Source organism: Phycicoccus avicenniae (assembly GCF_018139485.1).
In the GTDB taxonomy this organism is placed as follows: Bacteria; Actinomycetota; Actinomycetes; order Actinomycetales; family Dermatophilaceae; genus Phycicoccus; species Phycicoccus avicenniae.
Map to the genome: position 1 here is coordinate 112,790 of NZ_JAGSNF010000015.1, position 110,826 is coordinate 223,615.

105 protein-coding genes (1 of these 105 running past the window's edge) are annotated in these 110,826 nt (G+C 73.7%); 34 read left to right on the plus strand and 71 right to left on the minus strand.

Going from position 1 to position 110,826, the window contains the following annotated elements:
* Positions 1-1,672, minus strand: partial view of a hypothetical protein gene (locus tag KC207_RS10975; RefSeq protein ID WP_211603067.1) — the 5' portion only. The gene continues 197 nt to the left of window position 1, outside the view; the window shows 1,672 of its 1,869 coding nt (coding positions 1-1,672); its start codon is at positions 1,670-1,672; its stop codon lies beyond the left edge, outside the window.
* Between the two features lie 205 nt (positions 1,673-1,877).
* Between KC207_RS10975 and KC207_RS10980 the strand changes: the two genes are divergently transcribed.
* On the plus strand, positions 1,878-3,236 hold the full coding sequence (locus tag KC207_RS10980) for an ABC1 kinase family protein (RefSeq protein WP_211603068.1): 1,359 nt from the start codon (positions 1,878-1,880) through the stop codon (positions 3,234-3,236).
* A gap of 36 nt (positions 3,237-3,272) precedes the next feature.
* Here KC207_RS10980 and KC207_RS10985 read toward each other — a convergent pair whose 3' ends face one another.
* From KC207_RS10985 to KC207_RS11010, 7 genes are all read right to left on the minus strand, one after another.
* Positions 3,273-3,476 (minus strand): hypothetical protein, encoded by a 204-nt coding sequence (locus KC207_RS10985; RefSeq protein WP_211603069.1) that lies wholly within the window; start codon positions 3,474-3,476, stop codon positions 3,273-3,275.
* Between the two features lie 3 nt (positions 3,477-3,479).
* Positions 3,480-4,052 carry an HhH-GPD-type base excision DNA repair protein gene (locus tag KC207_RS10990; RefSeq protein WP_211603070.1) on the minus strand — a complete coding sequence of 191 codons (573 nt, stop codon included), beginning with the start codon at positions 4,050-4,052 and terminating at the stop codon, positions 3,480-3,482.
* Positions 4,040-4,180, minus strand: coding sequence for a hypothetical protein (locus KC207_RS10995; RefSeq protein WP_211603071.1), 141 nt, complete (start codon positions 4,178-4,180; stop codon positions 4,040-4,042). The genes KC207_RS10990 and KC207_RS10995 overlap by 13 nt, the downstream gene beginning before the upstream one ends.
* A complete protein-coding gene (locus KC207_RS17040) occupies positions 4,177-4,308 on the minus strand; it encodes a hypothetical protein (RefSeq protein WP_282958969.1) in 132 nt (43 codons plus the stop codon). The genes KC207_RS10995 and KC207_RS17040 overlap by 4 nt, the downstream gene beginning before the upstream one ends.
* Positions 4,309-4,351: 43 nt before the next feature.
* Positions 4,352-4,639 carry a WhiB family transcriptional regulator gene (locus tag KC207_RS11000; protein WP_211603072.1) on the minus strand — a complete coding sequence of 96 codons (288 nt, stop codon included), beginning with the start codon at positions 4,637-4,639 and terminating at the stop codon, positions 4,352-4,354.
* A gap of 215 nt (positions 4,640-4,854) precedes the next feature.
* The gene (locus KC207_RS11005; RefSeq protein ID WP_211603073.1) at positions 4,855-5,073 is read right to left on the minus strand and encodes a hypothetical protein; all 219 of its coding nucleotides are present in this window, start codon (positions 5,071-5,073) and stop codon (positions 4,855-4,857) included.
* Between the two features lie 175 nt (positions 5,074-5,248).
* On the minus strand, positions 5,249-7,369 hold the full coding sequence (locus tag KC207_RS11010; RefSeq protein ID WP_282958970.1) for an ATP-dependent DNA helicase UvrD2: 2,121 nt from the start codon (positions 7,367-7,369) through the stop codon (positions 5,249-5,251).
* Positions 7,370-7,471: 102 nt separating this feature from the next.
* Between KC207_RS11010 and KC207_RS11015 the strand changes: the two genes are divergently transcribed.
* Positions 7,472-7,735, plus strand: a complete 264-nt coding sequence (locus KC207_RS11015; protein WP_211603074.1) for a mycoredoxin — start codon at positions 7,472-7,474, stop codon at positions 7,733-7,735.
* 122 nt (positions 7,736-7,857) lie between these two features.
* Here the strand turns inward: KC207_RS11015 and nudC are convergent, their stop codons facing one another.
* Complete coding sequence (gene nudC / locus KC207_RS11020) at positions 7,858-8,781, minus strand: NAD(+) diphosphatase (protein ID WP_249138696.1); 924 nt, start codon at positions 8,779-8,781, stop codon at positions 7,858-7,860.
* A 41-nt stretch (positions 8,782-8,822) separates the two neighbouring features.
* On the opposite strand from nudC, the gene KC207_RS11025 reads away from it, so the two are divergent.
* A complete protein-coding gene (locus tag KC207_RS11025) occupies positions 8,823-10,097 on the plus strand; it encodes a phosphotransferase (RefSeq protein ID WP_211603076.1) in 1,275 nt (424 codons plus the stop codon).
* Here KC207_RS11025 and KC207_RS11030 read toward each other — a convergent pair.
* The 4 genes from KC207_RS11030 to moeB are packed head-to-tail and all read right to left on the minus strand — an operon-like array spanning position 10,063 to position 18,239.
* Positions 10,063-13,380 (minus strand): ATP-dependent helicase, encoded by a 3,318-nt coding sequence (locus KC207_RS11030; RefSeq protein WP_211603077.1) that lies wholly within the window; start codon positions 13,378-13,380, stop codon positions 10,063-10,065. The genes KC207_RS11025 and KC207_RS11030 overlap by 35 nt on opposite strands.
* Complete coding sequence (locus KC207_RS11035) at positions 13,377-16,553, minus strand: ATP-dependent helicase (RefSeq protein WP_249138697.1); 3,177 nt, start codon at positions 16,551-16,553, stop codon at positions 13,377-13,379. The genes KC207_RS11030 and KC207_RS11035 overlap by 4 nt, the downstream gene beginning before the upstream one ends.
* Positions 16,554-16,583: 30 nt before the next feature.
* Positions 16,584-17,015: a DUF1810 domain-containing protein gene (locus KC207_RS11040; RefSeq protein WP_211603078.1), complete on the minus strand. Its 432-nt coding sequence runs from the start codon at positions 17,013-17,015 to the stop codon at positions 16,584-16,586.
* Between the two features lie 45 nt (positions 17,016-17,060).
* Positions 17,061-18,239: a molybdopterin-synthase adenylyltransferase MoeB gene (gene moeB, locus KC207_RS11045; RefSeq protein ID WP_211603079.1), complete on the minus strand. Its 1,179-nt coding sequence runs from the start codon at positions 18,237-18,239 to the stop codon at positions 17,061-17,063.
* 107 nt (positions 18,240-18,346) lie between these two features.
* Here moeB and KC207_RS11050 point away from each other — a divergent pair, with 107 nt between their 5' ends.
* From KC207_RS11050 to KC207_RS11060, 3 genes are all read left to right on the plus strand, one after another.
* A complete protein-coding gene (locus KC207_RS11050) occupies positions 18,347-18,967 on the plus strand; it encodes a TetR/AcrR family transcriptional regulator (protein ID WP_211603080.1) in 621 nt (206 codons plus the stop codon).
* Positions 18,968-19,084: 117 nt separating this feature from the next.
* Complete coding sequence (locus KC207_RS11055) at positions 19,085-19,312, plus strand: DUF3107 domain-containing protein (protein WP_211603081.1); 228 nt, start codon at positions 19,085-19,087, stop codon at positions 19,310-19,312.
* A 162-nt stretch (positions 19,313-19,474) separates the two neighbouring features.
* Positions 19,475-19,741 carry a GlsB/YeaQ/YmgE family stress response membrane protein gene (locus KC207_RS11060; protein ID WP_249138698.1) on the plus strand — a complete coding sequence of 89 codons (267 nt, stop codon included), beginning with the start codon at positions 19,475-19,477 and terminating at the stop codon, positions 19,739-19,741.
* Positions 19,742-19,810: 69 nt separating this feature from the next.
* Here the strand turns inward: KC207_RS11060 and KC207_RS11065 are convergent, their stop codons facing one another.
* Entirely contained in the window at positions 19,811-20,497 is a 687-nt protein-coding gene (locus KC207_RS11065; protein ID WP_211603082.1) for a ferritin-like fold-containing protein, read from the minus strand.
* A 182-nt stretch (positions 20,498-20,679) separates the two neighbouring features.
* On the opposite strand from KC207_RS11065, the gene KC207_RS11070 reads away from it, so the two are divergent.
* Positions 20,680-22,266, plus strand: a complete 1,587-nt coding sequence (locus KC207_RS11070; protein ID WP_211603083.1) for a DEAD/DEAH box helicase — start codon at positions 20,680-20,682, stop codon at positions 22,264-22,266.
* 83 nt (positions 22,267-22,349) lie between these two features.
* Here KC207_RS11070 and KC207_RS11075 read toward each other — a convergent pair whose 3' ends face one another.
* From KC207_RS11075 to KC207_RS11085, 3 genes are all read right to left on the minus strand, one after another.
* Positions 22,350-23,405, minus strand: a complete 1,056-nt coding sequence (locus tag KC207_RS11075) for an NAD(P)-dependent alcohol dehydrogenase (protein WP_211603084.1) — start codon at positions 23,403-23,405, stop codon at positions 22,350-22,352.
* A gap of 103 nt (positions 23,406-23,508) precedes the next feature.
* Complete coding sequence (locus KC207_RS11080; RefSeq protein ID WP_211603085.1) at positions 23,509-24,282, minus strand: ParA family protein; 774 nt, start codon at positions 24,280-24,282, stop codon at positions 23,509-23,511.
* Positions 24,283-24,325: 43 nt separating this feature from the next.
* The gene (locus KC207_RS11085) at positions 24,326-25,231 is read right to left on the minus strand and encodes a LysR substrate-binding domain-containing protein (protein WP_211603086.1); all 906 of its coding nucleotides are present in this window, start codon (positions 25,229-25,231) and stop codon (positions 24,326-24,328) included.
* 75 nt (positions 25,232-25,306) lie between these two features.
* Between KC207_RS11085 and KC207_RS11090 the strand changes: the two genes are divergently transcribed.
* Positions 25,307-25,573: a hypothetical protein gene (locus KC207_RS11090; protein WP_211603087.1), complete on the plus strand. Its 267-nt coding sequence runs from the start codon at positions 25,307-25,309 to the stop codon at positions 25,571-25,573.
* Positions 25,574-25,593: 20 nt separating this feature from the next.
* Here the strand turns inward: KC207_RS11090 and KC207_RS11095 are convergent, their stop codons facing one another.
* Together KC207_RS11095 and KC207_RS11100 are read right to left on the minus strand one after the other, a co-directional pair.
* Positions 25,594-26,019: a VOC family protein gene (locus KC207_RS11095; protein WP_211603088.1), complete on the minus strand. Its 426-nt coding sequence runs from the start codon at positions 26,017-26,019 to the stop codon at positions 25,594-25,596.
* Between the two features lie 91 nt (positions 26,020-26,110).
* On the minus strand, positions 26,111-26,749 hold the full coding sequence (locus KC207_RS11100; protein WP_211603089.1) for an FMN-dependent NADH-azoreductase: 639 nt from the start codon (positions 26,747-26,749) through the stop codon (positions 26,111-26,113).
* Positions 26,750-26,842: 93 nt separating this feature from the next.
* Here KC207_RS11100 and KC207_RS11105 point away from each other — a divergent pair, with 93 nt between their 5' ends.
* Positions 26,843-27,358, plus strand: coding sequence for a MarR family winged helix-turn-helix transcriptional regulator (locus KC207_RS11105; protein ID WP_211603090.1), 516 nt, complete (start codon positions 26,843-26,845; stop codon positions 27,356-27,358).
* Between the two features lie 51 nt (positions 27,359-27,409).
* Here KC207_RS11105 and KC207_RS11110 read toward each other — a convergent pair whose 3' ends face one another.
* Complete coding sequence (locus KC207_RS11110) at positions 27,410-28,258, minus strand: RecB family exonuclease (RefSeq protein WP_211603091.1); 849 nt, start codon at positions 28,256-28,258, stop codon at positions 27,410-27,412.
* Positions 28,259-28,340: 82 nt separating this feature from the next.
* Between KC207_RS11110 and KC207_RS11115 the strand changes: the two genes are divergently transcribed.
* Positions 28,341-29,726, plus strand: a complete 1,386-nt coding sequence (locus KC207_RS11115; protein ID WP_211603092.1) for an L-serine ammonia-lyase — start codon at positions 28,341-28,343, stop codon at positions 29,724-29,726.
* Here the strand turns inward: KC207_RS11115 and KC207_RS11120 are convergent.
* The 3 genes from KC207_RS11120 to KC207_RS11130 are packed head-to-tail and all read right to left on the minus strand — an operon-like array spanning position 29,713 to position 31,870.
* The gene (locus tag KC207_RS11120) at positions 29,713-30,690 is read right to left on the minus strand and encodes a hypothetical protein (RefSeq protein ID WP_211603093.1); all 978 of its coding nucleotides are present in this window, start codon (positions 30,688-30,690) and stop codon (positions 29,713-29,715) included. The genes KC207_RS11115 and KC207_RS11120 overlap by 14 nt on opposite strands.
* A 13-nt stretch (positions 30,691-30,703) precedes the next feature.
* Positions 30,704-30,967, minus strand: a complete 264-nt coding sequence (locus KC207_RS11125) for a hypothetical protein (protein ID WP_211603094.1) — start codon at positions 30,965-30,967, stop codon at positions 30,704-30,706.
* A gap of 6 nt (positions 30,968-30,973) precedes the next feature.
* Positions 30,974-31,870 carry an MFS transporter gene (locus KC207_RS11130; RefSeq protein WP_211603095.1) on the minus strand — a complete coding sequence of 299 codons (897 nt, stop codon included), beginning with the start codon at positions 31,868-31,870 and terminating at the stop codon, positions 30,974-30,976.
* Positions 31,871-31,924: 54 nt separating this feature from the next.
* Here KC207_RS11130 and KC207_RS11135 point away from each other — a divergent pair, with 54 nt between their 5' ends.
* The 4 genes from KC207_RS11135 to betT all read left to right on the plus strand — a co-directional run bounded on the left by KC207_RS11135 (position 31,925) and on the right by betT (position 37,913).
* Positions 31,925-32,500: a CGNR zinc finger domain-containing protein gene (locus KC207_RS11135; RefSeq protein WP_211603096.1), complete on the plus strand. Its 576-nt coding sequence runs from the start codon at positions 31,925-31,927 to the stop codon at positions 32,498-32,500.
* A gap of 103 nt (positions 32,501-32,603) precedes the next feature.
* Positions 32,604-34,073: an aldehyde dehydrogenase family protein gene (locus KC207_RS11140; RefSeq protein ID WP_211603097.1), complete on the plus strand. Its 1,470-nt coding sequence runs from the start codon at positions 32,604-32,606 to the stop codon at positions 34,071-34,073.
* On the plus strand, positions 34,070-35,842 hold the full coding sequence (betA, locus tag KC207_RS11145; protein WP_211603098.1) for a choline dehydrogenase: 1,773 nt from the start codon (positions 34,070-34,072) through the stop codon (positions 35,840-35,842). The genes KC207_RS11140 and betA overlap by 4 nt, the downstream gene beginning before the upstream one ends.
* A gap of 19 nt (positions 35,843-35,861) precedes the next feature.
* Positions 35,862-37,913, plus strand: a complete 2,052-nt coding sequence (gene betT / locus KC207_RS11150) for a choline BCCT transporter BetT (protein ID WP_211603099.1) — start codon at positions 35,862-35,864, stop codon at positions 37,911-37,913.
* Between the two features lie 40 nt (positions 37,914-37,953).
* On the opposite strand, the gene KC207_RS11155 is transcribed toward betT, so the two are convergent.
* Entirely contained in the window at positions 37,954-38,394 is a 441-nt protein-coding gene (locus KC207_RS11155) for a hypothetical protein (RefSeq protein WP_211603100.1), read from the minus strand.
* 82 nt (positions 38,395-38,476) lie between these two features.
* On the opposite strand from KC207_RS11155, the gene KC207_RS11160 reads away from it, so the two are divergent.
* Entirely contained in the window at positions 38,477-38,911 is a 435-nt protein-coding gene (locus KC207_RS11160; RefSeq protein ID WP_211603101.1) for a hypothetical protein, read from the plus strand.
* Here the strand turns inward: KC207_RS11160 and purU are convergent.
* On the minus strand, positions 38,904-39,770 hold the full coding sequence (purU, locus tag KC207_RS11165) for a formyltetrahydrofolate deformylase (protein ID WP_249138699.1): 867 nt from the start codon (positions 39,768-39,770) through the stop codon (positions 38,904-38,906). The genes KC207_RS11160 and purU overlap by 8 nt on opposite strands.
* 48 nt (positions 39,771-39,818) lie before the next feature.
* Positions 39,819-40,664 (minus strand): PHP domain-containing protein, encoded by an 846-nt coding sequence (locus KC207_RS11170; protein ID WP_211603103.1) that lies wholly within the window; start codon positions 40,662-40,664, stop codon positions 39,819-39,821.
* Positions 40,665-40,761: 97 nt separating this feature from the next.
* On the opposite strand from KC207_RS11170, the gene KC207_RS11175 reads away from it, so the two are divergent.
* Both KC207_RS11175 and KC207_RS11180 read left to right on the plus strand, forming a co-directional pair.
* The gene (locus KC207_RS11175) at positions 40,762-41,271 is read left to right on the plus strand and encodes a SigE family RNA polymerase sigma factor (RefSeq protein WP_211603104.1); all 510 of its coding nucleotides are present in this window, start codon (positions 40,762-40,764) and stop codon (positions 41,269-41,271) included.
* Positions 41,268-42,314: a hypothetical protein gene (locus tag KC207_RS11180; RefSeq protein ID WP_211603105.1), complete on the plus strand. Its 1,047-nt coding sequence runs from the start codon at positions 41,268-41,270 to the stop codon at positions 42,312-42,314. Before KC207_RS11175 ends, KC207_RS11180 begins: the two co-directional genes overlap by 4 nt.
* 4 nt (positions 42,315-42,318) lie before the next feature.
* On the opposite strand, the gene KC207_RS11185 is transcribed toward KC207_RS11180, so the two are convergent.
* Both KC207_RS11185 and KC207_RS11190 read right to left on the minus strand, forming a co-directional pair.
* On the minus strand, positions 42,319-42,855 hold the full coding sequence (locus KC207_RS11185) for a MaoC family dehydratase (RefSeq protein WP_211603106.1): 537 nt from the start codon (positions 42,853-42,855) through the stop codon (positions 42,319-42,321).
* 170 nt (positions 42,856-43,025) lie between these two features.
* Positions 43,026-44,060, minus strand: coding sequence for a DUF2332 domain-containing protein (locus KC207_RS11190; protein WP_211603107.1), 1,035 nt, complete (start codon positions 44,058-44,060; stop codon positions 43,026-43,028).
* Between the two features lie 53 nt (positions 44,061-44,113).
* Here KC207_RS11190 and KC207_RS11195 point away from each other — a divergent pair, with 53 nt between their 5' ends.
* The gene (locus KC207_RS11195) at positions 44,114-45,604 is read left to right on the plus strand and encodes an aminopeptidase P family protein (protein WP_211603108.1); all 1,491 of its coding nucleotides are present in this window, start codon (positions 44,114-44,116) and stop codon (positions 45,602-45,604) included.
* A 38-nt stretch (positions 45,605-45,642) separates the two neighbouring features.
* Here the strand turns inward: KC207_RS11195 and KC207_RS11200 are convergent, their stop codons facing one another.
* Positions 45,643-46,239 (minus strand): TetR/AcrR family transcriptional regulator, encoded by a 597-nt coding sequence (locus tag KC207_RS11200; RefSeq protein ID WP_211603109.1) that lies wholly within the window; start codon positions 46,237-46,239, stop codon positions 45,643-45,645.
* Between the two features lie 57 nt (positions 46,240-46,296).
* On the opposite strand from KC207_RS11200, the gene KC207_RS11205 reads away from it, so the two are divergent.
* Entirely contained in the window at positions 46,297-47,112 is an 816-nt protein-coding gene (locus tag KC207_RS11205; protein WP_211603110.1) for a thioesterase family protein, read from the plus strand.
* 8 nt (positions 47,113-47,120) lie between these two features.
* Here the strand turns inward: KC207_RS11205 and KC207_RS11210 are convergent, their stop codons facing one another.
* The 3 genes from KC207_RS11210 to KC207_RS11220 form a co-directional block, all read right to left on the minus strand.
* The gene (locus tag KC207_RS11210) at positions 47,121-47,882 is read right to left on the minus strand and encodes a PIG-L deacetylase family protein (protein WP_211603111.1); all 762 of its coding nucleotides are present in this window, start codon (positions 47,880-47,882) and stop codon (positions 47,121-47,123) included.
* 26 nt (positions 47,883-47,908) lie between these two features.
* Positions 47,909-48,547 carry a general stress protein gene (locus KC207_RS11215; protein ID WP_249138700.1) on the minus strand — a complete coding sequence of 213 codons (639 nt, stop codon included), beginning with the start codon at positions 48,545-48,547 and terminating at the stop codon, positions 47,909-47,911.
* A gap of 72 nt (positions 48,548-48,619) precedes the next feature.
* Positions 48,620-49,819 (minus strand): acyl-CoA dehydrogenase family protein, encoded by a 1,200-nt coding sequence (locus KC207_RS11220; protein WP_211603112.1) that lies wholly within the window; start codon positions 49,817-49,819, stop codon positions 48,620-48,622.
* 262 nt (positions 49,820-50,081) lie between these two features.
* Here KC207_RS11220 and KC207_RS11225 point away from each other — a divergent pair, with 262 nt between their 5' ends.
* A complete protein-coding gene (locus KC207_RS11225) occupies positions 50,082-50,936 on the plus strand; it encodes a serine protein kinase RIO (RefSeq protein ID WP_211603113.1) in 855 nt (284 codons plus the stop codon).
* An 83-nt stretch (positions 50,937-51,019) separates the two neighbouring features.
* Positions 51,020-52,063, plus strand: coding sequence for a Gfo/Idh/MocA family protein (locus KC207_RS11230; protein WP_211603114.1), 1,044 nt, complete (start codon positions 51,020-51,022; stop codon positions 52,061-52,063).
* Between the two features lie 36 nt (positions 52,064-52,099).
* Here the strand turns inward: KC207_RS11230 and KC207_RS11235 are convergent, their stop codons facing one another.
* From KC207_RS11235 to KC207_RS11285, 11 genes are all read right to left on the minus strand, one after another.
* A complete protein-coding gene (locus KC207_RS11235; protein ID WP_211603115.1) occupies positions 52,100-53,116 on the minus strand; it encodes a L,D-transpeptidase family protein in 1,017 nt (338 codons plus the stop codon).
* A 116-nt stretch (positions 53,117-53,232) separates the two neighbouring features.
* A complete protein-coding gene (locus KC207_RS11240) occupies positions 53,233-54,105 on the minus strand; it encodes an HpcH/HpaI aldolase/citrate lyase family protein (RefSeq protein WP_282958971.1) in 873 nt (290 codons plus the stop codon).
* Positions 54,102-55,181 (minus strand): HpcH/HpaI aldolase/citrate lyase family protein, encoded by a 1,080-nt coding sequence (locus KC207_RS11245; protein ID WP_211603116.1) that lies wholly within the window; start codon positions 55,179-55,181, stop codon positions 54,102-54,104. Before KC207_RS11245 ends, KC207_RS11240 begins: the two co-directional genes overlap by 4 nt.
* A 149-nt stretch (positions 55,182-55,330) precedes the next feature.
* The gene (locus KC207_RS11250; protein ID WP_211603117.1) at positions 55,331-56,854 is read right to left on the minus strand and encodes a M1 family metallopeptidase; all 1,524 of its coding nucleotides are present in this window, start codon (positions 56,852-56,854) and stop codon (positions 55,331-55,333) included.
* Between the two features lie 69 nt (positions 56,855-56,923).
* Positions 56,924-57,382: a pilus assembly protein TadG-related protein gene (locus KC207_RS11255; protein WP_211603118.1), complete on the minus strand. Its 459-nt coding sequence runs from the start codon at positions 57,380-57,382 to the stop codon at positions 56,924-56,926.
* Positions 57,379-57,819, minus strand: a complete 441-nt coding sequence (locus KC207_RS11260; protein WP_211603119.1) for a pilus assembly protein — start codon at positions 57,817-57,819, stop codon at positions 57,379-57,381. Before KC207_RS11260 ends, KC207_RS11255 begins: the two co-directional genes overlap by 4 nt.
* Positions 57,816-58,199: a TadE/TadG family type IV pilus assembly protein gene (locus KC207_RS11265; RefSeq protein WP_211603120.1), complete on the minus strand. Its 384-nt coding sequence runs from the start codon at positions 58,197-58,199 to the stop codon at positions 57,816-57,818. Before KC207_RS11265 ends, KC207_RS11260 begins: the two co-directional genes overlap by 4 nt.
* Before the next feature lie 4 nt (positions 58,200-58,203).
* The gene (locus KC207_RS11270) at positions 58,204-58,389 is read right to left on the minus strand and encodes a hypothetical protein (protein WP_211603121.1); all 186 of its coding nucleotides are present in this window, start codon (positions 58,387-58,389) and stop codon (positions 58,204-58,206) included.
* A 27-nt stretch (positions 58,390-58,416) separates the two neighbouring features.
* Positions 58,417-59,349 carry a type II secretion system F family protein gene (locus KC207_RS11275; protein WP_211603122.1) on the minus strand — a complete coding sequence of 311 codons (933 nt, stop codon included), beginning with the start codon at positions 59,347-59,349 and terminating at the stop codon, positions 58,417-58,419.
* Complete coding sequence (locus KC207_RS11280; RefSeq protein ID WP_211603123.1) at positions 59,346-60,215, minus strand: type II secretion system F family protein; 870 nt, start codon at positions 60,213-60,215, stop codon at positions 59,346-59,348. Before KC207_RS11280 ends, KC207_RS11275 begins: the two co-directional genes overlap by 4 nt.
* Positions 60,212-61,441, minus strand: coding sequence for a TadA family conjugal transfer-associated ATPase (locus tag KC207_RS11285; protein WP_211603124.1), 1,230 nt, complete (start codon positions 61,439-61,441; stop codon positions 60,212-60,214). The genes KC207_RS11280 and KC207_RS11285 overlap by 4 nt, the downstream gene beginning before the upstream one ends.
* A gap of 190 nt (positions 61,442-61,631) precedes the next feature.
* On the opposite strand from KC207_RS11285, the gene KC207_RS11290 reads away from it, so the two are divergent.
* Positions 61,632-65,621 (plus strand): FtsK/SpoIIIE domain-containing protein, encoded by a 3,990-nt coding sequence (locus KC207_RS11290; RefSeq protein ID WP_211603125.1) that lies wholly within the window; start codon positions 61,632-61,634, stop codon positions 65,619-65,621.
* On the opposite strand, the gene KC207_RS11295 is transcribed toward KC207_RS11290, so the two are convergent.
* The gene (locus tag KC207_RS11295; RefSeq protein WP_211603126.1) at positions 65,551-65,982 is read right to left on the minus strand and encodes a hypothetical protein; all 432 of its coding nucleotides are present in this window, start codon (positions 65,980-65,982) and stop codon (positions 65,551-65,553) included. The genes KC207_RS11290 and KC207_RS11295 overlap by 71 nt on opposite strands.
* A 255-nt stretch (positions 65,983-66,237) precedes the next feature.
* Between KC207_RS11295 and KC207_RS11300 the strand changes: the two genes are divergently transcribed.
* Positions 66,238-66,486, plus strand: coding sequence for a WhiB family transcriptional regulator (locus KC207_RS11300; RefSeq protein WP_030527568.1), 249 nt, complete (start codon positions 66,238-66,240; stop codon positions 66,484-66,486).
* A 104-nt stretch (positions 66,487-66,590) separates the two neighbouring features.
* Here the strand turns inward: KC207_RS11300 and KC207_RS11305 are convergent, their stop codons facing one another.
* The gene (locus tag KC207_RS11305) at positions 66,591-68,069 is read right to left on the minus strand and encodes a sensor histidine kinase (RefSeq protein ID WP_211603127.1); all 1,479 of its coding nucleotides are present in this window, start codon (positions 68,067-68,069) and stop codon (positions 66,591-66,593) included.
* A gap of 165 nt (positions 68,070-68,234) precedes the next feature.
* Between KC207_RS11305 and KC207_RS11310 the strand changes: the two genes are divergently transcribed.
* Positions 68,235-68,870: a hypothetical protein gene (locus KC207_RS11310; protein WP_211603128.1), complete on the plus strand. Its 636-nt coding sequence runs from the start codon at positions 68,235-68,237 to the stop codon at positions 68,868-68,870.
* Positions 68,871-68,943: 73 nt separating this feature from the next.
* On the opposite strand, the gene KC207_RS11315 is transcribed toward KC207_RS11310, so the two are convergent.
* Positions 68,944-73,848, minus strand: coding sequence for an NAD-glutamate dehydrogenase (locus tag KC207_RS11315; protein WP_211603129.1), 4,905 nt, complete (start codon positions 73,846-73,848; stop codon positions 68,944-68,946).
* A gap of 188 nt (positions 73,849-74,036) precedes the next feature.
* Between KC207_RS11315 and KC207_RS11320 the strand changes: the two genes are divergently transcribed.
* The 3 genes from KC207_RS11320 (at position 74,037) to KC207_RS11330 (ending at position 75,473) form a co-directional block, all read left to right on the plus strand.
* Positions 74,037-74,348, plus strand: coding sequence for a hypothetical protein (locus KC207_RS11320; RefSeq protein WP_211603130.1), 312 nt, complete (start codon positions 74,037-74,039; stop codon positions 74,346-74,348).
* Positions 74,345-74,863, plus strand: a complete 519-nt coding sequence (locus KC207_RS11325) for a hypothetical protein (protein WP_211603131.1) — start codon at positions 74,345-74,347, stop codon at positions 74,861-74,863. Before KC207_RS11320 ends, KC207_RS11325 begins: the two co-directional genes overlap by 4 nt.
* 121 nt (positions 74,864-74,984) lie before the next feature.
* The gene (locus KC207_RS11330) at positions 74,985-75,473 is read left to right on the plus strand and encodes a DUF2505 domain-containing protein (RefSeq protein ID WP_211603132.1); all 489 of its coding nucleotides are present in this window, start codon (positions 74,985-74,987) and stop codon (positions 75,471-75,473) included.
* Positions 75,474-75,626: 153 nt separating this feature from the next.
* On the opposite strand, the gene pruA is transcribed toward KC207_RS11330, so the two are convergent.
* The 5 genes from pruA to KC207_RS11355 form a co-directional block, all read right to left on the minus strand.
* Positions 75,627-77,255 carry an L-glutamate gamma-semialdehyde dehydrogenase gene (pruA, locus tag KC207_RS11335; protein WP_211603133.1) on the minus strand — a complete coding sequence of 543 codons (1,629 nt, stop codon included), beginning with the start codon at positions 77,253-77,255 and terminating at the stop codon, positions 75,627-75,629.
* Between the two features lie 77 nt (positions 77,256-77,332).
* Positions 77,333-77,758: a DUF6912 family protein gene (locus tag KC207_RS11340; RefSeq protein ID WP_211603134.1), complete on the minus strand. Its 426-nt coding sequence runs from the start codon at positions 77,756-77,758 to the stop codon at positions 77,333-77,335.
* Positions 77,759-77,806: 48 nt separating this feature from the next.
* Complete coding sequence (locus KC207_RS11345) at positions 77,807-79,246, minus strand: WS/DGAT/MGAT family O-acyltransferase (protein ID WP_211603135.1); 1,440 nt, start codon at positions 79,244-79,246, stop codon at positions 77,807-77,809.
* 12 nt (positions 79,247-79,258) lie between these two features.
* Entirely contained in the window at positions 79,259-80,533 is a 1,275-nt protein-coding gene (locus KC207_RS11350; protein ID WP_211603136.1) for a CpaE/TadZ family protein, read from the minus strand.
* A complete protein-coding gene (locus KC207_RS11355; protein ID WP_211603138.1) occupies positions 80,530-81,201 on the minus strand; it encodes a CpaB family protein in 672 nt (223 codons plus the stop codon). Before KC207_RS11355 ends, KC207_RS11350 begins: the two co-directional genes overlap by 4 nt.
* 101 nt (positions 81,202-81,302) lie before the next feature.
* On the opposite strand from KC207_RS11355, the gene KC207_RS11360 reads away from it, so the two are divergent.
* A complete protein-coding gene (locus tag KC207_RS11360; RefSeq protein ID WP_211603139.1) occupies positions 81,303-81,533 on the plus strand; it encodes a helix-turn-helix domain-containing protein in 231 nt (76 codons plus the stop codon).
* A gap of 9 nt (positions 81,534-81,542) precedes the next feature.
* Here KC207_RS11360 and KC207_RS11365 read toward each other — a convergent pair whose 3' ends face one another.
* The gene (locus KC207_RS11365; RefSeq protein ID WP_211603140.1) at positions 81,543-82,085 is read right to left on the minus strand and encodes a hypothetical protein; all 543 of its coding nucleotides are present in this window, start codon (positions 82,083-82,085) and stop codon (positions 81,543-81,545) included.
* Between the two features lie 59 nt (positions 82,086-82,144).
* Between KC207_RS11365 and KC207_RS11370 the strand changes: the two genes are divergently transcribed.
* Together KC207_RS11370 and KC207_RS11375 are read left to right on the plus strand one after the other, a co-directional pair.
* Positions 82,145-82,999, plus strand: coding sequence for a LysM peptidoglycan-binding domain-containing protein (locus tag KC207_RS11370; protein ID WP_211603141.1), 855 nt, complete (start codon positions 82,145-82,147; stop codon positions 82,997-82,999).
* On the plus strand, positions 82,996-83,556 hold the full coding sequence (locus tag KC207_RS11375; protein ID WP_211603142.1) for an Rv3235 family protein: 561 nt from the start codon (positions 82,996-82,998) through the stop codon (positions 83,554-83,556). Before KC207_RS11370 ends, KC207_RS11375 begins: the two co-directional genes overlap by 4 nt.
* A gap of 57 nt (positions 83,557-83,613) precedes the next feature.
* Here the strand turns inward: KC207_RS11375 and secA are convergent, their stop codons facing one another.
* Positions 83,614-86,523, minus strand: coding sequence for a preprotein translocase subunit SecA (gene secA, locus KC207_RS11380; RefSeq protein WP_211603144.1), 2,910 nt, complete (start codon positions 86,521-86,523; stop codon positions 83,614-83,616).
* 176 nt (positions 86,524-86,699) lie between these two features.
* Here secA and KC207_RS11385 point away from each other — a divergent pair, with 176 nt between their 5' ends.
* Positions 86,700-87,839: a GNAT family N-acetyltransferase gene (locus KC207_RS11385; RefSeq protein WP_211603146.1), complete on the plus strand. Its 1,140-nt coding sequence runs from the start codon at positions 86,700-86,702 to the stop codon at positions 87,837-87,839.
* Positions 87,840-87,872: 33 nt separating this feature from the next.
* On the opposite strand, the gene KC207_RS11390 is transcribed toward KC207_RS11385, so the two are convergent.
* From KC207_RS11390 to mtrA, 9 genes are all read right to left on the minus strand, one after another.
* On the minus strand, positions 87,873-89,063 hold the full coding sequence (locus tag KC207_RS11390) for a TadE/TadG family type IV pilus assembly protein (protein ID WP_211603148.1): 1,191 nt from the start codon (positions 89,061-89,063) through the stop codon (positions 87,873-87,875).
* On the minus strand, positions 89,063-89,626 hold the full coding sequence (locus KC207_RS11395; protein WP_211603149.1) for a TadE/TadG family type IV pilus assembly protein: 564 nt from the start codon (positions 89,624-89,626) through the stop codon (positions 89,063-89,065). The genes KC207_RS11390 and KC207_RS11395 overlap by 1 nt, the downstream gene beginning before the upstream one ends.
* Positions 89,627-89,686: 60 nt before the next feature.
* A complete protein-coding gene (locus KC207_RS11400; RefSeq protein ID WP_211603151.1) occupies positions 89,687-90,880 on the minus strand; it encodes a winged helix-turn-helix domain-containing protein in 1,194 nt (397 codons plus the stop codon).
* Positions 90,873-91,586 (minus strand): response regulator, encoded by a 714-nt coding sequence (locus tag KC207_RS11405; protein ID WP_211603153.1) that lies wholly within the window; start codon positions 91,584-91,586, stop codon positions 90,873-90,875. Before KC207_RS11405 ends, KC207_RS11400 begins: the two co-directional genes overlap by 8 nt.
* Positions 91,587-91,631: 45 nt before the next feature.
* On the minus strand, positions 91,632-92,279 hold the full coding sequence (hpf, locus tag KC207_RS11410; RefSeq protein WP_211603155.1) for a ribosome hibernation-promoting factor, HPF/YfiA family: 648 nt from the start codon (positions 92,277-92,279) through the stop codon (positions 91,632-91,634).
* Positions 92,280-92,426: 147 nt separating this feature from the next.
* Positions 92,427-93,122: a ComF family protein gene (locus KC207_RS11415; RefSeq protein WP_211603157.1), complete on the minus strand. Its 696-nt coding sequence runs from the start codon at positions 93,120-93,122 to the stop codon at positions 92,427-92,429.
* Positions 93,123-93,215: 93 nt separating this feature from the next.
* Complete coding sequence (locus KC207_RS11420) at positions 93,216-94,973, minus strand: LpqB family beta-propeller domain-containing protein (RefSeq protein WP_211603159.1); 1,758 nt, start codon at positions 94,971-94,973, stop codon at positions 93,216-93,218.
* Entirely contained in the window at positions 94,973-96,628 is a 1,656-nt protein-coding gene (mtrB, locus tag KC207_RS11425; protein WP_211603160.1) for an MtrAB system histidine kinase MtrB, read from the minus strand. The genes KC207_RS11420 and mtrB overlap by 1 nt, the downstream gene beginning before the upstream one ends.
* A gap of 2 nt (positions 96,629-96,630) precedes the next feature.
* Positions 96,631-97,308, minus strand: a complete 678-nt coding sequence (gene mtrA / locus KC207_RS11430) for an MtrAB system response regulator MtrA (protein WP_211603162.1) — start codon at positions 97,306-97,308, stop codon at positions 96,631-96,633.
* A 105-nt stretch (positions 97,309-97,413) separates the two neighbouring features.
* Between mtrA and KC207_RS11435 the strand changes: the two genes are divergently transcribed.
* Together KC207_RS11435 and KC207_RS11440 are read left to right on the plus strand one after the other, a co-directional pair.
* Positions 97,414-99,015 (plus strand): sensor histidine kinase, encoded by a 1,602-nt coding sequence (locus KC207_RS11435; RefSeq protein WP_211603163.1) that lies wholly within the window; start codon positions 97,414-97,416, stop codon positions 99,013-99,015.
* Positions 99,016-99,031: 16 nt separating this feature from the next.
* A complete protein-coding gene (locus tag KC207_RS11440) occupies positions 99,032-99,688 on the plus strand; it encodes a response regulator transcription factor (protein WP_211603164.1) in 657 nt (218 codons plus the stop codon).
* Positions 99,689-99,723: 35 nt separating this feature from the next.
* Here KC207_RS11440 and KC207_RS11445 read toward each other — a convergent pair whose 3' ends face one another.
* From KC207_RS11445 to KC207_RS11485, 9 genes are all read right to left on the minus strand, one after another.
* The gene (locus tag KC207_RS11445; RefSeq protein ID WP_211603165.1) at positions 99,724-100,635 is read right to left on the minus strand and encodes a type II secretion system F family protein; all 912 of its coding nucleotides are present in this window, start codon (positions 100,633-100,635) and stop codon (positions 99,724-99,726) included.
* Position 100,636: 1 nt separating this feature from the next.
* On the minus strand, positions 100,637-102,616 hold the full coding sequence (locus KC207_RS11450) for a type II secretion system F family protein (RefSeq protein WP_211603166.1): 1,980 nt from the start codon (positions 102,614-102,616) through the stop codon (positions 100,637-100,639).
* Positions 102,613-104,007 (minus strand): TadA family conjugal transfer-associated ATPase, encoded by a 1,395-nt coding sequence (locus tag KC207_RS11455; RefSeq protein WP_211603168.1) that lies wholly within the window; start codon positions 104,005-104,007, stop codon positions 102,613-102,615. Before KC207_RS11455 ends, KC207_RS11450 begins: the two co-directional genes overlap by 4 nt.
* A complete protein-coding gene (locus tag KC207_RS11460; RefSeq protein WP_211603170.1) occupies positions 104,004-105,194 on the minus strand; it encodes a CpaE/TadZ family protein in 1,191 nt (396 codons plus the stop codon). Before KC207_RS11460 ends, KC207_RS11455 begins: the two co-directional genes overlap by 4 nt.
* Entirely contained in the window at positions 105,191-105,982 is a 792-nt protein-coding gene (cpaB, locus tag KC207_RS11465) for a Flp pilus assembly protein CpaB (protein ID WP_211603172.1), read from the minus strand. Before cpaB ends, KC207_RS11460 begins: the two co-directional genes overlap by 4 nt.
* A gap of 65 nt (positions 105,983-106,047) precedes the next feature.
* Complete coding sequence (locus KC207_RS11470) at positions 106,048-107,172, minus strand: TadE/TadG family type IV pilus assembly protein (protein WP_211603174.1); 1,125 nt, start codon at positions 107,170-107,172, stop codon at positions 106,048-106,050.
* 32 nt (positions 107,173-107,204) lie between these two features.
* Positions 107,205-107,606, minus strand: coding sequence for a TadE/TadG family type IV pilus assembly protein (locus KC207_RS11475; protein WP_211603175.1), 402 nt, complete (start codon positions 107,604-107,606; stop codon positions 107,205-107,207).
* Positions 107,607-107,636: 30 nt separating this feature from the next.
* A complete protein-coding gene (locus KC207_RS11480; protein WP_211603176.1) occupies positions 107,637-107,795 on the minus strand; it encodes a Flp family type IVb pilin in 159 nt (52 codons plus the stop codon).
* Between the two features lie 85 nt (positions 107,796-107,880).
* The gene (locus KC207_RS11485; RefSeq protein ID WP_211603178.1) at positions 107,881-108,054 is read right to left on the minus strand and encodes a Flp family type IVb pilin; all 174 of its coding nucleotides are present in this window, start codon (positions 108,052-108,054) and stop codon (positions 107,881-107,883) included.
* 683 nt (positions 108,055-108,737) lie between these two features.
* Between KC207_RS11485 and KC207_RS11490 the strand changes: the two genes are divergently transcribed.
* Positions 108,738-110,768 (plus strand): hypothetical protein, encoded by a 2,031-nt coding sequence (locus KC207_RS11490; protein WP_211603179.1) that lies wholly within the window; start codon positions 108,738-108,740, stop codon positions 110,766-110,768.
* Positions 110,769-110,826 lie beyond the last annotated feature (58 nt).

Sequence of the window (110,826 nt, forward strand, 5' to 3'; positions counted from 1 at the left end):
GGTCGATGCCCTGCCAGTCGACGCCGACCTCGCCGGCCTCCTCGACCTCGGCGACGTCGTAGTCGAGACGACGCACGTTCGCGGACTCGGCGAGCACGTCGTGGACGCGTCCGCCGTCCTCGGTCATCTCGTCGACGTCGATCGTCACGTCGTCGCGCCGCAGGTCCCCGTCGTCGTCCCGCGGGAAGAGCTCGTCGATGCGCGGCCCGAGCTCGTCGCGCAGCTCGGGGAACTGCTCGAAGTCCAGGACGAGCTCGGTGACCGAGGCCTCCCCCTCCTTCTGCGTGCGGGAGTAGCCGCCGCTCACGCCGAAGCCGTACGGGAGCGTCGCCTCGAGGTCCACACCGGCGTCGAACAGCTCGTCCAGCACCTGGTCGTCGACGGCGACGAGCAGCTTCGACAGGTCGCCGTCGGGCCCCCACACGACGGTCGTGCTCGTCTTGCCGCTGAACGTCGCGCCACCACCGGCGTGGCCCGAGCCGCCGCCACCGCGACCCTTGTCCTTCTCGTCCCGCTTCGACAGGCCCTTGCCCCCGAGGCTCGCGGCGACGAGGAAGCCGCCCGCGTCGCTCGAGCTGTAGGTGACCGTCTGGGTCCCGTCGTTCCAGTGGCGGTCCTCGACGACGACCTCGCCGGTGTAGTCGCCGGAGATGCCGAGCGTGCCCGAGCCCTCGCCCTTGGAGCCCTTCTTCGTCAGGGGGAGGTCGACGCCACCCGACAGCGTGACCTTGCGGGTGTCGGCCTCGGCGGACGCCAGCTCGTGGTGGGGGGCCTCGTTCGCGATCGTCGCGTCGAGTCGTTCCTTGACCTCCTTGCGGGTCTTGTACACCCCGCTGCAGAACTGCCGGCACCGCACGTTGCCCAACCGCTCGTAGCTCGCGGACAGGGCGCCGTAGGAGCGGTACCAGTCGACCCACTCCTGGGCCCCCTCGAGGTCGGCGAACTCGTACGTCGTGTCCGTCGACCAGCCGGACAGCCCGGCGACGTCGAAGGAGAACGAGCCCACACCCCCGGACGCCCCACCGCCGGTCTCGGCCCCCTCGACGAGGTGGATCCGGGCCCGTCCGTCGCCCAGGTGCTCCACGAGCATCCCGCGCGAGCTGCCGAACCGGACGAAGAGGAAACGCATCTCGGAGCGCTCGACCGTCGTCTCCGCCCCCGTGACGCACGGCGGCTCCATCGAGTCGTAGGCCTCCTCGATGCACGCGGCCAGGGGACGCGCCGCGTCACCCCGGTCCCGCCCCTCGTCGGCTGCGGTGTAGACGTCCCACTCGCTCTGGCACTGCTCCGGCGCGAACAGCTCGCGGCACCCGACCCGTACACGGGTGGGATCGTCGGCGTCGAGCGGCCCACTCGTCGGGAGCACGTCTCGGCACGCCGGGTCGTCGGGGTTCTCGGGGTCGGGAGGGGGCACCTCCTCGGGGTCCGGGACGTCCTCCGGCTCGCCCTCCGGCGTCGCCGGTGGGTCCGCGGGGCCGCCGTCCGGTCCGGAGGGCTGCTCGCCGGGCCCGGTCCCGGCGAGCACGGCCTCCTCACAGTCGGCGGCACCGTCCCTGCCGGGACTCGTCACGAGACACCAGGCCCGTTCCGCGACCGACGCGACCGACTGCGGGGACGGGGCCAGGGCCACGACGACGACCGTGACGACGAGCGCCACCCCGAGGAACTCCACCGCCGCGTGGCCGCGTTCGCGGGACGTCGTCCGTGGATACGACGACGGTCGGTGTCGGGAAGGCATCGGCACCTCGGCGACGCTAGGCGTCCTCCGCCGAGGACCTGAAGGGCCCACGCGCCCGTCCGGGCCCCTGGTGCCGGGGTCCGCGGACCCGGGCGGCCCTGCGCTCCACTTCGGGACCCGCTCGGGTGAGAATGGGCAGGTGAGCGAACGCGAGCGCGAGATCCCCGGGTCGTCCATCGCCCGGGCGGCACGCCTCGCCGGGCTCCCCCTGGGGCATGCCGGGCGAGCCGCCCTCGGCGTCGGCAAGCGCGTCGGTGGCCGTCCCGCCGAGGTCGTCGCCGCCGAGCTGCAGGCCCGCACGGCCGAGCAGATGTTCGCCGTCCTCGGCCAGCTCAAGGGCGGCGCGATGAAGTTCGGCCAGGCCCTGTCGGTCATGGAGGCCGCGATGCCCGAGGAGCTCGTCGGGCCCTACCGCGCGACCCTCACCAAGCTCCAGGAGTCGGGCCCGCCGATGGGTCGCGACCGGGTCCACGCGATCCTCGCCCAGGAGCTCGGTCCCCGGTGGGCCTCGACGAAGCTCGTCGAGTTCGACGACGTGCCGGCCGCCGCCGCGTCGATCGGCCAGGTGCACCGCGGGGTGTGGCGTGACGGCCGCGAGGTCGCGGTGAAGATCCAGTACCCGGGAGCCGGCAAGGCGCTGCTGTCCGACCTGAGCCAGATCTCCCGGGTCGCCCGGATGACCGGCTCCTGGGTCCCGGGCGTCGACATCAAGCCGATCATGGACGAGCTGCGCGAGCGGATGTCCGAGGAGCTCGACTACGCCTTGGAGGCCAAGCACCAGCGGCACTTCGCCCGGGCGTTCCGGGACGACGAGGACGTGTTCGTCCCCGACGTGCTCGTCGACTCGCCCCAGGTGCTCGTCACCGAGTGGGTCGAGGGCACCCCGCTCGCCCGGGTCATCGCCGAGGGCACGCAGGAGCAGCGTGACGAGGCCGCGACCCTCTACCTGGAGTTCCAGCTGCGGGCGCCCACCCGGGCCCGTCTGCTGCACGCCGACCCGCACCCCGGGAACTTCCGGATCACACCGGACGGCCGGCTCGGGGTCCTCGACTTCGGCGCGGTGAACCGGCTTCCGGAGGGACTGCCGAGCGAGATGGGCGAGATCCTCACGTACGCCCTCGCGGGCGACGGCCCGGCGCTCGTCGACGTCCTGCGCCGTGAGGGGTTCATCAAGAAGGGCATCGACGTCGACCCGGACGGTCTCGTCGAGTACCTCGACCCGCTCGTCGAGCCGATCCTCCACGACGAGTTCACCCCCACCCGGGAGTGGCTGCGGGGGGCGGCGAACCAGATCCAGGACCCCCGGCGCCCGCAGTTCCTCCTCGGGCTCAAGCTCAACCTGCCGCGGGCGTACGTCCTCATCCACCGCGTGTGGCTCGGCGGCATCGGCGTGCTCAGCCAGATCGGCGGCACGGTGCCGCTGCGCGAGATGGTGTGCGCCTACCTCCCGGGCGTCGACGAGTCCCGGCTGCCGCCGGACCCGGACGCCGCGGCCTGACCCCGCAGGCCCCACCCCTCGGGCGCGCCCGCGGCGTCACCACCAGGCGGAGTCGAGCTTGCCCTCGATGCCGCGCAGGTGGCGCCGGCTGCAGTCGACGCAGGTCCACACCTCGCGCCCCTGCTCGCGCCCACGGGTCCACGTGAGGCGCGCCGCCGTGATGGCCTCCTCCCCCGATGGGCTGAACCCGCACGTCGCACACACCGGGTGGGCCTCCCGGGCGTCACCGCCCCCGGTCACCGGTCAGGCCTTGGTCTTCGCGGCGGCCTTCGCGGCCTTCTTGAAGTCGCGGACCTTCTGGAGCGAGTCCGGGTCGGTGACGTCCGCGACCGACCGGAACGAGCCGTCCTCGGCGTAGGCGCCGCAGGCCTCCTGCCACCCGTCGGGCCGGACCCCGAGCTGCTTGCCGAGGAGGGCGGCGAAGATCCGGGCCTTCTGGTCGCCGAAGCCGGGCAGGGCCTTGAGCCGCCGGACGAGGTCGGCGCCGGAGGACGCCTCGGTCCAGATGCGGCGTGCGTCCCCGCCGTACTCGTCCCGGACGACGACCGCGAGGGCCTGGATGCGCCCGGCCATCGAGCGGCCGTAGCGGTGGACCGCCGGCGGGGTGGCGCAGAGGTCGGCGAACGCCTCGGGGTCGGCGGCCGCGACGGCGGCCGGGTCGAGGCTGCCGAACCGCTCGAGCACCTTCGCGGGGCCGGCGAAGGCGCGCTCCATCGGGAACTGCTGGTCGAGCAGCATGCCGGTGAGCAGGGCGAAGGGGTCCTCCGACAGGACACGGTCGGCGGCGGGGTCCTGGGCGATCGTCAGCGCGGCCATGGGGTCAGCGTAGCCAGCAGCTCGCCGGCCACGGCGCGCCAGAAGTCGCGGGCGCGCAGGGCCGGAACGGGCACCGCCCCCGACGCGGCGTCGGGGGCGGTGCGCTCGGGGCTGTCGAGGCCGGTCATCGGACCATGCCGTGGACGACCGCCCGCATCTGCTCGCGGTTCGCCGTCTCGCGCACCTCCCGCTGCGTCGCGTGGACGCGGCGTTCGTGCAGGGAGCGGCGGACCTGCTGCATCCGTCGGTGGTACATGTCGTTCTCCTGTCGGGTCGTGCTCGTGTGTGGTGGGTCGCCCTCAGGCGGCGACCTCGGACTTGCGGGGGCGCCCCCGGGGCCGCTTGCGCGCCACGGTGACTCCCTGGACGAAGTACTCCCCGCCCCAGACGCCCCACGGTTCGCGCCGCTCCAGGGCGCCGGCGAGGCAGCTCCGGCGGACCGGGCAGTCCTCGCAGAGCGCCTTGGCGAACTCGACACCCTCGGGGGTGTCGGCGAACCACACCTCGGGGTCGTTCTCGCGGCAGGGGACTCCGAGACCGTCGGTCACGGACTCCTCGCGCAGGTCGATGAGGTCGGTCAGCTGCATCGTGGGGTCACCTCCTTGCTCGGCGCGCCGGGTGTGGCGCTCGTGGGTTCCGTCGCACCCGGTCGGGTGCGGGGTATGGGGCGGGCGGTCGGTCCGTCCGGTCGTGCAGGTCATGGTCTGGTCCTCGCGTGGTTGTGGGTGTGCTCGGGCGGCACACGGAAGAGGCCGCGGATCCCGGTCGGGATCCGCGGCCTCGAGGTGATGGCTACCTGGTGCTAGACAGGTGGCCCCTCGAGGCGTGGGTCCACGGAACCCTTGGCCGGGGCATCGGTGGCGGCGGCGCCGAAGGCGTGGCCGCGGTCCCGGACGTCGATACCGACGACGGACAGACCGCTCCCCTGGAGACGACCGCCGATGCCCGCGTGGATCGTGGTGGAACCGGCCCGGTCGCGAGCGCACGTCACACCGGCAGCGGTCATCGCCGCGTCGGTCATCGTCGTCGTCTCCATCGGTCCACCCCTCCTCACGGGTCTGGCGGTGTCACGCACCCGGACGGGCACGCGAGGTCTTGATGCCGAGCACTGTATTGCCGCCCGATCGAGCCCGGCAACGGATTAAACGCGACCCGATCCGTGCGAGGGTCGCCCCAGTGCCGTGAACGGCTGCGGCTCAGTCGGATTGGCTCTCGGAAAAATCTTTCACGAGAGCCAGCACGGCGTCGCCGAACTTCTCGAGCTTGGCGGCCCCGACCCCCGGGATCCGGGACAGCTCGCGGGTGTCGGCGGGCACGCGCTCGGCGATCGCGGTGAGCGTGGCGTCGGTGAAGACCACGTACGCCGGCACCGAGGCCTCCTTCGCCGTCTCGAGCCGCCACTCGCGCAGCGTCTCGAAGAGCTGCTCGTCCATCGTCGGCGGGCACAGCGTGCAGCGCCCGATCGTGCGCTCCTTGGCCGTCGTGAGGTCGCCGCCGCACACCCGGCAGGCGGTCCGCAGCGGCGCGCTGCTCTTCGACGACGTGCCACGCCGGCGCTTCGGCGTGCTCCGGGCCCCGGCGCCGAGGACCGCCTCGGTCCCGTCGAGGAAGCGCGACGGGCGACGGGTGCCCTTCGCGCCGGGAGTCCGGGCCCGCGCGTAGCTGACGACGAGCCGCGTCCGCGCCCGGGTCAGCCCGACGTAGAGCAGGCGCCGCTCCTCCTCGATCTCGGCCGGGGTCTCGGCCATCGTGATCGGCATGAGCCCGTCGGAGCACCCGACGAGGAAGACGGTGTCCCACTCCAGGCCCTTGGCCGCGTGCAGCGAGGCGAGCGTCACCCCCTGGACGGTGGGCGCGTGCTGGGCGGCGGCGCGCTCGTCGAGCTCGCGGACGAAGCCGGGCAGGCGGGCCTCGGCATCGGTCGCGGCGAGGTCGTCCGACAGGGCCGCGAGCGCCGAGAGGGACTCCCACCGCTCGCGGGCGGCCCCGCCGCTCGTCGGGGGCTCGCGGGTCCAGCCGGCCCCGAGCAGGACGTCGCGGACGAGGTCGGGCAGCGGGACCTCGCCGTCGTCGGTCCGGGCGGCCCCACGCAGGAGGAGGACGGCGTCGCGGACCTCCTTGCGGGAGAAGAACCGCTCGCCGCCGCGGACGAGGTACGGGACGCCCTTCTCGGCGAGGGCGGACTCCATCTGCTCGCTCTGGCCGTTCGTGCGGAACAGGACGGCGATCTCCGAGGCGGGGTGGCCGTCGGCGACGAGGCCGGCGACACGGGCCGCGACGCCCTCGGCCTCCGCGGGGTCGTCGTCGGCGACGACGAGCTCGGGCTGCGGCCCCTCCTCACGCTGGGCCCGCAGCTCGACCGACCCGGAGCGTCGGCCGCCACCGGGCGTGCGGAGCAGGAGGTTCGCGAGGGTGACGACCTGCGGGGTGGAGCGGTAGTTGCGGACGAGCTCGACGACGCGCGCCTGCGGGAAGCGGCTGCGGAAGCCGAGGAGGTGCTCCGGGGAGGCGCCGGTGAAGGAGTAGATCGTCTGCGCCGGGTCGCCGACGACGCACAGGTCGTCCCGCTCCCCCACCCAGAGGTCGAGCAGGGTCTGCTGGAGCCGGTTGACGTCCTGGTACTCGTCGACGACGAAGTGGCGGTACTGGCTGCGGACCGCCCGGGCGACCTCCTGGTGCTCGCCGAGGATGCCGGCGGTGAGGAGCAGGACGTCCTCGAAGTCGATGACGCCGCGGTCGCTCTTGACGTCCTCGTACGTCGCCATGAGCCGCGCCATCGCCGTGGCGTCGAGCCCGGCCGGGGGCTCGCGGCGCTGGGCGGTCGCGGCGGAGGCGTAGGTGTCGGGGGTGAGCAGCGAGACCTTGGCCCACTCGATCTCGGACGCGAGGTCACGCACGCCCGGGGAGTCGAGCCGCAGGCGCAGCCGTCCACCCGCCTCGGCGACGGCACCCGCCTTGTGCGGCATGACCTCGGGCGCCGCCCCGCCGATCGCCTGCGGCCAGAAGTAGTGCAGCTGGCGCAGGGCCGCGGCGTGGAAGGTGCGCGCCTGGACCCCGCCGACCCCGAGGTCGCGCAGGCGGGTGCGCATCTCGCCGGCAGCCCGGGCGGTGAAGGTGACGGCGAGGACACGCTGCGGCTGGTAGGTGCCGGACAGCACCCCGTAGGCGATGCGGTGCGTGATGGCGCGGGTCTTGCCGGTGCCGGCGCCCGCGAGGACGCACATCGGGCCGCGGGGGTGGGCCGCGACCTCCCGCTGCTCGGGGTCGAGGGCGTCCAGGACCTGGTCGGCCCCGGGGTGCACGGGCAACGTCGTCATCGGGTCCGATCCTAGGTGCCGGGACCGACGGCCCGACCGGCGGGAAGAGCGGCGCCGACGACGACGTTGGCACCGCCGGACCACGACCGACCGAGGAGAACCATGAGCACCCCCGCCCCGCCGACCGCCGGCACCGTCACCGTCTTCATGACCTCGTGGTGCCCCTTCTGCCGGATGCTCCGCGCCGGCCTGCAGCGTGCCGGGGTCGACTTCACGGAGGTCGACATCGAGCGCAAGCCCGACGCCGCGGAGTTCGTCATGCTGCAGAACGGCGGGAACCAGACGGTGCCGACCGTCCTGTTCCCGGACGGCACGACGCTGACGAACCCGCCCGCCGAGGACGTCGCCGCCCGCCTGTCCGCCTGACCGCGCGTGCCCCGGCCCCGGCCGGGGGGTCCGTGGTGTCCGCGCCCCGGCGGGCGCGTGCTACGGCGCAGTACTGGTCCTGATCCCGACCGGTGCCGCGCCGTAGCGCGCGCTTGCGGGGGTCAGCGGAGGGGGATCTCGGGGGCGTCGAGGGGGCCGCCGAACCAGTGTTCGATGAGCCGCCGGGCGATGGACACCCGCCCCGGCACGACGACCGACTCCTCTGCGACGGCCGCGACGAGCTCGTCCCGGGTGAACCACCGGGCCGCGGCGATCTCGTCCTCCTGGAGGCGCAGGTCGGTGCCGAGCGCCCGCGCCCGGAACCCGAGCATGAGCGAGGCGGGGAAGGGCCACGGCTGGTCGCCCAGGTAGGTGACGTCGGTGACCCCGATGCCGACCTCCTCACCGACCTCCCGCTCGACCGCCGCGGAGAGCGTCTCCCCGGGCTCGACGAACCCCGCGAGCACCGACATCCCGCGCCCGCGGAAGGCACGGTTGCGCGCGAGCAGGATGCGGTCGGCGTCGTCGACGACGGCCATGATGACGGCCATGTCGGTCCGCGGGTAGTGGTCGCTGCCGTCCTCGGGGCAGCTGCGCACCCAGCCGGCGTGGGCCGCCACGGTGCGAGCGCCGCAGCGCGGGCAGTGACCGTGCGTCCGGTGCCAGTTGGCGAGCGCGAGGGTCGTCGCGAAGAGCGACGCACCCAGGTCGTCGAGCAGGGCCCCGGCCTCGCGGAGCGTGCGCTCGTCCGGCGCCTGCTCCTCCCTCGCCAAGTGGACGACCCCGACGTGGGCCCGCCCGCCCGCCTCGCCGAGGTAGACGGCGAGCCGCTCGACGTCGCCGGGCTCGGGGGCGTCGAGGACGAGCCGGACACCGCCGTCGGCGGTCTCGTGAACGGGGGTGGCCGTGCCGTGGAGTCGGAAGACCCGCGTCGCGTCGTCCCCCAGCAGCCGCGGCAGCAGGTCGGGGTCGCGCAGCTCGGAGCGGCGGTCGATCGCCATCCGGGTCAGCGCGACGTCGGGAAGAGATCGTCCGGCACCGGCCACGGCTCCCACCCTACGGGCCGCGGCGGGCATACCGTGGCGGGGTGGAGCGCAGCCCAGCCTTTCTCGCGGCCCTGGCCGGCGCCGCGGTGCCCGGCCTCGAGCCGGTGACCGTCGAGGCGATCGCGAGCACTCCGGACCAGTCGTTCGACGTCGCGTTCGTCCAGGACCAGGAGCACCGCCGCTGGGTCGTGCGCGCTCCCCGGACCGACGTCGCGGGGGCCGAGATGGACCGCACCGTCGCCCTCCTCGGGCTGCTCGCCCGGAGGGTGCCGTTCGCGGTGCCCGCCCCCCGAGGCTTCGTCGCCCTCGACGAGGGCGGGCGCGCCGCGGTCTACCCCTTCCTGCCCGGCCACGCGCTCGACCTCGGCGAGCTGCCGCACGGCCCCGGCCTCGCCGTCGCTCTGGGCCGGGCCCTGGCCGCCCTCCACGACCTCGACCCGGCGGTCTACGAGGAGGCCGGGGTCCCCACGTACGACGCCGACGCCTACCGCACCCGCCGGCTCGCCGAACTGGACCGTGCGGCGGCGACGGGCCGGGTGCCGACGACCCTCCTCGGACGCTGGGAGGAGGCGCTCGAGGACGTCTCCCTGTGGCGGTTCGCCGCGACCCCCGTCCACGGCGCGGTCTCCGGGGAGCACCTCCTCGCCGTGTTCGACGACGAGCGGGACGCCTCGAGCGGACGTGTCGCCGCCCTCACCGGTTGGGAGAACGCCAAGGTCGCCGACCCGGCCGACGACTTCGCCCCCCTCGTCGAGGAGGCGTCCACCGAGGCGGTCGAGACGGTCCTCGAGGCCTACGCCCACCACCGCTCGGAGCGCCCGGACGGCAACCTGCTCGTGCGGGCCCGGCTCGGGTCGGAGCTCGGGCTGCTCGCGCGGCTCATGGCCGCGCTCGGGCGCCGGGACCAGGGCGCGGTCGAGGTGCTGTCGACGCAGCTGCGGCGGCTGGACGACGCGGTCCACGCGGCCGAGGACGGCGACGGCCGCGGTCTCTCGCTGCGTCCGGTGACGGTGCGCTCCCGCCGCGGTCCGGTCCCGCTCGAGGACGGTCCGCGGGAGCCCGCCGGAGCCGCATCCGAGGACCGGCGGCGGGACGACGACACCGCAGAGCTCACCCCGGCCGACGCCGGAGCGTCCCCGGCCACGGGCGACGTTCCGGACGACCCCGCGGGCACCGACTCCGGCACCGCCGGCACGGACACCGCCGACGAACCGCCGGCCGGCGCCGACACCGCGTCCACCGGGGCCGCGCCGGACGACGGCACGGTTCCCGACGGCGGGGTCAGCGCCGACGCGCCGCGGCGAGAGCCCGGCTGATCGCCTCCTCGTCGGGCAGGTCCGGCCAGGTCGTCTCCCCCGTCGCCGCGTGGAAGAACGCCCCGCGCACCCGGGACGGGTCGACCCCCCGCAGCCGGGCCCAGGCGAGCCGGTAGGCCCCGAGCTGCAGGGCGCGCACCTCGGCCCGGCGACCGGACGGCGGCGCCCCCGTCTTCCAGTCGACGACGGTCCACACGGGGTCGCCGTCCTCGTCGACGTCCTCGAAGACCGCGTCCACCCTCCCCCGCACGGCGATGCCGTCGACGACCGTCTCGACACTCGTCTCGACCTCCGTGGGCGTACGGGCGGCCCACTCGGACGCGAGGAAGGCGTCCCGGAGCCGGTCGAGGTCCTCGGCGCCGGCGTCCTCGTCCGCCGATCCGGGCAGCGCGTCGACGTCGACGATGGCGGCCCGCGCGAAGTGCTCCTCCACCCACGCGTGGAACGCGGTCCCGCGGCGGGCGGCGAGGGCCGGGGGCGTGGGCATCGGACGACGGAGGGTGGCGGTGAAGGCCTCGGGGTCGTCGGCGAGCGAGACCAGGGCCGACGTCGACAGGTGCGGTGGGAGCGAGACCTCGACGTCCCCACCGCCGCGCCGCGCCCGGCGCTCGGCGAGGAGCAGTCGCACCTCCTCGTCCCAGCGGCCGCGCTGCGGACCGCCGGCGGGACGTCCACCCGCGGCCGACACCGCGTCGGCGACGTCCCGGGCGGGACCGAGCAGCCGGTCGCGCCGCTCGAGATGGTCCGGCGTCGGCCACTCCACGGCGACCGCCTGCGCCGTCGCCGGGTTCTCCGGCCTCGGGTCGTCCGTCGGCGGCATGTCGACCCACGGGCCGGGGGCGAGCGTGCCGCCGGCGTCCCGGACCTCGGTGAGGAAGCGGGAGGTGACCCGAGGCGTCGAGGCCGTGCCCCAGACGTGGGCGCTGAGCAGCAGGTCGTGCCGGGCGCGCGTCGCCGCGACGTAGGCGAGCCGGCGCTCCTCGACGACACCGTGGTCGGCCGCGACCCGGGTGAAGCGCTCGAAGGCCTGCTGGAGGCTGTCCCATTCGTGCGGGTCGGACCAGCCGAACCGCGGCAGGCCCGCGCAGTCGCCGCGCAGGTCGTACGGCAGCGTCGCGAGACCGGTGAGCCACGCCTTGTCGGAGGGGTCGGTGTGCCCCCACTCGTCGCCGACGACCTTGCCCTGGGTGGCCGAGTGCGCCGGGAAGGACGCCTCGACGAGACCGGGGACGGCGACGACGTCCCACTCCAGGCCCTTCGCGGCGTGCACGGTCATCACCTGGACGGCGTCGGGGCGGGCCTCGACCCAGCCGAGGTCGAGCCCGCGCTCCTCGTCGACGGCGGCCTCGAGCCACGCGAGGAAGCCCCCGAGGCTCGCCCGGTCGGCGCTCGCCGAGAAGGTCGCGGCGACGTCGGCGAAGGCGTCGAGGTGGGCCCGCGCGGCGCCGGGGGTGTAGCCGGGGCGGGCGAGCACCTCGATGTCGAGGCCGAGCGCGACCTCGGCCTCGGCGACGAGCTCGGCGAGGCCGAGCGCGGTCAGACCGCGCAGCCGGTGCACCGCCGCCCCGAGCCCGCTGAGTCGGGACAGGGCCGCGCCGGACAGCCGTTCGCCGTCCCGACCGACCCAGTCGGGCCCGGGCAGGTGCTCGAGGGCCTCGACGATGCTCGCGCGGTCGCCCGCCTCGGGGTCCAGGTCGGCCCCGCGGGCGCGGTGCGTCCCGTCGTAAAGGGCCCGTGACCAGGCGCCGAGGCCGTCGAGGTCGGCGGCACCGAGCCGGCAGGACGGGCCGGTGAGCAGGCGCATGAGCCGGTCACCCCGGCCGGGGTCCGCGACGACATGGAGGAGGGCGACGAGGTCGGCGACCTCGGGGGTGTGCAGCAGGCCGCCGAGCCCGACGACCTCGTAGGCGACCCCGGCGGCCTCGAGGGCGTCGACGACGGGGTCGAACTGCGAGCGCTTGCGGCACAGCACCGCGGCGCTCGAGCGACCGGGCCGTGCGCGCCGGGCCTGCAGCCACCCGACGAGGTGCTCGGCCTCGTCGCGGGCCGTCTCCAGCCTGGCCGTCGCGACGTGGCCGGGCCCGGCGTCGGGGCGTGGGTCCAGTGGGCGGACCTCGACGGGGGTCGTCGCGGCGAGCGGGCCGGCGAGGACGTTGGCGGCGTCGAGGACGGTCCGGTCGTTGCGCCAGCTCGTCGACAGGTGGAGCACGGCCGCGTCGCCGGCGTGGCCGAAGTCGGTGCGGAACCGGTCGAGCGTCGTCGCCGACGCACCGCGCCAGCCGTAGATCGACTGGTGGGGGTCCCCGACGGCGGTGACCGGCGAGGGTGCACCCGGGGCGACGAAGAGCGCCTGGAGCAGGCGGAGCTGCGCCTCGGAGGTGTCCTGGAACTCGTCGAGGAACACCGCCTTGTACCGGGCCCGCTCGGCCGCGCCGACCTGCGGGACGGTCGTCGCGAGCCGGGCCGCGACGGCCATCCGGTCGGCGAAGTCCATCGCGTCCCGCGACCGCTTGAGCCGGTGGTAGGCCTCGACGACGGGGACGACGGCCGCCCGCTGGCGCAGGACGTCCATCTGCTCGCGCAGCGGGTGCTTCCTCTTCTTCGTCCCCTCGCCCGGCGGCACGGCCTCGAGGGTGGCGACGACCTCGGCGAGATGCGCGGCGACGTCGTGCGGTTCGACGAGGTGCTCGGCCATCTCGCCGGCGAGGTCGACGACGGCCGTCGTCACCGTCGACTCGGCCTTGTCGACGACGTCCATCGGACCGTCCCAGGCGACGACGGCGTCGTGCGCGAACTGCCACGCCGCGGCCTCGGTGAGCAGTCGACTCTCGGGCTCGACGCCCACCCGCAGGCCGTGCTCGCGGACGATCCGTCCGGCGTACGCGTGGTAGGTCGAGACGTCCGGGGTGTCGTCGAGCACGGCGGCGCCGTCCTCGGCCTCGGGGGTCCACAGGCCGGCCTCGCGCAGCGTCGCCAGGCGCGCGGCGAGGCGCTCGGACAGCTCGCCGGCCGCCTTCCGGGTGAAGGTCAGCCCGAGCACCTCGTCGGGCCGGACGAGGCCGTTGGCGACGAGCCAGACGACCCGCGCCGCCATCGTCTCCGTCTTGCCCGACCCCGCGCCCGCGACGACGAGCAGCGGCTCGAGCGGCGCCTCGATGACGGCCGCCTGCTCCGGCGTGGGGGCGTAGGGCTGGCCGAGCGCCCGGGCGAGCCCGGCGGCGGTCCAGCGGGGCCGGACGGGGTGGGCCGCGGTCGCGTCGGCCGGGGACGTCGAGGGGGTCACACGCGCCTCCCCTCGGGCTGGGCGGGGCAGGAGTCCTTGACCTGGCACGTGCCGCAGACGTCCCGGCCCGGGGTCGCGACGAACGTCGCCGCCGCCATGCCGTCGGCCGTCCGGGCGAGCAGGTCGGCCGCCCACGCGGGGTCCTCGGGGTCCTCGGCGGGGGGGACCTGCACCTGCAGCGTCGTCGTCACCCCGGCGGCCCGCCCGAGCTGGAGCAGGGCGGCGCCACCGGACCCGGAGCCGTGGGCGGCGAAGGCCCCGTGCTCGGCGGCGAGCTGGTAGGCGCCGAGCTGGCCGTGCCGGGCGAGGTCGGTCTTCGTCGGCTTCCGCGACCCGGTCTTGAGGTCGACGATCCGCACCCGCCCGTCGGGGGCGACCTCGACACGGTCGACGGTGCCGGCGACGACCGCGCGGCCGAGCCCGAACCGCATCCGCTCCTCGGACGCGGCCCGGCGCCACCCCTGGGCGTCGGCCTCGCGGTGGTACCGGGCCAGCCGGTCGGTCATCGCCCGGGCCCGGTCGAGGTCGCGCCGGGACAGCCAGCCCGGCGGCATCCCGAGCCGCCCCCAGCGGGCCTCGAGCTCCGCGGCGTAGGTCGCGGCGTCGACGTCGCCGAGGTCGTGGGCGATCTCGTGGACGAGCGTGCCGATGTCCTGCGCTCCCATCGACGGACCGTCGCCGCCGCTGGCCCGCAGCAGCCACTGCAGTCCGCACTGGCCGAACCGGTCGATCGACGACGGCGACACCGGGACGTCGGCGTCCGGGCCGCGGCGCGGGCGGTCGTCGGTCGTGTCGCGCAGGGCCCACCACTGGGCGGGGTCGGCGCCGCGCACCTCCTCCCGGGTCAGCCGGGCCAGCGTCGTCACCGCGTCCCCGCGCACCGAGCCGTCGGCGTCGAGGAGGGACCGGCGCAGCTCGCCGACGAGGCCGTCGAGCGTCAGCGGCCGGGGGACGTCGGTGAAGGGACGGGCGTCGGGGCGCGGGTCGACGACGTCGAGGTACGGCGAGGGCTGCTCGTCCTCGCTGCGGACGGCGGTGACGACGAGACGGTGGGCCGCACGGGTCACGGCGACGAGGAAGAGCCGGGTCTCGTCGTGGCGGACCTGCGCGCGGGCGGCCCTGGGGTCGGTCGAGCGGCCCGCGACGACGTCGACGAGGTCGCTCGACCCGAGGAGCGACCCGCGCAGGCGCAGGTCGGGCCAGACCCCGTCCTGGACCCCGGCCACGACGACGAGGTCCCACGAGAGCCCGGCCGCCGCGGCGGGCGTGAGGAGTGCGACGGACTCCCCCGGCGCCGCCCGCGCGGCGAGGGTGTCGCCGGCGACGTCCTGGCCGAGGAGGTGCTCGAGGAAGTCCGCGGGGCGCGACGCAGGGAGCCGGTCGACGAAGCGGGCGGCGGCGTCGAAGAGGCCGAGGACGGCGTCGAGGTCGCGGTCGGCGCGGGTGCCCGCCGGTCCGCCGGCGAGGGCCGTCGTCCGCCACGGGTCGGCGAGACCGGCGGCGCTCCACATCGCCCAGAGCACCTCCTCGACCCCCCGCGAGTCGGCGAGCGCCTCGGTGGCCGCCCGGAGCACCCGGTGCACGCGCCACGCCGGCCGGGCCTCGGGGCCGACCCGCTCGAGGGCCGCGGGGGCGAGGACGGCCTCGGCGAGCAGGACGTCGCTCGGCCGGCCGCCGCCGTCGTCGAGCTCGACCCGGCGCAGGGCCCGCCGCAACCGCCTCAGGCCCACCGCGTCGGCGCCGCCGAGCGGGGAGCCGAGGACGTCGACGACGACGTCTGGGTCCAGCGTCTCGTCGCCGGCGTGGACCTCGAGGGCGCACCGCAGCAGCGCGAGGAACGGCCGCACCGCGGCCTCGTCGCGGACCGGCAGCTCGGTGGCCGCGGTGTCGACGGGGACGCCCGCCGCCCGCAGCACGCGGCGCAGGGTGGCGGTGCGGGAGCCGCCGCGGACGAGGACGGCCATCCGGCTCCACGGGACCCCGTGCCGCAGGCGGGCCTCGCGCAGGCGGGCCGCGACGTAGGACGCCTCCTGCGCGCCGGTCCGCAGCAGGTGCGCCTCGACCGCGCCGGGGTCCTCGCCGGCGGGGCTCGGCGACCGGTGCGCCGTCCCGCCGACGACGCCGACGTGCGCGGTGACGCGGGTGGCCGCGGCGGCGACCTCCGAAGGACTGCGATGACCGTGGCCGAGGAGCACCGTCGCCGCGTCCGGCCAGGAGCGCAGGAAGAGGCGCGGGTCCGCCCCGCGGAAGGTCTGGGTCGCGGCGTCCGGGTCCCCCGTGAGGACGAGCGGGACGGCGCCGTCGCCCGTGACGACCCGCAGCAGCCGCAGCCCCGCCGGGGTGAGCTCCTGGGCGTCGTCGACGACGACGAGCCGCAGCCGCCCGCGGATCCGGTCGAGGGCCGCGGGGTCGGTCTCGAGGAGGTCGGCGGCAGCGCCCAGCACGGCCGCCGGGTCGTACGCCCCGGCGGCGGACAGGGCGGTGACGTCCTCGTACTCGCGGAGCACCGCGGCGCCCGCGGTCCACTCGGGCCGGTCGTGCTCCTGCGCGAGCGCCTCGAGGTCCTCGGGGGTGAGGCCGAGCTCGACGGCCCGCATGAGGAGGTCGCGCAGCTCGGTGCGGAAGCCCCGGGTCGGCAGGGCGAGCCGGACCGACTCCGGCCACGGCGGCGACGGGGTGCCGCCGACCTCGTGCCCGACGAGGAGCTCGCGGAGGATGACGTCCTGCTCCGGTCCGCTGAGGAGACGCGGTGTCGGGTCCCCGGCGAGCGCGGCGGCCTCACGCAGCAGCCCGAAGCCGAAGGACTGGTGGGTTCGGGCGAGCGGGGTCGTCGTCGTCCCGCCGACCCGGGCGGTGACGACGTCGCGCAGCCGGGCCGCGGCGAGCCGGGTGGGGGCGAGGAGCAGGCAGGAGTCGGCCGGGAACCCGTCGGCGACGGCCCGCACGACCCGCTCGACGGCGACGGTGCTCGTCCCGGTGCCCGGGGCGCCGAGCACCCGCACGACCGGCGCCGACGCCTCGACCGCGGCGCGCTGGTCGGCGTCGAGGTCGGGGGCGTCGGCCGACGTGGCCGGCGGTCGGGTGAGGACGAGCATGCGGGCGATTTCACCACGCCGGGCCGACAGCCGCCGCACCCGGAGCCGGTGCTCGACGGGACGGTGGGTGTACGTCACGCACCGTCGGGCACCGGGCGCTCCGGCCGCTCAGAGACGGTCGAGCGTGTGCGGGTCCTCCTCACCCCCGAAGTACCGGTCGAGGACGGCCCGGAACGGCTGGCCGTCGCCCCCGCCCGCCACCGACGCCCGGAGGAACACCGTCATCGACGAGCGCAGCTTCACCGCGTCGACGGGACCGAGCACGGCGGTGGCGTCGGACCCCTCCAGCCCGAGCAGCGCCTCGCAGCACTCCCGCAGCCGCGGCCCGAGGACGGGGTGCGCGAGGTACGCCCTCGCCTCGTCGAGGCCGTCGAGCCCGTAGGCCTGCGACGTGGCGCTGCGTCCGAGACCGGAGACCTGCGGCAGCACGAACCAGATCCAGTGCCCCGTCTTGTGCCCGGACCGCAGCTCGCGCAGGGCCTGGTCGTACGTGCCGCCGCGGTCCTGGGCGTCGACGAACCGTGAGAGGTCGTGCTCCATCGCCCCACCCTGCACCCGGTGCGGCGGCCGGCGCGACCGGGCGGCTCAGTACGTCGGGACGGACGGGTCGACGTCGCGCGACCACGCGAGGACCCCGCCGGCCACGTCGACGGCATCCACCCCACGGGCCCGGAGGAGGTCGACGGCCTCGGCGGAGCGGCCCCCAGACTTGCAGTGCACGTAGACCCGTCCGTCGGCGCCGGGCACGACCGCGCCGTCGCGGACCTCGCCGACGGGCAGGAGCACCGAGCCCGGGATGGCGGCGACGTCCCGCTCCCCCGGCTCGCGGACGTCCAGGAGGGTGAAGGCCACCTCCCCCGCGGACCGGCGACCCAGCAGCCCCTCGAGCTCCGCGACGTCGACGACCGGGCGGTCGCCCGTCACCGCGGGCACCGGCACCTCGGGGGCCGCCGTCGACCAGCCGAGCGGCGCCGTGACGTCCGCCCCACTGCCGCAGACCCGGCACCCAAGGTCGCGCCGCACGGGCACGGCGTCCCACGACTGGGCCAGGGCGTCGTGGACGAGCAGGCGCCCGACGAGCACCTCGCCGATGCCCGTGACGAGCTTGACGGCCTCGGTCGCCATGACCGACCCGACCGACGCGCACACGGCGCCCAGCACCCCGCCGACGGCGCACGAGGGGACCGCCCCCGGCGCCGGCTGTCGCGGGAAGACGCAGGCGTAGCACGGCCCCTCACCGGCCCACCACACCGAGACCTGCCCGTCGAAGCGGAACACCGACCCCCAGACGTGTGGGATGCCGAGCCGGGCGCACGCGTCGCCGACGAGGTAGCGGGTCGGGAAGTTGTCGGCACCGTCGAGGACGAGGTCGTAGTCCGCGAGGACCGTGAGTGCGGTCTCCTCGGTGAGCCGCTCGCCGTGCCGGACGACCGTCGTGTCCGGGGAGATGGCGGCGACGGACTCGGCGGCGGAGTCGACCTTGGCCCGCCCGACGTCGTCGACGCCGTGGACAACCTGGCGTTGGAGGTTCGTCGACTCGACGACGTCGTCGTCGACGACCCCGATCGTCCCGACGCCCGCGGCCGCGAGGTAGAGCAGCGCCGGCGACCCGAGCCCGCCCGCCCCGACGACGAGCACCCGCGCCGCCCTCAGCCGACGCTGGCCGTCGACGCCGAGGTCGGGCAGGAGCAGGTGCCGGGCGAACCGGGTGCGCTCGGTGGCGGAGAGCTCCGGCCCCGGTGGGACGAGCGGGGTGCGCGCCATGCCCGGAACCTAACACCGCGCGGGTCGCCGACGTCGCGGGCGACCTACCCGTCCGTAGGATGTGGGGCGCCCACGTGGACCGGGCACTGCCGCACACCGGAGGACCCATGTCGAGCGTCACCCCAGCCCGCAGCGCACGGATGCCGCGCAGCGAGCGCCGCGCCCAGCTGCTGGAGGCCGCCCAGGCCGTCTTCGTCCAGTCCGGCTACCACGCCGCGGCGATGGACGAGATCGCCGAGCGCGCCGGGGTGTCCAAGCCGGTCCTCTACCAGCACTTCCCCGGCAAGCTCGACCTCTACCTCGCGCTGCTCGACACCCACTGCGACACCCTCGAGCAGCTCGTCCGCCGCGCCCTCGAGACGACGGAGGGCGACAACGAGGTCCGGGTCCGCGCCACGGTCGCTGCCTACTTCGACTTCGTCACCCGTGAGGACGCCGCCTTCCGGATGGTCTTCGAGTCCGACCTCACGAGCGTCCCGCAGGTGCGGGCCCGCCTCGACGGGGTGGAGATGTCGTGCGCCGAGGCGATCTCCGAGGTCATCGCCGAGGACACCGGCGTCGACGACGAGCGGGCCCTGCTCCTCGGCTCGGCCCTCGCCGGGATGGCCCAGGTCGCCGCGCGGCACTGGCTCGCCCAGGGCGGGGACATCCCCGAGGAGGAGGCGGCCCGGATGATCAGCACGCTCGCGTGGCGCGGCCTGGGCTCGTTCCCGAAGGTCGGCGGCTGAGCCCTCGGCGAACACGCTCGCCCGGCGGAACAGGGTCCCGACGGCGACGGTTAGCCTGAGCGACGAACGCACCCACCGCGCGGCCCCTGCCGCGCCGCTGACGAAAGGTCGTGCCCCGTGGAGGTCACCATCGGCGTCCAGAACGTCGCCCGCGAGATCACCGTCGAGACCGACGCCGACTCCGACGAGGTCGCGAAGGCCGTCGACACCGCCCTCGCCTCCCCCGAGGGCGTGCTGCGCCTCACCGACAGCAAGGGCCGGACGATCCTCGTCCCGGGGCGGGCCGTCGGCTGGGTCCAGGTCGGCGAGTCCGAGAAGGGCCGCGTCGGCTTCCACTCCCTCTGACCTGCCACGACGCCTGCGCGCCACGCCGGTTCGACGATTGACGCTCGTTCTCGGCGAGGTCTAGCGTCCGAGGTGAGCCGGGGTCCCCGGCCCCCGCGACCGGCCCCGGTCGGTCGCGGACGGATCAGCCCGGGACAGCACGCCCGGGGAAGGAGCGCGACCGTGTCCATCATCGGCTCGATCATCGCCGGCATCATCGTCGGCGTCCTCGCCCGCGTCGTCCTGCCGGGCCGGCAGAACATCAGCGTCATCATGACGATCGTCCTCGGCATCCTCGGCGCCGTCATCGGCTGGTTCCTCGCGGCCGGGATCGGCGTCGAGAGCACCGGCGGTGTCGACTGGATCCGCTGGCTCATCTCGATCGTCGTCGCGGCGGTCCTCATCGTCGGCTACGAGCGCTTCACCGCCTCCCGGGGCGCCACCCGCTGACCGCACCACCGCCACGTCGGAGGGCCCCCGCCACCACGGCGGGGGCCCTCCGTCGTGGGGAGCGGCCGTTCAGGCCTCGAGGCCCATCCGGTGCATCCGGGCCGTGTGGTTGTCGGTGAGCCGGGTGAACATCCGGCCGATCTCGCCGAGGTCGACGCCCCCGCCGACGAGCAGCGCGGACATCGCGTCGCGGTCGACGGCCACCGCCTGGGCCTGGGACAGCGCCTCCCCGAGCAGCCGCCGCCCCCAGAGGGCGAGCGGACCCGCAGCCCGGGGGTCGGTGCGGATCGTGTCGCGGACGATCTGGACGACGAAGTCGGCCTCGCTGCGGTCGTCGAGCGCGGTCTGCATCACCTCGCGGGTGTCGGCGTCGACGAACGCCGTCATCTCCCGGTAGAAGTCGCGCGCGATCCCCTCGCCGACGTAGCCCTTGACGAGGCCCTCGAGCCAGCCCTTGGGCCTCGTCCGCTCGTGGTAGACGGCGATCGGCGCCACGAACGGCGCCATCGCGGCCTCGGGGTCGATGCCCCGCTCGCGCATGTGCTCGACGAGCAGGGAGTAGTGCTCGAAGTCGGTCGTCGCGAGCCGGCCCATCGAGGTCTTGAGCCCGAGCGTCGGGGCGAGGTCGCAGTCGACGGCCATCCGGATGAAGGCCGTGAGCTCGCCGTACGCGAGCACCCCGAGCAGGTCGACGACGGCGGCCGGCACGGCGGAGGTCTCGGTCGCGGCCGGGGCGCCCGGGGGTGTCTCGTCCATGGCTCGCGAGCCTAACCGGTACGATCGACCCGTCCACGGTGCCCGGTCGGCACGAACAGTGACATCGGGGCGGACCAGCGGCGTCGAGCACGACGCCCCCGAGCGCCCCCGCAGACCTCCGATCGGCCCGCAGCCAGATGCGCCGGCGCCCTCGCGCCTGCCGACCGGAAGAGAGTCCCTTCATGACCGACGTCGCCGAACCGACCCCCACCCCCGAGGACGACGCCGCCGCGGCCCCCGCCGCGCCCGCCGTCCCGCAGCAGACCTTCGCCGACTTCCCTGTCCACCCCGACATCGTCGGCGCCCTCGCCGACGCCGGGATCGTCCACCCCTTCCCCATCCAGTCGATGACGATGCCGGTCGCCCTCGACGGCCACGACATCATCGGCCAGGCCAAGACGGGCACCGGCAAGACCCTCGGCTTCGGCGTCCCGATCCTCAACCGGGTCGTCGCCCCCGGTGACGACGCGTTCGACGGTCTCCCCGCCCCGGGCAAGCCGCAGGCCCTCGCCGTCGCCCCGACCCGCGAGCTCGCCGTCCAGGTGAGCGGCGACCTCGAGCGGGCCGGCAAGAAGCGCGGGATCCGCGTCCTCACCGTCTACGGCGGGCGCGCCTACGAGCCGCAGATCGAGGCCCTCCGCAAGGGCGTCGAGGTCGTCGTCGGCACCCCGGGCCGGCTCATCGACCTCGCCCAGCAGGGTCACCTGCAGCTCGGCCACGCCCGCACCGTCGTCCTCGACGAGGCGGACGAGATGCTCGACCTCGGCTTCCTCCCGGACGTCGAGAAGATCCTCGCGATGACGCCCGCCGGCCGGCAGACGATGCTCTTCTCCGCGACGATGCCCGGCGCCGTCGTCACCCTCGCCCGGCGGTACATGAACCAGCCGACGCACATCCGCGCGATGTCCGACGACGACGGGGACGACCGCGCGACCGTCAAGGCCATCGAGCAGTTCGTCTACCGCGCCCACGCCATGGACAAGGTCGAGATGCTCGCCCGGATGCTCCAGGCCGAGGGCCGCGGGCTCACGATCTGCTTCACCCGCACCAAGCGCACCGCCGCCAAGGTCGCCGACGAGCTCGTCGACCGCGGGTTCGCCGCCGCCCCGCTGCACGGCGACCTGGGCCAGGGCGCCCGCGAGCAGGCGCTGCGGGCCTTCCGCAACGGCAAGGTCGACGTCCTCGTCGCCACCGACGTCGCCGCCCGCGGCATCGACGTCACGAACGTCACGCACGTCGTGAACTACCAGTGCCCCGAGGACGAGAAGACCTACCTGCACCGCACCGGCCGCACCGGCCGCGCGGGCAACACCGGTGTCGCCGTGACCTTCGTCGACTGGGACGACCTGCACCGCTGGGCGCTCATCAACAAGGCGCTCGACCTCGGCATCCCGGAGCCGCAGGAGACCTACTCCTCCTCGCCGCACCTCTTCACGGAGCTGAAGATCCCCGAGGGCGCCAAGGGCCGCCTGCCGAAGGAGCAGCGCACCCGCGAGGGCCTCAAGGCCGAGGAGCTCGAGGACCTCGGCGAGACCGGCCGGTCCGGTGGCGGTCGCGGAGGCGACCGTGGCGGTCGCGGCGGCGGCGGTCGTGGTCGCGGTGGACGCGACGGGGGCCGGGACGGAGGCCGCGAGGGCGGCCGGGGGCCGGGCGAGCGCTCCGACCGTGGCGGTGAGCGGCAGGGCGAGGGCGGCTCGGACCGTCCGCGCCGTCGCCGCAACCGGCGCCGCACCCGTGGCGGCAAGCCCGCCGGCGAGTCCCAGGGCTGACCTGACGCCCCGCACGACGACGAGGGCCCCGCACCGAACCGGTGCGGGGCCTTCGTCGTGGGTCCGGGGAGTCCCCCGGGGCGTCAGTCCTGCGGGGTGATCGTGCTCGTGTCGATGACGTACCGGTAGCGGACCTTGCTGTCGACGACGTCGTCGTAGGCCCGGTCGACCTCGTCGGCCCCGATGACCTCGACGGTGGCGCCGATGCCGTGCTCGGCGCAGAAGTCGAGCATCTCCTGGGTGCCCTTGATGCCGCCGATGTTCGACCCGGCGAGGGTCTTGTCGCCGGTGATGAGCGAACCGAAGTGCACCGACTGGGTGTTCTCCGGCAGGCCGACGTTGACGAACGTGCCGAACGGCTTGAGGAGGCCGAGGTAGGAGTCGACCGGGAGGTCGGCGGAGATCGTGCAGAGGATGACGTCGAAGGTGCCCTTGAGGTCCTCCCAGGTCGCGTCGTCGCTCGTCGCCCGGTAGTCGACGGCGCCGTACGCCTTGCCGTCCTCCTCCTTCGACGTCGTCCGCGACAAGACGGTGACCTCGGCGCCCATCGCGGCGGCGATCTTGACGCCCATGTGGCCGAGCCCGCCCATCCCGACGACGGCGACCTTCTGTCCCGGCTCGGTGACCCAGCGCTGGAGCGGGGTGTACGTCGTGATGCCGGCGCACAACAGGGGCGCGGCCTCGTCGAGCGAGATTCCGTCCGGGATGCGGAGGGTGAAGCGGTCGGAGACGACGATCTCCTGGCTGTACCCGCCGAAGGCCTCCTCGCCGTCGTAGTTCACGCCGTTGTACGTGACGACCATGCCCTTCTCGCAGAAGTTCTCGTGGTCGGCCCGGCACATCTCGCACTCGCCGCAGGAGTCGACCATGCAGCCGACACCGACGTGGTCACCGACGGAGAAGCGGGTGACGTCCGCGCCGACCTCGGTGACGACACCGGCGATCTCGTGGCCCGGGACCATCGGGAAGCGGGCCTCGCCCCACTCCTCGCGGGCCTGGTGGATGTCGCTGTGGCAGATGCCGGCGTACTTGACGGCGATGCGGACGTCGTCGGGGCGCAGGTCGCGTCGCTCGATGGTGCCCTGGCGGAACGCGCCCTTGGCCTCGTCGACGATGATGGCGGGGGTGGTGGTGGTCATGGTCTCCACCGTAAGCGCCGTCGGCGCACCCGTGCCAACCAGCGACGTCGAATCTTCGTCGAAGGTTCGACGACGGTCAGGGCGACGACGTGGCGAGGGCCCGTCAGATCCGCTCGAGGAGGCCCGCCGCGACCTCGCGGTAGGCCTTCGCGCCCTTGCTCGTCCGGCTCGTCGACAGGATCGAGCGGCCGGCGGCGGGGGCCTCGGCGAAGCGCACGGTGCGGGGGATCGGCGGCGAGAGGACCGGCAGTCCGTAGCGCTCCCCCACGTCCTCGAGCACCTCGCGGGAGTGGGCACTGCGGCCGTCGTAGAGCGTCGGGAGGATGCCGAGGACGACGAGCTTCTTGTTGAGGATGCGCTTGACGTCCGCGACGGTGTCGAGCAGCTGGCCGACCCCGCGGTGGCTCAGCATCTCGCACGGCATCGGGACGACGAGGCCCTGCGCCGCGGTCAGGGCGTTCAGGGTGATGACGCCGAGGCTCGGCGAGCAGTCGAGGAGGACGACGTCGTAGCGCCGGCGGACCGGCTCGAGGATCTCGCGGAGCACGTACTCGCGCGCCGGCCGGCCGAGGAGGACGGCCTCGGCGCCGGCGAGGTCGATCGCGCTCGGGACGAGGTCGACGCCGTCCGCGCACTCCTGGACGACGTCGGCGATGTCGACCCCGCCGACGAGCACGTCGTGGAGGGACGCCTCGACGGTGTCGGGGTCCACGCCCAGGCTGAAGGTGAGGCTCGCCTGCGGGTCGAGGTCGACGAGCAGGACCCGCTTGCCGGCCTCGGCGAAGGCGGCCCCGAGCGAGGCGACCGACGTCGTCTTCGCGACGCCGCCCTTCTGGTTGGCGAGGGCGATGATCGGGGCCTTGCGGGTGGACGCCATCGGGCAGCCTTCCGGATCGGGTCGCGCGGTCGTGCCGATCCTCTCACCCCGCGGGAGCGGCGCCCCGGGTGAGCACGAAGCGGCGGAACGCCTCGGCCGACGGCAGGAGCGGCCGCCCCTCGACCCACGCGAGACCGACCTCCCGCTGCGCCCCCTCGTCGGCGAGCGGCAGGAGCCGGGTGCGGGCGAACGTCGTCGGCACGGGCAGGCCCTGGGCGGGCACGACGGCGACCCCGAGCCCCGCCGCGACGAACCCGCGGACGGTCGGCAGGTCGTCGGCCTCGACGGCCTCCTGCGGCTCGAACCCGGCGGCCCGGCACAGCTCGAGGGTCTGGGCCCGCATGCCCGACGGGGCCCGGCGGATGACGAAGGGTTCGCCGGCGACGTCGGAGAGCGCGACCCGGTCGGCGCCGGCGAGCCGGTGGTGGACGTCGACGGCGAGGACGAGGGGCTCGACGAGCAGCTGCTGCCACGCGACGTCGACCCCCGCCGCCCGGTGGGCCGTGAGCTCGAGGTCGGCGCTGCGCGTCGCGAGCTGGGTGGAGATCCGCCCGGGCACCGTCGCTGCGGTGCGCTGCAGCGTCACCCGTACCCGGGGGTGCTCGCGGCGGAACCGGCCGACGAGGCCGGGCACGAGCCAGCTGCCGAGGCTCTGCGCGAAGGCGAGCCCGACGACGCCGCTCTCGGGGTCGACGAGCTCGGAGACGGCCGCGAGCCCGTCGTCGAGCTCGTTGACGAGCCCGTCGACGTGGCGCTTGAAGGCCGACCCGGCGTGCGTCATCCGCAGCACCCGGCCCTGACGGTGCAGCAGCGGGGTCCCGACCTGCTCCTCCAGCCGGGCGAGCGCCCGCGAGACGCCGGGCTGGCTGACCCCGAACACCTCGCTCACCTCGGTCACGGTGTAGCCGTCCGCGACGAGCTGGAACCAGCGGAGCGCGTCGGTGTCCATCCCATGACTCTAGAGCATGAGTCGTATGTACCGTTTTCATTGGACGTATGGTTTGTACCGGCGGAGACTGGATGCATGACGAACACGACGACCCTCTGGACCACCATGAAGGACGAGCTGCGCGAGCGTCGCGAGCGCAAGGAGTACGTCCGCCGCCTGCGCGCCGACCTGGCGAGCTACCGCACCCCGTACGAGGTCGAGGACCTGCTCTCGGCCATCGACCGTGCCGAGGCCTCGGGCCACGCCACCGCGGACACCGCGGCCGTGCGCCGGATCCTCACGGACAACCTCCGCGAGTACCACACCGCGAAGCAGAACAACCGGCACGTCGCCGGCCTCTGACCCTCCTCGACCCCAGCGGCTCAGCCGGCGGGTGGCAGGACCGACTCCCCGATGGGCCCGGGGTTGGTCGCGACCTCCCACCGGAAGCCGTCCGGGTCGGCGAAGTAGCCCGTGTACCCGCCCCACTCGCGGCGCTGCGCGGCTGAGGCCTCGGCCCCCGCCGACCGGGCCAGGGCGAGGACGGCGTCGACCTCCGCCTCGGTGCGGCCGTTGTGCGCGAGGGTCATCGGGACGACCCCGGGGCCGGACTGCGCCGGCCGTCCCACCTCGAGCTCGAACGCCGCCCGGTCCCACAGGCTGAGGACGAGCATCGGGCCGGCCCGGAACATCACGACCTCACCCGGGACGTCGAGCTCGGGAGTCCAGCCGAGGCCGCCCACGTAGAACCGACGCGACGCGTCGAGGTCCGTGACGGCGAGGGTGACGAACGAGATCCGCTGGTCCATGTCGCCAGCGTGGCACCGTCCACCGACATCCGCTCGCTTCCTCGTCGGCCGGGCGGGCGGGAGACGCTGCGCGCCGCCCACCCCGACGCCCTCAGGCGGCGCGACGGGCCAGGGCCGCTCCGGCGTCCGCCGCGGCCTCCTCGGCGCTCTCACGCAGCGAGCCCGCGAGGTCCCGGAGGTCGTCGAGGGCGGGGTTCACCCCGGCGAGCGTCAGCTCCCGCTCGACGAGCGTGAGATCGGCACCCCACACGTCGACGAGCACCCGGCGCAGGTAGTCGGTGCTGTGGTCCCACCCCTCCTTCGGCGTCCCCGGCGCGTAGGACCCGCCCCGGGTCACGAGGGCGACGACGGGCGTGCCGTCGAGCAGTCGCTCCCCCTGGGCGCCACCGGCGATCGCGAGGTCGATCCACGTCTTCACGTGCTGCGAGACGCCCCAGTTGTAGAGCGGCAGCGCGAGGACGGCGGCGTCGGCGGCGCGGAGCTCGGCCGCGAGGTCGCCGGCCAGGGCGATGGCCGACCGCTGGGCGTCGGTGCGGTCCCCCTCGGGGGTGAACGACCCGCCGATGGCGAGGGGCCAGGCGTCGGACGGGAGCGGGGCGGCGCCGAGGTGGCGGCGCACGACCGCGTCGTCGGGACGGGAGGCGGCGTACTGCTCGAGGACGAGGTCGGCGAGCGCACTGCTCGACGAGCGGTCGCCCTGGATGGAGGCGTCGATGCGCAGGACGGTCATGGGGGTCCCTCCAGGGATGAGTTGAACATTCAAGTTGCGCTCGCAGCGTACGACGACCTGTGTTGAATGTTCAAGTCACCATAGGATGGAGCCATGCCCCCGGCTCCCGACGAGGACGCGGTCCCGTGGCTCGACGACGACGAGCTCGCCGACTGGCGCGCCCTCATGGCCCTCGTCGCCGCGCTCCCGAGCGCCCTGGACGCCCAGCTGAAGCGGGACGCGGGGATCAACGGGTTCGAGTACCACGTGCTCGCCGCCCTCTCCGAGGCGCCGGACCGGACCCTGCGGCTCAGCGACCTCGCCGAGCTCTCGCGGGGCTCGCTCTCCCGCCTCTCGCACGCGGTGACCCGCCTGGAGCGCAGCGGTTGGATCACGCGCAGCCGCTGCTCGGGCGACGGACCCGCGCGCGTCGAGGCACGCCTCACCGACGCGGGCTGGGACAAGATCCGCGCCACGGCGCCCGGGCACGTCCGGGAGGCACGGCGTCTCGTCGTCGACGTCCTGGCGCCGGCCGAGCTGCGGTCGTTGGGCGCAGCCGCACGCCGCGTCGCGACCGCCGCCGGCGCGGACCCGGAGCGACCGGGCATCGAGCACGGGCCGTCCTGCTGACCGGTGCCGGCCGGTCGGACCCCGGCCGCGGCGGCCCGACGATCCCCGAGGTCAGTCCTCGCCCAGTGCCGCCCAGTCCGACTTCTCCGGACCGGCCGCCTGACCCTCGGGGCAGTGCGCCCGCAGGTCGCACCACCCGCACAGCGGGCCCGTCACCGGGGGGAACATCTCGGACGCCGTCCCGTGCGCCGCGTGGTCGGCATCGGCCGTCCGGGCGTCGTGCATGATCGAGCGCGCCCGCTCGACGTGCCGCCGGATCGACTCCCCCGTGTGGTCGTGGCCGACGACCGTGCCGGACGGGACGTGGTGCAGCTCGACCCGCGACACCGGCCGCCGCAGCATCTTCCAGACCGCCGCCGCGTAGAGCGCGAGCGGCAGCGAGGTGCGGGCGTCGTCGTCGGTGGGCACGGTCCGCGAGGTCTTGTAGTCGACGACGACGAGCTCGCCGCCGCGGTCGTCGAGACGGTCGACGCGCCCCTGGAGCCGCAGGTCGTCGCTGAGCAGCGACACGGTGCGCTCGATACCGATCGGGCGGACCGGCGGCCCGAACCGCTCGAGGTAGGTGACGACCGCGTCGCGCATCCGGGCCCGCCAGCGCGCGGACTGCGCGGCGTCGCGGAAACCGACGTCGATCCACGCCCGCTCGAGGAGCCGGCCGCCCTCCTGCGGGGTCGGGGCGTCGAGGTCCCACACGTCGCGCAGGGCGTTGTGGACGGCGATGCCGACCGAGGTGTGCGCCCGCTGGTGTCGCGGCGTGGGGCGCGGGACGTCGAGGTAGGTCATCCGGTACCGCCGTGGGCAGTCGAGGAAGGCGAGCAGCTTGCTCGGGCTGCCGCCCCACAGCGGCTCCGGCATGCCGGGGAAGACCCCCTGCTCCGTGCCGCCCCCCGTGTCCGTCATCGCCCCGACGGTAGCGGGCGGCGCCGACGCACCCCCGCGCGCCTCCCCGACCGTGTCCACGGAATGACACACTGACCGGACCATGGCCATCTCAGCGTTCGACCTGTTCTCCGTCGGTATCGGTCCGTCGTCGTCGCACACCGTCGGCCCGATGCGCGCGGCGCACACCTTCGTCGAGGGGCTGCGGGCCGACGGCCTCCTCCCCCGGGTGGGGCGGGTGCGCGGCGAGCTGTTCGGCTCGCTGGGGGCGACGGGTCACGGCCACGGCTCGCTCAAGGCCGTCCTCCTCGGCCTGGAGGGCGAGCACCCGGAGTCGACGGACCCGCGGGCGGCCGAGGGCCGGGTCGAGGAGGTCCGCGCGTCGGGGGTGCTGCGCCTGGGCGGGGACCACGAGGCGGTGTGCGACCCCGACGAGGACATCGTCCTGCACCGGCGGGCGAGGTTGCCGTTCCACTCCAACGGGATGCGCTTCACGGCGTGGGGGGCCGCGGACCCGGGCGAGGGTGAGGAGCCGCTGCGCACGCGGGAGTTCTACTCCGTCGGCGGCGGGTTCGTCCTCGACGAGGACGAGGCCGGGCAGGGCGCGCTCGTCCCGGACGACACCCCGGTGAGGTACCCCTTCTCCTCCGGGGCCGAGCTCCTCGCCCGGTGCGAGGAGTCCGGGCTGCCGGTGAGCGGGGTCATGCTCGCCAACGAGCTGTCCTGGCGCACCGAGGCCGAAGTCCGTGAGGGCCTGCTGCACCTGTGGTCGGTCATGCAGGAGTGCGTCGACAACGGCTGCCGCACCGAGGGGGTGCTGCCCGGTGGGCTGAAGGTCCGGCGCCGGGCACCCCGCCTCGCGCTGCAGCTGCGCCGGGAGCACGCGGGCGACCCGCTCGCGGCGATGGACTGGGTGACGCTCTACGCCCTCGCGGTCAACGAGGAGAACGCGTCCGGGGGTCGGATCGTCACCGCGCCGACGAACGGCGCGGCCGGGATCATCCCGGCCGTCCTGCACTACTACACGCGGTTCGTGCCGGGAGCGGACGACGACGGGGTCGTCGACTTCCTCCTCACCGCCGCCGCGATCGGGGCCCTGTACAAGGAGAACGCGTCGATCTCCGGCGCCGAGGTCGGGTGCCAGGGCGAGGTCGGGTCGGCGTGCTCGATGGCCGCCGGGGCACTGGCGGAGGTGCTCGGCGGGACGCCGAAGCAGGTCGAGAACGCCGCCGAGATCGGCATCGAGCACAACCTCGGGCTCACCTGCGACCCGGTCGGCGGGCTCGTCCAGATCCCCTGCATCGAGCGCAACGCCGTCGGCTCGGTCAAGGCGATCACCGCCGCCCGGATCGCGCTGCGCGGCGACGGCTCGAACGTCGTCTCCCTCGACAAGGCGATCAAGACGATGCGCGACACCGGCCGCGACATGAAGGTCAAGTACAAGGAGACCGCCCGCGGCGGCCTCGCCGTCAACGTCATCGAGTGCTGAGGCTCGGCACGGAGCACCGGATCGACGCCGCGCTCCCGTGTGGAGGATCTCCGGGGTCCTGACCCCTCGGATGCTCCACACGAGCTCTCTCGGCCGGTGAGCCGCCGAGGTCGGCGAGCCGCCGCCGCGCCCGCTCCAGGGCTTCGAGCGCCGTCCGCTCGTCCCGCGTCGCGACGTGCTGGGCCCGCCGGGCGTCGTCGGCCGCCGCCCCCGCCGCGTCGAGCCGGCCGCGGACGTCGGCCACCCGCCGCTCGAGGTCCTCGAGCTCGGTCCGCAGGTCCTCGCGGCGCCGGCCCGCCTCGCCGGCCCTGCGTCGTGCCGCCTCGACCCTCTCCCTGCTCGTCCGGACCCCCGCCTCGGCCTCGTCGACGGCGGACCGCGCCTGGGCCACCCGCTCGGGGTCGGGCGCCGCGCGCTGGGGGCCGGGCGTCGTCCGGGGCCGGTCGTCGGACCCGACGAGGCCGGGCACGGCGAGGACGCGGGTGAGGTCGACCGGGTCGAGACCGCTCGCGCTGAAGGTCTCGACGAGCAGGCCGGTCCCGAGGGCCTCCCCCGCGACCGGGTCGACCATCGCGGACCGCAGCGTCTCCTCGACCGCCGCCGCCACCGACGGCGACACCCGCCGCCCCTCGTCCCGCGCCGCCTCGACGGCCACCCCGGCGAGGGCCCGGGTCAGCCGTCGCCGCTCGTCGTCGAGGGCCCGCAGCTCCGCCGGCGCCAGCGTCCCCTGGGCCGCGCGGAGGCGGACGCCGAGGTCGAGGACCTGCTCGACCTCGTCCGGACGTGCGGCGACGAGGCGGTTCAGCAGGTGCGCCCCGGGGCTCGCCCGACGTAGCGCCGCGACCGCTCCGGCGAGCTCCCGGTCACCGGCCGCGCGCAGCTCCCGGGCCAGGGCGTTGCGGGCGGCCGTGAACTCCTCGGGCGCGAGCGCGTACAGCTCGCGGGCGACCGACTCGAGGTCCATGGTCGTGATCCTCTCAGCCGGCGGCCACTCCCGCGGCGACCCGCTCCTCCCGCGCCGACGTCCCGGCGACCGCGAGCACGAGCCGGAGCGGGACGGCGGCGTGCCCGACTGCGAGCAAGAGGGCGATTCCGGCCCCGGTGAGCCAGAGCACCGCGGGTCCGACGCCGAGCAGCGCGGCCCCGACGACGGGAGCCACGACCGTCGCGACGCCCCACGACAGGCCCTGGACGGTCATGACGGCGGCCTCGGCCCCCGGCGTGGCGAGACGTGACGCCACCGCCATCTAGGTACCGACGACGAGGCTGCCCGCCGCCCCCTCGATCGCCGCGCCGACGACGAGCGCAGGCAGCCCCCCGACCGCCCAGACCGCGAGCGCCACCGCGAACAGGCCGTAGCCGACGGCAAGGGTCGCCGACGCCGAGGTTCGCGCCTCCCACCGGCCGAGCACCCGCTGGGTCACCAGCGCCGACCCCGCGGCGACGGCCAGCAGCCAGGCCGTCGTCGACGGCGAGCGGCCGGAGAGCTCGACGACGACGGGCAGCATGAAGACGACGACCATGACGAGCGTCGTCGGCACCGTGCAGAGCCCGGCCCAGGCCAGGACGGGACGACGGAGGGCCGCCCGCCACGGGCGGTGGACCCGGTGGACCGGGAGCGCCGGGAGGAGGATCGCGACGACGAGCGCGGCGGCGAGGCTCGTCGCCGCGTCGACGGCGAAGAGGGCGGCGACACCCCACCGGGTGACGAGCGCGGCGACGACGCCGGCGCCGACCCCGGCCAGGGCGACGCAGGCCCAGAGCAGGGAGAACTGCGAGGCCCGTCGCTCGGGCGCCACGCCGGTGGCGACGGCCGCCTGGGTCGCCGGCTCGACGACCTCGTAGGCGAGGCCGAGGAGTACGACCCCGAGGACGACGACGCCGAAGGAGCTACCGGCCACGATGACGGCTTGCGCCACCCCGGCGGCGACGAGGCCACCGACGAGGGCCGGGCGCGGACCCCACCGGGTCGCGACGACCCCGCCGAGCAGCCGCGAGGGGATCGTCGCGAGCCCGAAGACGGCGAGGACGGTGGCCGTCGTGGACAACGGGACGCCGAGGTCCCGGGTGAGGCGGACGCCGAGGAAGCCCATGCCGGCGCCGCCGAGGCGGTTGACGACCCGGGCGAGCACGAGGACGTGCATGACTGTCGTAGGCTTCGTGAGCAGTAACAAGCGCGAAAGTAGGTGACGTCTGACATGCGTTTCAACAGTCACGTCGACGCCGTGGTCGACAGCGCGGTGCGGCTCGTCAACGCCGTGACCCCCGGCGAGGACGGCGGCCGTCCGGCGCCTGCACCGACCGGTGAGGAACGTCGGGCCGCGGTCGTCGCCGCCGTGCGGTACCCGGGCTACGAGCCGACGCCGTCGCTGCGCGAGGTGTCGGCGCTGTGCGACGAGGTCGTGCAGGCCCGCGCGGTGTTCGAGGCGCTCGACGTCGGGGACGAGGACCGGGCGGCCGAGGTCGTCAACGCGATGCTGCGCCGGACGGAGGCGCACCCGGAGCTCGACCGCCGCCCGGACGGCGGGTGGTCCATCCACTTCCACGGCCCCGACACGACCTTCGCGCGCGGCTGGGCGGCGGGCATCGCCGCCGGGCTCGCGATGGCGGTCGGCGGCGACCTCGGCTCGCGGCTCGGGGTGTGCGACGCCCCGGCGTGCGACCGGGTGTGGGTGGACCGGTCGCGCAACACCCACCGGCGTTTCTGCTCGACCCGGTGCCAGAACAGGGTCAAGGCCGCCGCCCACCGACGGCGCACCGCCACGCGGACCTGAGGAGGGATGCCGGTGGGGCGCAGCGACGCAGGCTTGACGTCGAGTGCCCCGCTCGGAAGTCTGGTCCTTTCCGCCGCGCCACCCCTCGACGGAAGGACACCGCGTGCCCGACCTCTTCATCGACGGCTCCTGGGTCGCCGCCACCGCCGCAGGACGGCGGACCATCACGTGCCCCGCGGACGGCACCCTCGTCGGCGAGGTCGACGAGGCCGACGAGGCCGACACCCTGCGGGCCATCGCCGCCGCCCGGGCCGCCGCCGACGACGCCCGCTGGCGGGACACCTCGCCCGCCGAGCGCGCCGCCGCCGTCGCCCGGGTCGCCGACATCCTCGAGCGGGACACCGACGAGATCGCCCGCGCCGAGGCGCTCGACACCGGGAAGCGCTTCGAGGAGGCCAAGATCGACGTCGCCGACGTCGTGAGCGTCTTCCGGTACTACGGCTCGCTCGGCGAGCACGTGGAGCGGGTCCGCGAGGTCGACCCGGGCCAGGACGGCGTCGTGAGCCGGGTCCACCGCGAGCCGATCGGCGTCTGCTCGCTCATCGCCCCGTGGAACTACCCCCTCCTCCAGGCGAGCTGGAAGGTCGCCCCGTGCCTGCTCGCCGGTAACACCTTCGTCCTCAAGCCGAGCGAGATCACCCCGCACTCGACGATCCTCATGGTCCGCGCCATCGAGGAGGCCGGCGTCCCAGCGGGCGTCGCGAACCTCGTCCTCGGCACCGGGCCGGGCTGCGCCGGGCCGATGTCGACCGACCCGCGCGTCGACCTCGTCTCCTTCACCGGCAGCCTCGCCGTCGGCAAGCACCTCATGCGCGAGGCCGCCGGCACGGTGAAGCGGGTCGCCCTCGAGCTCGGCGGGAAGAACCCGAACATCGTCTTCGCCGACGCCGACCGCGAGGCCGCGATCGACAACGCGATGACCGCGGTCTTCCTCCACTCGGGGCAGGTCTGCTCCGCCGGGGCCCGGCTGCTCGTCGAGGAGTCCTGCGCCGAGGAGGTCGTCGCAACGATCGTCGAGCGGGCCCGCGGCATCCGCCTCGGCACCCCGTTCGACGAGAACGCCCAGACCGGCTCGCTCACGAGCGCCGAGCACCTCGCCAAGGTCGAGGACTACGTCGCGAGCGGGCTCGCCGAGGGCGCCCGGCTGCGGGTGGGTGGCGCCCGACCGGACGACCCGGCCCTCGCGAACGGCCACTACTACCTGCCGACCGTCCTCGACCGCTGCTCGCTCGAGATGCACGTCGTCCAGGAGGAGTCCTTCGGGCCCGTCCTCACCGTCGAGACGTTCACGACCGAGGAGGAGGCCGTCGCCCTCGCCAACGGCACCCGCTACGGCCTCGCCGGCGCGGTGTGGACCGGCGACCCCGACCGGGCGGCCCGCGTCGCCCGACGGCTGCGGCTCGGCACCGTCTGGGTCAACGACTACCACCCCTACGTCGCCCCGGCGGAGTGGGGCGGGCACAAGCAGTCCGGCATCGGCCGTGAGCTCGGCGAGCTCGGCCTCGAGGAGTACCAGGAGACCAAGCACGTGTGGGAGAACACCCGACCGGCCCCGACGGGGTGGTTCGCATGAGCACGGCCGACCGCATCACCGACACCGCCCGCAGCGTCTACGCCAAGGGCCGCGACACCGCGGGCCGGCTGCGCGACCGCACGACGCTCGCCGAGGTCCCCGACCGGGTGGACGTCGTCGTCGTCGGCGGCGGCAGCGCCGGGTGCGTCATGGCGAACCGGCTCTCCGAGGACCCCGGCACCTCGGTCCTCGTCCTCGAGGCCGGCCGCTCCGACATCAAGGCCGACCCGTTCATCCACATGCCCGCCGCCTTGCCGTTCCCCATCGGCAGCCGGTTCTACGACTGGAAGTACGAGTCCGAGCCCGAGCCGCACATGAACGGCCGGCGGGTCTACCACGCCCGCGGCAAGGTGCTCGGCGGCTCCTCCTCGATCAACGGGATGATCTTCCAGCGCGGCAACCCCCGCGACTACGAGCGCTGGGGCGCCGACCCCGGGATGGGCGACTGGGACTACGCGCACTGCCTGCCGTACTTCAAGCGGATGGAGACCTGCCTCGCCGGCGCCGACACCTGGCGCGGCGGCGACGGGCCGCTCGTCATGGAGCGCGGCCCGGCCACCGGCCCGCTCTTCCAGGCCTTCTTCGAGGCCGCCGAGCAGGCCGGCTACCCCCGCACCCCCGACGTCAACGGCTACCGGCAGGAGGGCTTCGGCCCGTTCGACCGGAACGTGTACCGCGGGCGACGGCTGTCCGCGGCGCGCGCCTACCTCCACCCGGTGCTGCACCGCCCGAACCTCCACGTGCGCACCCTCGCGATGACGACACGGGTCCTCTTCGAGGGCACCCGCGCCGTCGGCGTCGAGTACACCGTCGCCGGACGCAGGCACACCGTCCGCGCCGGCGAGGTCATCCTGTCCGGCGGCGCCATCAACACCCCGCAGCTGCTCCAGCTGTCGGGTGTCGGCGACCCCGACCTGCTCCGCCCCCTCGGCATCGACGTCGTGTCCGGGCTGCGCGGAGTCGGCGAGAACCTCCAGGACCACCTCGAGGTCTACATCCAGCACGCCGCGACCGAGCCGGTCTCGATCGCCCCCGGGCTGGAGTGGAGGAACCGGCCGAAGCTCGCCGCGGAGTGGCTCTTCCTGCGCCGGGGCCTCGGTGCGACGAACCACTTCGAGGGCGGCGGGTTCGTCCGGAGCAACGAGGACGTCGACTACCCGAACCTCATGTTCCACTTCCTGCCGATCGCGATCCGGTACGACGGCACGAGCCCCGTCGAGGGCCACGGCTACCAGGTGCACATCGGGCCGATGTACTCCGACGCCCGCGGCTGGCTGAGGATCCGCAGCACCGACCCGAAGATGAAGCCGGCGATGCGGTTCAACTACCTCTCGACCGAGCAGGACAAGCGGGAGTGGATCGAGGCCGTCCGCGTCACCCGCGACATCATGGGCCAGGACGCCCTCGCCAAGTACAACGGCGGCGAGATCTCCCCCGGCCCCGAGGTCGAGACGGACGAGCAGATCCTCGAGTGGGTCCGGAACGACGCCGAGACCGCACTGCACCCCAGCTGCACCGCCCGGATGGGGACGGACGAGAAGTCGGTCCTCGACCCCGGCTCGATGCGGGTCCACGGGACCGAGGGCCTGCGGGTCGTCGACGCGAGCGCCATGCCGTACGTGACGAACGGCAACATCTACGCCCCCGTCGTCATGCTCGCCGAGAAGGCCGCCGACCTCGTCAAGGGCGAGCAGCCGCTCCCCGCGTCGGACGCCCCCTGGTACGACCACCGCGCCGGCAGCCCGCTCGACGCGCCGACCACCGCCTGAGGACCGCCGAGGAGACCCGATGAGCACGACCGACACCGACACGACCACCGCGCCGCCCGGCCGGTTCTCCGGACCCCCCGTCCGGGTCCCCGTCCTCGTCGCCTCCCTCGCCGGCGTCCTCGCCATGGCGCTGTGGGCGATCATCAGCCCCGGCTCGGCCGAGTCCGGGCTCGGGACCGTCACCGGCTGGGTCACCGGCTGGTTCGGCTGGTTCTACGTCCTCCTCGCGACGGCGGTCCTCGTCTTCGTCATCGGCCTCGCGGTCTCGCGCTACGGGTCGGTCCGCCTCGGCCCGGACCACTCGCGGCCGGAGTTCTCGACCTTCGCGTGGGCCTCGATGCTGTTCGCCGCCGGCATCGGGACCGACGTGATGTTCTACTCCGTCGTCGAGCCGGCGACGCAGTACATGGCCCCGCCCGCCGGCGGGCCCGAGGCCGAGACGGTCGAGGCCGCCCGCGAGTCGACGGTGTGGACGCTCTTCCACTACGGCATCACCGGCTGGGGCATGTACGCCCTCATGGGGATGGCGCTCGGCTACTTCTGCTACCGCCGCGGGCTGCCGCTCGCCGTCCGCTCGGCCCTCGCGCCCGTGCTCGGCAAGCGGATCGACGGGCCGCTCGGGCACACCGTCGACACGGCCGCGGTCCTCGGCACGATCTTCGGCGTCGCGACGTCGCTCGGCATCGGCGTCGTCTTCCTCAACGTCGGCCTGAACATCCTCTTCGGTGTCGGCGTCGGGACCGGGGCGCAGATCGCCCTCGCCGTGCTCGCCGTCGTCATGGCCGCGGTGTCGGCGACGACCGGCGTCGACAAGGGCATCCGGTTGCTCTCCCAGCTCAACGTCGTCCTCGCCCTCGGGCTCGCGGCATGGGTGCTCGTCACCGGCAACACGGCGATGCTCCTCAACGCGACCGTGGCCAACGTCGGCGACTTCGTGCGAACCTTCCCCGCGAAGACGATGGAGACCTTCCCCTTCACCGACAACGCCGAGTGGATGAGCTACTGGACGCTCTTCTTCTGGGCCTGGTGGGTGGCCTGGGCCTCGTTCGTCGGCCTCTTCCTCGCGCGCATCTCGCGGGGTCGGACGATCCGCCAGTTCGTCGCCGGCTGCCTCGTCATCCCGTTCGCCTACATCGTCATGTGGATCTCGATCTTCGGCAACGCCGCGATCGACCGGATCCGCAGCGGTGACGCGACGTTCGCCGAGACCGCGCAGGACTTCACCGGGATCGGCTTCTACGAGCTGCTGTCGGGCTACCCCGCGGGACAGGTCGTCATCGTCCTCGCCTTCTTCGTCGGGCTGCTCTTCTACGTGACGTCCGCCGACTCCGGGGCGCTCGTCATGGCGAACCTCACGAGCCGGCTCGGGTCGATCTCGCAGGACGCGGCGCCGTGGCTGCGGATCACGTGGGCCGCGGCGACCGGCCTGCTCACCGTCGCGATGCTCGCCGTCGGCGGGATCACGGCGCTGCAGTACGCGACGATCATCTTCGGGTTGCCGTTCGCGGTCGTCCTCGTCCTCGTCATGGTCGGGCTGCTGCGCGCGCTGCGGGTCGAGGGCCAGCGGGTCGACAGCCGCGACCACGCGATGCACTCGATGATGTCCGCACGCAGCAACCCCGCCCGCGAGGCCGGTCAGGCCGCGTCGTGGAAGAGCCGGCTGGCGCGGGTGACGAACTTCGTCGACCGCGACGACGCGGTGGACCACCTGCGCTCGGTCGTCGTGCCCGCGCTCACCGAGGTCGCCGACGAGCTGTGCCGGCACGGCGAGACCTCCGTCTGCGACGAGGACCTGTCCGGGGAGCCGCCGGCCGTCACGCTGCGGACGACGACCGAGGGGTCGACCCCGTTCGTCTACCGGGTCGAGCTCGTCGAGTCGCCGGTCCCGACGTACGGCGGCCGGATGCTGCAGAGCCGCGACACCTACGCGCGGCTCGAGGTGTACCTGGAGGACGGCGGGCAGGGGTACGACGTCATGGGCTACAGCCAGCCCCAGCTCATCCACGACTGTCTCGACCACTACGAGCGGCACCTGGAGTTCCTCCGCCTCGCCGAGCCCGCCGGCTCCTGACCGGCCGGCGCCCGACCCGCCGGCTCCCGACCCGCCGGGCTCAGGACGCGAGCGCCTCGTCCGCCGCGAGCGGCTCTGGGTAGGTCCGGACCCCGCTCGGGGTGGCGAGGAACGCGCCGAGCAGCCGGACGTCCGCGCGGCGGCACCCGGCGAGGACCGCCTCGTGCCACGCACGGTCCGCGTCGGTGAGGCGGCCCGCGCCGTCGCGCCCGCGGACGAACGCGACCGCTCCCCCCGCGTCGTGGACCATCGCGGCGACCTGGTCGAGGAAGGCGACGAAGTCCGCCGGGTCGGCGTCGTCCGGCACCTCACCGACGACACACGGCTGGGCCAGGCGCATCCCGTCGTCGAGGAGCAGCAGGCCGACGCATCCGTCCGACCGGTCCCGCTCGCCGACGACGAGGTCGACGACGTCGGCGAGCAGGTGCGGGTCGTCGAGCGGGAGGGTGGGCCAGTTCTCGGGAAGTGTCTCGAAGCTCATGCCGAGCAGCCTGCCCGGAACGGCCGACGCCGCCGCGAGGTTTTCCACAGGGGAGGGTCGACAGGGGGCCTAGCCTGGGGCGATGGCCCTCGACGACGCGCACGCCCGCCCCTCCGGCAGCTCCGACGACACCGTCGCCGCCCTCGGCAAGCTCTCCGAGGCGCTCGAGGTCGTCGAGGAGGCACGCGGCCACCTCTACGCCTTCCACCGCCGGTGCGGCACGGCGGACCTCACCCTCGGCGAGGCGGTCGACGCGCTCCGCGAGGCCGGGCACGACGACCTCGCGGACACCCTCGAGACCGACCTCGTCGGCCGCAACGTGCTCGCCGGACGCTGGTCGTTCCAGGTCGTCGAGGAGTACGACGACGGGTACTACGCGGCGTTCCGCGAGCACGAGCGCGCGGCGCGGGAGGCCCTGACGGAGGGACGGCGGCACGTCTTCGAGGCGGAGTTGAAGGACGACCGGCGCAGCCACGGACGTCCCGGCCACGAGGCGACGCCCGACGACGTCAGCTGAAGACGACCGTCCGGTGGCCGTTGAGGAGGATCCGCGACTCGCAGTGCCAGCGGACGGCCCGGGCGAGGACCCGGGACTCGACCTCCTCCCCGGCGCGGACGAGCTCGTCCGGGGTCATCCGGTGGTCGGCGCGCACGACGTCCTGCTCGATGATCGGCCCCTCGTCGAGCGCGGGCGTCACGTAGTGCGCCGTCGCCCCGACGAGCTTGACCCCGCGCTCGAACGCCTGGTGGTACGGCTTGGCGCCCTTGAACGACGGCAGGAACGAGTGGTGGATGTTGACGACCCGACCGGCGAGGTCGGTCGCGAGGTCGTCGGACAGCACCTGCATATAGCGGGCGAGGACGACGAGGTCGACGGCGTGCTCGGCGACGATCCCGCGCAGCGTCGCCTCGGCCTCCGGCTTCGTCCCCGCCGTCACGGGCACGTGGTGGAACGGGACCCCGTAGGAGCGCACGAGCGGCTCGAGGTCGGGGTGGTTCGACACGACGGCCGGGATCTCGAGGTTGAGCGCGCCGGAGCGCCACCGGAAGAGCAGGTCGTTGAGGCAGTGCCCGAACCGGCTCACCATGAGGACCGCGCGGTACGGCACCCGGGCGTCACGGACCGACCACTCCATGCCGTACTCGGCGGCGACGGGCGCGAACCGCTCGCGCCAGCCGTCGACACCGACGTCGTCGCCGCCGACGGAGTACCGGATCCGCATGAAGAACTGGTCGGTGCGGACGTCGTCGAACTGCTGGCTCTCCTCGATGTTCGCGCCCTGCTCGAAGAGCAGCGCCGTGACGGTCGCGACGATGCCGCGCCGGTCGGGGCAGGACAGCAGGAGGACGTACTCGGCGTCGGTCGAGGTGGGCACGCGCACACGGTACGGACCGGCGCGGCGCAGCGCGAGGAGCGTCCGGGGTCAGGGGCGCAGGACGGGGACGCCGGTGGCCCGCTCCTCGATGCCCCGCAGGACGTCCGGGGACGTCGTGTTCTCCCCGAGCCGGTTGCGCTTGCCGGTGCCGTGGTAGTCGCTCGACCCGGTCGTCAGCAGGCCCAGCGCGGCGGCGAGGTCGGTGAGGTGCCGGCGGGCGTCGTCGTCGTGGTCGCGGTGGTCGACCTCGATGCCGGCGAGCCCGGCGGCCGCCATCTCCTCGACGAGGTCGTCCTCGACGACCCCGGTCCGGGTCCGCGAGCGCGGGTGGGCGAGGACCGCCACTCCCCCGGCCGCCCGGACGGCCTCGACGGCGACGACGGGGTCGGGGGCGTAGTGCCCGACGTAGTACGGGCTGTCGTCGCCGAGCCAGCGGGCGAACGCCTCGTCCCGGTGCCCGACCGCCCCGGCCCGCAGCAGCGCGTCGGCGATGTGCGGCCGGCCCGGGGTCGCCCCGTCGCGCACCTCGGCGCGGACCGAGGCGACGGTGACCGGCAGCCCGTCGGCCGCCATCCTCTCCACCATCCGGTCCAGGCGGGTGTCGCGGCTCTCCCGGGAGCGGGCGAGCTCGCCGGCGAGCGCGGCCTCGTCGGGGTCCGGCAGGTAGGCGAGGAGGTGCACGGACTGCCGGTACCGGGCGCAGGAGACCTCGATGCCGCGGACGAGGGTGATGCCGAGCCGCCCGGCGGCGTCCGCGGCCTCGTCCCAGCCGCTCGCCGTGTCGTGGTCGGTGAGCGCGACCGCGTCGAGACCGGCGGCGACGGCGGACGCGACGAGGTCCGCAGGGGCCTCCGTGCCGTCGCTGGCGCTCGAATGGGCGTGCAGGTCGATCACGCTCGCAGCGTAGTGCGGTGGAGATGCTCGCGGCGGTGGGGCAACCTTCCGGGCGCGGACCACGTAGTGCAGGTATGAAGGGGATCGAGGGGCACTGATGCCGGGAGGACGGGCCGAGCGCGACGCGGCCTTCGCCGCGTTCGTCGAGCAGGCGTCGCCGTCGCTGCTGCGCACGGCGTGGCTGCTCACGGGCGACCACCACGCAGCGCACGACCTCGTCCAGGCCTCGCTCGTCAAGACGTACGTCGCCTGGCGGCGGGTCACGCCCGAGACGGCGCTCGCCTACGCGCGGCGGGTGCTCGTCAACGAGCGGACCGACGTCTGGCGCAAGCGGCACGGTGAGGTCACCGTGGCCGACGTCCCCGAGGACCGCGGCGGGCGCGACCCGATGCGCACGACCGACGACCGCGACCAGGTCGTCCGGCTCCTCGCCGGGCTGCCGGAGCAGCAGCGACGCGTCGTCGTCCTGCGTTACTACACCGACCTGTCGGAGCGGGCGACCGCCGACGCGCTCGGCATCTCGGTCGGCGCCGTGAAGTCCGCCGCCCATCGCGGGCTCGCGGCGCTGCGCGAACGGCTCGCGGTCGTCGAAGGAGGAGAGCGATGAGCCGGGACACCTTCGAGGACGAGCTGCGCACGCTGCTGCACGAGGCCGCGGACGGCGAGCGCGACCGCTACGTCGACGTCGACTCCGGGTCGGTCCTCGGCGACGGGGTGCGGGTCGTGCGCCGTCGCCGCCTCGTCGCCGCCGCCGTGACATCGGTGCTGGCGCTCGTCGTCGGCATCGGCGGATGGACCGCCCTGTCCGGCACCGTTGACCGCGCCCAGGTCGTGCCCGCGACCCCCGAACCCACGGCGACGGGAACGGTCACGGCACCCGTCCAGGTCGACGACGGCTCCACTGTCGACGTCTCGTTCGACCCCGCGACCGGGGCCGTCGAGCTCGTGCGCACGGCGGAGAACGGCGTCGTCGACCGGGCCACCCCCCGCGTCGCCACCCTGGGCCGTCCGTCGGCGACCTGGGCGACGGTCGTGCGCGACCCCCTCGTCGTCGCGGGGGTCCTCCCCGCGGACGCGGTCGACGTCGTCCCGCGGTGGCAGGGTGTCGGCGGCGGGTCCTCGACGGCGACGGCCGACCTCCCCGGCACGACCTATCAGGCGTTCGCGATCCGCGCCGAGTCACCATCCCGCGACGCGTCCCTCGTCGACCTCTACTGGAGGCAGGGCGCGACGACGTACACGGCCGGCAGCGGCACCCTGCCGACCGCGGTCGTCGACGACACGGTCGTCTTCGTCGACGCGGCGGCCGGTGTCCTGGGGGTCGGTTCGGGCGGAACGACCGCCCTGACCCCCACCGGACCGGACACCCGGGCGGGAGAGCCGCCCTACGGAGGGCTCACCACGGACGGACCCGACGGCGGCGGGCTCGAGACCTTCGCCGCCGTCCTGCCGGGGCGCGTCGACGACGTCGTGGTCCGCGCGACCCCGGAGGCGACCCTGCTGTCCAACGATACGGTCGTGCTGCCCGACGGCGCGGGCACCGCCGTCGTCGCCCGGCTCCGCCTGCCGGGGCCCGGTGGCTCCGGGGTGGCCGAGCTGAAGTGGACGGACAGCACAGGAGCGCGGTCGCTCGTCCCGTACGCCGGGTGAAGGATCAGCCGGGGGTCGGCGGACCCGGCCAGTTGCGGTCCGGCTGCGGGACCGGACGGCCGGGCTGCTCCCCGCCGCGGGCGTCGAGGTAGGACCGCTTCGGCACCATCACCTTGCGGCGGAAGACGCAGACGACGGTGCCGTGCTGGTTGTAGCCGATCGTCTCGACGTGGACGACGCCGCGGTCGTCCTTGCTCGTCGACTCGCGCTTGTCGAGCACGGTCGTCTCGCCGTAGAGGGTGTCGCCGTGGAAGGTCGGGGCGACGTGCCGCAGCGACTCGACCTCGAGGTTCGCGATGGCCTTGCCGCTGACGTCGGCGACCGACATGCCGAGCAGGATCGAGTAGACGTAGTTGCCGACGACGACGTTCCGTCCGAACTGCGTCGTCTCCTGCGCGTAGTGCTCGTCGAGGTGCAGCGGGTGGTGGTTCATCGTGAGCAGGCAGAACAGGTGGTCGTCGTACTCGGTGACCGTCTTGCCCGGCCAGTGCCTGTACGTCGCCCCGACCTCGAACTCCTCGTAGCTTCGCCCGAACTGCACGTCACGTCTCCTTCGTCCCGCTGGCGGCCACCGCCCATCCTGTCGCGCGGCGGCGCGGCGCGGCAGGCCGTCGCGGCGTGCCGTTGCCCACAGTCGGCGGCGCGGTGGCCGGACCGCTCGCGTGGAGGATCCTCGGGGTCATCACCCCGACGAACCTCCACGCGGGAGCGTCAGGCGAGCTCGACCGGCGGACCGTGGTGCCCGCACGTGCCGAGGACCTCGCCGTCGAGCTCGACGACCGGCAGGTGCTCCCGGTCCACCGAGGGGGCGGCGGCCCCCTCCTCCCACGGGTTCTCCATCGACACGTGCGCGACGGCCGTCCGGTCCCGGGCCTCCTCGACCGCCGCGGTGACCGCGAGGCTCTCCTCGAGCGGCCAGTACATCCGGGTCACCGAGTGCCAGACGACCGTGAGCACGTCCGACGCCACCGGCTGCGCGAGCTGCTCGCGGACCCACTCCGAGGCGCGGGCGCGGTCGATGACCACGGGCTCCCGGGCCGCGACCGAGAGCGCGTCGTCGAGCCGCAGGTGCCGGTCGATCATCCACGGCCAGACGAACGAGCGCAGGTAGTCGGAGCCCACCTCGGTCGAGGCGTCGACGGGGTCGATGTCGCAGCCCCGCCGCTCGAGGACCTGGAACGGCTCGGGGTCGAAGCCGGCGGCCCCGCAGTCCTCGAGGACGAGCGGGGACCCCTCGGGCCCGGCCGACCAGCCGTCACCGACGAAGCGGTAGTGGTCGACGAGCAGCCCGAGCCCCGCCGACGCCCCGGGCTCCAGCAGCCGGACCCGGCGCAGCCCCGTGCGGCGGACCGCCTCGCTGAGGCCGACGAGGAGGGCGACCGAGCGGGCCGGCTCGTTCGTCTGCGGAGTCTTCGAGAGCGCGGCGTGCAGCTCGTCGACGTGCGCCGCGAGGACGGGCCGGACGGCGGCCCACGCCTCCTCGGGGTCGGCCTCCCCACCGAGCGCCGGGTAGAACGGCACGAGCTGGGGGGCCTCGCCGCGCAGGACGATCCGGAACAGACCCGCCATGAGGCGCAGCTGGGGGAACTGCCGGGCCTCGGCGTCCTCCCAGCCGCGGAACAGCTGGTGGGTGACGCCGCCGTCGTCCCAGTCGTCGGCCATCTCCTCGAAGAGCACGCCGTACAGGTGCTCCCGGTGCCCGAAGTGCGCGCGCAGCCGCTCCGGCAGGGAGTCGGTGGCGGTCACCCGCGCAGTGTGCCACGGGGTGCGGTGTCACGCCCCCGTGCGACGATGGCCGGGTGAGCGAGGAGCAGAAGCAGGCCGAGAACCGAGCGCGTCCGACGACCGACGAGCTGCGGGCGTTCATCCGGTCCGACTGGGCGCCGCGGCGTCCGACGGTGACCGAGGCGGCGCCCGTCGCGGTGCACGCGGCAGCACGCCGCGGTGCCCTGAGCGCCCGGTTCCCCGGCGAGCGGCTCGTCGTGCCCGCGGGCGGCCTCAAGGTCCGCAGCAACGACAGCGACTACGTCTTCCGCCCGCACACCGCGTTCGCCTACCTCACCGGCCTCGGCGCCGACCGCGAGCCGGACGCCGTCCTCGTCCTCGAGCCGCTCGAGGACGGCGGTCACGAGTCCGTCCTGTACTTCCGCCCGCTCGCCGACCGGGACAGCGACGAGTTCTTCGCCGACGCCCGCTACGGCGAGTTCTGGGTCGGTGCCCGCCCGTCGGTCGAGGACGTCGAGCTCGAGCTCGGGCTCACCGGCCGGCACGTCGACGGCCTCGTCGACGCCGTGGCGAAGGACGCCGGCGAGGTCACCGTCCGGGTCGTCCGCGACGCCGACCACGAGCTCACCGCCCGGCTGGATGCCGCCCGGGTCGAGAACGGCGCCGAGCAGGAGGGCCTCGAGGAGGCCGACGAGGTGCTCGGCCACGCCGCCTCGCACGCCCGGATGGTCAAGGACGACTTCGAGGTCGAGCAGATGCGCCAGGCCGTCGCCGCGACCCACGAGGGCTTCGAGGCGATGATCGCCGCCCTGCCCAACGCCGTCGGGAACGGCCGCGGCGAGCGGTGGCTCGAGGGCACCTTCGGCCTCACCGCCCGGCACCGCGGCAACGGGGTCGGCTACGACGCCATCTGCGCCGCCGGCGACCACGCGAACACGCTGCACTGGATCAAGAACACCGGCGACGTCAGCGAGGGCGAGCTCGTCCTCATCGACGCCGGCGTCGAGGTCGACAGCCTCTACACCGCCGACATCACCCGCACCCTGCCCGTCGACGGCACGTTCACCGACGCCCAGCGCGAGATCTACGACGCCGTGTACGCCGCCCAGGAGGCAGGCATGGCGGCCGTCAAGCCCGGCAACACGTTCTCCGACGTCCACGCCGCCGCCATCCGGGTCGTCGCCGAGCACCTCCACGCCTGGGGCCTGCTGCCCGAGGGCGTCTCCGTCGAGGACACCCTCGACCCCGAGCACGGCCAGTACCACCGCCGGTGGATGGTCCACGGCACGAGCCACCACCTGGGCCTCGACGTCCACGACTGCGCCCGCGCCACCCGCGCCGAGTACATGGACGCCGAGCTGCGGCCCGGGATGATCCTCACCGTCGAGCCCGGCCTCTACTTCAAGGCCGACGACCTCAAGGCCCCCGAGCGCTTCCGCGGCATCGGGGTGCGCATCGAGGACGACGTGCTCGTCACCGAGGACGGCTGCGAGAACCTCTCCGACGCGATGCCCCGCACGTCGGCGGACGTCGAGGCCTGGGTGCAGCGGCTCCAGCGGCGCTGACCACACCGACGCCCGCGCCCGCGGTCAGCGGCCGGCGGTCAGCGCCGCGCCAGGGGGTCGGCGAGCAGCAGGCCGACGACGGTCGCGAGGTCGGTCCGCGGGTCGCCCGCCGGGGACTCGTGCCCGGCGAGGTGCAGGACGGTGATGCCGTGCGTCGCGCTCCACAGCCGCCAGGCGAGCGGGGCCGCCGAACCCCGTGGCCGCTGCGGGTGGTGCACGTCGAGCCAGGCCCGCGCCGCGGCGACCCAGCACCCACGGAACGACTCCCGCTCGACGTCGCGCATCGCCGCGTCGCGGGTGAGCCCGCCGGTCGCCGGCCCGAACATGACGTCGAAGAGGCGGGGGCTCGCGACGGCGAAATCCAGGTAGCCGCGGGTCAGGGCGTGGAGGTGCTCGTCGGTGCCGGGCGCCTCCCCACGGGCGAGCACCTGGGCGGTGAGGTCGTCGAACGCGGCGTCGTGCACGGCCCGGAGGACCTCGGGCTTGCCGCCGACCCGGCTGTAGACGACCTGGTAGCTCGTCCCGAGGTCGGCGGCGAGCCGGCGCATCGTCACCGCGTCCGGCCCCTCGGCGACGAGGATCGCGCGGGCGGCGTCGACGACGCTCTCGCGGGATGCCCCCTGGTGCTCGGCCATGGTTATGATGCTGTCATATGACAACGTCATAACCGGCGCGACGGGCAGGAGCGAGACATGGCGAGCACGACCGCGGTCCCCTACGACGAGGCGATGGCCCTCCGACCCGACGGCGACGGCCACGTCGGGACGGTCGCCGCGGGGTGGGACGTCTTCGGCATCCCGCACGGCGGCGACCTCCTCGGCCTCGCCGGGAAGGCCGTCCTCGCCGCGACCGGCGCCCCGGACCTCTTCACGATCACCACGCACTACCTGCGCAAGGCCCGCTTCGCCCCGATCCGGTTCGAGGTCCGCGCCGTCGGCGGCAGCCGCCGGTTCACCTCCGTCACCGCGACCGCGACCCAGGGCGAGGACGTCGTCCTGTCCGTCATGGCCCTCGTCGGCGACCGGACCGGTATCGACGGGCCGACGTGGCGCCGCGAGGAGCCCTGGACCCCGGACCCGTCACGGCTCACCCCGCGCGCCGGCTCGCCCGAGATGGCCGCCGCCGGCGGCGACTTCCGCACCCCGGACATCGCCGCCCGCGCCGGGGAGCACCTCGACGTCACGACGCTCGGGTTCACCCGCGGCACCCCGGACGGCACCGGCGAGATCCGCGCCGTCACCCACGACCTGCCGACCGACCAGATCGGCGCCCTCGTCGCGTGCGACGTCACCCCGCCGGCCGCGTGGAACGCCCTCGGCGTGAGCGGCTGGGTCCCCACCGTCGAGCTCACGGCTCACGTCCGCGCCCGCTCCGGCGTCGGCCCGATGGGCGTCGTCGTCGCCAGCCGGCACGTCGCGGACGGCTTCCTCGACGAGGACGCGCTCGTCCACGACGCCGAGGGCACCCTGCTCGTCCAGTCCCGCCAGCTCGCCCGCTGGAGCGCCTGAGCCGGGGCCTACTCGCCCCAGGGCGACTGCCGGCGGTCGAAGACGACCTCGGCGGTCCACGCCTTCTCGACCCCCGCGGCCTCTCCCCCGCCGCCGAGGATCATCGTCAGCAGCTTCCGGGGGTCGGGGAAGTCGTCGGGCAGGGCGGCGTTGTACGCGTCGTGCGCCTCGAGGGAGTGCACCGACGCCTCGAACGGCTCACCGGTGACGTCGACGTAGTGGCTCGGCCGGGGCGACCCGGCGACGGCGAACACCTCGACCCCGTTCCACGGCTCGAGCCCCTCGTCGACGAGGTCGCGGTGCAGCCAGCGGTTCCCCGCGTCGGCGACGGCGTCGAGCGTCGCGAGACCGACGGCACGGTGGTCGGCCTGGTTGACCATCCCCGGGCCGAACATCTCGTCCCAGTTCTGTCCGACGACGAGGTCCGGCCGGTGCCGGCGGATCGCGGCGGCGATCTCCCGACGCAACGGCACGCCGTACTCGACGGCGCCGTCCTGCAGGCCGCCGAACTCGACGGTCTCGACCCCGACCCGGCGGGCGCTCTCGCGCTCCTCGGCCTCCCGGACCTCGGCCGCCTCCGCCGGCTCCGTCGTGTCGATCCCCGCCTCGCCCCGAGTGAGCAGGAAGTACGCGGCCGTGGCGCCCTGCTCGACCCACCGGTGGACGGCCGCGGCCGTGCCGTACTCGATGTCGTCCGGGTGCGCGACGACGCACAGGACGGACCGGAACGTGCCCTCGAGGGGCGTCAGGGAGGGGCGCTCGTCGCTCATGGCGCGACGATAGACCTGCGGACCCCCTACTGGGGAGGGGTGCCCGGGTAGCCGCGGCCCGGCTGCTGCGACGGCGGCTGCTGGCCCGAGGGCTGCTGCGGATGCTGCCCGCCCTGCTGCGCGAGCCGAGCCCGCTCCTCCTCCTGCGCCCGGCGCACCTGCTCCTGGGCGAAGGCCATCGGGTCCATCTCCTGGAGCAGCTCGCGGCCACGCTGGGCGTGCCGGTGCTCGCAGAGGACCTCGTACTTGTTGGCGACGACCTGGCTCACCGAGGTGAAGTCACGCTGCCCGCGGGTCAGCCGGTAGCCGACGGAGGCCCACACGGCGCCGAAGAGCGCACCGAAGACGACGGTCGCGAGGACGTTGAGGAGGTTGAAGCCGCTCGGGTCGAAGAGGGCGAAGATCATCCCGACGAAGAGGCCGAGCCACATGCCGGAGAGGGCGCCGGCGCCGATGACGCGGCCGGTCGTCAGCCGTCCGGTGACGCGCTCGAGCTGCTTGAGGTCGGTCCCGACGATGAGGACGTCCTGGACCGGGAACTCGTGGTCGGACAGGTAGTCGACGGCCTTCTGCGCCTCCTCGTAGGAGTCGTGGACCCCGAGGGACATCGGGAACTCCAGCGACAGGTGGGCGCGCAGTCCGGGCCGCCTCGGCTGGGTGCTCATGACACCAGTGTGGCACTGCCGCCTGTGGGGCGCCTGGACGCCCGCTGGGCGACCACGCGTCCCGGCCGACGGTCAGCGGGCCTTGTACTCCTCGAGGAGGCGCCGGCCGATGATCATCTTCTGGATCTCGGCCGTGCCCTCGCCGATGAGCAGCATCGGCGCCTCCCGGTAGAGCCGCTCGATCTCGTACTCCTTGGAGTAGCCGTACCCGCCGTGGATGCGGAAGGACTGCTCGACGACGTCGGCGCAGTTCTCGGCCGCGAGGTACTTCGCCATCCCGGCCTCGAGGTCGTTGCGCTGCCCTGCGTCCTTGAGGCGCGCGGCCTTGACCATCATCTGGTGGCTCGCCTCGACCTTCGTCGCCATGTCGGCGAGCCGGAAGAGGATGCCCTGGTGCTCGGCGATCTTCTTGCCGAACGTCTCGCGCTGCTGCGAGTAGTCGATGCCGAGCTCGAAGGCCCGCCGGGCGAGCCCGCAGGCCCGGGCGGCGACGTTGACGCGGCCGACCTCGACCCCGTCCATCATCTGGTAGAAGCCCTTGCCGGGCTCGCCGCCGAGGACCTGCTCGTCGCTCGTGCGGTGGCCGGTGAAGACGAGCTCGGTCGTGTCGACGCCCTTGTAGCCCATCTTGTCGATCTTCCCGGGGACGGTGACGCCCTGGGCGGTCTCGCCGAACCCGGACTCCTTCTCGACCAGGAAGGTCGTCATGTTCCGGTACGGGCTGTCGGACTCGCCGAGGTCGGTCCTGACGAGGACGGCGACGAGGTTGGCCGACCCGCCGTTCGTCAGCCACATCTTCTGGCCGTCGACGGTCCACCCGCCGTCGTCGCCGCGGACGGCCTTGGTCCGGATCGCGGAGACGTCGGACCCCAGGCCCGGCTCGGACATCGAGAACGCACCGCGGACCTCACCCGTGGCCATCCGGGGCAGGTAGCGCTGCTTCTGCTCCTCGGTGCCGTGCCGCAGCACCATGTACGCGACGATGAAGTGGGTGTTGATGATGCCGCTGACGCTCATCCAGCCGCGGGCGATCTCCTCGACGACGAGCGCGTAGGTGAGCAGGGACTCCCCGAGCCCGCCGTACTCCTCGGGGATCATCAGCCCGAAGATCCCCATCTCCTTCATGCCCTCGACGATCTCCGTCGGGTACTCGTCCTTCGCCTCGAGGGCCCCGGCGACGGGGAGGATCTGCTCGTCGACGAACTCGCGGACGAGCTCGACCAGCTCGTGCTGCTCCTCGGTGAGGCCGTCGGTGCTCTGCAGTCGCGCCATGCTCGGGAGTATGCCCGCGGCCCCGGACCGCCGGAACGGGCTCGCGGTGTGAGTCCCCCCACCGTGTGAGCCCCGCCACGACGGCCGCCACCTCCCACCCCTCGGCCGGAAAACCGATGGCGCACGCCGCCGGGCTGCGCCACCCTGGAGCCGACCCGCCACGCACCCGCGTGCCCCGACCCGATGGAGGAGGACCCGATGTCGACGACCGTCCCGGGCCGTTCCCCGGCCCCCGCCCCCTTCATCGACCAGGAGCGCCCCGTTGGCACACCAGCCGTTCCACCTGCCGGAGAGGCACGCCGCCTTCTCCGTCGACACCTCACCTGACGCCCCGCCCGAGGGGGACCGCTGGTCCTCCTGGGACGGCGCCACCCACGGCCCGAACCCCCGTCCGGGCTGGGTCATCACCGACCTCGGGGCCGTCGACGCCGACCTCGGCGTCCTCAAGACCGGCAAGGAGGCCGACGTCCACGTCCTGCGGCGCTGGGTCCCCGGCACCGACCGGGTCGTGACGATGGCCGCCAAGCGGTACCGCAGCGGCGACCACCGCCTCTTCCACCGCGACGCCGGCTACCTCGAGGGCCGCCGGGTCCGCAAGAGCCGCGAGATGCGGGCGATGGCACGGCGCACCGAGTTCGGCAAGCAGATGATCGCCGGGCAGTGGGCCGCCGCGGAGTTCGACGCGCTCGGCACGCTGCACGCCCTCGGCCTGCCCGTCCCCTACCCCGTCCAGCTCGACGAGTCCGAGATGCTCATGGAGTTCGTCGGCGCGGTGGACGGTCCGACCCCGGTCGCGGCGCCGCGCCTGGTGTCGGTCCGTCCGGACACCGACCTCCTCGCCGACCTCTTCGACCAGCTGCGCACGGCGATGCTCGTCCTCGCCCGTCACGGCTGGGCGCACGGCGACCTCAGCCCGTACAACGCGCTCGTCGACGACGGCCGGCTCGTCCTCATCGACTGGCCGCAGGTCGTCGACGTCATCGGCAACCCGCAGGGGTTCACCTTCCTCGAGCGGGACGCGCTGACGATGGCGACGTGGTTCCGCCGCAAGGGGCTCGAGGTCGACGAGGGAGAGCTCGTCGCCGACCTCGTCGCGGAGGCCACCGCAGGCCTGTGACCCGTCCGCTCCCGGGGACGGGCGTCGTCCCCGGGAGCGGAAGGCCCGGTGCGCCCGTCGGCGCCGCTCGTTAGGGTTGCGGCATGCCGACGCCGACGCCTGCCCTCGCCGCGCCGACCACCCCGGACCCCATGGAGGCCCCCCGGGTGCGGTGGGGCGTCCTCGGCCCCGGGGGCATCGCGAACACGTTCGTGCGGGCCGTCCGCGCGGGCACCCGCTCCGAGGTCGACGCCGTCGGGTCGCGGTCCGCCGAGCGCGCCAGCTCCTTCGCGCGGCGGCACAGCGTCGCCCGCAGCCACGGCTCGTACGAGGCGCTCGTCGAGGACCCCGCCGTCGACGCGATCTACGTCGCGACCCCGCACAGCGGGCACCACAAGCACGCCCTCATGGCGCTGCGGGCCGGCAAGCCGGTGCTCGTCGAGAAGGCGTTCGCCCGCAACCTCGCGGAGACCGACGAGGTCCTCGAGGTCGCCCGCGACGCCGGGCTCTTCGTCGGCGAGGCGATGTGGAGCCGCTACCTGCCGCAGTACGACGTCGTGCGGCGCACGGTCGAGGCGGGCGCGCTCGGCGACGTCGTCCTCGTCCAGGCCGACCACGGCCAGCGGCTGTACCCCGACGGGCCGCGCCGGCTCGCCGACCCGGCCCTCGCCGGCGGCGCGCTCCTCGACCTCGGCGTCTACCCGGTCGCGTTCGCCGACCACGTCCTCGGCGGGCTCGAGGACATCGCCTCGCGCGGGGTGCTCTCCGACGAGGGCGTCGACGTCACGCTCGGCATCACCGGCCGGGCCGGCGGCACCCTCGCCCGGATGACGACGACGATGGCCGCGACGAGCCCGAACGTCGCCTCCGTCGTCGGCACGCAGGCCCGGCTCGAGCTCACCGGCCCCGGGAAGTTCTACGGCGCGGCGACGACGGTGCGCCTCCTCGGTCCGGACGACACCGAGCTCGACGTCTTCACGCCCGGGCACGACGAGCACGGGTTCCGGTACCAGATCGCCGAGGTCGGCCGGGCCCTCGAGGCCGGGCGGACCGAGCCGTGGTCCGTGCCGTGGGACGCCACCCGCCGGGTCATGACGCTCATGGACGAGGTGCGCCGCCAGGTCGGGGTCGTGTACCCCGGCGAGTGACCGTGCGTGGCGTCGGTGACCTCGGCGCCGGGAGCGTCAGTGGACGAGGACGTCCGAGCCGATGGGCATGAGGTCGCGGCGCCAGATCATGTCGATGGCGTCGTCGGTGAGCCGGGCGCAGCCGTGCGAGGCGGGGTACGGCGGGACGCTCGGCGACCCGTGGACCGCCCACCCTCGGTAGAAGTACTTCGGCCGCCACAGCTCGCCGAGCGCGCTGTCGTCCTGGCCGTCGACCTGCCGGAACACCTCGAAGGACCCCGTCGGGGTCGTCGCGATCGCCGGGTTGCCGGCGCTGGAGGTGTATTCCTCGCCGTTGCCCGTCGAGGTGTTGAGGACGATGTACGGGTTGCCGCGCCGCACGACGATCAGGATCTGGCGGTCGAGGTCGATCTCGACGCCGTTGCCGTCGATGCGGGGGTCCGGCCGCACCCCTTCCTCGAGCGCCGCACGGGTGCGCGGACCGACGATCCCGTCACGCTCGAGACCGGCGGTCTTCTGGAGCGCGAACACCGCCTGCTGGGTGAGCGGTCCGAACGAGGAGTCGCGGTGGCCGAGCCAGTAGCCGAGCTCGACGAGCCGGTGCTGCAGCGCACGCACCTCGGGCCCGGAGTCGCCGTAGCGCAGCACGGGGGGCGTCGTCTCGGTCGGCTCCGGGGTGGGCGTCGGGGAGGACGACGGGGTCGGCTCGGCGGAGGGCGTCGCCGACGGGGACGGGGTGGGGGTCGCGCTCGGCGACGGCGTGCCGGTCGGCGTCGGGTCGTCGCTCGGCGTACGGGTCGCCGTCGGGCTCTCGCTCGGCTCGTCGCCGGGCGAGGCCGTCGGGCTCTCGCTCGGCTCGTCGCCGGGCGAGGCCGTCGCGGTCGGGCTCTGCGAGGCCCCGGGCCCCGCCGTCGACGTGGTGGTGGAGGGCGAGGACGTGGACGTCGAGGACGGTACGGGGCCGGCGGCCGTGCCGTCGGTCCACTCCTGCACCTGGGCGCAGCCGGACAGCGCCGTCGTCGCGGCGAGGGCGAGGGCCGCTGCGCGGACGCGGCGTCGGGTCGTGGTCGTCATCGGGTGGTACCTCCCCCCGGTGTCGTGGTCGTTGCCTCCACGAGACGTCACCGACCCCGTCCGACGCAAACCGGCGCGCGCGTCGTGACCGGATCGACATCACCGGTCCCCGCAGGTCAGGAGCGTGCGCGGACGGCCTCGTGGGTCGCGAGCACACGCCGCGCCACCTCCACGTGGAGGTTCTCGACCATCCGCCCCTCGTGGGTGACGACGCCGGACCCGGCGCCCTCCTCCCACGCGGCGAGCAGGCCGCGGGCGTCCTCGACCTCGTCCTCGGAGGGGGCGAACGTCGCGTTGCACGCCTCGACCTGGCCGGGGTGGATGAGTGTCTTGCCGTCGAAGCCGAGATCGCGACCCTGGCGGCACTCATCCTCGAAGCCGTCGAGGTCCTTCACGTCGTTGTAGACCCCGTCGAGGACCGCGACGCCGGCGGCCCGGGCGGCGAGGACGACGTGCGAGAGGGCGGTGAGGATCGGGGCACGGCCGGGCACGAACCGGGCCTGCAGCTCCTTGACGAGGTCGTTCGTGCCGAGGACGAGGACCGCGAGGCGCTCGTGGGCCGCGGCGAGCTCGGCGGCGCCGAGGACGGCCCCGGGGGTCTCGACCATGGCCCAGAGACGGGTGGTGTCGGGGGCGCCGTGCCGCTCCATCGCGGTGACGAGGGAGCGGACCTCGTCGGCGGACCCGACCTTGGGGACGACGATGCCGTCGGGCCCGGCGGCACAGGCCGCGGCGAGGTCGTCGTCGTGCCACTCGGTGCCGAGGCCGTTGACCCGGATCGTCACCTCGCGGTGACCGTAGTCGCCGGAGGCCGCGGCGGCGCAGGCGTTGCCCCGGGCGGTCGCCTTGGCGTCGGGGGCGACGGCGTCCTCGAGGTCGAGGATGAGCCCGTCGACGGGCAGGGACTTCGCCTTCTCGAGGGCCCGCTCGTTGCTGCTCGGCATGTAGAGGACCGAGCGGCGGGGGGTGTAGGCGTCGGTGGCGCTCACGCGTCGTCCTCCTGGGCGGTGGGATGGTCGGCGTAGAGCGCGGCGAGCTCGGGGTCGGTCGCGGCGAGGCGGTCGGCGAGCTCGAGGACGACGAGGCACTGCTTGAGGCTCGCGTCGTCCTCCATCTTCCCGTCGAGCATCACGGCACCGGTGCCGTCGCCCATCGCCTCCTGCACCCGCCGGGCGTGGGCGACGTCCTCGGCCGAGGGGCTGAAGACCTTCTTGGCGATCGAGATCTGGGCGGGGTGCAGGGTCCAGGTGCCGACGCAGCCGAGCAGGAAGGCGTTGCGGAACTGGTCCTCGCAGGCGACGACGTCGGCGATGTCCCCGAAGGGTCCGTAGTACGGGAAGATCCCGTGCATGGCGCAGGCGTCGACCATCCGCGCGATCGTGTAGTGCCAGAGGTCCTGCTGGTACGTCGGGCGGTCGCCGTGGACGTCGCCGTCCTCGGGGTCCTGGCGGACGAGGTAGCCGGGATGGCCGCCGCCGACGCGGGTCGTCTTCATGCGGCGGTCGGCGGCGAGGTCGGCGGGGCCGAGGCTGATGCCCTGCATCCGGGGGCTCGCGCCGGCGATGGCCTCGACGTTCGCGACGCCACGCGCGGTCTCGAGGATGGCGTGGACGAGGACCGGGCGGGTGAGGCCGGCCCTCGCCTCGAGCTGGGCGAGCAGCCGGTCGACGTAGTGGATGTCCTCGGGGCCCTGCACCTTGGGGACCATGACGACGTCGAGCTTCTCGCCGATCTCGGTGACGAGCGTCGTGAGGTCGTCGAGGCACCACGGGGAGTCGAGGGCGTTGACCCGGGTCCAGAGCTGGGTGTGCTCGCCGAGGTCGGTGGCCTGCGCGACGTCGACGAGGCCCTGCCGGGCGGCCTCCTTGTTCTCCGCCTTGACGGCGTCCTCGAGGTTGCCGAGGAGGACGTCGACCGTGCCGACCATGTCGGGGACCTTGGCCGCCATCTTCGGGTTGCTCGGGTCGAAGAAGTGGATCATCCGCGCCGGGCGGGCCGGCACCTCACGCAGCGGGCTCGGGGCGCCGACGGCGAGGGGGGCGAAGAAGTCCTTGGCGCTGCGCATCGGCGGCCTTTCCGAGCAGGGGTCAGGGCTGCTCGGACGCTAGCAGCGGGCGGGCCGGGCGGCGCATGAGCCACGTCACGGTGTGACGAGCGACGCGCGTCGCCGAGTCGTCGGCCCCCTCCGAGCGCGGGCGCGCCCAGCTACCCCGGTCAGCCGCCGGTCGTCCAGGTGGCCGGGGGCTTCTCGTCGGCGTACAGCCAGGTGTCGAAGAAGTCGTCGAGGTCCTCCCCCGACACCTCCTCGTAGACGGCCTGGAAGTCCTCGCTCGTCGCGGAAGAGTCGTCGTACCGCTCGAGCCAGAGCCGGGCGCCGGCGAAGAACGCCTCGTCGCCGACCTCGACGCGCAGGGCGTGCAGCGTGGCGGCGCCCCGGTTGTAGACCTGCCCGGCGAACAGACCGGTCGGGCCGGGGTCACCGATCGGCAGCGCCCAGTAGGCGTCGTTGCGGGCGGGGGCGTACCAGGAGTCGTAGGACTCCTGCGCGGTGCGGATGCCGCGGTGCTCGTTCCAGATCCACGTCGCGTAGGTCGCCCACCCCTCGTTGAGCCAGATGTCCTGCCACCGCTGCGGGCTCACGGCGTTGCCGAACCACTGGTGGGCCAGCTCGTGGGCGACGGTCCCCTCGCTCGCCTGCCTGGAGTAGACCGGGCGGGTCTGGGTCTCGAGGGCGTAGCCGAGCGAGTCGTCGTCGACGATCGAGCCGTAGGCGACGAACGGGTAGTCGCCGAAGAGGTCCTCGAACACGTCGATCATCTCGGGCTGGCGCGCGAGCGACGCCTCCGACGTCGCGCGCCCTGCCGCGCCGAGGTCGGTGTCGAGGAAGTCGAGGATCGGGACACCGCTCGAGGACTGCGAGGCGGGCAGCTGCTCGAAGTCACCGACGGACGCGGTCGCGAGGTACGTCGCCTGGAGGTCGGGGGCGTCCCAGGCCCACGTCGTCCAGCCGTCGGCGGTGACCGGCTCGGCCGCCGGCAGGCCGTTGGCGACGGCGACCTTGCCCTCGGGGACGGTGATCTCGTACGAGAAGGTCGCCTTGTCGGTCGGGTGGTCGCTCGCGGGGAACCACGTCATCGCCCCGTCGGGCTCGTTCGCGACGAGGGAGCCGTCGCGCGTCGTGACCCAGCCGTAGAGCGCGCCCTCGACGTCCGTCGGACGGGTGGTCGTGCCGCCGTACTCGACGACGACCTCGACGGTCGTGCCCGCCTTGAGCTTGGGACGGGGTTGGACGGTGAGCTCCCAGACGCGGGCGTCGTCGTCCTGGACCTGCCAGAACACGGGCCCGCCGACCGTCCGACCAGCGGCAGGGGCGTCGACCGCGGTGAGGCGCGTGCCGTCGACGGTGACCGCGGTGGCCTCGAGGCCGCGCAGGTCGAGGTTGAACCGGTCGAGGTCGCGGGTGGCGGTGAGCTCGATCGTCGCGACGGCGTCCATCTCGCCCTCGAGCGGGGCCGGCGCGGCCCCCGGTGGGGTGTAGGTGAGGTCGAGGTCGTAGTGCCCGACGTCGTAGCCACCGTTGCCGGCATACGGGAAGTAGGCGTCGCCGACGCCCGGGGCACCGGCCTGGTAGCGCGGGCTGCCGGGTTTCCCCGGCGCCGCGACGGCGGCCGCCCCGGAGACGGTCACCGCCGCCGCCGTCAGGGCCGCGCCCGCTCGCACTCCTGCTGTCCACCTCATGTCGTGCGCCTCCTCCGGCATCGCGTGCGGCGAACCTACTCCCCCGGCGCCAACCCGGACAGGGGTGCGTCACGGCTGCACGACGTCCGCCCGCGCCGACGAGGTCACGGTGATCGTGATGGCCACGCCGAGGTCGCTCAGCATCCCGCCGACCATCGGCAGCTCGGCGTCGCCGACGAGCACGACGACGGCCGTCTCGCCGTCCGGTGTCCCGGTCCCCGCGCCGAGCCGCCACCCGGTGACCCGTGCCGGGCGCTCGGTGCTCGCGAGGTACCGGACCGCCTCGTCCCGGACGGAGACGTCGCTGAGGGGCACCGCCTCCCCGACGCCCTCGGCGTAGGCCCCCTCGTCGAGAGCGTTGGCCGCCGCGAGCGCGGCGCCGTCGGCGACGTCGAGCAGCGCCATCCGGGACAGCTGGGCCGAGGTCACCGCGACGGCCCCCGCGACGAGGGTCATCGCGATGACGGAGAGCCCGAGGAGCAGGACGCCGATCGTCCCGCGCTCGTCGCGGCGGGTCCGGCCGCTCACGGGGTGCTCCGGAAGCGGTCGACGGTCGAGACGTGGGTCGCCGACACCGGGATCGACAGGGGCACCGCACCCTCGACGAAGGTCGGGAGCAGGGGCAGGGCGACGCGCACGCTCGCCGTCGTCACCACGACCCCACCGGGGCGCAGGCAGGGCGACCCGTCGCAGGCGACGTCGACGACGCCCTCGCCGTCGAAGCGGTGGTCCGCGAAGGAGATCTCCGCGGCGGCCCGCGCTCGCGCGGACGCGTCCTCCCCCGCGTCGGTCGTGACGAAGGCCCGACCGGACTCCCGGGCGGCCTGGCTCACGGCGAAGGCACCGGCCTGCACGCGACCCAGGGCGAGGACGAGGTAGACGAGCGGCACGAGCAGCAGCACGCCGAGCGTGACGAGCTCGACGACCGCGCTGCCGCGTTCGTCGCGGACCGACAGCGGGCTCACTGGTCCTCCGCGAAGGCGCGTCCGGTCACGTCGAACCGCCCGTCCGGACCGAGCAGGCCGAGCACCGGCACGGGGGCGACGACCCGCACCTCGACGACCTCCACCCCGGCGACCGTGGTGCGCCGGGCGCTGACGTCCCGGGCGTAGCCGCTGGAGAGCGTGGCGCCGATGAGGGCGCGGGTGCGGGACTCGGCCTGGCCGGGCACGGCGTCCGCGCGCGCCCCGAGCCGAGCCCCCTCCGACGCCGCGGACACCAGCGTGTTGCGCACGTGCAGCGCCAGACCGAGCTGCATTACCGCGAGGAAGACGGCGACGAGGACGGTGGACACCAGGGCGAAGTCCGCGACCGCCGCTCCCGCCTCCGGGCGACGGGACCTCACGGGCTCAGGGCGCGACGCTGGAGAGCGCCTGCTGGAACAGGCTGACGAGCTGGTCCTCGGCGACGACCCAGAGAGCCGCGACGAGGCCGGCGGTCATGAGGGTGATGAGCACCCAGCCGGGGACGTCGCCACGCTCACGGCGGCGGGTCGGGGTCGTCGGAGCCGCGGTGCGGCGTCGGGTTCGGGTCATGGTCGGTCCTTCCGGGGTCGGTCGTGGTCAGAGGGTGAAGCGGAACAGCGTGAAGCCGGGGAAGACGAGGAAGAGAACGGTGACCGGGAGGATGAGGAAGACGACCGGGACCATCATGACGATCTCCTTCTTGCCGCCGGCCTCCATGAGGTGACGTCGGCCCTCCTCGCGGACGTCCTGCGCCTGGGCCCGCAGCACCTCGCCCAAGGGGGTGCCGCGCTGGACGGCGACGACGACACCGTCGACGAACCGGCGCAGGCTGGGCAATCCGCTGCGGTCCGCGAGCCCCTGCAGTGCCGTCGGGAGGTTGGCACCCGCTCGGGCGTCGGCGAGGCAGCGCCGCAGCTCGGTGGCGAGCTCTCCGTCGGACAGGCGGCACACCCGTTCGAGGGCCCCCACGGCTCCTTCCCCTGCTCCGACCGCGAGCGCGAGCAGCTCGGCGACGGTGGGGAACTCGGCCAGCATCCGCCGCTCGCGGCGGGTGGCCCGCACGCCGAGGAGGTAGTCGGCCCCCGCGATCCCGAGGCCGAGTCCGATCCCGGTCATGAGCAGCACCGGGACGACGGAGGAGCCCCTCAGGACGGCGAGACCGGTCCCGAGCGCGGCGCCCGCGACGGCTCCCCCGACGCCCCAGAGCACCTGCTCGGCGCGGAAGCGGTCGACGTCGGGCGCCAGCCCGGCCCGCAGCTGACGCGAGCGCACGGAGGCGGCACCGCCCATCACCCGCTCCACGCGCCGGGCGAGGTCGCGTACGAGGGGTGTCGCGATGATCCGCAGGGCCCCACGCGGCACCCGCCCGTCGTCGAGCAGGCGCGAGGGGCGTGGCGTGTCCCGCAGGTAGGGAAGGACGCGATCGGCGAGCCCGGGCCGGCGGTTGAGCGGGAGCCCGGCCCACACGAGCCACAGACCCAGGCCGCCCACGAGGCCGAGCAGCGCGCCCTCGAGCACCGTGCCGGTCATCGCAGCACCCGCTGGTCCTCGGGCAGCCGACCGATGCGCATCATCGTCCAGTAGGCGACGGCGGTGACGACGCCGCCCCCGGCGAGCACGGCCGCACCGAGCGCGCTCGAGAACGCCCCGATCGACCCGGCGTTCCCGGACATGACGAGCAGGACCACCCACGGCGCCCCGGTGGCCAGGCGCGCCGCGTTGACCGTCCAGGACTGCCGGGTCTCGAGCTCTGCCCGGGTCCGGGCGTCCTCCCGCAGGAAGCCCGACAGCGTCCGGAGCAGGCGTCCGAGGTCGCTGCCACCGACCTCGCGGGCGATGCGCAGGCTCTCGACGAGGCGGTCACCGACGGGGTCGCTGAGCCGTTCCTTGAGGAGGTCGAGGCAGTCGGAGAAGCGTCCCGTCATCCGGTAGTCGTCGGCGAACGCCCGGAACGGCTCCCGCAGCTCCTCGGGCCCCCGGTCACCGAGCTGCGCGAGCGCCTCCGGCAGCGCGAGCCCCGCCCGGACGGCGGAGGCGATGTTGTCGACCGCGTCGGGCCACAGGTCGCGCAGGACGGCGCGCCGAACCCTGGCCCGACGACGGACGACGACGACCGGCACGGCGGACGCGATGGCGGCGAAGCACACGGCGACCGGCAGGACGCCGATCGTCAGCCAGCCGATGGCCAGGACGAGACCGAAGGCCACGACGGACATGACGAGCAGGCCGCGCAGGGTCAGCCCGGCGAACCCGGCCTGGACGACCTCGTCGGAGAGCCGGTCGAGGGGGCCGGCGTTCCGGGCCGCCCGGGGTCTCGGCGGGTCGGGGACCCAGCAGCTCCACCACACGAGGAAGAGCCCGATCCCGGCGGCGAGCCCGATCCCGACCCCCGTCACGTCGCACCCCCGCCGAGCAGGGCCGCGACGTCGAAGCCGGCCCGCTCGAACCGCTCCACGTGGGGCGGGAAGCCGTCCGCACGGACGAGGTCGCCGCCACGGCGCACGAAGAGCTCCGCGATCTCCACGACGTCCTCCTCCGCGCGGCCCGGCACGGCGGCGATCTCGCGGACCGTCCGGCGCCCGTCCCGCTCGAGCGCGGCATGGACGACGAGGTCGATCGACGAGGCGACGGTCGGCACGACGAAGCGGGCGGAGACGTTCTCGCCCGCCAGGAGCGGCAGGGTGCACATCTTCGTCACGGCCTCGCGGGCGCTGTTGGCGTGGATCGTGCACATGCCCGGCAACCCGGAGTTCAGGGCGATGAGGAGGTCGAGGCTCTCGGCCTGACGCACCTCGCCGACGATGATGCGCGACGGACGCATCCGCAGGGCCTCGGTGACGAGCCGGCGGAGCGGGATCTCACCGGTCCCCTCGAGCGAGGGCTGGCGACACTGCATCGCCGCCACGTCGCGATGGGGGATGCGCAGCTCGAAGACCTCCTCGCACGTGACGACCCGCTCCCTCGACGGGACGGCAGCGGCGAGGCAGTTCAGCAGGGTCGTCTTCCCCGCCTGCGTCCCTCCGGCGACGAGGATGTTGAGCCCGGCGGCGACCGACGCCTCGAGGAACCGGGCGGCCTGCGCCGTGAGCGAGCCGAGCCGGACGAGGTCGTCCATCGAGTCCGCCTTGACGACGAACTTGCGGATGTTGACGAACCAGTGCTCACGGGAGATGTCCGGGATGACGACGTGCAGCCGGCTGCCGTCCGGCAGGACCGCGTCGACGAACGGGCTCGACAGGTCGACCCGGCGGCCGGAGGACTTGAGCATCCGCTCGACGAGGTCGCGGACCTGCTCGTGGGTGAGGAGGGTCGTCGTGAGCTCGGCCACCCCGTCCCGGGCGACGAACACGCGCGACGGCTCGTTGACCCAGATCTCCTCGACACGCGGGTCGTCGAAGTACTGCTGGAGCGGTCCGTACCCGACGACGCTGTCCCACACCGCCTTCGAGGCCTGCTCGACGTCGGCGAGCACCGGCATCCCCCCGTGCAACGAGCGCTCGTCGTAGTCGCTCACGGCGTCGCGGACCAGCCGACGGACGGCACCCTCGTCGCGCACCGGGTCCAGGCCCGAGCGGCGGATGAGCTCGCGGACCTCTCCCTCGAGCGTGCGCACGGCGTCCATCGCCACCCCTCTCCCCGGACGCTCCCCAGCGACCTCGGAGACCAGGGAACCGCATGGACCCCGGTGCGCGCGACCCGAACCGGGACACCTGTGGACAACGTGACCCGTGCGGCGGGACGGGCCCGCGTCCGCGGCGACCCTGTGGAAAACCCGACGGCCCGGTCACGCGTCGTGGTTAGCGTCCCGTCGCATGGACATCCGCCTCACGGTGCACGTGCCGCGCCGCAGACCCCGCCCCGTCGAGGTCGTCGTCACGGCCCGCTCGGGTGCACGGGTCGAGGACCTCCGGCGCGTGCTGGGGGAGCACCTCGGGATGTCCGTCCACGCTCTCGACGTCGCGGGCCGCGCGCTGCCGGACGACATGCCCGTGGGCATGCCGCCGCTGCTCGACGGCGCCTCCGTCGTCGTGGGGGCACGGCCCGAGGACGGTGCACCGAACGCGGCAGGGGGCCGGCCGGGCACCGTCCTCGAGGTCGTGTGCAGGTCCGGGCCGGACGCGGGCAGGAGCCTCCCGCTCGGGCCGGACGGCGTCGAGGTCGGTCGCTCCCCCCGCAGCGGGCTGCGGCTCGACGACCCGTCCCTCAGCCGGCGGCACGTCCGCCTCGTCGTCGACGCCGACGGCGTGACCGCCCAGGACCTCGGAGCCACGAACGGGGTCCTCGTCGACGGCCGGAGGATCACCGGCAGCAGCCGGGTCGACACCTCCGCGGTGGTCTCGATCGGCGCCAGCACGCTGGTGCTGCGTCCCGGGGCCGGCCCCGGCCTGCCCGTCGACCATCCCGGCGACGGCACCGTCCGGATCAGGCCCGGGCCCGCTCCACCGACGCGGCTCCCGGCCGCGCGGGTCGAGGTCCCACGACGACCACCGGCTCCGGCCCCCGGTCGGATCCCGTGGCTCGCGGCGCTCGTCCCCGTCCCGGTCTTCGTCGTCATGGCCTTCCTCCTCGGACCCCACCTCCTCGCGTTCGCGCTCGTCGGACCCGTCGTCGTCCTGGCCACCGGCCTCGGTGACCGGGTGGGCGGGCGCCGTCGCCACCGGGCCGCGCTGGAGCAGTGGGGGCGGGAGGTCGACGAGGCCGACCGGACCTTCGCGAACGCGGTCGCCGCGGAGTGCCGGGCCCGGCACGCCCGTCATCCCGACCCGCACTCCGTCCTCACGACGGCCGAGCATCACGGTCCCGGGCTGTGGGCGACGACCGACGACCTCACCGTGCGACTGGGACTCGGCGACCTGCCCTCGAGGGCGGTGCGCACCGCGGAGTCCGGCGAGACGCCGGGCGTCGCGGCCTCCGTGCCCGTCGCCGTCGACCTGCGGGAGCACCCGGTCCTCGGTGTCGTCGGTCCGCTCGGACGCGGGTGCGCGGTCGCGGCGGGGGTCCTCGGCCAGCTCGTCGTGCGCCACCCGCCCGGCAGGCTGCGGGTCCTCCAGCGGCCCGACACGGGCCTCGGCCGGTGGCAGGTCCGTCTGCCCCACTCCGGGGAGGCGCCGCTCTCCGTCGCGGTGGAGGTCGGCACCGACCCGCCGTCCGGGGCGGACGTCAGGGTCCTCGTCGTCCCGGAACGGACCGATCTCCCGGACGGCTGCAGCGCCGTGCTCGAGCTCCTGGACGGGGCGTCCGCGACGCTGCGGGCCGCAGACGGCACCCGGACGCTCGTCGCCGACGGTGTGGGAGACGCCTGGACCGACCGGCTGTCCCGTGCCCTGGCCCCTCTGCGCCTCGACGGACCCGGCGGCACGGCGCTCCCGGGCTCCGTCGCCCTCGCGGCCGTCCTCGACGGGGGCCCGGCACTCACGCCGGACGCGGTCGCGGACCGGTGGCGTCGGTCGACCGGCCCCACGTGCACCGTCGGCGCCGGGACGGACGGGGCGTACCGGATCGACCTCGCCCGCGACGGACCCCACCTCCTGGTGGGCGGGACGACGGGATCCGGGAAGTCCGAGTTCCTCCGCACCCTCGTCACGGGGCTGTCGTTGGACTCCCCGCCGGAGGCGCTCACCCTCCTCCTCGTCGACTTCAAGGGCGGCGCGGCGTTCGGCCCCTGTGTCCGGCTCCCGCACGTCGTGGGTCTCGTCACCGACCTCGACGGCCGACTCGTCGAGCGGGTGCTGCGCTCCCTGGACGCCGAGCTCCGACGCCGGGAGCGCGCGCTCGCGACCTCCGGCGCCGCGGACCTCGATGACCACCGCCTCCGCGGCGGCACCCCGATCCCCCGGCTCGTGGTCGTCGTCGACGAGCTCCGTGCTCTCGTCGACGAGCAGCCGGAGGCAGTGCGCGGCCTCGTGCGCCTCGCCGCCCAGGGCCGCTCGCTCGGCATCCACCTCGTCCTCGCGACCCAGCGGCCCTCCGGGACGGTGACCCCCGAGGTGCAGGCCAACGTCAACCTCCGCATCGCCTTCCGCGTCCGCGACCGGGCCGACTCCGTCGGCGTCATCGGCTCCGACGAGGCGGCCACCCTCCCCGGCCGAGCCCCCGGCCGCGGACTGGCCTGTGGTGGCGACGGCGTCCTCCACGAGTTCCAGTCCGCGCTCGTCGCGCCCCTGGTCGAGCCGCCGCCCGTCGAGGTCCGGACGGAGTGCGCACCGGATCACCCCACCGACGTGGACCGCGGGGCGGAGACGGCCGCCGTCGTCGAGGTCGTCCGTGCTGCCGGAGACCGAACGGCCCACCGCGTGCACCGACCCTGGCTGCCGCCCCTCCCCGACGTCCTGCCCGCACCCGGGGACTCCGCCACCGTGGCCCTGGTCGACGAGCCGGACCTGCAGCGGCAGGACGCGTGGGAGTGGGGACCCGCCGTCCCGCTGTGGCGTCTCGTCGGTCGACCACGGTCCGGTCGCTCGGGCGCCGTCGCCGCCCTCGTGACCGCCGCGAGCACCGTGCTCGGCCCGGACGACCTGCACGTCCACGTCGTCGCGCCGGACCGGCCCGACTGGGCCGGGCTCCCGCACGTCGGCGCCGTCGTCGACCCGCGGGACCGGCCGGCCGTCCGGGCCCTCCTCGACCACCTCGAGGCGCTGGTGGCGGGACCGTCCGACGTCACGACCCTGCTCGTCGTCGACGGCTGGGAGCGGCTCGCCGAGTCGGACGACCCCCGCGACGCCACCCCGCTCACCGAGGCGCTGTTCCGCACCCTGCGCGACGGCGCCGGCCATGGCCTGCGCGCGGCCGTCACGGGCGGGCGGGACCTGCTGAGACCGCGGTGGGGCGCGCTCGGCGGTGAGCTGCTCCTGCTCGGTGAGCCGGACCCGGTCGACGCCGCCATCACCGGTCTGCCCTCCGGACTACTGCCGCCCGACCCTCCCCCCGGCCGGGGGATCAGGGCGCGGGACGGACGCGAGGTCCAGGTGGTGACGCCCGCCCGCCCGGGCCCGGGGGCGCCGCCGGCGAGGCTGCGCCCGCCGTGGACCTACCGTCCGCTCCCCCGCAGGGCCCCACGCCCGGCCCCGCGCCCGGCCGATCGCCCGGAGCCCGGCTCGGTCCCGCTCGGCCTCGCCGCCCCCGACGGCAGGCTGTGGGCCTGGACACCTGAGCGGGACGGCCGCCGGCTCCTCGTCGTCGGCCCCCCGGGGTCGGGCCGGTCCACCGCGCTCGACGTGCTTGCCCGCTCGGCAGCGGCGCACCGGACGGTCGTGCTGGTCCGTGACACGCCGCGCGGCGAGGGGCCTCGCGGCGAGGACCTGCCGGGGGACGGTGTCGAGGTCATCGGACCGCAGGACGCCGACCGGCTCGTGGACCTGCGGACCCGGCACCCTGACCTGCTCCTGCTCGTCGACGACGCGGACCGGCTCGACGACGCCCCCCTGGCACCTTTCGCGGAGGAGATCGCCGACCTCGTCGACCGCGACGCGGGAGCGGTCGTCGCCGCCACGACGCCCGCGACCCTGCGCGGACGCTTCCGGGGGCTCGACGCCTCGATCGCCCGGCACGGCCTCGGCCTCGTCCTGCGGCCGGCCAGGGGCGACGGCGACCTGCTGGGCGCGGGACCGCTCCCGGCCGACGGGCCGGGCGGGACGACACCCCCGGGCCGCGGGCTCGTCGTGCTGGCCGGGGCCACGATCGAGGTCCAGGTCCTCGACGACCGCGGGGCCGACAGCGGACCCGGTACCGGCGTCAGGCCGGCTGCTGCTCCTGCGGGTCGTCCGGCTGGCGCGGCGGCGTCCGCAGGGCGGCGACCAGCGTGACGACGGCGACGACGAGCACGGCCCAGCCGACGAGGGGCGTCCCCGCCTGGAGCACGCTGTAGCCGACCGGCAGCATGAGCCCGTTCCACAGGATCGTCGGCGTCCGCGGCCACCAGGCGCGGCGCACCCACCCCCACGCGAGACGGCCGAGCCCGGCCCCCGCGAGCGCGATGAGCACCGCCGACATGACGACCCGCCCGGTGTCGCTCCCCTCCCCGATCGAGAGCTCGTAGACGTAGAAGACCGCGAACCCGAAGAGCGCGAGGGCCTGCACCGCGCACGAGACCGCCGCCACGAGGCGGTTCGTCCCCTCCCGCGCTCCGGATGCGGGGCGAGGGGGTGGCGTGGGAGCGTCGGACACGAGGGGCAGCCTAGGAGACCTCGAGACCGTGGGAACATCCCGGGCCCGTCCGACCGTTGGCCACGTAGGCGCCGGGCGACCTGCGCCGAACCTCTAGCCGGATTGGGTCGGTCACGGTAGAGTAACGCCAAGGACGTCTGTGCTTAACACGTCCGAAACACTCGGGTTGCAACGGCGCCACCCTGGTCGCCGAGCAGCCCATTCCCTCCTGCCGGCCAGAGATCTGTGACACCCCGCTGACAAGGAGCACCACCCATGGACTGGCGCGATCGCGCTGCGTGCCTCGACGAGGACCCGGAGCTGTTCTTCCCGATCGGGAACACCGGCCCGGCGATCGCTCAGATCGAGGAGGCCAAGGCCGTGTGCCGTCGGTGCGAGGTGCTCGACACCTGCCTCAAGTGGGCCATCGAGTCCGGCCAGGACGCCGGCGTCTGGGGCGGCATGTCCGAGGACGAGCGCCGCGCCCTCAAGCGCCGCAACGCCCGGGCCCGCCGCGCCGGCTGACGCCGCCGCACCACCCCGCACCACCACACCGACTCCGGCCGGTTCCGCCCAGGCGGGACCGGCCCTTCCGTGTGCCCGGGCGCGGACGCCGCACCCACTGCTCGTCAGCGCACCGGGCGAAGCCGCGCGACGAACGTCACCTTCGTGCCGTGCGGATGGGCGTTCGCCCACCGGATCTTCCCCCGCAGGTCCTGGACGAACGAGGTGACGATCCGCGTCCCGAGCCCGGCGAGCACCGGCCGGAAGCCCGCCGGCAGCCCCGCCCCGTCGTCGGTCACCGTCACCGTCAGCTCGTCGCCGGCCTCGGCCTCGACGCGGTCGGCGCGCACGACGACCGTGCCGGAGCGGTCCGGGAAGCCGTGCTCGATGGCGTTCTGCACGAGCTCGCTGATGATCATCGCCAGCGCCGTCGCGTCCTCCGCCCGCACCCGCCCGAACGAGCCCTCGAACCGGGACTCGACGTGGTGCTCGGCGGTCGCGACCTCGACCGTCGCCCGCAGCCCCCGGACCGCGATCTCGTCGAAGCTCACCATCTCGTCGAACCCGCTGGAGAGCGTCTCGTGGACGAGCGCGATCGTCGCGACCCGGCGCACGGCCTCCGCGAGCGCCGCCTTGGCGTCCTCCTCGGGCACCCGGCGCGCCTGGAGCCGCAGCAGCGCCGCGACGGTCTGCAGGTTGTTCTTCACCCGGTGGTGGATCTCGCGGATCGTCGCGTCCTTGGTGAGCAGCTCCTGCTCGCGGCGGCGCAGCTCGGAGACGTCGCGCAGCAGCAGCATCGCCCCGCGGCGCACGCCGTGCTCGGTGAACGGGATGGCGCGCATCGTCACCGTCGCCGTCCGCGTCTCGACCTCGGTGCGCCAGGCCGCCCGGCCCATGACGACGACGGCGAGCGACTCGTCGACCTGGTGCGACTCGCCCTCCCCCTCGAGGTCGGCGACGATCTTGGCGAGCGTCTCGCCCAGGACGTCCCCGACGTGCCCCATCCGATGGATCGCCGACACCGCGTTCGGGCTCGCGTACCGGACGACGCCGTCCGGGTCGAGGTGGATGACCCCGTCGCCGACCCGCGGGGCGCCGCGGCGCAGCCCCGTCGGCGCCGACGGCGAGGGGAACTCCCCCGTCGCCACCATCCGCAGGATCGAGTCGGCGAGGTCGCGGTAGGTCAGCTCGAGCCGGCTCGTGATGCGCCCGCCGGTGAGGTTCATGTGCCGGGTGACGACGGCGATGACCTGCCCCTCGCACACGACCGGGACGGCGTCCTCGCGCACGGACATGTCCTCGCGCATCGTCGGCTCGGGGGTCGCGACGATCCGCCGCCCCCGGGCCGCCTCGTCGAGCGTCGCCGCCCGCGCCCGCGTCGAGGAGCGTCCGACGATGTCGTCGTAGAAGACCATCGGCCCGGTGTTCGGCCGGACGTGGGCGACGGCACGCCAGCCGTCCATCCCGCCACGGACCCAGAGGACGAGGTCGGCGAAGGAGAGGTCGGCGACCATCTGCCAGTCCCCGACGAGGAGGTGCAGCCACTCCGACTGGGCAGGCTCGAGCGTCGTCGTCTGCCGCAGCATCCCAGCGAGCGTCGTCACGAGGCCCGAGCATAGGCAACCGGACGGGCCGCCCGTGCGTACCCCCGGTGACAGGACGACGACGACCGGCGGAGCGACCGGCCCGGCGCGTCCCCCGGCGTCCGGGCCCTCGGCACGGCACCGTGGGACCACCACACGGTCCACCCGCCCGACGAGGAGAGCACGATGCGTCACCCGACCGTCCCCACCGCGGCCCCGTTCGCCGCGCTGCTCGCCGCCGGGCTGCTCGGCGGCTGCGCGGGCGCGGACCCCGAGGCCGACCCGAGCCCGACCGCGACCCCCTCCCCCTCGGCGACGTCACCGAGCGCGTCGCCGACCCCCGAGCCCACGGAGACCGACCCCTCGCCGAGCCCGAGCGAGACCTCGACGCCGCTGCCGACGCTCACCCCGGAGGAGACGGCCGCACCGCCGACCCCGACCCCCACGCCCCGGCCGACGGCCACGGGCGGCACGGACGCCGCCCCCCGGGTCCCCGCCCCCTTCCGCGGCGTCTGGACCGCCGTCGAGGACGGCGACGAGCAGGTGAGCGCCGCCGACTGCGAGCGGGGCGGGGCGACCGCGGGCCGGGTCATCGAGGTCACCGACCGCACGATCGAGTACTTCGAGACCCGCGGCACCCTGCGCGCGGTGGCCGAGAGCTCGCCGACCCGCTTCCGCGCCACGTTCGGCTACCCCGACCCCATCGAGGACGGCCCGGACACCCTCGCCCGGGTCGACCTCACCCTGCGCGACGGCGGCCGGACCCTCGTCGTCGCGGAGGAGGACCAGCGTCCGGCGCTCTACCGCAGCTGCGCGGGCTGACCCCGACCGCCGGCGTCTTCCGGCCGACTGCGGGGTCCGGCCGCCACCGACGGCCGGCTGACGGCACCCGCCCTCAGCCGGCCGACCCGACGCGGATGACCGAGCGCAGCGTCCGCAGGGCGACCGACAGCGCGGCGATCGTCGGCGTCTCCAGCCGCTCGATGCCCGCGAGCGCGGTCGTCGCCCGCTCGATGGACCCGGCGTTGGCCTCCGCCCACACCTCGTACCGCTCGCTGGGGTCGCTCGCCGCGTCGCCCGCGACGTCGAGCACCGACCGGGTCAGCGCCTCGAGGACGCCGTAGAGGTCGTCCCGCAGGGCGCCGCGGGCGAGCGCGTCCCAGCGGTCCTCGCGGGCGAGCCGGCTCACGGCGGTGAGCATCGCGTCGATCCCGAACCGCTCGGACACGACGTAGTACAGCGCGGCGACCTCGCCGGGCTCGCGGCCGGTGTCGGCGGCGACGTCGACGATGTCGAGCATCGAGTACAGGTCGAGCAGCGTCGCGGCGTGGACGGCCAGGTCCTCGGGGACGCCCTGCTCCTGGAAGCCGGCCGCCTTCTCGAGCATCCGCTCCCGCTCGTCCCCGCGCAGCAGGTCCGGCACGGTCGGGGTGACGTCGGCGACCGGGCCGGCGAACCGCTCGACCTCGGCGCCGATGTCGAGGGTCGTCGGCCGGGTCTGGAGGAACCACCGCACGCTGCGGTCCATGAGCCGCCGGATCTCGAGGTACAGCGCCGTCTGCGCGGCCGTCGGCACCTCGTTGTCGAGCGCCTCGACCCGTCGCACGTAGTCGGCCAGCCCGAACACCTCGCGGCAGACGACGAACGCCCTCGTCACCTGCTCGGGGCCGGCGCCGGCCTCCTCCTGGCAGCGGTAGGCGAAGGTGATGCCGCCGCGGTTGACCATCGAGTTCACGACGCTGTTCGTGACGATCTCGCGGCGTAGCGGGTGCTCGGCGAGCTCGGCGGCGTACCGCTCCCGGATGGGCTCGGGGAAGTACCCGGCCAGGGTCGACCCGAAGTACGGGTCGTCCGGGATCTCGCTGACGAGGATGTCCTCCTTGAGGGCGAGCTTGGCGTAGGCGACGAGCACGGAGAACTCCGGGCTCTTCAGGCCCAGGCCCTCCTGCTGGCGCTTCTCGAGCTCGGCGTCGCCCGGTAGGAACTCCAGGGCCCGGTCGAGGTCGCCACGCTCCTCGAGCCAGTGCATGAAGCGCTCGTGGACGCTCACCATCTGGTGCTCCTGGGCGCGGGCGTTGCCGAGCAGGACGTTCTGCTCGTAGTTGTCCCGCAGCACGTGGTCGGCGACGTCGTCGGTCATCGACGCGAGGAGCTCGTTGCGCTGCTCGGTGTCCAGCCGGCCGTCACGCACCACCTCGCCGAGGAGGATCTTGATGTTCACCTCGTGGTCCGAGGTGTCGACGCCGGCGGAGTTGTCGATCGCGTCGGTGTTGACCCGCACGCCGTGGAACGCGGCCTCGATGCGCCCCAGCTGGGACAGCCCGAGGTTGCCGCCCTCGCCGACGACCTTGACCCGCAGGTCGCGGCCGTCGACGCGGATGCCGTCGTTGGCCCGGTCGCCGATCTCGTCGTGTCCCTCGGTCGCGGCCTTGACGTAGGTGCCGATGCCGCCGTTCCACAACAGGTCGACGGGCGCGAGGAGGATGGCGTGGATGAGCTCCGCCGGCGTCATCGACGTCGTCCCCGCCGCCAGCCCGAGCGCCTCGCGTATCTGCGCCGACACCGGCACGGACTTCAGCGACCGCGGGAAGACGCCGCCGCCCTCGCTGACGAGCGACCGGTCGTAGTCGTCCCAGGACGAGCGCGGCAGGTCGAACAGACGTCGCCGCTCGGCGTACGAGGTCGCCGCGTCGGGGCTCGGGTCGACGAAGACGTGCCGGTGGTCGAACGCCGCGACGAGCCGGATGTGCTCCGAGAGCAGCATCCCGTTGCCGAAGACGTCCCCGCTCATGTCGCCGACCCCGACGACGGTGAACTCCTCGCGCTGGGTGTCGACGCCCATCTCGCGGAAGTGCCGCTTCACCGACTCCCACGCGCCGCGGGCGGTGATGCCCATCGCCTTGTGGTCGTAGCCCGCCGACCCGCCGGAGGCGAACGCGTCGTCGAGCCAGAAGCCGTAGGACTGCGCGACGCCGTTCGCGATGTCCGAGAAGGTCGCGGTGCCCTTGTCGGCGGCGACGACGAGGTACGGGTCGTCCCCGTCGTGCCGGACGACCCGCTCCGGCGGGACGATCTCCCCGGCGACGCGGTTGTCCGTGACGTCGAGCAGGCCGGAGATGAAGGTCCGGTACGCGGCCTTGCCCTCCTCGAGCCACGCCTCGCGGTCGACCTGCGGGTCCGGCAGCCGCTTGGCGTAGAAGCCTCCCTTGGAGCCGGTCGGGACGATGACGGCGTTCTTGACCATCTGCGCCTTGACCAGCCCGAGGATCTCGGTGCGGAAGTCCTCCCGGCGGTCCGACCAGCGCAGCCCCCCGCGGGCGACCGGGCCGAAGCGCAGGTGGACGCCCTCGACTCGGGGGCTGTAGACGAAGATCTCGAACTGCGGCCGCGGCGCCGGCAGGTCGGGCACGGCCCGCGGGTCCAGCTTGACCGACACGTACGGGTGGTGCTCGGCCCCGTCCCGCCCCGGCTGGTGGAAGTTCGTCCGCAGGCCGGCGCGGATCACCCCGAGGAAGGCGCGCACGATGCGGTCGTGGTCCAGGCTCGAGACGTCGTCGAGCGCCTCGAGGACCTGCTCGGCGGCCGCGTCCTCGGCGTCCGAGCGCTCCGCCCGGCCCGCGTCGTCGTCGGCGAACCGGTCCGGGTCGAAGCGGACCTGCCAGACCTCGACCAGCCCGCGGGCGATCTCCGGGTGGGCGACGAGCGCGTCCTCGAGGTAGTCCTGCGAGTACGTCGCCCGCGCCTGGCGCAGGTACTTCGCGACGGTGCGCAGGACGACGACCTGCCGCCACGTCAGCTGCGCCCCGAGCACGAGCTTGTTGAAGCCGTCGGACTCCGCCCGGCCGTCCCACACGGCGGCGACGGCGCCCTCGAAGAGGTCACGCAGCCGCTCGTGCGAGCAGGACTCCCACAGCGCGACGTCGTGGACCCGCAGGCCGAAGTCGTAGACGTGGAGGACCCGACCGTCGGTGCGCTCGACGGGGAACGGCTGCTCGTCGACGACCTCGACGCCCATGTGCGTGAAGATCGGCAGGATGTCGGTGAGCGAGAGCGGGTCGGCCCGGAAGAGCTTGAACCGGCGGATCGTGTCCGGGGCACCCGGCGGCCGGTAGAGCGCGACCGACGTGCCCTGGTCCTCGCCGAGCCGGTCGAGGTGGCTGATGTCGGCGAGCCCCTGGCTCACCGTGAACGTCTCCTCGTAGGCCGTGGGGAAGGCGCGGCCGAACCGGTCCATGAGCCGGTCGCCCTCCTCCTCGCCGTGCTTGCCGTCGAGGGCGTCGCCGAGCCGGTCGGTCCAGGTGCGGCTCACCTCGACGAGCCGCTGCTCCAGGGCCTCCTTCTCCTCCCGGTCGAGGGTGCGGACCGTCGTGCCCTTCGGCATCCGCACGACGAACTGGAGGCGGGCGAGGGCGGACTCGCTGACCCGGGCAGAGAACTCGACGTCGTCGCCGCCGAACGTCTCCTCGAGGATCGCCGCCATCCGGGTGCGCACGGCGGTGTTGTAGCGGTCCCGCGGGATGAAGACGAGGCACGAGGCGAACCGGCCGAAGTCGTCCTCGCGGACGAAGAGCTTCGTGCGGCGCCGCTCCTGCAGCTGGGTGACGGCGAGCGCGGTCTCGTAGAGCCGGTCGACGCCGGCCTGGAAGAGCTCGTCGCGCGGGTAGGACTCGAGGACCTCGAGGAGGTCCTTGCCGGTGTGGCTGTCCGGGGCGAGGCCCGAGCGGTCGAGGACGGCCCGGACCTTCTCGGCGACGAGCGGGACGCGCAGCACCGACTCGGTGTAGGCCGTCGAGGCGTAGAGACCGAGGAAGCGGCGCTCCCCGACGACCTCGCCGCGCTCGTCGAGCTGCTTGACCCCGACGTAGTCGAGGTGGGCCGTGCGGTGGACCGTCGAGCGGGCGTTGGCCTTGGACAGCACGAGGAGGTTCTTCGTGTGCGCCTCGTCGGCGGCCCGCTCGGTGAGGACGTCGGGCGCCCGGTCGGCGGGCGGGTCGGCCTGGAGGATCCCGAGTCCGGAGCCGGCGACGGGGGCGATGACCTCGCCGTCGGGGGTCTGCTCGAGCCGGTAGTCGCGGTAGCCGAGGAAGGTGAAGTGGTTGTCGGCCATCCAGCGCAGGAACCGGGTGGCGAGGGTGACCTCCTCGGCGGCGATCCCGGCCGGGGGTGCCCCCTCGAGCTCGGCGGCGAGAACGAGGCAGCGGCTGCGCATCTTCGGCCAGTCGTCGACGGCGCGCCGGACGTCACCGAGGACGCGGCGGATCGTCGCCTCGATCTCCTCGCGGCGGGCCTCGTCGCCCTCGCGGTCGACGGACAGGAGCATCCAGGACTCGGCGCACTCCCCCGTGCCGTCCCGCCGGACGTCCTTGTCGATGTCCCGGTTCTCCACGGAGGTCACCCGCCCGCCCGCGTCGCGACGGACGACGAGCTGCGGGTGGATGATGAGGTGGATGTCGATGCCCTCCTGGACGAGGGCGCCGGTCACCGAGTCGACGAGGAAGGGCATGTCGTCGGTGACGACCTGGATGATCGTGCGCGGGTTCGACCAGCCGTCGACCTCCGTGCTCGGGTTGTAGACCCGGACGTTGGCCTCCCCCGGGCTGCGCTCCTGGGCCAGCCTCAGGTGGCTGAAGGCCGCCCCGGCGAAGGTGTCGGGGGTGCGCGAGGTCAGCTCGTCGAGCGGGGTGTACCGGAAGTACCGCTCGACGAAGCCGCGCCCCCAGCCGTCCGGTGCGAGCTCCTCGAACGCGGCGGCGATCGGGGCGAGGACGTCCTCGCGGGTGCTGGCCGGGGCGATGGTCATCAGGGGGTCGCACTCCTTCGTCACAGGGCACCGGTCACGCGGGGAGGTCCACGCCCTCGTGCCCTCGCTCCCGAGACTAGCGACCGTCACCGGGGTCACGGGAGGGGGGCGCGGGCGGGGTGCGCGGGACCGGTGGGGCCTGTGGGCAACCCCGCGGCGCCCCGGCCCGTCCCGGCTACGGTGGGCGGGTGCCCCTGCGTCCCGACCCCGGCCGCGCCGCGAGCGCGCGTGCCCGGCTCGAGGCCCTGCGGGACGCCGTCACCGAGGTCGAGGACGACGTGCTCGGCTGCCTCGTCGTCACCGGTGAGCCGGAGGCGCAGCGCGTCCTCGACGGCTGGCTGGACCAGGTCGCCGACACCGTCCGCGCCGTCGGCGAGAGCGCCGCGGAGGTCGTCCGCGACCTCGACCGGCTCGCGCCGGACGACGGCTCGGCCGACGGGTCGGACACCGGCGCGGCCGGCACCCCGGCGTCCGTCCTCCCCGGGGAGGAGTCCCGGTGAGCGTCGTCCCGGGCGACCCGGCGTCCACGAGCGCGTGCGCCGTGACGGTCGCCGCCGCCGGCCGCCGCCTCGCGGCCGCGGCGGCGCCGGTGACGGAGGCCGTCGACGACCTCGCCGAGGGCTGGGGCGGGCGCGGGTCGGTACGGCTCCGCCGGTCCGCGACGTCGGCCGCGGACGTGGCGGCCGACACGGCGGCGGAGCTGGAGCGGATGTCCCGGACCCTCCAGGACCACGCGACGGAGCTGGCCGGCCTCCTGGCCCGGGTCCGCGCCCTGGAGGACCGGGCACGGGCCGCGGGGCTCGAGGTCCGCGAGGGACGGGTCGTCCCGCCGCTCGGCATCGCCGGGGAGGCCGACGCCGCGGCGACGCTCGCCCGGGACGAGGAGGCGCGGGCGCTGCGGTCCGACCTCGACGCCGTGCGCGCCCGGCACCGGCGCCGCCGTGCGGACCTGCTCGCGGCGCTGCGGGGCTCGACGACCGGGCTGGCCGCGGCGTCGGACACGCTGCGCCGGTGACGCGGGTGCGGGTGACGCGGGCACCGGTGCTCCCCGTGGGTTCGGGCCCGCCGCCGGGCCGGGGCCGTCCGGCTCGGCCCTAGGATCGCGGGGACACCGTCCCCCGAGGAAGGACCCGATCGTGCGACTGACGAGGCGAGAGACCCTGGCCGCGGCCCCCGCGGAGGTCTACGCGACGCTCACCGACCCGCAGTTCCAGAAGGCGAAGTGCGCCGCGACGCACGCCACCTCGCACGAGGTCGACGTCGTCGAGACCGGCGTCGGGCACCGCGTCCGCGCGACGCGCGTGCTGCCCTCGGACGACCTGCCCGACGTCGCCCGCTCGTTCGTCGGCGACTCCCTCACCGTCGTCGAGACCTACGACTGGGGTGCCGCGGCCGCGGACGGCTCGCGGGAGGCCGTCGTCGACCTGCACGTCAAGGGCGCGCCGCTCACCCTCAAGGGCACGCTGCGGCTCACGGCCGAGGGAGGCGGGACGACGGAGACGCTCGACGCCGAGCTCAAGGCCAACGTGCCGTTCGTCGGCGGCAAGATCGAGCAGGCCGCGTCCGGACCCATCGGTGAGGCCGTCGACGTCGAGCTCCGGATGCTCCGCGAGCGCCTCGGCTGACGCCCTCCAGGTCACGTGCTACGGCGCGGTACCCGTCGTGATCACGACGGGTACTGCGCCGTAGCACGCGCGCCAGAGGGGTGACGGCGGGCCGTTCGGGGCGCGCGTCAGGGGTGTGACGGGGCCGGGCGGGGTGCGCGGAGGCGGGGGCCGTCAGCCCATGTGGGGGTAGCGGTAGTCCGTCGGCGGGACGAACGTCTCCTTGAGCGAGCGGGTGGAGGTCCACCGCATGAGGTTCTGCGGGGCGCCGGCCTTGTCGTTCGTCCCCGACGCCCGCGCGCCACCGAACGGCTGCTGCCCGACGACGGCGCCGGTCGGCTTGTCGTTGACGTAGAAGTTGCCGGCGGCGAACCGCAGCCGGTGCATCGCGTCCGCGATCGCCGTGCGGTCCTGGGCGATGACCGCGCCGGTGAGGGCGTAGGGGGCGATCGACTCCATCTGGTCGACGACCTTGTCGTACTGGCGGTCCGGGAAGACGTGCACGGCGAGGATCGGCCCGAAGTACTCGGTGCTGAACATCTGGTCCGCCGGGTCGGACACCTCGACGACGGTCGGGCGCACGAAGTACCCCTCGGAGTCGTCGTACGTCCCACCGGCGACGACGTCGATGCCGCTCGTCGCGTGCGCGCGGTCGATGGCGTCCTTGTGCTTGGCGAACGCCCGGTCGTCGATGACCGCGCCCATGAAGTTCGACAGGTCGGTCGTCGGCCCCTGGGTGATGCCCTCGGTGAGCGCGACGAGGTCGCCCTTGATCTTCCGCCACACCGACCGCGGCACGTAGGCGCGCGAGGCCGCGGAGCACTTCTGCCCCTGGAACTCGAAGGCACCGCGGATCATCGCCGTCGTCAGGACGGCCGGGTCGGCGCTGGGGTGGGCGAGGATGAAGTCCTTGCCGCCGGTCTCGCCGACGATCCGCGGGTAGTGGCGGTAGGTCGTGAGGTTCTCTCCGATCGTGCGCCACAGGTGCTGGAACGTCGGCGTCGAGCCGGTGAAGTGCAGGCCGGCGAAGTCCGGGTGGGTGAGGGCGACCTCGGAGACGGCGGCGCCGTCTCCGGTCACGAGGTTGATGACGCCCGGCGGCATCCCGGCGGCCTCGAGCAGCTCGATCGTCTTCTGCGCGGCGAGCTGCTGGGTCGGCGACGGCTTCCACACGACGGTGTTGCCCATGAGTGCCGGCGCCGTCGGCAGGTTGCCGGCGATGGCGGTGAAGTTGAACGGGGTGATCGCGAGCACGAAACCCTCGAGCGGGCGGTGGTCGCTGCGGTTCCACACGCCCTTGGAGTTCGCCGGCGGCTGCTCCTCCATGATCTGGCGCGCGAAGTGGACGTTGAAGCGCCAGAAGTCGATGAGCTCGCAGGCGGCGTCGATCTCGGCCTGAATCGCGGTCTTGCTCTGCCCGAGCATCGTCGCCGCGTTGAGCGTGCTGCGCCACGGACCGCTCAGCAGGTCGGCGGCGCGGAGGATGACGGCGGCGCGGTCGTCGAAGGACAGGTCGCGCCACGCGGGGGCGGCGGCGACGGCGGCGTCGACGGCCTTGCTCGCGTCGGCCTTCGTCGCGGCCTTGGAGACCCCGAGCACCTTCCGGTGCGCGTGCGGCTGGACGACCTGGAACCGCTTGCCGCCGCCCATGACCCGCTCACCGCCGATGGTGTGGGGCAGCTCGTGCTCGGTCGAGCCCAGCTCGGCGAGGGCGACCTCGAGGGAGGCGCGCTCCGTGCTGCCGGGGGCGTAGTCGAGGACGGGCTCGTTGGTCGGGGCGGGGACACGCGTCACAGCGTCCATGGAAGAGGGCTCCTCGCTCGGGTCACGACGTCGGGCCCACCACTCTCGCGCCCGGTCGGTGCCGGGCGCAACTTCCGTCAGGCCCCGCCGACGAGCGCGCGGACGTCGGCGAGCTCGGTGACGTCGAACCAGAGCAGGTCCGCCGTGCCGGAGTCCCCCGGCGTCTCGTCGACGTGGAACGACACCACCCGGGTGCGTGGGACGGGGACGGTGACCTCGACCCGGGAGGGGACGTCGGACGTGTCGGGAGCGATGACGGCGGACGCGTCGACGTCCGCCGAGGCCACGACCCGGCGGGACCCGCCCGCGACCTGCGAGGCCTCCTCGGTCGCGGCGACCCACGCGAGGTGCTCGAGCTCCTCCTCGTCGGTGACGAGCCCGGGCGTGCCGAGCGCCGGTGTCACCCCGTGGGCACGCAGCGGGGCCGGCCCGACCTCGCCCGCCGACGCGAGGTCGTGGACGGCGGCGGGCGCCAGGGCGAGGTACACGCGGGTCAGCGGCATCGGCGGTCCTTCGTCGGGCGGTCGGGGGTCAGCGGGTGCGGTGGGCGGTCAGCGGGTGCGGGCCGCGGGGGCGTCGAGGAGCTCCTGGAGGGCGTCGACGAGGCCGCGGCCGAGCACGTCGGCGTCGGGCATCGCGTCCCGGTCGGCGTAGAGGCCGTAATACACCCCGCCGTCGTACGACGTGAGCCCGATCGAGAGCGCCTGCGCGGCGCCGAGCGGGGTCACCGGGTACGTCGCCGCGAGCTGGGCCCCGGCGGCGTACCGCGGGGTCTGCGGACCGGGGACGTTCGTGATGACGACGTTGTGCATCCGGCGCGAGAGCATGCCGCCGAGCCGCGCCCCGAGCGCGTGCATCGTCGGCGGGGCGAACCCGCCGACACCGGTCAGGGCCTCCGCGGAGACGGCCCGGCGCCCGCCGGACTCGGTCTGCTGGCGCATCGAGAAGGCGATCTGGTGCAGCCGCATCGACGGCTTCGGCTCGCCGACCGGCAGGTCGACGAAGCACGCGACGATCTCGCTGCCCGGGTGCTCGCCGTCCCCGGCGTCCGGCGCCTCGACCGACACCGGCACGAGCGCGCGCACCGTCGTGCCGGGGTGCACCGGCTCGCCCCGGGTGAGCAGCCAGGACCGGAAGGCGCCCGCGACGGTGGCGAGGACGACGTCGTTGATCGTCACCTCGTCGGCGAACGACCCCTGCCCCAGCCGCGAGCGGACCGTGCGGTAGTCCTCGAGGTCGGTGCCGACCATGACGTAGCGGCGGGCACGCCCCACCGGCGCGTTGAGCGGGGACGACGGCGCGGGTCGGGCCGAGACCCGGGCGACGGTGGACAGCACGTCGCCGGCGACCCCCGCGACCTTCCCGACCGTCCGCGAGACGTCCTCGATCCCGCCGCGCACGGACTCGACGAGCTGGCTCGGGGTGCGCACCGCGTCGGCGAGCGCCCCGGCGAGCAGCTCGGCCGCGGTGGGCTCGGGCCGGGGGCGCCACGCCGCGTGGACCCCGTCGTTGCCGGAGGGGTTGCCGTCGACGAGGACGTTGCCGATGTCGACGCCGTGGACGCCGTCGACGAGGCTGTGGTGGCTCTTGGTGATGATCGCGAAGCGGTCGTCGGCGAGCCCCTCGACGAGGTAGACCTCCCACAGCGGGCGGGACCGGTCGAGCGGGCGCGGGAGGATGCGCGCCACGAGCTCCTCGAGCTGCTCGTCCGAGCCCGGACGCGGGAGCGCGCTGCGGCGGACGTGGTAGCCGATGTCGAAGGCCTGGTCGTCGACCCACACCGGGTTCGCGAGGCCACCGGGCACGGTGCGCACCCGCTGGCGGTAGCGCGGGACGTAGGCGATTCGCTCGCTGATGAGGCCGACGAGCGTGTCGAGGTCGAAGCCGCCGTCCGGGACGTCGAAGACGAGCACGGAGCCGACGTGCATCGGCGTCGCGGCGTCCTCGAGGAGGAGGAACGACGCGTCGAGCGAGCTGAGCCGGTCTGCCACGGGCCTATCGTGTCAGACCCGCACCCGCCGCCGGCGCCCCGCGCGGGCGCCTCGTGAGCGCGCTCCGACGACCGGGGCACGGTCGTCGAGGGCCGCGGCGAGGTCGGCCACCGCGAGGCAGAGCGGCGAGCGCGGCCGGACCTCCGGGAGCGCCCGCCCGGCGAGGACCGCGGCGTCGCAGTCGTCGGCGGCCCACGGCAGGAACCGGACGTCCTCGAGGCCGGCGAACCGGCCGAGCACGTCGCGGATCGCCCGCTCGGGCTTCGGCCCGGCGACGCCCGCCCGGACCTTGTTGACGACGACCGTCGGGGGTGGCGCGGGCAGCGTCGCGACCTCCTGGACGCCCCGGACGAGCCGCTGGAGCGAGACGGCGTCCGCGGCCCCGACGACGACGAGCGCGTCCGCCGCCTCGAGGGCGGTGAGGGCGGCGGCGTTCCGGCGCGGAGCCATCGTGTCGTAGCTCAGCTCCTCGTCGTCCTCGAGCGGGGCGGCGGTGTCGACGACGACGTGGTCGGCGACCGAGCGGGCGAGGCGCAGGACGTCCTCGACGGCGGCGGCTCGCACCTCGGGCCAGCGGTCGGCCCGCGGGAGTCCGGTGAGGACCCGCAGACCCGGCAGCGCCTCGGGGGCGAGCCGGGCGAGGCCGGGCACGTCGAGGGCCCCCTGCTCGGACGCCCGGGCCGCGGCGGCGACGCCGGGGGCCTCGTCGACGAGACCGAGCAGCTGGCTGACCGAGGCGCCCCAGGTGTCGAGGTCGACGAGGAGGGTGCGCACGCCGGCGGTCGCGAGCTGTGCGGCGAGGGTGACGGCGACGGTGCTGCGACCGGGGGCGCCGCCGGGACCCCAGACGACGGTGACCGGGGTCGGTCGCTCGGGCCGGGCAGGGAGGGGGTCCGGCGGTCCGTCGTCCGCCGCCTCCGGGACGTGGGACGTCGCCCCGTCGGCGAGCGCGGTGAGCGCGGCCCCGACCGTGGCCGCGTCGTCCTCGGGACGCAGCACCGTCGCCACCCCGAGCTGACGCAGCCGCCGTTCGCCGTCCTCGTCCTGCGGGGCGGCGAGTCCGGCGACCCGCACGCCGTGTCCGGCGAGGTGGCGCAGGGCGTCCCGGTCCAGGCCCCGCAGGTCCGGCGAGACGACGGCGACCCGGGCGACGCCGGCGGCGCCCGTCGAGAGCAGCTCCGCGAGGTCGGCGCAGCGCCGGACGAGGGTCAGCCCCGGCGCCGCCTCGAGCGCCGAGACGAGCGCCGTCTCGTGCCGGTGGGTGACCGCGGTGAGGACGCTCGTCACGACGCCGGCTCGGCCGGGGCCGAGGGGACGGGGACGAGGGTGATCCGGGCCCCGAGGTCGACGTCGCCGACGAGGTCGCGCACCGCGTCACGAGGTACCGCGACCCGCACGGCCCGGGTCTGGTCGGCACCGCCGATGACGGAGTCCTCCTCGGCGACGGCGACGACCGCCACGGCCGAGAGGACCTGCTCCGGACCGGCGAAGGTCTGCCGCACCACGCCCTCGGAGCCGTCGGGCCGGTTGACGTACACGTCGACGCGGTCACCCCGGGAGAGCGCCGCGGCCGACACGGCGTCGACGAGGAGCGAGATGGGCTGGACCTCGACCGCCGCGGCCTCCCCCACGCCCGCCACCGGGACGAGCTCGCCGGCGCTCAGCCCGCGCAGCGCGTAGGTGTCGGGCGGCAGCTCCTCGCGGGCCGAGAGGTAGCGGCCCTCGAGGTCGCCGAGCTGGACCCGGGCGACGGTCACCGAGGCGGCCGTGACCTGCTCCCCCGGGGCGATGAAGCCGGTGGCGGTGTAGACGGGCACGCGGTCGTCGGCGCGGGCGACGACCACCGCGCCGAGGACGGTGGACAGGATGACGAGCAGGACCCCCACGAGCAGGCGCGAGTCACGCCAGGACGGCGCGCGCAGCCTCGAGGCCGATGACGTCGGCAGCTGGCTCATGGGCCCGATTCTGACGCAGTGGCGCCCGCTGCGCCCCCCGACCGGGCGAGCCTGTGGACGACGGCCGGGGCCGCGCCGGGGTGCGGTGGCACACTGGCCCGGTGCCCCGCCGCTTCATCCCGCTGACCGAGGTCTCCGAGATCCTCGACATCTCCGCCGCGCAGGCCTACGCGCTCGTGCGCAGTGGCGACCTGCCGGCGATCAAGGTCGGCGGGCGCGGCCAGTGGCGGGTCGAGACGAGCGAGCTCGAGAGCTACATCCAGCGGATGTACGCCGAGACCCGCGAGTTCGTGTCCACCCGCGGCGAGGACCCCGAGGCCCCGCGCGCCTGAGGCTGCCGCTCAGCGCCGCGACTCGACGCACCGCACGGCCCGCAGCGGGACGGTGAGGAGCCTGCGCACGTTCTCGCGCCGGCGCGGCTCGCCCTCCGGGTGCTCCGCGAGGACGAGGTGGTCCGCGGCGACGACGTCGACCGTCCCGACGACGGGGGCGCCGCCGGTCAGCTCGAGCGACACCGTCGCCCGGTCCCGGGCGAGCGCCCGTAGGGCGTAGCCGAGACCGAAGCGCCTGGCGGTGCCGGGGTCCTCGGCCGCGGGCGGGAGACCGGTGACGATCGCGACCGCGGCCACCGGGACGAGGGTCTCGGTCGGCACGGCGCCGACGAGCAGCCAGTCCTGGCCGATGTCCCGCAGCTCGCCCTCGACGAGCCGGCCGCCGTCGAGGACCACCGCGACCCGGTGCCCGACCCCCGCGGCGAGCCGCGCCGGGAGGTCGACGAGCGCCCGCTCGCGCCGGGTGCGCTCGGCGACCTCGCTGTCGAGGTCGCGACGCTCCTCGGCGACGAGCTGCCCCTCGAGATCCGCGAACAGCCCCTCCCACCGCATCCGGTCAGCCTAGACCGGTGCTCTTGCGGCATCCGGCGACACCACTTACGGTTCATCGCATGCAAACAACACCAAACAGCATCAAACGATACTCCAGGACCCGGGTCGCGGTCGCCACGGTGACCGGCGCGGCAGGGGCGGCGTCGGTCGTCGCCGTCCTGTGGCACGCCGCGGCCGACACCGGGGTGCGGGCGCTGGCCGGGGCGCCGATCGCCGCGGACGAGGCGCTCGTCGGGGTGCTCGCGGCGGTTGGCCTGGTCCTCGTCGGCTGGTTGGTCCTCGGCGTGGCGCTCGAGGTGCTCGCGCTCGTCCCGGGCGCCGTGGGTCGGGGTGCCGCCCGGGCCTCGGCGGCGCTGAGTCCCCGGGTCGCGCGCCGGGTCGTCGCCGTCGTCGTCGGGCTCGGCGTCACGGCGGGTGCCACCGGCACCGCGCACGCCGCCCCGCTTCGCGTCGCCGTCGCGACGGCGGAGTCGCGCGCGACCGACCTCGTGCACGACCGGGCCGCGGCCGCGGGGGGGCCCGCGGGGGCCGCCGGGTGGACCACGGCCGCCACGGCGGGGTGGACCACGGCTGCCACCGCGGGCTGGACCTCGCCGGCCGCCGCGCCCGGGGTGGCGGCGGGCGACCCCGACCCGGGCTGGACCCCGGAGCGCCCTCGGGTGCGCCCCCAGCCCGACCTCGCCCCGCTCGGCACCCGCTCCCCCGGGTCCGACGCCGACCCCACGGTCGTCGTCCGACGCGGGGACTCGCTGTGGACCATCGCGGCCCGGCACCTCGGGGCGTACGCGACGGATGCGGAGATCGCGGCCGAGTGGCCGCGCTGGTACGCCGAGAACCGCGCCGCCGTCGGCGACGACCCGGACCTGCTCCTGCCGGGGGTCCTCCTCCGGGCCCCGCAGGCGATGGCGTCGTGAGCTCCGGCCCCGTCCCGGTGCGACCCGTCCCCGGGCGCGGCGTCCCCGCGCCGGGACACCGCCTGCCCCCGGTCGTCTCGCTCGACGAGGCCCTGCGGCAGACGCGGGGGCGCGGCGACCGGAGGGTGCCGGGCTACGTCCAGGACGCGCTCGCCGTCGACTTCGCGTGCGCCTCGGACGAGCAGGTCTTCGGACCCCAGCGCACTCCCCGTGACGCGCTGCCCGACCCCACGGCGTGGGCGGGACGGATGGCACACGCCCTCGTCGAGGTGATGGCAGGGCTGCGACCCGCCCCGCAGGTCGTGCGCTGGACGACCCCCGAGGTCTACGCCGTCGTCGCCCGCCGGGGGGCCAGGGTGGCGCGGCGGGCGGTCGAGGGACGGGGAGGCACCGCCCGGCACCGGGTCGTCGTGCGGACCGTACGGGTGTGCGAGCCGGTCGACGGCGTCGCGGAGGCCGCGGTCGTCCTCCAGCACGGACCGCGGGTGCGCGCCGTCGCCCTGCGCCTCGTGGGCCAGGACGGCAAGTGGCGGGTCAGCGCGTTCCAGGTGGGATGAGCAGCGCCCCACGGCGCGGACGTCGTGGGGCGCTGTCGGCCGGTCGTACGGGGTCGCTCAGCGACGGCCGTGGCACATCTTGAACTTCTTGCCGGACCCGCACGGGCACGGCGCGTTCTTCGGGGTCGACTCGAGCTGCTCGGGGGTGAGCCCGGCACCGGGGTCGCCCTCGGTGTCGCGCTCCTCGACCTCACCGGTCTCGGTCGGCGCGGAGTAGTGCAGCGCGCCCTGGCGGGGACGGCCGACCCCGACGCCGGACACCTCGACCTTGGGTGCCGGGTCGCCGTCGGTCGGCGCCCCGATGGGCACCGGCTCCTCCGCCGGGCGGTCGGCCGGCTGCTCGTCGGCCGGCTGCTCGTCGGCGGGGGCCTGCGCCGGCGCCGCGGCGCCACCGGCCATCGCGCCGAGCATCTGGGCGACGGGCACCGGCTGGACCGACTCCTGCTTCTTCTCCTCGTCGACCTTGACCTCGACGTGGAAGAGCATCCCGACGGACTCCTCCTTGAGCGACTCGTTCATCGCCTTCCACAGCTGGAAGCCCTCGCGCTGGTACTCGACGAGCGGGTCGCGCTGGGCCATCGCGCGCAGGCCGATGCCCTCCTTGAGGTAGTCCATCTCGTAGAGGTGCTCGCGCCACTTGCGGTCCAGGACCGAGAGCATGACGCGTCGCTCGACCTCGCGCATCACCTCGCCGCCGAGGGCCTCCTCGCGGGCGTCGTAGGCCTGGTGGGCGTCGGAGAGCAGCTCCTCCTTGAGGGTCTCCGGGGTGAGCGCGGACCGGCCGCCGGCGGCGTCCTCGATCTGCTCGGGGGTGACCGTGACCGGGTACAGCGCCCGCAGCGCCTGCCACAGCCGCTCGAGGTCCCAGTCCTCCGGGAAGCCCGCGGCGGTCTCGGAGTCGATGTAGCCCTCGATGACGTCGTTGACGAAGAACCGCAGCTGCTCGTGCAGGTCCTCCCCTTCGAGCACCCGGCGGCGCTCGTCGTAGATGACGGTGCGCTGGCGGTTGAGGACGTCGTCGTACTTGAGGACGTTCTTGCGGATCTCGAAGTTCTGCGCCTCGACCTGGGCCTGGGCGGACTGGATCGACCGGGTCACCATCTTGGACTCGATCGGCTGGTCCTCCTCCATCTTCGCCGTCGTCATGACGCGGTCGACGAGCCCCGCGTTGAACAGCCGCATGAGGTGGTCCTGGAGAGAGAGGTAGAAGCGGGACTCGCCCGGGTCGCCCTGTCGGCCGGAGCGGCCGCGCAGCTGGTTGTCGATGCGGCGCGACTCGTGCCGCTCGGTGCCGAGGACGTAGAGGCCGCCGAGCTCGGTGACCTCCTCGTGCTCGGTCTCGACCTGCTTCTCGGCCGCGGCGAGCGCCTCGTCCCAGGCCGCCTCGTACTCCTCGGGCGTCTCGTGGGGGTCGAGGCCCCGGTCCTTCAGTGCCGCGACGGCCCGGAACTCCGGGTTGCCGCCGAGCATGATGTCGGTGCCTCGCCCGGCCATGTTCGTCGCGACGGTGACGGCGCCCTTGCGGCCGGCCTCGGCGACGATCGACGCCTCCCGCTCGTGGTGCTTGGCGTTGAGGACCTCGTGCCGGACGCCACGGCGGCGCAGCTGCTCGGAGAGGTACTCCGACTTCTCGACCGAGACCGTGCCGACGAGGACCGGCTGGCCCTTCTCGTGCCGCTCGACGAGGTCCTCGACGACGGCGGAGTACTTCGCCTCCTCGGTCCGGTAGACGAGGTCGGCGACGTCCTGGCGCACCATCGGTCGGTTCGTCGGGATGGACACGACGCCGAGACCGTAGATCGAGTTGAGCTCGGCGGCCTCGGTCTGGGCCGTACCGGTCATGCCGGAGAGCTTGTCGTACATCCGGAAGTAGTTCTGGAGGGTGATCGTCGCGAGCGTCTGGTTCTCGTTCTTGATCTGCACCCCCTCCTTGGCCTCGATGGCCTGGTGCATCCCCTCGTTGTACCGGCGCCCGGCGAGCATGCGGCCGGTGTGCTCGTCGACGATGAGGACCTCGCCGTTCATCACGACGTAGTCCTTGTCGCGCTGGAAGAGCTCCTTGGCCTTGATCGCGTTGTTGAGGTAGCCGATGAGCGGGGTGTTGGCCGACTCGTAGAGGTTGTCGATGCCGAGGTGGTCCTCGACCTTGTCGATGCCCTGCTCGAGGACGCCGACGGTCTTCTTCTTCTCGTCGACCTCGTAGTCGCCCTCGCCGGACTCCAGCGCCCCGCGCTCCAGGCGGCCGGCGATGCGGGCGAACTCGGTGTACCACTTCGTGGGCGCGTCGGCCGGGCCGGAGATGATGAGCGGCGTGCGGGCCTCGTCGATGAGGATCGAGTCGACCTCGTCGACGATGCAGAAGTTGTGGCCGCGCTGGACGAGCTCGGTCGTCGCCCAGGCCATGTTGTCGCGCAGGTAGTCGAAGCCGAACTCGTTGTTCGTGCCGTACGTGATGTCCTTCGCGTACTCCGCCCGCCGCTGCTCGGGGTTCATCGAGGACAGGATGCAGCCGGTCTCGAGCCCGAGGAAGCGGTGGACACGGCCCATGAGCTCGGACTGGTACTCGGCGAGGTAGTCGTTGACCGTGATGACGTGGACGCCCTTGCCGGACAGCGCGTTGAGGTAGCTCGGCAGGGTCGCGACGAGGGTCTTGCCCTCACCGGTGCGCATCTCGGCGACGTTGCCCATGTGCAGCGCGGCACCGCCCATCAGCTGGACGTCGAAGTGGCGCTTGCCGATGGTGCGCTTGCTCGCCTCGCGGACCGCCGCGAACGCCTCCGGGAGGATGTCGTCGAGGGTCTCGCCGTCGGCGAGGCGGGCCTTGAACTTCTCGGTCTCCTCGCGCAGCTCGGCGTCGGAGAGCGCCTCGAAGTCCTCCTCGATGGCGTTGACCTGCGCCGCGATGTTGTCGAGCTTCTTGAGGACGCGTCCTTCACCGGCGCGCAGCAGCTTCTCGACGATCTTCACGAGTGGGACTCCTTGAGCAGACTTCGGCGGCGGGCGGCCTCGCCCGGACCCGTCCACAGTAGTCGAGGGGCCCGCGGCGCGCGGACGGCGCCGCCGGAGGGCACCGCCCGGGGGGTGAACGGCGGGGACGTCGTGTCGAGTTCCGCCCCGGGCCCGCTCGGTGGTTTCCTGACCCCATGAACGAGGCCGTCTTCCCCGGGAACGTCCGGGAGCTCACCGACGGGCACGTCCGCCTGCGGGCGCACCGCGCCTCCGACGTCGAGCGCATCGTCGCCCAGAGCGAGGACCCCGAGTCGAGGTACTGGACGACCGTGCCGCGACCCTACGACGAGGCGAACGCCCGCGAATGGCTCGCCGCCATCGAGGCGTCGTGGAACGACCCGGGGGGCATCCGGCACTGGGCCCTCGCCCCGGCGGACGACCCGGACCGCTACCTCGGGACGGTCGACCTGCGACCCCAGTCGTCGCGCGACGTCGCGAAGATCGGCTTCGGGCTGCATCCCGAGGCGCGCGGCCAGGGCTACATGGCCGCCGCAGTCCGCCTCGCGTGCCAGTGGTGGTTCGACGGCGGCGGCACCCGGGTCCACTGGGAGGCGCTGCGCGGGAACTTCGCGTCGTGGCGCGTCGTCTGGGCGTGCGGCTTCGCCCATCACGGGACGCTGCCGGGCGCGCACGTCGACATGGACGGCGGGCCCGCGGTCGACATCTGGCAGGCGAGCCTCGCCGCGGACGACGTCATGGAGGCCCGGACGCCCTGGCTCGACCCACCCGTCCTGCGCACCGACGAGGCGGGCGGCCTCGTGCTGCGGCCCTGGCGGGACACCGACGTCGAGGGGCTGGGCGCCCGCGACCAGCCGGCGCACCACATGCCCGCGCGGGGTGTGCTCGACGTCGACACCTTCCCCGAGTGGCTCATGACCCGCCGGGAGAAGATGGCGACGGGGACGACGCTCAGCTGGTGCGTCGCCGACGCCGCCGAGGACCGCGCGCTCGGGGAGGCCCTGCTCTTCGTCCACGAGGGGACGCTCGACGACGACACCGCCGAGGTCGGATACCAGGTCCTGCCGGCCGCGAGGCGGCGCGGCGTCGCGACCGCGGCCACGAGGCTCGCGGTCGAGCACGCCTTCACCCCGAGGAGCGCCGACGGTCTGGGGCTGCGACGGCTCGTCGCGCAGACCGCCGAGGACAACACCGGCAGCAACCGCGTCCTGGAGTCGCTCGGCTTCGAGGTCTGGGGGCGGGAGTCCGCGGCGGACCTGCTGCCGGACGGGCGGACCGTCGAGGCCGTCCACTGGGAACGGCTGCGCGACGCCTGACGGGGACCACCACCGTCGGGCGTCGCGCCGCCGTCAGCCGATGAGACCGACCGCGGTCACGTTGTACGACGCGCAACCGGCGCCGAGGCCACAGCTGCCGTCGAACTCGGCCGTCGGACTGTAGGCCTGGTACTGCACCGTCACCTCACCGTTCGTGATGGCAATGATCTTGAGGGTGATGAAACCGACGACCCGGTACTCCGCGCCGGAGCCCTGGCTCGTCACGAGGTCGTAGACCGGGAAGGCCAGCGAGTCGCCAACCTTGTCCTGCATCGCGTCTCGTACGGGTCCCGCGTTGTCCCGGTTCCCGGGTTGGCCACCCATCTGGACGCTTGCCGGGTTGCCCGCCAGCGGCGGGAGCGTGCATCCGTTGCGGATGCGGTCCGCAAGGCCTTGGGTGCTGTTGTTCGTGGCACCACAGTCGAGCCAACCCCAGTTACCCGCGCCGGAGTTGCTGCCGCCGCCGTTGTTCCCACCGCCGTTGCCGCCGCCGTTGTTCCCACCGCCGTTGCCGCCGCCGTTGTTCCCACCGCCGTTGCCGCCGCCGTTGTTCCCACCGCCGTTGTTCCCACCGCCGTTGCCGCCGCCGGCGTTGCCAGTGGCACAACCGGGCTGCCACACCTTGTCGGTCTCGATGGTCGTCGTCGCGGTCGGGTTCGCACGGATGGCATTCGCCTGCTTGTCGCAGATCGCGAGCGGGAAGACTCCGCCGACCCTCCTCGCCCCCGAGACGCCCGCGTTCCCGGTGCGCGCCGCGCGGATCGAGTCGACGCCGGCGACCTTGCCGAGCGCGGTGGGGACCTCGCGCGTGACGTCGACGGTCACCTTGAGGACGCCGGAACCGGCAGGACCACCGTTCACGGGCACGCAGGCCAACCTGACATTGACTGTGATGTCGTCTTCGGACAAGTCAAATGGTCGGTTCGCCTGCACCTGCCGTCGGGCAGTCTCGCCCGCGCGCGCGGCGTCCGGATCGTCGGCGAGCAGCGCCCCACAGTTGGTCAGGGTCGTCGGCTTCTCGTTCATGTCGTCCTGCTTCTCCCGCGCGACGGCGAGGGCCGCGCTGTCGGCGCCGCTCGCGAACGCCTGCGCCTGGGCGTAGGCCATGCCGAGGTCGACGACAAAGGCGCCGATGAGAAGGAAAGGAACGATGAGACCGACGACCGTCAGCGCAACGGCACCGCGTTCGTCGCGAGCAGCGGAATCTCGAACCTGGCGGGGCATCAGCGGTACTCGCACACGAAGTTGCCCCGCCCGGTCAGGGTCACGGAGTTCAGAAATGGCACGGGGAACGGCGGTGTCGACTCGTGGATGACGGCGACCGTCACGCTCCCGTCGCTCGACGACCCCGTGCACAGCTGCGCAGGACCTCCTGCCGACGTCGAGCCGGCGGCCATGGTGCAGCCCCCATTGGGTGCCGTGACCTCGATCCGGGTCCCGGCCGGTCCTACGCCGAGCGCACCCCCCGCCTGCGTCGACGCGTTCCGAGCGCGGGTAGCGACGTTCGAGCAAGTCTGCGGCGATCCGGTGAGAGGCTTCGTCACGGCGGTGCGGGCCGCGTCACGGGCAGCGGTGTTGAAGGCGATCTGCTGGGAGAAGAGGAATCCGAAGTCGATGATGCCGCCGACGAGGGCGACGAGCATCGGCAGGACGAGGGCGAACTCCAGCGCGGACGCGCCTCGTTCGGACCGCGTCCGCGCCCGACCACCGACTGGACGTGACGGTGAAGAACCGCGAGAGGGGATGTGCACCCGTCCAGCGTCGCGGAACCCCGGGAGCCGGGACATCCGCTCAACGGTCCGGGCGAGGGGGGCCGTTCGGCGTACCCCGCCAGGCGGCGGCGCCTCTCAGCCGACGGCGGCGAGGCCGAGCCAGCCGGCGAGGAGGTCGAGCTCGGCGTCCAGCTCGGCGGCGTCGTCGGGGCCGCCGCGACCCGGCTCCCAGGTACACCGCTGCACCCGAAGCACTCCGGCCCGTCGGTCGCTCTTGAGGTCCAGGCGCGCGACGAGCTCGTCACCGAGGAGGAACGGCAGGACGTAGTAGCCGTGGACCCGCAGGTGCTCGGGCACGTAGATCTCGAGCCGGAAGTCGAAGCCGAAGATCGCCCGGACCCGGTCGCGCTGCCACACGAGGGAGTCGAACGGGGACAGCAGCGCCCGTGCCCGCACCCGGCGGGGTCGGCGGGCCTCGCGGTGCAGGTAGACCGGCCGGTGCCAGCCGTCGACGGTCGCGGGCAGCAGCGTGCCGTCGGCGACGAGCGCCGCGATCGCGGGGCGCGCCTGCTGGGGGGTGAGCCGGAAGTAGTCGCGCAGGCACTGCTCGCTCCCGACGCCGTGCGCCCGCGCGGCGATCTCGACGAGCCGCCGGAAGGCCTCCTCCTCCGCCGGCCGGGCCCCGGGGTCGAGGGCCTCGGCGCGTACGTCCAGCGGCAGCACCCGCGCGGGGTGGGCGTAGCGCCGCTCGAACTGCGCCGTCCGTCCCGCGCTCGACAGCTGCCCGGACCAGAACAGGTACTCGAGCGCGTTCTTCACGAGCGACCAGTTCCATCCCCAGTGGTCGCTCGAGCGCGGGTGGTCGTGCGCGAGGGACGCCTCGACCTCCCGGCTCGTCAGGGGTCCGCGGCGGGTCACCTCGTCGAGCACGGCCTCCACGAGGTCGGGGTGGTCGCGGGCGACGCGCTGCATGCCGCCCCACGCGTCGGACCGTGCCCGTCGCATCCGGAAGTCGAGCAGCGGCCAGGTCCTCGGGGGGACCAGGGACGCCTCGTGGGCCCAGTACTCGACGAGACGCCGGGGAGCGCGGTCGCGCGCCCGGTCGAGCAGACCGGTGTCGTACGGGCCGAGGCGGGAGAAGAAGGGCAGGTACTGGCTGCGGGTCAGGACGTTGACGCTGTCGATCTGGACGACGCCGACGATGTCGACGACCCGCTGGAGGTCGCGGATCCCGGGTGCTGTCGGCCGCGCACGGGCGAAACCCTGCGCGGCGAGGGCGACCCGCCGGGCGGCGGGTCGGGAGAGCCGGACGACCGCGGCGTCAGTCATCCGGCGCGACGATGTTCCGCCGGTGTGCGTACACCGCGGCCTCGACGCGGGAGTGCAGGTGCAGCTTCTCGAGGATGCTGCGGACGTGGTTCTTCACGGTGTTCTCGGAGATCACGAGGTCGCCGGCGATCTCGCGGTTGGCCCGCCCACGGGCGACGAGCCGCAGCACCTCGACCTCGCGGTCGGTGAGCCGTGCGTCCTCCGTCCCGGGGGTCGGCTGCGGCTGCTGGCTCAGCCGGCTGAACTCCTGGAGCAGCGTCGCGGCCATGCTCGGGGGGATGATCGCCTGCCCGTCGTGGACGCGGCGGATCGCGTCGGCGACGTCCTCCGCGGGGAGGTCCTTGAAAAGGTAGCCGCTGGCGCCGGCCTTGACCGCCTCGAAGAGGTCGGACTCGTCGTCGCTCATCGTCGACATGAGGATCCGCGCCCCGGGGTCGGCCTCGTGGATGCGCCGGCACGCCTCGATCCCGCCGAGCCCGGGCATCCGCACGTCCATGACGATGACGTCGGGACGCTCCCGCGCGTACACCTCGACGGCTTCCTGCCCGTTGTCGGCCTCGCCGACGACGGTGACCCCGTGCAGGCCGATGACGATGCCCATGCCGGTGCGGTACTTCACGTGGTCGTCCGCGAGCACGACCCGGATGCCGCCCGCGGGCGGCACCCGGGTCCCGGCTCCGGTGTGCGTGGGCTCCACGGGGCCCATCGTGTCAGGTCAGGGGCCCGATGCCCACCGTGCGTTCCCTCGGGATCAGGAGGCGGCCGCCGCGACGACGCCGTCCGCGGACTCCTCGAGGCTGCCGTCGAGGTCGAGGTGGAGGACGCCGTAGGACCAGCCGTGCCGTCGGTAGACGACGCTCGCGCGGTCGGTGTCCACGTCGTGGAAGAGGTAGAAGTCGTGCCCGACGGCCTCCATCTCGGTGAGCGCGTCGGCGAGGGTCATCGGGGTGGACCGGTGCACCTTCTCGCGGACCTCGACCGGTGAGTCGTCGAACTCGCCCCGTGGGCCGTCGTCCCCCTCGGGAGCCGCCATGTCGAGCGGGGGCTCGCTGCGGGCCGTCGCGTGGGCGACCGACTCCGGCGCGCGCCGCCCGCGGCGGACCTGCCGCTTGTCGTGCTTGCGGCGCAGCCGCTCCATCAGCTTGTCGAGGACGAGGTCGAGGGCCGCGTACTTGTCCTCGGCGCAGGCCTCGGCCCGCACGACCGGGCCCTTGGAGTGGATGGTGACCTCGACCCGGTCGCAGGCCTTGGCCTGGCGGCGGTTCGCTTCGTGGCTGACGGTGACCTCGACCCGCCGCGTGCGGGACTCGAGCTGAGTGATCTTCTCCAGCTTGTCCTCGATGTGCTCGCGGAAGCGGTCGGAGACGGTCAGGTGTCGGCCGGTGACGACGATGTCCACAGGAGGGTCCTCCTCAAGTCGGTGGTGTGCGCTGCGCAGGGCGGCTCCGGTCAGGGGCACCACCTCCGAGGAACGAGGTCCATGACGAGACGCTAGCCCGCCACCGGGCCCGCCACAAGCAGAACGGAGCACCCGTCCGGAGCCCGGTCAGGGCGTCGCGACGGCGGTGGCGACGGCCGCGTGGCCGCCACCTGCGGCGATGCCGCACCGGGCGGCCTCCGCGACCGTCGCACCGGTCGTGAGGACGTCGTCGAGCACGACGAACGGCCGGCCCCGGAGCGTCGTGCGCCACGCCTGGCGCACCCCGAGAGCGCCGTCGAGGTTGGCCCGGCGGTCCGCGCGTCCGAGCCATGACTGGTCGGCGACGGGGCGGACGTGCCGCAGGAGCGGGGCGAGCACGAGCGCCGGGTCGTCGAGCAGGCGGAGCGCGGCCCCGGCCAGGGCGGGCACCGGGTCGTCCCCACGGCGGCGACGGGCCCGCGCCGAGCCGGGGACGGGGACGAGGAGGACCGGATCGCCGAGGGAGCGGGCACGGCGAAGGACGGGGTCCTCGGCGAGGCAGCGCCCGACCGCGGCGGCGAGCGCCGGTGCGAGCACCCCGCGCAGGTCGCGCCGTCCGGTGTCCTTGTAGGCCGTGAGCGCCGTCCGGGTGGGCGGGGTGAGGGGCACCCCGGACCAGCAGCGCACCCCGACGTCACGCACGGGCGGGGGCGGGAGGGCGAGGGAGGCCCGGCAGGAGCGGCACCAGGCCGGGCCGGGTGTCGCGCACCCGGCGCACCGGGTGGGGAGCACGAGGCCGGCGGCGGATCGGACGGCCGGGACCAGCGGCAGCGAGGGGCTCATCCCCCGACGATGCCTCCGTGGGAGCGCCGCCGCTCCGGCTCCGTCGACGCTGGGGACGACGGCGACCGGACGGGGACCCCTGGGGACGGGCCGTCAGCCTGCGGGTGCCGCGAGGTCGGTGCCGGGACCGCTGTCGACCCAGCGCGAGCCCGCCCGCATGAACAGGCCGGACCCGGTGACGACGTACAGGTCGTCCGCCCCGGTCGTGGCGACGTCGACCCCGCCCGGCACCGGTGAGAGCCGGGTCATGTCACCACCGACGGAGAGCACCGTCGGCGCCACCTCTCCCCCGATGCCGGCGATCGTCGCGACGTTCGAGTCGTCGACCCACGTCAGCCCCGAGGCGGAGGACAGCTCGACACCGAGCCGCAGCGGCGGCGAGAGACGCTCGGGGCGGTCCCCCTCGCCGCGGATGACGCCCGCGAGGTCGACCCGCGGCCCCGACCCGTCCGGCAGGGTCGACAGGACCGCGACCCGGTCGCCGTCGGCGCCGACCTTGGCCTCCGCGACGCGCCGGTCGCCGAGCCAGGAGGCGGCGACCGGCAGCGGGGCCGCAGCCTCGGGGTCGGCCGGGTCGGCGTCCACGTCGACGGTGAAGAGCCGGGCGTCGTCGCCGACCGCCCCCGTCCACAGGAACCCGCGCCGGTCGTACGCGGGCGCCCCGACGTCGGTGCCCGGGGGCGGGACCTCGTAGCGGATGCCGTCGCGCCACCTCGACACCCCGTCGGCCTCGACGTCGACCGCGGCGAGCTCCGCGCCGTCCGCGGACTGCGCGAGCCCGGTCCAGGTCTGCGGGATCTCGGGGAGGTCGGTCTGCGGGTCGGGGTCGCGGGTCTGCTGCTGGGCGCTGAGGCCCGGGTCGAACACCGACACCGTGGACCCGCGGCGGACGACCGGCTTCGCGAGGGAGGTGTCGACCTCCGGCGCCGGGAACCCGACCCGGGTGAGCGAGGAGACCGGCCCCTCGACGCCGGACACCTCGACCGGCACCCCGTCGCTCGCGAGCCGGACCGCCGTGACCTCGGGGTCCTGGATGAGCGTGCTCACGAACTGGGCCCACAGGTTCTGCCGGGTCGCCTCACCCGGCGCCAGTGGGGTCGAGATGAGGTTGACCGACGCGACGCCCGCCTCGACGGACACCGCGTCGCCGAGCAGCCGTGACCCCTCCGGGACGGCGGAGACCGCGGCGCCCTCGAGGTGGCGCGGGAGGGGCAGCAGCTGGGCGCGCGCCAGCCGGGTCGCGAGACGGTCGAGGGGGAACCACCGGACGTCCTCGACGGTCGAGCGGCTGCTCGTCGACACGTAGTGGACGGCGAAGGGCCGTACGAGGCGGGAGACGTCGTTGCTCGTGATCCACCGGCCGAACCCCTCGGGGATGCGGTCGATGCGCCACTGGCCCTCGACGGAGGTGAGCCGGAAGTCGGCGGTCACCCGGGTCCCCGGGGCGGCGGCGGTGTACCGGCCGGTGCTGTCGACCGTCCCCGCGGCCCGGGAGGACACCTCGACGGACGTCGGCCCGGTGATCCGCACGGAGGGCGCGGTGTCGGTGGCGAGGAGGACGAGCGTCTCGTCGGGGTTCCAGCTCTCCGCGACCTCCCCGGTCAGGAAGCGGCGGGCGTTGTCGTAGGCGCCGTCGCTCGCGGCCCCGGCCCGCAAAAAGCCCCGCACGATGCTCTCGGGGGTCGCGTCCGGCTCCGGTCCGGGGAAGACGATCGTGAGCGGCGCGTCCTCGCCGGAACCGACCTCGAGGCCGCCCTGGACCGGCCCGTCGGACGCCAGCCCCCCGCCGCAGCCGGCGAGGACGGTGGCGACGGCGACGACGAGGGCCACCCAGAGCGGACGGCGGCGCATCAGAGGTCCCTCGGGCTCAGCGGGAGCGGTGAGGAGTGCAGCGTCCCGCCGGACCGGCGCGGCAGGGTGAGCCGGAACCGCGACCCGAGGCCGGGCTCGCCCCACGCCTGGAGCCACCCGTTGTGCAGGCGGGCGTCCTCGAGGGAGATCGACAACCCGAGCCCGGTGCCGCCGGTAGTGCGGGCCCGGGCCGGGTCGGCCCGCCAGAAGCGGGTGAAGACGTTGGCGGCGTCGCCGGGGCGCAGCCCGACGCCGTGGTCCTCGACGACGACGGCGACCGCGTCGGCGGAGACCCCGACGTGGACGTCGACCGGGCGGCCCTCGCCGTGCTCGACGGCGTTGACGACGAGGTTGCGCAGGATGCGCTCGACCCGGCGCTCGTCGACGTCGACCTCCGCGGCCTCGGCCGGCGCGTGCACCGTGATCGTGCTCCCCCGGCGCTCCGCGAGCGGTGCGGCCGCCGCGACGACCTTCCCGACGGTGCCGCGCAGGTCGACCGGCTCGACGTCGAGGGCGGCGGCCCCCGCGTCGAACCGGCTGATCTCGAGCAGGTCGGCGAGCAGGGCCTCGAAGCGGTCCAGCTCACCGGCGAGCAGCTCCGTCGAGCGCGCCATCGTCGTGTCGGCGAAGCCCTCACGGCCGGCGTGGATGACGTCGACGGCCATCCGGATCGTCGTGAGCGGGGTGCGCAGCTCGTGGGAGACGTCGGAGACGAACCGCTGCTGGACCGCCGAGAGCCCCTCGAGCTGGCGGATCTGGGACTGGAGGCTGTCGGCCATGTTGTTGAAGGACGTCGCGAGCAGGGCGAGGTCGTCTTCGCCCTTGGCCGGCATCCGCTCGTTGAGCCGGCCCGCGGACAGGCGCTGCGCCACCTCGCCGGCGCGGCGGACCGGGTCGACGACCTGCCGGGTGACGACGACCGCGACGGCCCCGACGAGCAGGGTCAGGATGACGCCGGCCACGACGAACGCCTGGCCGATGAGGCCCATCGTCTCGACCTCCTGCTCCATCGGGAAGATGAAGTAGAGGTCGTAGGGGCCGGCCGTCGGCACCTGCACGACGCTGCCGACGACGACCGCCGGCAGCTCTCGCCCATCGAGCCGCACCTGCGTCAGCTGGACCTGCTGGGTGCTCGGGTCGGCGGCGACCGCCTCGCGCAGGTCCGGGCTCACGACGGACAGGCCGAGCGCCCCGCTCTGGAGGCTGGCGAGGACGACGTCGCTGTCGTTGCCGGCCGACCGGCTCATGACGACGTACCGGGTCGACTCCGGGCCGGCGGCGCTGAGGATGCGGGTCATGATGTCGCGCGCCGCCTGGTTGAGCTCGTCGACGGACGAGGAGGTCGACGCCTGCCACTGGGTCTGCGCCTCGGCGGTGAGCGCCAGCGCCTCGTACTGCGCGTTGGTGATCCGTGCCTCCTCGAGACCGCGGGCGATCTGGGAGTGCAGCACCGAGCCGAGGACGGTGACGACGACGAGGCCCAGGAGCATCGTCGTCGTCACGACGCGCAGCTGCAGCGACTGCCGCCACCGGCGGCGGGACCGGCCGGCCGCGCGGCGGACGGCGAGCCCCAGCCCGGACAGGGAGCGGCCCGCGCGCGTCGCCTGCCGTCGCAGCACCGCCGAGCGCAGCGCCACGCCGCCCGACCCGGACATCGTCAGGAGGCGCCGGCCTTGTAGCCGACGCCGCGGACGGTGACGACGATCTCCGGGTGCTCCGGGTCGTGCTCGATCTTGCTGCGCAGGCGCTGGACGTGGACGTTGACGAGCCGGGTGTCACCGGCGTGCCGGTAGCCCCACACCTGCTCGAGGAGCACCTCGCGGGTGAAGACCTGCCAGGGCTTGCGGGCGAGCGCGACGAGGAGGTCGAACTCGAGCGGGGTGAGCGACAGCGGGACGCCGCCGCGGGTCACGGAGTGTCCGGCGACATCGATCTCGAGGTCCCCGACGCTCAGCCGCTCGGGCTCCGGGTCGTCGCCGCGGCGCAGGCGGGCCCGGACCCGGGCGATGAGCTCCTGGGGCTTGAACGGCTTCACGACGTAGTCGTCGGCGCCGGACTCGAGACCGAGGACGACGTCGACGGTGTCGGTCTTCGCGGTGAGCATGACGATCGGCACGCCCGACTCGCCGCGGATGTCACGGCAGACCTCGAGGCCGTCCCGGCCCGGGAGCATGACGTCGAGGAGCACGAGGTCCGGTCGGTAGGAGCGGAAGACGTCGATGGCCGACGAGCCGTCGGCGACGTGCTCGGTGTCCAGCCCCTCGCCCCGGAGCACGATGCCGAGCATCTCGGCCAGTGCCAGGTCGTCGTCGACGACGAGCACGCGTCCCTTCACGGTGGTCTGTGTCCTTCCCCATGACGCCTCCGGGCCAGGCCATCATCACACAGCCACGGCCGCGAACCCGCGAAATGACGGTTCGGGGACGCGTACCCTGCTGCCGTGGAGAGACGCATCGGACCCGCGTGGCTGGACGCCTCGGCGACGATCCGGCTCGCGTTCGCCGTCCTCACCGTCTGCCTCGCGGTCGCGGACGGGAAAGCCATCGAGACGCTTCCCTGGCTCGTCCTCGTCCTCGTCCTCGACGTCGTCGTCGCCGTCCTCGACCGGATGCCGATCTCGCGCCAGGGCATGCTCGACACCGTCATCCTCGCGCTGCTCGGGGTGTCCGCCGCCGCCGCCGGGGCGGCGTACGCGGGGGCCGGCCTCGTCGCGGCACTCCTCATCCTCATCCCGGCGTACCACAGCGGCACCCGGTTCGGCCGGGTGGGCTACCTCTTCGCCTGCGTCATCGCACCCGTCGCGTTCCTCGTCGCCACCGCCGCCGCCAACGAGACGCCCAGGGTCAACGCGGCCGTCGCGGCCTGGGTGGGGGCGGCCGTCGTCCTCGGGGCCCTCGGCGCGTGGAACCAGCGGCTCGTCACGGAGCACGAGCTCGACGAGGCGGACCCCGCGGCGCGCGAGGCGATCCAGCTCATCCAGCGCCTCCACGAGCTGTCCGAGGAGATGACGACCGGGCTCGACGCCCCGGCCGGCGCGACGCTCGCCCTCGACCTCCTCGCCGCGGAGGTGCCGTCGGCGCGCAGCGCGGTCCTCGTCACGAGCGACGCCGAGCACCTCGTGCCCGTCGCCCTCCGCGGCTCCACCCGCGCCCCGTGGCACCTCGCCGACCACGTCGCGACGCTGCTGGAGTCGAACAAGTCGGGCTGGAAGCCCACCGAGGTCCCGTTCACCGACGAGATGGGCCACCGGCTCGCCCTCATCGTGCCGATCGCCTTCGGGTCCGGACCGACCACGGTCGTCGTCGTCGAGCGCGGCATCGACCAGAGCTTCACCGAGCACGAGAAGCGGGAGGTGCTCGAGGTCACCCGGCGGCTGGCGCCGACGGTGCAGGCCGGCCTCCTCTTCGGCAACCTGCGCCAGTACGCGAGCCTCGAGGAGCGCAACCGCATCGCCCGCGACATCCACGACGGCATCGCCCAGGAGCTCGCCGCGCTCGGCTACACCGTCGACGCGCTGCGCATGCAGGCCGGCCCCCCGGGGACCGACATCCGCGACGCCCTCGACGGCCTGCGGGAGCGGCTCAGCGAGGCGATGGCCGACCTGCGGCTGCACATCACCGACCTGCGCGTCGCGGAGCGTCCCGGCACCGGCCTCGGCGCGGTCCTCGGAGCCGCCGTCCAGAGCTTCGGCAGCATGACCGGGGTCCGCACGACGGTCACGGTGAGCGAGGGACGGCGCCGGCTCGACCCCCGCGTCGAGATGCTCGCCCACCGCCTCGTCATGGACGTCCTCGCCGACGCCCAGGCCTCCGGGGCCCGGAACGCGTCGGTGAGCCTCGCGAGCTCGGTCGTCGGACCGATGCGGGTCGAGGTCTCGCACGACGGCGACCCGCGCCTGGCGCGGCGGACGTTCCGCAGCCCGGCGCTCGGCGAAGTGGGCGGGACACTCGCCGTGAACAACGCGCCCAACGGACGGCTGACCGTTAGCCTGAGCGTCGAAGATCCCGTGACCGCCCCCTCTGCCACCCAGGTGGTCACCTGACGCCGTGGAGGCTGCCGTGACCATCAGCGTCGTACTCGTCGATGACCATGCCGTCGTGCGCGAGGCGGTCGCGGGGATGCTCAGCTCCCAGGACGGGGTGAGCGTCGTCGGTCAGGCCGGGTCGCTCACCGAGGGCCGCGCCCTCTTCGACCGGATGTTCCGCACTCCCCCACCCGGACGCGTCGTCGCCGTCATCGACGTGACGATGCCCGACGGCAGCGGCCTGGACCTCGTGCGCGCGGTCCGCGAGCAGAACAAGGACATCGGCCTCGTCGTGCTCACGATGCTCAACGACGACTCGACGCTGCTCGAGGCGCTCGACGCGGGCGCGTCGGCGCTCGTGCGCAAGAGCGCTCCGTCGGACCAGGTGCTCTCCGCGGTCCGCCGCGCGGCCGACTTCCCGCTGGAGTTCTCCGCGTCGGGACTCGCCGAGGCGATGCGCCGCCGGCACGAGCAGCCGCAGACCTCGCTCACCTCCCGCGAGACCGAGGTGCTCAAGCTGCTCGTCGAGGGGGCGTCGGTCGCCCAGGTCGGCAAGTCGCTCTACATGAGCCAGTCGACGGTCAAGACGCACATCGGCAAGATCTACGACAAGCTCGGGGCGCACAACCGGGCCAGTGCCGTCATCGCGGCGGTCCGGCTCGGTCTCGTCGCCGACGTCGACCGCGCCTGACGGGACGTGCCTCGGACTGCGTCCGCCATCGGCGCTCAGAAGGCGGTGAAGGCGTCGACGAGTCGGATGATGCCGGGGCCGATGACGACGATCATGAGCACCGGGAAGATGAAGAAGATGAGCGGGAAGAGGATCTTCACCGTGACCTTCTGTGCTTCCTCCTCGGCCCGCTGACGCCGCGCGACGCGCATCTCCTTCGTCTGCTCGCGCAGGACGGCGGCGATGGGCAGGCCCAGTCGGTCGGCCTGGACCAGGGCGCTCACGAAGTTCTTGATCTCGGACACGGTCGTCCGCTCCCCGAGGCCGGCGAACGCCTCACCGCGGGACTTGCCGATCTGGATCTCGGCGAGGACGCGGGCGAACTCACCGCCGATCGGGCCCGGGACGTTGCGCGCCACCTGAAGGATCGCGGCATCGAAGCCCTGCCCCGCCTCGACGCACACCGTGAGCATGTCGAGGGCGTCAGCCAGGCCTTTGCGCAGCTCTTCCTGGCGCTTGGTCCCCTGGTTGTAGACGAGGAGGTCGGGCAGGAAGAACATGAGCGCGGCGAGCCCGAACGCCCCGAGCACACCGGTCACACTGAGGCCGAAGAACACGACGGGGACGACCGCACCCACGACGAGGGCGATGCCCTTGGCGCCCATGACCCGTTCGACGGTCCAGGCCGGCGGGTTCCCGGCCTTGTCGAGCGAGGCGGCGATCCGGTCACCGGTCCCGACCGGGGACAGACGCTGGGCCATCTTGCGCGAGACCTCGAAGGCCGGCGCGACGAGCCGGTCCTTGGCCTCGAGCTCGTTCTTGGCCGCGGACCGGCTGTCGGCGCGGACGCTCAGCAGCTCCAGCGAGCGCGCGACCCCGGTCTGCTGACCGGCCCCGGCGAAGGCGACGAGGACCGCGACCATGACGGCGCCGACGAGGAGCGCGATCCCGATGACGAGCAGCAGCATGTCAGACCTCGATCTCCACGACCTTGCGCATCCAGATGATCCCGATGACGAGCATCACGAGCCCGATGCCCACCATCCCGATGCCGAGGAAGGTCGTCCACAGCAAGGACACGTACTCGAAGTTGACCCACAGCATGTAGAAGAAGAGTCCGATCGGCAGGGCGATGAGGATGTAGGCGGACAGCCGACCCTCGGCGGACAGCGCCCGGACGTGGCGGCGAAGACCCTCGCGCTCACGCAGGGTCGCCGCGGTGGTCCGCAGGGTCTCGGCGAGGTTGCCACCGACCTCGCGCTGGATCCGGATCGCCAGGGTGGTCCACCGCATGTTCGAGCTGTCCATCCGCTCAGCCATCTGGTCGAGGGCGTCCGAGACGTCCGTCCCGATCCGGGTGGCCGCGAGAGCCCGGGAGAACTCCTTGGCGCACGGCTCGGCGGCGTCCCGGGCGACGGAGTCGAGGGCCTGCGGCAGCGAGAACCCGCTCGACAGACTCGTCGCGACGAGCGTGAGGATGTCGGGCAGGATCGACTCGAACTTGCGGGCCCGCCGGGCGGCGAGGATCCGCAGCACAACTGAGGGGACGACGAAGCCGGCGAGCGCGCCGACGAGCAGCCCTGCGAGCCGGAACCAGCCGTCGAGGAACAGCGCCCCAAGGGCGCCGACGATGACGGCGGCGACCAGTCGCAGGAGGAACCACTCCCCGGCGCGCCACGGGAGGTCGGCCCGTACGAGCAGCTCCATCGTCTTCGTCGTCGACTCCCGGCCCTCGACGACCTTGTCCCCGACGTGGAGGATCTGCTCGGTGAGCGCGGCGGTGCTCGTCTGCTGCTGCTGACGCTGCGCGGCCCGGGACGTCCCGTACCCGTAGGCCTCGACGGCCTCGATCCGCCGACTCCGTGTCGACTGGAACTTCGGCGCGGCGAGAGCGACTCCGAGAGCGAAGACGCCGAGGAAGACGACCCCCGTGGCGACGAGGAGCAGCGGGAGGTTCAGAGCCGACAGTCCAGGAATCGGCGGGACAGCGGCCTGGGCTGGCTGCCCTCCGCCGACGACCACGGGTCCCTCCGTGTCCTGGAGGTCCACCGACTCGGTGAGCTGGAAGCGCTCCGCGCCCGCGCGACCGGTGACGACCACCGGCTGCACCCCGGAGACACCCGCTGGAATCGTGATGTCGAGACCGGCCTGCGAGTCGAGCGCCCGGGCTGCCGCCTCGAACGCGGAGGCCACGGCGTCCCGGTCGACCGCCCGGGCAACCGTGCCACCTCCGGCGTCGGCGAACTGCTGGAGCACGGAGACATCGGCCGCTTCGGTCTGGAAGGAGATGGCCTCGGCGCGGACCTTCGCCTGGGCGAGGGCCTCGAGCGCCTTCTGCCGCTCGCTCCGCTCGCGCGCCTCTCCGCCCTCGCCGAACGAGACGCTGTCCGCGCCGTCGCTGAGCAGGACGATGCTGCGCTCACCCTCGGTCCCCAGCCCTTGGACGGCGTCCTGGACGGCGCGGTAGAGGCTCGTCTCGCCCTTCGACCGCAGTGCACCCACGGCGGACAGGATCGCGTCGTGGTCGGTGGTCGGGGCGACGTCGACCCCGGAGGTCGTCGCGAAGGACACGACGCCGACCTGGACGTCGTCCGGGACGACCTCCAGGAAGTCGCGGACGGCCGTACGGACCGTGGCCATCCCGCTCGCCGTCATCGAGCCGCTCGTGTCGATGACGAGCATCGACGAGCGCTTCGTCCGCTCGGCGGGCGCGACGTCGACCTCCGCGGCACGACCGCCGATCGTCACGCTGACGGACGACGGGTCGAGCTCGACCTGCTCGGCACCGGCACGCAGGACGAGCGTCGCCGTCATCGCATCGTCGCCGACCCGGACGTCGCTGAGCGTGGCCGGCACGTCGGCAGTCGCGACGGGAGCGCCGAAGAGCGCGGTCCCGCCGGCGAGGAGAGCGACGACCGCGGCCCGCACGGCACCGGGCCGCCGCGTCATCGGGGTCCGCCGATGAACACCTGGGGGTCGACGTGCACCCCGAGGTCGGTGAGCTCCTGGAGGAACTTCGGGCGCAGCCCGGTGGACACGAGGCCGCCCTTGAAGCGGCCGTTCTCATCGCGGCCCGCGGCCCAGTCGAAGGTGAAGACGTCCTGGAGGGTGATGACCTCGCCCTCCATGCCGACGACCTCGCTCACCGCGGTGATGCGGCGGGTGCCGTCCTTGAGACGGGCCTGCTGGACGATGAGGTCGACGGCGCCGGCCACCTGCTCGCGGATGGCACGCACCGGCAGGTCGACGCCGGCCATGAGGACCATCGTCTCGAGACGGGCGAGGGAGTCGCGCGGGCTGTTCGCGTGGACCGTCGTGATCGACCCGTCGTGGCCGGTGTTCATCGCCTGGAGCATGTCGAGGGCGGCACCGTCACGGCACTCGCCGACGACGATGCGGTCGGGGCGCATACGCAGGGAGTTCTTCACGAGGTCGCGGATGGCGATCTCGCCCCGGCCCTCGATGTTCGACGGGCGGGACTCGAGCCGCAGGACGTGGTCCTGCTTCAGCTGCAGCTCCGCCGCGTCCTCGATCGTCACGATCCGCTCGTCGTCGGGGATGAAGGAGGAGATGACGTTGAGGGTCGTCGTCTTCCCGGACCCGGTCCCGCCGGAGATGATGATGTTCCGCCGACCCCGCACGCAGGCGTCGAGGAAGTCCCGGGTCGCCGCCGACATCGTCCCGAAGGCGATGAGGTCGGAGTCGGTGTACGGGTCCTGGGAGAACTTGCGGATCGTGAGCATCGCGCCGTCGAGCGCGATCGGGCTGATGACGGCGTTGACACGCGAGCCGTCGGGCAGGCGGGCGTCGACGAGCGGGCTCGCCTCGTCGACGCGGCGGCCGACCCGGCCGACGATCTTGTCGATGACCCGGCGCAGGTGCGCCTCGGTCGAGAAGTGGGTGTCGACCCGGTACAGCTTTCCGCTGCGCTCGACGTAGATCATGTTCGCGCCGTTGACCATGATCTCGGAGATCTCCGGGTCACGGAGCAACGGCTCGAGCGGGCCGTGCCCGAGGATCTCGTCGCTGACCTCCTGCGCGATGCGGGTCCGGTCGGCGTGCGACAGCGGCTTCTGCTCGGCGTCGATGGTCTGCTGGAGCGTCGTGCGCACCTGGGCGGCGAGCTCGTGCTCCGGCAGGTGCGGGTCGTAGAGCCGCGGCCCGAGGATGTCGATGAGCCCCTGGTGGACGCGGTTCTTCACCTCCTGGAACGGGTCGGTGAGGCGCGGCGCCGTCGCGGCGGCCCGCGACGCCACGGCACCGGACGGGGCGTTCGACGCGGGAGCGTCGGCCGCCGCCTGGGCCCGGCGGACGCTGTCGAGACGATCGGCGAGACTCACTTGCGCCCCCTGAACAGGCTCTTGCGCGACGAGGTCTGGCCGACGGCGGCAGCCGCCGAACCCACTTCGTCGTCGCGTCCGGTACGGATGTGGCTGTCCACGAGCTCCTTCATGCTGAGCGACACCGGTGACTTCGGCTCGTCGAGCACGATGGGCACGCCCCGGTTCACCGACGCGGGGACGGTGAGCGAGTTCGGGATGTTCACGGCGATCGGCGTCTTGATGGCCGCCTCGACGTCCTCGGGGCGCAGGCCGACCTTGGCGTCGGCCCGGTTGAGCACGATGATCCGCGAGTCCTTGGGGCTGCCGATCATGTCGAGGGTGTCGATGGCGACGCGCAGGTTCTTCACGGCCGGGATGTCGAGCGTCGCGATGAGCACGAGGGCGTCCGACACGTCGATCGAGGCGAGGACGTGCTCGGTGAACGACGGCGGGGTGTCGACGATGACGTAGTCGTACGAGCGCCGCGCCACCTTGAGCACCTCCGAGACCGTCGGCACCGGGATCCGGTCGGCGTCGCCCGGGTCGTTCGGCGCGCACAGCACGTCGAGGCCGCTCTCCTCGTGGGTGACCACGAGCCCACGGAGGGCCTCGTCGTCGAGGTGCCCGCTCATCGACACCGCGTCGTAGATCGACTGCGCCGGCACGAGCTGCAGGCTGATCGCGACGTCGCCGAAGGACAGGTCGAGGTCGACGAGCAGGGTCCGCAGCCCGCTGTGCGCGAGGTGGGTCGCGGCGTTCGTCGACAGGGTCGTCTTGCCGACGCCGCCCTTCGCCGAGAACACCGTGATGAGCCGCCCCTCACGAGCTGACCCCCCGGACGCGTGCCCGATGAGCCGCGACGTGAGCTCTCGGCTGCGGCGCAGCGCCTCGGCGAGCGCGGTGTGGTCGTCCGAGGCGACGACCTCACGGATGCCGGCGCGGAGGGCCTGCGAGAGCGTTGTGACGTCCACCCGGCTGCGCAGCAGGATGACGCCGATCTCGGGCCGGTCGAGGCGCGTCGCCTCGGACAGCTCGCACGCCCTGTCGATCGGGATGTCGGAGCCGATGACGATCTGCTCGACCTGCGGGTTGTCGTGGATGGCCCGCGCGACCATCGCCGCCGAGTCGAGCGCCTGCGTGTCCACGCCGAGGGCGAAGCGGTACCGCTCCGTCGCCCCGGGGTCGGTGTCCCAGAGGATGTTCACCGGACGTCGTCCTCGAGCATCGTGAGGTCGTTGACGGACAGGTCCGGGTCGACGTCGAGCTCGGAGCCGCGGAGGCCGGCGTACAGCGTGTAGTTGTTGATGCCGTGGACGAGCCGGGCGGCCTGCTCCGGGCTCACCTCGAGGGTGACGAGGAACGTCGGCGTCTCCTGCTGCGAGGCGCCCTCCTCGCCCTCCTCCGGCGTGGCCTGGGCGGGGGTCAGCGAGGCGTCGCCCATCGCGATGACCTTGACGTTGTCGAGGAGGATCGAGGTCCCCTGGATCTCCTCCTCGTTGAAGACCTGCGCCTCCTCGGAGGCGTCGAGGTTCTTCAGCTGGTAGGTCATGAAGACCGTGAGGAAGGAGCCCGGGGTGACGAACGTCCCGACCCGCGCGGGGTCGTTGAGCTGGACCGAGACCGCGAGCTTGCCGGAGGCGACCTGCAGGGCCTTCTCCCCGAGGGGGACCTCCCCGAACGCAGCACCGAGGACGTACTGGCCGGGGGCGATGTCGGTGAGCGCGACGAGGGCCCCGTTCGTGTCGTCGATGGTCTCGAGGGCCCCGACCGGCTTGGCCGCCGAGGCGACCTCGGTCTGGCCCATCTGGCCCAGGCGCACGGCGTCCTTCATGGACGTGCCGGCCGGGATGACCTCGTTCGTCACGTAGACGGTCGTGGGGCTGGCCGCCGCGACGGCGCGGGCGTCGGCGCCTCGTGCGTAGACGAGCACGAGGGCGGCACCGACGAACGCGATGACGGCAGCGGCGAGGATGGCGAGGATGCGTCGACCCATGGTGGTGAGTGTCCTTCTGATGGATGCGATGGAAGGGACGAATGTGGAGAAGCAGGACTAACGGACTACCCGCCGAGGCCGAACGTCTTGGTGCCGCGACTCGGACCACCGACGGAGACATCGCCAACGGGCACCAGGGGCGAGGTGAACCAGCCCCAGATGCAGGTCTTGGCGTTGGCCCCCTGTCCGCAGAAGTTGTTCGTCGGGGTCTTGTAGATGCTGTAGTTCTTGTTGGGCTGCGCCGTCTGCATGTTGTCCCATCCCACAAAGTAGAAGGACGAAATCCCCGCGACGGTGTAGTCCACGCCGCTGCCGTTGCCAGCCACGGATGTGAAGACCGGAATGAGCACCTCAGTTCCGAGGTACTTCTGCATCGCGTCCTGCTTGCACCCGTTCGGCGGCGCACCACCGGGCAGCCCCGCGATCGTCCCGTCGGCGTTGAACGTCGCGGCACAGTCGTCTGAGCCCTCCGTGTCGTTCAACCAGCCGAAGCCTCCGGGGGCGTACATGGACGGGCCACATGCTGTCGCCGGGTTCCCGTTCTCGTGGGCGTTGATCTTGGCGATCCGAGGAGCCAGCGCGTCCGGCACGTTGTTGATCGGTAGCGTCGGCGCCATGGCAGGTGCGGGGGAGTACGACGGGCGACTTCCGAAGACCGTTCCGTTCGAGGTCGCGGCGTTCCAGTCGCAGACACTGATGGTCAGCGGGAGAGTTGTGCCGGTGGACCCGACGGGACCAAGTATCGCGCGGGCGCATGCGCCGGTCTCGGACGTTCCGGAACCTCCAGCAGCGGCGCCGAAGATGTTGCGGAGGGGACTTCCACTGGCGTCACTCGTCGTCCGAGTATGCACCTCGACGTAGTCGCCGCCAGGCGCTGGCGGACAGCTGCTGATCGATTCGAGCGACCCGGGCGACGTGCAAGGGGGAAGGCCCGGCAGCGTTCCGCACTGCTCGACGACCTCGTGTGTCCCGTCGAAGCCCGACGCGTTCCCATCCACCAAGGTCTCGAGGCCATCAGCGTTGGGGACGCAATTGCCCTCGGCGCAGGACTGCGCGAGTGATAGCGCGCCGGCGTCTGCGCCGTTCTGTAGTTCGCGCCGCTCGAGCATGAGCTGGCCGACGTCGATCGTGATGGCGGCGAACCCGAGAAGGACCCCGGAGGTCAAGAGCACGACGACGATCGTCGCCACAGCGCCACGTTCGCGGCGGGGCGTGAGCCGAGTCATCCTCCGCACCTCATCTGAGCCTTGCCGACGACGTCCGGAGCAGCGATCGGCACGAAAGCATCGAGCAAGAACCAGTCGAAGGCGTCTCCTCGAACTGTGACCTCGACAGAGTCAGCGGCGCTGCAGCTCACGACACTGAAAGAGACGATCGCGTCCGAGTCTCCGTTCACGAGACCTGCGAACTGCGGCATTGACGTGATCGCACGGGTCTCCGCGTCCCCCTGAGACAGTCCGACGGCCATGGCGCGGGCCCCCTCCCGAGCGGCGTTCGCCACCATGATCTCGCCGAAAAGAAGTCGCCCGAAGTCGATGATCCCGCCGACCAGCATAAGCAGAAGAGGCAGGACAATCGCGAACTCAACTGCGGTCGCGCCGCCCTCACGTCGAATGAGTGTCATGAGGTTGCTCCGGGCCTTGGGGAAGGACGACTAGAAGCGTCCAGAAATGGACGAGAAGAGGCCGATGACACCCTGGCCGAGCACTATGACCGAACCAATGATGACAGCAGCGACGAGGGCGACCAGCAAGGCATACTCTGCTGCGGTCGCACCATATTCCAGAGACTTGTGCACACGCATCCGATTCATGCCCCTCGCTCCTTGATGGCCGAAGTTGCAACGGGGTCGGGCGCCGCGTCCGCGGCACCCGACCCCGCGCAGGCCGTGATTTAGATCAGGGCATCTGGCTGTTGATGGACGTGAATGCATCCGAGATGCTCTCGCCGAGGGTGACGACGAGACCGATGATGACGGCCGCGATGAGGGCGACGAAGAGGCCGTACTCGACGGCGGTCGCACCCTTCTCGGACTGGAGGCGGGACTGGAGCTTCACGAGGGCCTTGGTCATGGCTTGAACCTTTCGGGTCTGTGTGTCGATCACATCTAGCCGTGTCGAGCACGTGGGCTTGTCGAGCAAGGACATTCCACATGTTCGGAAGGCCCGGCACCATAGGCCGACAGGTCCTACTCCATACGACGAACGAGCGACGTGGGTGGGCCGAACGGACGATAGACGGGTAGGACTCATCCACACATCGACGCTCGCGCGGGTGACTGCGTATGTCGGAAGCGCTTGAGCCGCGTCGTCGGCAGCAGCTTCAAGGCTCCGCAGAGCGCCCTCCCCCATCGGTTGTCAGATCCTCCATCAGTGGTCGACCTAGCACGGCCGGCTACTCAGCGCCTCGCATCCCGCGGTTTCGAGAACGTCCGTCCGATGCGCCCTCAACCGGACGAGCCGTAGGCCTGACGGGAGGTCCTGCCAGCGGACCTGATGCCCCCTCGGAGGTTGCGAATGTCGAGGCTGCCCCCTCGCGGAACGACCTGATGCTCGATACTCCTAGCCGTGAGCAGCCGGCTTGACAGTCTCGAGGGGGAATTTTGACGCCTGCGAGAACTCGCCTTCGCACCGAAGCACCGTGGCTGCTCTTGTTGGCGCTGACGTCCGCGGCTATCGCCTTTTGGTCCCTTCGATTGTGGCGCTGGGACCCGAGATTCCCGATCAGCCTGGGCCTGGACAGCACGTTCGTCGCAATGCAACTCAAGGACGTGCACGAGAACGGATGGTTCTTCGCGAACAGCGATCTCGGATTCCCGTTCGGCCAAGACGCCTCACGGTTCCCTGAACTCAATGCGATCCATCTTCTGGCGATCAAGGCCCTTGACGTCATCCTTCCGGGAACATTCACTGCGGGCAGCATCTACTTCGTTCTTTCATTTCCGCTCACGGCGTGCAGCATGTATCTCCTGGCAAGGCACGAGAAACTTAACCAAGGTGCGAGTTTCTTAGCGGGGGTCCTCCTCGCCACCATTCCCGGTCATGTGGAGGGCTTCGGCCACCTCTACATTTCACAGTACTGGCTGGTCCCTATCGCGCTTTGGCTCTCTTTCGAGGTAGCGCGCGGAAAGGATTTGATGTCACGAGATGCCAACGGCCGACCCCGAGAACTTGGGAGTAGGACCGTACTGACCGCGATGGCGATTTGTACTATCGGCCTGAGCGGCGTCTATTATGCGGCCTTTGCGATGCTCTTGGTCGTTGCGTCCGCCCTCGCACGCCGAGTCGTCAGCGGCAACCCGGCCGACCTGTTCAGGGGGCTCGGCGTCGCAAGTGGGATCCTCGGTGTCATCGGTGGCCTGCTGGCCCTGGCCCGCTTATCTGCCCGCGAGACAGTGGTCTCCGGCCAGCTGCCCGCTACGCGTGTCTTCGGTGAGAGCGAGGTCTACGCTGGAAAGTTCATGGACCTCATCCTGCCAAGACCGGGTCATCGGCTCGAGCCGCTGCAGGCACTGACCGACGCCTACAACCAGGGCGTGGAACCCACCGTGGAGATCTCCGCGCTCGGCCTCGTCGGAGCGACGGGCTTCCTGGGACTACTCGCCCTCATAGTCGTCAACCTGCTGACGCACCGCGTGAGCAGTCCTCGCGTATCCGTGTGGGCCAGCCACCTCATCGTGTGTTTCCTCTTCTACACCGTGGGTGGACTGGGATCCGCCGCGGCATTGTTCCTGACACCGCAGATCCGCACGTGGTCCCGGCTCTCCGCGTTCATCCTCGCGATCAGCCTCTTGGCCGTCGGCCATTGGCTGACGTCGATGTCCCGACGCCACAGTCGGACGCGCGTCAACACCGTCCTCGCGGTGGTGTGCATCGTCGGCGTGCTCGATCAAACATCGGATCTTGCCGCACCGCGGCATGACGAGATTGCCGCGGAACTGTCTGACCTGGATCGTTACACGCGTCAGCTGGAGGCTAAGACCTCCCCGGGCTGCGCCGTATTTCAGCTACCTATTGTGCCGTTTCCAGAGAATCAGGGACTTCAGACAATGGGAGGCTACGACCAACTCAAGCCCTATTTGGCGAGCGCGGACCTGCGGTTCTCCTTCGGCGCCATGCGGGGAACTGCTGAGGCCGACTGGATGCTGGCCGTGCGCCACGATGACATCCCGGGTTTCGTTGCGGACGTAGAGGCAGTGGGCTTCTGCGCGATCGAAGTTGATTCGCGCGCCTTCGATGCCGCCACGGACCCGTCAGAGGCGATCTCGACGATCCTCGGACCTCCGGTGTCGACGGCTCGAGGACGAACACTGTCGGCGTGGGCCACCAGGAGCGGGCGAAACGAGGACCGTCGACGCCAGACTCTGCAGCCCGTGATTGCCTCTCTTCGTCCGAGTGACCCGACCGTGGCAGCAGGCATCGCCCGGCAGCCCCTAGGACCCGTCGGGGAGCTGTCGGTGGCGAATCTCAGTGACCAACCTGTCGATGTCACCGTCTCTCTTGAGGTGACGAGTGTTGATGCCGAGCCGCGCACCATCATCATCGATGCGCCGGACGGAACGCGGCTTACGTCCTCAACCGTGGCAACGGCTCCAACGGCCATCTCGGTCTCCATGACCTTCCCACCTGGGCGCACGAGGCTGCCCATCCAGGTTGGCGGTCCGGACAGTGAGCTCCGGAGCTCGACCACCCAGGCATTCGTATCGCAGGTATCACTGGTTGTCCCGCCAGGCGTGCGTGGGGCTGACACGCTCAGTGCTATTGGTAGCGGTTGGCTCGCACCCTGACCCGTCTCTTATGGTGACGCCGGCACCAATGAGGTGGGGCGCCGCCCGCCATGACGGC

Coding starts and splice junctions, on each gene's coding strand:
- betT (WP_211603099.1), top strand. CDS start 35,862: ATGAGCACGACCGACACCGACACGACCACCGCGCCGCCCGGCCGGTTC.
- KC207_RS11365 (WP_211603140.1), bottom strand. CDS start 82,085: ATGCGGTGGGAGGGGCTGTTCGCGGATCTCGAGGGGCAGCTCGTCGCC.
- KC207_RS11175 (WP_211603104.1), top strand. CDS start 40,762: ATGCCGGGAGGACGGGCCGAGCGCGACGCGGCCTTCGCCGCGTTCGTC.
- KC207_RS11285 (WP_211603124.1), bottom strand. CDS start 61,441: ATGGACGCCGTGCGCACGCTCGAGGGAGAGGTCCGCGAGCTCATCCGC.
- moeB (WP_211603079.1), bottom strand. CDS start 18,239: ATGGCGCGCACCCCGCTCGTCCCACCGGGGCCGGAGCTCTCCGCCACC.
- KC207_RS11075 (WP_211603084.1), bottom strand. CDS start 23,405: ATGACCACCACCACCCCCGCCATCATCGTCGACGAGGCCAAGGGCGCG.
- KC207_RS11355 (WP_211603138.1), bottom strand. CDS start 81,201: ATGAGCCAGCTGCCGACGTCATCGGCCTCGAGGCTGCGCGCGCCGTCC.
- KC207_RS11095 (WP_211603088.1), bottom strand. CDS start 26,019: ATGGACCAGCGGATCTCGTTCGTCACCCTCGCCGTCACGGACCTCGAC.
- KC207_RS11490 (WP_211603179.1), top strand. CDS start 108,738: ATGCAACTCAAGGACGTGCACGAGAACGGATGGTTCTTCGCGAACAGC.
- KC207_RS11155 (WP_211603100.1), bottom strand. CDS start 38,394: ATGAGCTTCGAGACACTTCCCGAGAACTGGCCCACCCTCCCGCTCGAC.
- KC207_RS11370 (WP_211603141.1), top strand. CDS start 82,145: ATGCAAACAACACCAAACAGCATCAAACGATACTCCAGGACCCGGGTC.
- KC207_RS11090 (WP_211603087.1), top strand. CDS start 25,307: ATGACGAACACGACGACCCTCTGGACCACCATGAAGGACGAGCTGCGC.
- KC207_RS11105 (WP_211603090.1), top strand. CDS start 26,843: ATGCCCCCGGCTCCCGACGAGGACGCGGTCCCGTGGCTCGACGACGAC.
- mtrB (WP_211603160.1), bottom strand. CDS start 96,628: ATGTCCGGGTCGGGCGGCGTGGCGCTGCGCTCGGCGGTGCTGCGACGG.
- KC207_RS11385 (WP_211603146.1), top strand. CDS start 86,700: ATGAACGAGGCCGTCTTCCCCGGGAACGTCCGGGAGCTCACCGACGGG.
- KC207_RS11000 (WP_211603072.1), bottom strand. CDS start 4,639: ATGCAGCTGACCGACCTCATCGACCTGCGCGAGGAGTCCGTGACCGAC.
- KC207_RS11390 (WP_211603148.1), bottom strand. CDS start 89,063: ATGCCCCGCCAGGTTCGAGATTCCGCTGCTCGCGACGAACGCGGTGCC.
- KC207_RS11220 (WP_211603112.1), bottom strand. CDS start 49,819: ATGGCGCGACTGCAGAGCACCGACGGCCTCACCGAGGAGCAGCACGAG.
- KC207_RS11200 (WP_211603109.1), bottom strand. CDS start 46,239: ATGGCCGAGCACCAGGGGGCATCCCGCGAGAGCGTCGTCGACGCCGCC.
- KC207_RS11130 (WP_211603095.1), bottom strand. CDS start 31,870: ATGCACGTCCTCGTGCTCGCCCGGGTCGTCAACCGCCTCGGCGGCGCC.
- KC207_RS11480 (WP_211603176.1), bottom strand. CDS start 107,795: ATGAATCGGATGCGTGTGCACAAGTCTCTGGAATATGGTGCGACCGCA.
- KC207_RS11010 (WP_282958970.1), bottom strand. CDS start 7,369: ATGACGACGTTGCCCGTGCACCCCGGGGCCGACCAGGTCCTGGACGCC.
- KC207_RS11270 (WP_211603121.1), bottom strand. CDS start 58,389: ATGACCCGAACCCGACGCCGCACCGCGGCTCCGACGACCCCGACCCGC.
- KC207_RS11245 (WP_211603116.1), bottom strand. CDS start 55,181: ATGCGCAGCGCCAAGGACTTCTTCGCCCCCCTCGCCGTCGGCGCCCCG.
- KC207_RS11450 (WP_211603166.1), bottom strand. CDS start 102,616: ATGACGCGGCGGCCCGGTGCCGTGCGGGCCGCGGTCGTCGCTCTCCTC.
- KC207_RS11445 (WP_211603165.1), bottom strand. CDS start 100,635: ATGCTGCTGCTCGTCATCGGGATCGCGCTCCTCGTCGGCGCCGTCATG.
- KC207_RS11275 (WP_211603122.1), bottom strand. CDS start 59,349: ATGACCGGCACGGTGCTCGAGGGCGCGCTGCTCGGCCTCGTGGGCGGC.
- KC207_RS11395 (WP_211603149.1), bottom strand. CDS start 89,626: ATGTCCCGGCTCCCGGGGTTCCGCGACGCTGGACGGGTGCACATCCCC.
- KC207_RS11160 (WP_211603101.1), top strand. CDS start 38,477: ATGGCCCTCGACGACGCGCACGCCCGCCCCTCCGGCAGCTCCGACGAC.
- KC207_RS11340 (WP_211603134.1), bottom strand. CDS start 77,758: ATGCCGCTGACCCGCGTGTACCTCGCCCTGGCGCCCGCCGCCGTCCAC.
- KC207_RS11005 (WP_211603073.1), bottom strand. CDS start 5,073: ATGACCGACGCGGCGATGACCGCTGCCGGTGTGACGTGCGCTCGCGAC.
- KC207_RS11400 (WP_211603151.1), bottom strand. CDS start 90,880: ATGACTGACGCCGCGGTCGTCCGGCTCTCCCGACCCGCCGCCCGGCGG.
- KC207_RS11080 (WP_211603085.1), bottom strand. CDS start 24,282: ATGGCGTCCACCCGCAAGGCCCCGATCATCGCCCTCGCCAACCAGAAG.
- KC207_RS11040 (WP_211603078.1), bottom strand. CDS start 17,015: ATGGAGCACGACCTCTCACGGTTCGTCGACGCCCAGGACCGCGGCGGC.
- KC207_RS11050 (WP_211603080.1), top strand. CDS start 18,347: ATGTCGAGCGTCACCCCAGCCCGCAGCGCACGGATGCCGCGCAGCGAG.
- KC207_RS11315 (WP_211603129.1), bottom strand. CDS start 73,848: ATGACCATCGCCCCGGCCAGCACCCGCGAGGACGTCCTCGCCCCGATC.
- KC207_RS10995 (WP_211603071.1), bottom strand. CDS start 4,180: ATGACCGGCCTCGACAGCCCCGAGCGCACCGCCCCCGACGCCGCGTCG.
- KC207_RS11115 (WP_211603092.1), top strand. CDS start 28,341: ATGGCCATCTCAGCGTTCGACCTGTTCTCCGTCGGTATCGGTCCGTCG.
- KC207_RS11310 (WP_211603128.1), top strand. CDS start 68,235: ATGCGTCACCCGACCGTCCCCACCGCGGCCCCGTTCGCCGCGCTGCTC.
- KC207_RS11235 (WP_211603115.1), bottom strand. CDS start 53,116: ATGACGACCACGACCCGACGCCGCGTCCGCGCAGCGGCCCTCGCCCTC.
- KC207_RS11120 (WP_211603093.1), bottom strand. CDS start 30,690: ATGGACCTCGAGTCGGTCGCCCGCGAGCTGTACGCGCTCGCGCCCGAG.
- KC207_RS11215 (WP_249138700.1), bottom strand. CDS start 48,547: ATGAGCACCCAGCCGAGGCGGCCCGGACTGCGCGCCCACCTGTCGCTG.
- pruA (WP_211603133.1), bottom strand. CDS start 77,255: ATGGACGCTGTGACGCGTGTCCCCGCCCCGACCAACGAGCCCGTCCTC.
- KC207_RS11085 (WP_211603086.1), bottom strand. CDS start 25,231: ATGGACACCGACGCGCTCCGCTGGTTCCAGCTCGTCGCGGACGGCTAC.
- KC207_RS11110 (WP_211603091.1), bottom strand. CDS start 28,258: ATGACGGACACGGGGGGCGGCACGGAGCAGGGGGTCTTCCCCGGCATG.
- KC207_RS11205 (WP_211603110.1), top strand. CDS start 46,297: ATGGCGAGCACGACCGCGGTCCCCTACGACGAGGCGATGGCCCTCCGA.
- KC207_RS11290 (WP_211603125.1), top strand. CDS start 61,632: ATGGACATCCGCCTCACGGTGCACGTGCCGCGCCGCAGACCCCGCCCC.
- KC207_RS11210 (WP_211603111.1), bottom strand. CDS start 47,882: ATGAGCGACGAGCGCCCCTCCCTGACGCCCCTCGAGGGCACGTTCCGG.
- KC207_RS11475 (WP_211603175.1), bottom strand. CDS start 107,606: ATGACACTCATTCGACGTGAGGGCGGCGCGACCGCAGTTGAGTTCGCG.
- KC207_RS10990 (WP_211603070.1), bottom strand. CDS start 4,052: ATGGCCGCGCTGACGATCGCCCAGGACCCCGCCGCCGACCGTGTCCTG.
- KC207_RS11300 (WP_030527568.1), top strand. CDS start 66,238: ATGGACTGGCGCGATCGCGCTGCGTGCCTCGACGAGGACCCGGAGCTG.
- KC207_RS11405 (WP_211603153.1), bottom strand. CDS start 91,586: ATGGGCCCCGTGGAGCCCACGCACACCGGAGCCGGGACCCGGGTGCCG.
- cpaB (WP_211603172.1), bottom strand. CDS start 105,982: ATGGGTCGACGCATCCTCGCCATCCTCGCCGCTGCCGTCATCGCGTTC.
- KC207_RS11230 (WP_211603114.1), top strand. CDS start 51,020: ATGCCGACGCCGACGCCTGCCCTCGCCGCGCCGACCACCCCGGACCCC.
- KC207_RS11415 (WP_211603157.1), bottom strand. CDS start 93,122: ATGAGCCCCTCGCTGCCGCTGGTCCCGGCCGTCCGATCCGCCGCCGGC.
- KC207_RS11015 (WP_211603074.1), top strand. CDS start 7,472: ATGAGCACCCCCGCCCCGCCGACCGCCGGCACCGTCACCGTCTTCATG.
- KC207_RS11135 (WP_211603096.1), top strand. CDS start 31,925: ATGCGTTTCAACAGTCACGTCGACGCCGTGGTCGACAGCGCGGTGCGG.
- KC207_RS11180 (WP_211603105.1), top strand. CDS start 41,268: ATGAGCCGGGACACCTTCGAGGACGAGCTGCGCACGCTGCTGCACGAG.
- KC207_RS11065 (WP_211603082.1), bottom strand. CDS start 20,497: ATGGACGAGACACCCCCGGGCGCCCCGGCCGCGACCGAGACCTCCGCC.
- KC207_RS17040 (WP_282958969.1), bottom strand. CDS start 4,308: ATGTACCACCGACGGATGCAGCAGGTCCGCCGCTCCCTGCACGAACGC.
- KC207_RS11485 (WP_211603178.1), bottom strand. CDS start 108,054: ATGACCAAGGCCCTCGTGAAGCTCCAGTCCCGCCTCCAGTCCGAGAAG.
- betA (WP_211603098.1), top strand. CDS start 34,070: ATGAGCACGGCCGACCGCATCACCGACACCGCCCGCAGCGTCTACGCC.
- KC207_RS11100 (WP_211603089.1), bottom strand. CDS start 26,749: ATGACCGTCCTGCGCATCGACGCCTCCATCCAGGGCGACCGCTCGTCG.
- KC207_RS11250 (WP_211603117.1), bottom strand. CDS start 56,854: ATGAGGTGGACAGCAGGAGTGCGAGCGGGCGCGGCCCTGACGGCGGCG.
- KC207_RS11070 (WP_211603083.1), top strand. CDS start 20,680: ATGACCGACGTCGCCGAACCGACCCCCACCCCCGAGGACGACGCCGCC.
- KC207_RS11420 (WP_211603159.1), bottom strand. CDS start 94,973: ATGCGCCGCCGTCCGCTCTGGGTGGCCCTCGTCGTCGCCGTCGCCACC.